Below are 115343 nucleotides of genomic sequence, written 5' to 3' on the forward strand. Positions count from 1 at the left end.
AAGATTCTGGTCGACTCTGGCATTCGTACTGGCTTGGATGTGGTTCGAATGATGGCACTGGGCGCAGATTGCACTTTGCTTGGCCGTTCTTTCGTTTACGCATTAGCTGCACAAGGACAAGCAGGTGTTGAAAACCTACTCGACCTGTACGACAAAGAGATGCGTGTTGCGATGACATTAACAGGCGCAAAGACAATCAAAGACTTAACTCGTGAATCTTTGGTGGGGCTAGATTAAGCCTCAACGATTTAGGTTCGAATTCGGACTCATGCTTTGGTCTACTTAGACTGAAGTTCAATCGGTGTCACAGCAATTCCACTGCCGTTGTGACACCGTTTAAGCACTGGAAAATAAAATAAAAAGCTAGGGCGTGTTGATCTTTCGAGCTGATTTTTGCAGCGAGTTGCTGGGTATTTATACAAGGCAGAGGCGTCGATGTGTAGCTAGCCTACATGAGAAGCCGATAACGTAGTAGAAATGGCCAGCAAACGCTGCCCGAAGGGTTCAGCTAAAAGCGTTTTACTCTTTGTTGAGAGGGATTTGCTTAGAGTGACTAGGCTACTTCCCCCTCGCCGCGATTAAAACGCTTTTGACTCGAACAAAATTTAACCACGAAAGATCAACACGCCCTGATCAGTGCCAAATAAGAAGCACAAGGAAGCAAAGATGGAGACAAACACATCCCATGAGCGAGTAATTGACGTTAAAGCTTATCAGCAGCTTGAGGCGATACTGGCTCAAAAAATAGAAACGGAACGCATTGTCACGCAAGAGGCAAAGCGATTGGCTTACGGCACCGATGCGAGTTTTTATCGCTTGGTGCCGAAAATGGTTCTAAGGCTCAAGAACTTAGACGAAGTGATATTCACCATTCAAAGCTGTCGCGAACTCGGTATTCATTTTACCTTTCGCGCCGCAGGCACTAGCCTTTCAGGACAAGCGGTTTCAGACTCGGTACTCATCACACTGACCGACGACTGGCGTGGCCATGAAATTGTCGACAACGGCAATCAGATCATCCTTCAACCGGGTGTGATTGGTGCTGATGCCAACAAATACCTTGCCCCTTTCCAACGTAAAATCGGCCCAGATCCAGCCTCTATCAATACTTGTAAAATCGGTGGTATTGCAGCGAATAACGCCAGTGGCATGTGCTGTGGTACTGCGCAAAACTCTTATCGCACCGTTGAGAGCATGAAAGTCGTACTGAGTGATGGCACCCTGCTTGATACTGCTGATAACGCCAGTGTTGAGGCGTTCAAGCAATCACACAAAGCGCTGTTTGAAGGCATTGTCGAATTACATCAACAGACAGCGTCAAACCAAGAACTGGCCGACAGAATCCGCCACAAGTACCGCCTAAAAAACACCACCGGCTACGCGCTCAATGCTTTGGTCGATTACCACGACCCAATTGAGATCATCAAACACCTGATGATTGGCTCAGAAGGCACGCTCGGCTTCATCGCTGAGATTACCTACAACACGGTGATCGAACATCCGAACAAAGCTTCGGCGCTGCTAGTGTTTGCCGATATCGAGCAAGCAAGTAAAGCCGTGACGACACTATCCAAAACACCAGTTGCTGCGGTGGAATTGATGGATGGCAGAGCACTGTGTTCAGTCGCGGATAAACCGGGTATGCCTGCGTTTATGCCGAGCTTAGATTTAGAAGCAGCGGCGATTTTAGTTGAGTCACACGCCAGCTCCCAGCAGGACTTAGATTTACAATGTAAATCAATTTTGGATGCGTTATCGGAATATACGATTGTTGAATCAGTGCCTTTCACTTCCGATCCAAAGACAGTCGCGACTCTGTGGGGCATTCGCAAAGGTATGTTCCCAGCGGTTGGCGCAGTGCGTGAAGTCGGTACGACCGTTATCATTGAAGACGTGGCTTTCCCTGTCGAAAACCTTGCTAATGGTATTCGAGAGCTGCAAGAGCTGTTCGACAAATACGATTACAGCGAAGCGATTATTTTCGGCCATGCCCTCGAAGGTAACCTGCACTTTGTGTTTACTCAAGGTTTTGACAGCCAAACAGAAATCGATCGCTACGGCGGTTTCATGGACGATGTTGCCGAACTAGTTGCGGTGAAATACCAAGGTTCTCTGAAAGCAGAGCATGGTACTGGTCGTAACATGGCGCCTTATGTGGAGTTGGAATGGGGCAAAGATGGCTACGCCTTGATGCAACAGATCAAAGCGCTGTTTGATCCAGAAAGGTTGCTCAACCCCGGCGTTATTATTAACGACAATCCAAGTTCACACATCACGAATTTGAAGCCAATGCCTGCTGCCGACGACCTTGTCGACCGCTGTATTGAGTGTGGCTTCTGTGAGCCTGTTTGTCCGTCTCGTACCTTAACCCTATCGCCACGCCAACGCATTGTTCTGTACCGCGAGTTACAACGTCGTCGTGCTGCAGGTGAAGAAATAGAAGCAAGCGAACTAGAGAAAACCTTCGAATACCAAGGCATTGATACCTGCGCGGCGACAGGCCTGTGTGCTGAGCGTTGCCCAGTCGGAATCAACACCGGTGATTTGATTAAGAAGCTTCGTATTGCCAAGTACGAGAAATTTACGCCAATCGCTAAGTGGACAGCGGATCATTTCTCGACCACCACTAAACTAACTAAGGCTGGCCTCAAAACCAACCAAGTGGCGAGTAAAGTATTAGGCGCAAATACCGTCGGCAAGCTAACCAACGGCCTGCGCTCAATGACTAAAGGCGCGACACCTGTTTGGATGCCGGAGATGCCGCAATCCAATAGCCACTCGCTAGTCTCATCACCAGTGACGGAAGAAAACTCAAGCAACCATAAGAAGGTGGTTTACCTGCCTTCGTGTGCGAGTCGCACCATGGGACAACAGAGTGATGCGGGCGACCAACGTCCCCTAACTGAAGTGACCATGTCTTTGCTTAACAAAGCCGGATTTGAGGTTATTATTCCGAAGAAGCTAGACGACCAATGTTGTGGTATGCCTTACGACAGCAAAGGGATGACCGATTTAGCCCAATCTAAAGCGCAACAACTCGAAGAAGTGTTATGGCAAGCTAGTCGTCAGGGTGAATACCCAGTCTTAATGGATACCAGCCCATGTGCTAAACGTAGTATTGAACAGTTCACCAAACCGTTAGAGGTATTAGAGCCGACAGGGTTTGTGAACCAATACTTGCTTGAGCACCTGACACTTGAGCCACTGCAAGAAACCGTGATGCTGCATGTGACGTGTAGTTCTCGTCGAATGGGCTTAGAAGGCGCGATGTTGAGCCTTGCTAAAGCCTGTACCGAAGAGGTCATCGTTCCTGAGCATATTCAATGTTGTGGTTGGGCGGGTGATAAAGGTTTTACCACTCCAGAGCTGAATGAAGCGGCGGTACACCCACTCAAAGAACAAGTGCCGAGCAACTGTACTCGTGGATTCAGCAACAGCCGAACCTGTGAGATCGGTTTGTCACATCACAGTGGCATTCCGTATCAGTCAATCTTGTACTTGGTGGACGAAGTGGCGCAATAATTATGTTCAAAATGCAATAACACCAAAGAGGCTAGCCTAGCATAGCCTCTTTTTAACTTTTATCTCCAACCGAAATATTTAGTTTTTCATACTTAGTTTATCAATTGGCTTAAATCCCTTGTTACCACACCAATTATCTAACGGTTCACCAGGAAAAATGTTAGCTGTTTGCTTGTTTGAAGCCATCATAAACATGGACATAGAAAGAAAATGATCAAACTTTTTATCACCTACAACTTTTCTTTGTACTAGATACCAATCCCCCCCGCTCATTTGAAGTGCGAAATCCTCTCCACAATAATATATTTGAGTTATTGTTTGGTTAGCACCGGTAGCAAAAGCTCCAGTTGGGTTGATCGTTATTAATATTAAAAGTAAATATTTTTTCAACTTAAAATCCTATAAATCATTTTAATTGTCCTCTTAGGTATTGTTTCATAGATATACTAATTCTCAGGATCCCACTGATTTACAAGACACACTCCATCTCCATTTTCGCGACCTGATATATATACCGTTCCAGACTTTTTCCCTGCAATCCAACCAGCCAGAACTACAGAAGTTAAAGCTGTATACTCTTGCTTGATTAGCATCCATCCATATGGGCTTCCATTACACTTGGTTGGTAGTCCTGTATCTAACATAATCATTATACCCGCGGTTGTTGCAGTAAGATTTGAAATACTTCCACTCTGATAATTTTCAGCCGCATTCACACTCAATGACATAATGAAAAAAAATAATATCATTGTGATTTTCACCACTTTCCTCCCCCTAAATTCACATTTGTTTTCACAAACCATAACATATTTAATCTCTTCCTAATCACCGACGATTATAAATCGTTTATATTGTGCAAAAGAAACCTGTCCACCCAACATTTATATGACCTCGATTTCAATAAAGGTGTTCTAAAAAATATAGGAAGATAAATATCACCAATTATTAAAATTCAATAACCAATTAGATTAAATAGTCGCTGGGCGATACATTTCACATTGAATTATTAATATGTTAAAAAATAAAAATCTAATTACTGGGATGTACTACTATATAATTAAATTTAGGAAATACCCCCATACAATTACCATCAAGATTAAATGTAACTTTTTTCTGTGCAACCGAAGCTGCCATCAATAGGCTTAAGGTTTCTTTACCATTAACGTCATTTGACTTCCAGCGTATCGACGTCGATGAACATTCATTGCTTCCAACTACCTTATCAACCGAAACATAGCATGTGTTGTCGTGTAAATGACAACCTACTGCATGAATTGTTCTTGGTCCAGTAGTAGCCGCCTGAGAAAATGAACTTAGTGACAAAAGAAACAATATAGCTTTTTTTTTCATTTTTATTTTAAAACCCACAATTATAATTAGTACGGATAGCAAAGAAAGCCAAACTTCTGTATCGCTACCATTGATTAAAATTCAAACCAAACAACAGTATTACCTCCTATCGACAAGAAGGGGATAAAAATCATTGTAAATGACTACATCGTATAGAATGGTAGTTCCAATAATAAAACGTTCATTAGAACCTACTTTGAACAGTCGAATACAGATTTATAATATTGTTTCATTTGTCTGACACAACATAGGAAATCTTACATGTAGGCTCATCAGAAACACGAATCCAGATTGGGTGTTCTATAGTGTGAGCACTCAAAATTAGACTATAGATTGAGTTGTAGTTTCTACTATTCGAATCAAGTTTCAAATAGTTATATTTTCCAGAATCACAATTCAATTTATTTTCTTCTCCAGATGTACCGACAGAAATGCCAGAATCAGTAACAACCAAGCGGGTTACTTTTACATTAGTACAATGAACGCCGTTGCAATCAGAAAAACCATACGGTGAGAAAAAGAACACTAAAAAAAACAATACTACTTTCAATATAAAGCCTCCCTCTTAAGAGCGTGGAATAAAGTCTAATCTTGTTATTTTAGTTTTAGTGTTTCCCCAAACGTTATAACAGCCATTCACCCACCCACTGACTTTTGCTCCAGAGTGCATTGAGGCTAACAAACCTGAATACATCTCTTTGAAGAAAATATTTTCTTTAGGTAACACATAAGTAGATTTAGAGTCACAGTTTTCGCTATGAGTTGTTTCCCCTGAAAAATAGACAAAGATATTCCCGGAATCATGAGCTATGATTTTTGTAATATTTTTGGTTCCAAAATTTGAATTTGCACTAGCTGACAAAGATATCAGACAAATAAAAAATAAAACGATAGACCTACTCACAGATCACCTCTTAATTAGCGACCGAGCTGAAAAATCACTATGAAAATTCTCCACACCAGTCAACAAAAATGACAATAAAGTCAATTAAAAATTCACCTAACGTTAAATCGCTTCTAAAAGATTAGAACCATACGTGCCAATTTAGGTGGCGCAATACTACTTTTTAACCGTAATTTTGTAAACTTTTTTCTTTTTGATGACATTCTATAAAATTTAACTGACATTTACCATTGCATCATGTAGCATACCGCCCGTTTTTTTATGGTAATCATGAAGCAACAATAACAAGTTCTTAAGAATTCTCTTTATCCATTCTGGAGCCCAGAAAATAATATTATTAAAGGAAAGGAAATGAAAAAAACAATGATTTCAGCTGGGTTGGCATTAATAACGTCAATGGCGGCACACTCCGCGACTACTTGGAAGAGCTCCCCTTGGGTTCATATTAAACACCTCTATCCTCACGACAGCGGTTTAATTGTGATAATTGACTATAAAGATGAAAATGTTTCTAGCTGCGACAACGGATCTCGATTTGGCATTTTAATTACTGACAAAAACTACAATGTCAAAGCAAGTGCTCTGATGGCTGCCTTTTCATCACAAAAAAAAGTGTTAATACGTTATGACCCACAACAAACTAAACAATGTGAAGCCAATATCAATCGATTTTTAGTTAGGCATTAAGTAGGCCAACACTGTGCGTAATAAAAGTTACGCCATTTTAGTCTACCTAGTTTTAGGCTCCTCCAGTCTAATAATTTCAACTTTAATCAGCTATTTCGAATAGTCATAAAGGAAATAATACTCTCGTATTAATTAATATCTCCTATGAGAATAATAAAAATAATTATATGTTTACTCCTTGCAGTAACATCATATGCTCGTTCAGCCACGCTTGATGTCTATCTAAAAGATGTAAGCAAAGACAATTATCAGTTCTATGCCAAGGTTATAGAATCGACCGATCGCCCCTTTGTTATGATTCATGGCGAAGTGGCAGTCCCTGTCCCAATTGGGCCTGGGTCTTCAGTACAATCCCGTACTCGATACTTGCGAGTATGGAAAGAAAATAAACATTGGAAAAGTGAACTCTTTACCAATAAAAATAAGACACGTTACAGTGATTTCGTGAAATGGAGTCGCAGTAATAAGCTTCCTAGTAACAGTTATAGTTACGATAAAACTGCCCAGTCAATATCTTTAGCGATGGGGGCTTATAAATTTAATATAAATAACTATAAAACCTCACCTAGGGTTTCTCAGTCTTATCGTGCCGTCACAACTGGTCTTATTAGAGGGTACTTCTCTTATCCATACTCATCATTTTCCCAATCTGACCAGGCGATTAATCTAGAGTCATATGTTACCGACCAAGGTCAAGCTGGTTTGTCTCTATCAGTACCATATGAGAATAAATCGGCACGTCTTTCTTTTGTCAAAAACACCCATCAGATCGAGGGAATTAAAGCTTTAGAAGCTAGCGCTTCCGTCTCGGTGACCAAAAAAGGCAGCTTAACGCAAGTGGACGTTGATCACAGCGATAGACTTGTTTCTTATTTCTTTAATACTCAGACTTGGATTGATCATAATTCTGGGGTCAAAAACCCTAATGGTTCTGGCTGGAAAAAAGCACCGTACCAAGCAGAATACTTATCAGCGATTGGTCAGTGTGAACGCCGAAAAGACGAGTTGGAGCCAACGTGCGCCCCTATTATCACGCTTGATTATGGGCGTGATGCTAACCTAGACGCCTTCCCGTATTTGAGTGGCTGGAGAGACAGTACACAAACCGTCAAACATCATTATAAGAAAATGGGAGGAGTACTCGCGATTATCAACAGTGATAACTTGCCACGCAATAACACTCAATCCCAAAAATCAAATTACACCTACTCATTAAATAGCAAGGGACAACCAACTTCTGTTCGAGAAGAAAGTACTTTTGATCCATTAGCTCGTGTCCGCACAGTAACCAGTTATCTTACTCACGGTGCATACGCAGGCTTGGCTAATAACATTACCCGTTTTGGTATGTTAGATAACGTCGAGTATCGTCTCTCCAACACAGCCACAGAATGGCATTTAACCTCCTCAGGCCATGCTCAAAAATCAAGAGTTGTTGAATCCGTTTACGCTGAAGATGGCTCTCTCAGTCAAGAGGTAACAACAGAAAACGACTATGACGACAAAGATCGTTTAGAAAAGCGTTTAACGGTAACAAATAACGGCGAAGGCCAACAAATAGAAGAGGAAGTTCAATACCAGTATGCGAATGACTACCTAGTAGGGAAAATTGAAAAACGATCTATTGTTAGCCCAGCCTACGAAAATGGCGTCAGTGATCTACTGGTCAAAGAGTTCGAATATGAGTATGACAATGACAAGCTCATTGAGCAGCTGACACGTCAGGGGCGCTACGAAACACGGGATCACGTAATACAAGATAGCCAAGACCGAGTTATCTCGAGACGCCGAACGGTTAACGGAAAGCGTGTACTCGATGAAAAAATTGTTTATCAAGGCGACGATGTAATTCAGCGCTGTGAAAACAACCATTGTATTGATTACCAGTACCAAACAACAAGCGAGGGGCGTCTAGAAAAATCACTCATTAATGGCATCATTTACGATGAAACCCAATATGATGATCAACATCGTATTACGAGTAAAACCGTACGAGGTATTACCAAAAAATCCCAGTATTACCCAATTAATGAAGTACCAGCGCGACTTCAGGAATGGGTAGGCGTTTGTCCTACTGATACCACGTTTGTCACCTATTACTCATTGCCGGAATCAGTGACTTGTACCACCACTCGTGGTGAATTCAATGTTAGAAAAGGGTTGAATGATCGATTCATTATCACAGGTGAAACTAGAGATAATGACAACGCGAACCTAATCACTCTTCCTCATTTTGAAGGTGAAACCGCTGTCATACACACTGTTACTGGGGATCTTGATAGACAAAATATCGAGCACGAGGTTAATGGGCAGCTCAAAAAGCGTTCAGACATTTCAAAGAATCTGACCGAAACTTATGATCAATGGGGCAATGCAGTACGTCGCTACTACGACATCACAGGCCTTTTATACCGAGTAGAGGACCACTTAGGCAACGAAGTCACCTTCACTTATAACACCGATGGTAAAATAACGTCGTCTGAACTGAACGGAAACTCAGCCACCAGAATCATACACAAGTATGACGAACGTGGTCTTAGAACCGATACTATCGATCCAACGCGTGGACATTGGCAGTACCATTACAACGTCAACAAGCAATTGGAATGGCAGCAAGACGCCAATGGGGATCGTTCTGTGTTCAGTTACGATCAATTGAATCGTATCACTCGATTGAACACCGCCAATTCAACCATCTGTTATCAATATCCAACAGAACTACCATTAGCTGAACCAAGCCAAGTCATTCAAGTGGCGGGCAACCAAGATGAATGTGTCGGCCACCCTGTTCAATACCGAGAAGACAACACCTATCAATGGCCTAACGGTTGGCTGAAACAGCGTGATATAACACTAGAGGATGGGAAAACACAAAGCACTTACTACGATTACGATCTTAATGGTCAGGTCATCAAAGAGTCCACATCATCTCGATTGGGTAACAGTTTTGCTATCGAAACCGCCTTTAAGAATGGCGCGGCGTATAAATGGAGTAACGCTGAAACAGGCCGAGTATACAAAGAGATCTTGTCAGAAGATGCACAACAAAGACCGACTCACGTAAGATTTGGTAACGGCATAGAGGAGTTTTACCAATATGACCGTATATCAGGCCAAGTCACGCAGCAATCTGCGGCACGAAATGGTTTATTGGTTTATCAATTCGATTATCAATATGATCTCGACGATAGGTTGACTCGCAGGCTCCGTCATTTTTACTATAAAAATCGCAGCGAGACTTCATTTGAGGATGAATATGGGTATGACGATAATGGACGTTTAGCTTCACATGAAATAAAGCAATTTTGTATCAATGGCGTATGCCAAAATATTGATGCAGGTAACTATATTTCAGCTGTCGCAGAGTACGAATACGACCAATATGGCAACATTACTTACAAAAAGGGGGTTGGCCAATATTACTACGAATCAGACGATCCGTTCAAGTTAACGCGCCTTGAAGAAGAAAACGGTGAAAATCGCGATTTTAGTTATGACTTAAACGGTAACTTACTATCCGATGGTGTCCGAGAGTTCGAATATCAAAGCAACCGCTTGGTGCATGTAGCTCGCTATGATTCGCAAGACAACAACATTGTCGAACGTGATGAAACGCGCTTTACTTATGGCCCCGATGGGCAACAAATAGTCCGCACAGACAAGCGCTTTGACATTGCAACATTGGAGTGGGCGACAACAAAAACGCTATCAACGGGGGCGTACAGTTATACCCAAAAAGATGGGGAATCTAGCGCACAAGAAAGTTTTGGTGGCAATGGTTTTTCGGTAAGTTGCAACGAGTCACTGTGCGGCACGGCCTACTCTCATACTGATCGCTTAGGCCAACGAATTATGGTCACAGGTTCTGAAGGTGATATCACCTCTCAAACCTTTACAGACCCGTTTGGTGCCACGCACAACATATTATTACCTGAAATGGATGACGCTTTTGCCGTGTCAACTGCCTACAGTTCAATGTTCGGACATGTGGGCGTGGCAGGCTTTGACCTTATCCATATGAAAGGAAGAGTCTATGACCCATACCTTGCTAGGTTCATTCAAGCCGACCCATTTGTAAAAGGGCAAGAGTTTGTTCCTAATTACAACCGCTACAGTTTTAAGCAAAATGACCCGCTGAATATCTTAGACCCTAGTGGTTATTGGAGCCTAAAAAAGAAGTGGAAAAAAATTAGAAATAAAGTCAAAAAAGTCGTCAAACGAGCGGAAAGCAAAATAAGGAATGAAGCAAAGCGCGTAGAGAGTAAAGTTCGAAATGAAGCCAAACGTGCCGAAAGCCGAATTAGAAAAGAAGCGAAAAGAGTAGAAAGCCAAATACGAAATGAAGCCAAACGAGCGGAAAGCAACGTTCGTAATGAAGTAAAGCGCGTTGAAAGTCGAGTCCGGAACGAAGCAAAACGGATAGAAAGTCAAATACGTCACGAAAGTAAACGTTTTGAAAGACGAATACGCCATGAAGTAGGGCGCTGGGAATCAGATGTTCGTCATGGTGTCAAAATCGTTGGCATGATGATCAAAGAGAACCCTGAAATGGTGCTGGCCATGCTAGCGGCAGCCTGGGTTGTTGGGCCAGCGGCACTCGCTTATTTCAATGGGTTAATTGGAGAAGGAATTCTCGCAGCGATGGCCGCAGGGGCAACTACTGGTGGAGCTACTCACCTCATAGCCAACAAAGGAAGCCTAAAAGGTATCGAAAAGTCGATATTAATGGGGGCTGTGGGTGGCGGTATTGCTTACGGTAGCGCCCATATCATAATGGAAAGTCAAGTTATGGTTGACTTACTGGGTAACGACACTCTGCTGCAAAGTGTCGCTAACATTGGGTTAAAAAGTGCTGCGTATGCGGGTGCCGATAACCTGATTTACGGCCGAGACTTTTCTGATGCTTTATTAGCCAACATATTAACCACCGCTGCTAATAGCCAAATTGGTCAGCACATGTCGGATTTCAGCACCACCCTTCAGAGCTTTGTTGCGGCTGTAGCAGGTGGTATTATTACCACTGAAATCTATGGTGGTGATTTTGCAACAAATGCGGCTTCAGGGTTTATCCGTTCCTATATTGATTACACCAGTAATGAGTTAGGCGGTAACCTATTCGACGGTGATATCGTCGAAGCTTTAGAACTGACCATGGATTTCATTCCGGTTGTCAGTAATCTTAAAGCAGCGTACGAAAGTACGATGGGCACCACGATTTTTAGTCATAATGAGATATCGCGGGGGGAACGTGGGCTAATTGCGGCGGCGATTTTCCTTGGACCTGCAGCGAAAGTGGCAATTCGTGGCGGTAAGATCGCACAGGCCACATTACGCCATAGTGACGACGCAGCAGACCTGCTGACATCCAGCTCGAGTGTGTCCGGTGTTGCCAACAGACTAGCCAAGCCTGGTGAAGTCTTCTACAAAACAACAAAAGAAGCTACGGAAGCTGCTAATAAGCTTGGTTTTGAGAAAACAAAATTTAAAACTCACAATGAAACAGTTTTTTATAATAAAAAGAAAAAGCTTTATATGTCTCGAGATGTAGGTAGTGGCGATGGTAGCGGGGCACATAATGGTGGTGTTTGGAAAATGGCAAAATCTGTTAAGGATTTAGGCAGCAAAAAGACACGCTTAGGTACTTATGATGCAGACTTAAATAAAATCGGAGATTAAGAAAGACAATGGTTATTAAGGATTTAATATGTAGATTGAATGAGTTGGATAATGAATTATGCATGATGGCAAGAGTCGGTTCAGTATCAAATAGTGCTTTGTTCGTTGACTTATTTGGAAATAGCAATGGTCTTCCTGTCATACATTTGTCCGACGAAATGCCCTTACCATCAGTCAAAAAATGTGCAATATTGTCAAAAGAGCTAGAGATATGGATTGACGAAAGTACTAACCATCAAGCTGAGTCCAATATTTATCTAGTGAACACATATGATTATGACGATGGAAGTTATGATTTTAGGTATTTTAAGTTAGTAAATATTAGTCAAGATAATGACCAAGTCTTTTTAATCGGAGATGAACAGGACTGTGAGGTTTTAAGAGAGCACTTCGATGCATTTGATGAAAATATATTAGATCCGAATTGAGTAATACCAAAGCCCTTCGGGGCTTTTTAACTTGCAACTTGTTGGATCACCGCAGCTAAAATTTCCATCTCAAACTCGAGATGCTTTGCTTATCCATAACGAAAAAGGTTGCCTCGTTGGCAACCTTTTGTGGTTTTGGTTAAAGCTCCCTCATGATGATTTGACAATATATGTCGTTTTCTGGGCAAAAACTTAACGAATTGTTCATTTCGTTATTGAGTTCTTGAGCGTGACTGGTAGAGGCCAACATCAGTTGTATCAGTGCGGCCAAAATGGTTGTTTTCTTCATTACTATTTTTCCTCAATGTATAGTGAAACAGTGAGCGTTCAATTTTAAGCATATTAAAAGCTGGCTCACTCCGAAAAACCATACTATTCAGAACTTTAAATAAGAATGCCCTTTTCTTAAAAAAGGCGATGGAAGACTCAAAGCCGCATGTACTTTCTCTGAATAATGACTACCAGTCCGAATCAAGCTGAGTTTAGTGATAAGCAATATTACTGATTTTCAATATGTTACAATACACTTTGTTTAAACGAGACCATACTCATCGCAATGGTTACGCACCAATGAATGTCGCTAACTCTTGCGCAGAATAGTGCTCAGCCTCTTGACCTCTGCAGATCAAGTCAATCACTTGAAACTCGCTCATATCACCAAATTCCTTGATCAAGTAATCACGAAACGCTTTTTCGTTCGGCCATTTTCCTCGCACAATATAACCCTCTTCTTTGTCGAAATCTTCCGTCTCAAAGAAAGAAAAATCAGTCATACCAATGTTGTGGCAATACAAAACGAGATACATGTTTACTCCTCAAAATGGGTGGATTAATAAAAACTTACCGGAAGATAGAAATCGAGTTCGAACACTTCATCACTATTTAAGAAATGATTCTGATGATAATGCACATAGGCTGGTGTTGAACGCTGCTTAAAACCTGATGTAGGTAACCATTTTTCTAATACCATACTGATCTGTGGTAGCAGCTCACCATAGCGGCCATTCAGTCGAAATACCGCATGTAAACCACCCGGAATCACCATCTGGTTCACGACACTGCGATACTTAATCGGCTCATCAATCGCGATACACGCCACATAGCGACACTGATCCATTTCAACCCAAGCAGGGTTTGAGTGATGCAAACCAAATTGGCTCGAAAAGTCGCGCTGTTCTGAGTTCGCCCACGCTTTCAATATCAGCCACGCGTTGCGAATGGAACGGTTATAGCCCGTGTGTCGAACATAAGCCGCCATGCGCTCCGGTGTTTCAACGATCTTCGGTTCAGGTAACACTCGCTGCGCCACGTTCAAATAACCCGCCGCTACTTCGGGATCTTTCAAATAGGGTTTTTCTGCTATCTGTAAGTCGTGTTTACGCCATTCTCCCGGTGACATGTTAAAGGTCGCTTTGAATGCTCGGCCAAATGAAGACACCGAACTAAAGCCACATTTACTGGCAATCTCTACCACTGACGACGTGGTATCGAACATCAATTGATTGGCTGCATACTCCATTCGAGTGCGTCGAATGTACTGATGTAGCGACTCCCCAACCACGCTTTTAAAGGTGCGGTGGAAGTGTTGTTCTGAATAAGCCGCAATCTCGGAGAGCGCTTTTGCCGACAAAGGCTGACTAATGTCTTGGTGAATATGGAACAAAACATCATTGATTCGGGATATGTGTTGTCGTGACATCGTTTAAATAGCATAAATGGACATGTTTAAGAGCATAAACGGACACGCCAGTTTTTACAATTGCCGTGTAATATCAAGCGATAGAATAAAAACGATAAACGACGAGACACAACACATGGAAATCGCACAGTCATTACAACAGATTCAATCTTCATACATTCGAGAGATCCTCGCAGCCGCAAGCGATCCTAATGTTATTTCGTTGGCCGGTGGTTTACCCGATGCGAAAACATTCCCTATCGATTTAATGAAGCCTACGCTAGAAAACCTAGCGAACATGCCTGAAGTTTTCCAATACGGTTCGACCGCCGGTTATGGCCCGTTGCTTGATCACCTAACACAAAGCTACCAATTGCCAGAATCTCACACGGCAATGATCTGTACAGGTTCTCAGCAAGGTTTGGATTTGATTGCGCGTGCGTATGTTGACCCGGGTGATGTAGTTGTGATGGAAGCGCCAAGCTACCTAGGTGCGATGCAGGTGTTTGGCCTAGTTCAAGCAAACATCGCTACCGTGTCTCAAACTGAATTTGGCCCGAATCTGGATGAGCTGGAAACGTGCTTTGCACAGCAAGCGCCAAAAATGTTCTATGCCGTGCCTGATTTCCACAACCCAACCGGTGTGTGCTGGGCAACGGAAACTCGTCAAAAAGTGGCTGAACTGTGTATTAAATACAACGTTGCATTCATTGAAGATGCGCCATACCGCGAGCTGCGCTTTACCGGCACTGAACTGCCAATGGTTTCTTCGTTCTGCCCTGACAACTCTATCGTTCTTCGTTCATTCTCTAAGATTGCATCGCCAGGTTTACGCATTGGCGCAGTAACCGGCAAACGCAGCTACCTTGAGCCACTGATCAAAGTGAAGCAAGGGGCAGATTTACACTCAAGTGTGCCCATGCAAGCGCTGCTTGTTGGTCTTCTAAAACATGAAGACTTCAACGTACATATGGAAAACATTCGCACACTGTACAAGTCTCGTTATGAGGTGCTGTTCTCAGAACTAGAAAAACAACTGCCTGCAGATTGTGTGTTAAAAGCCGTAGATGGCGGGATGTTCATTTGGGTTGAGATCCCAGAGTGCGATACCTTCGAATTAGCTAAGACTTTGCTATCGAATGGCGTCGCGGTAGTACCAAGCCCAGTATTCTATCCAAAGGCCGATGAAGCAAAAGCCGCACTGCGCCTAAACTTCACTAACGCCAACCCAGAAGAATTAACAGAAGCGGTGAAACGCTTAGCGGAAGTACTTAACCAAGCGTAATCGCTGACGATACTGACCGCTTTGGTGATAGCCTGATCGGCTTATTGCCGAGAAAGCCGCAACGAATTAGCATTAAGGGCCAATGTCATTCTCAACAAGAGAGTCACATTGGCCTTAATTTTAGGTCGCTATAAAACACAGAAAGGACTTCACTTTGCCTCATTGTATTATCGAACACTCATCCACTATTGATGGTCAGCAAATCAATCAGAAAGTGTTTCTCGGCGCGATGGAATCTCAGTTGTTCTCACCAACAGGAGAAGACATCAAAGTACGCAGCCTTGCCTACCAGCATTACCAAACTGGTGAAGTAAAAGAAGACTTCGTGCATGTCTCTGTGCGTATTTTGTCTGGGCGTAACGAAAGCATTAAAACGATGCTCTCCAGGTCCATTTTGGATCAATTACTGACTCTTCCACTATCCAATGCTTCGCTGACCGTAGAGATCATTGATATAGAGGCAAGTAGCTATTCAAAAGCCTTAGTTTAAAGGCAAGTCACAAACGAACAGCCCCTCAAATAGAGTGTTTTCAAAGCATTAGTTAGACAGCATGGAGCAATAAATGGAAGTGGTGATTGGTAACAACCCTGAATTGATAATGAAAGCACAATCCATTCGTCATCAAGTCTTCGTTGTTGAACAAGGCATACCGCACATATTGGATCTTGATGGGCTCGATCCTGTCTCACATCATGCACTCATCACCGATGAAGATAATTTAGTCGCTACTGCACGCTTGCACATTGATGAATCAGGACACTCAACTATGGCGCGTGTTGCTGTTCTACAGCCTTATCGAGGATCTGGTATCGCATCTGAAATTGTCATGGCACTTCTAAAACATGCCTCTGAACATGGTGCTAAAGTAATTGAAATCCACGCCCATCAATACCTAAAGAATTACTATGAAAAGTTTGGCTTTGAGTTCATTCGTGAAGTAGAAATCGTCGGGGAACACCAGCTCATTGAAATGAGATACAACATAAGTTCGTAGCCAAATATTCAATAAACAACAAGATATCACTACTTATCCGAGCTAAAACTGCTTATCAGATAACTACCATTTCCACACACCTAAAACCATACTAATAACAATGATAAATAGCCCTACTTTTGGTTGGTTTTTGTCCTTCCTTGGCTTGGTTATACTGCGGCGGATTTTAATAAGCCAATATGGGCAAACCTGAGTAAATCAAACTCAGTATGTATCATAAAAGGCAACGCTCTGGATTTACGTTCCAGCTCGCAGAAAGGAAAAACCATGTCTCAATATGTTGTATGTGCTCTGTATAAATTCGTAGCACTTGATGATTACCAAGAAATTCGCCAGCCACTCACTGACGTGTTAGAAGCCAACCAAATCCGCGGTACTTTGCTACTTGCGAGTGAAGGTATCAACGGCACCGTTGCAGGTAAGCGCGAATCTATCGACGCTCTTCTTCAATGGTTCAAACAAGATTCTCGTTTGGCTGATGTTGTTTACAAAGAGTCGTTCAACGAAGAACAACCATTCAACCGTACCAAGGTTAAGCTTAAGAAAGAGATCGTAACCATGGGCGTTGAGGGTATAGACCCACGCCACGTTGTCGGCACTTACGTGAAACCAAACGAATGGAACGCTTTGATTTCTGATCCTGATGTGATTCTGGTTGATACTCGTAACGACTACGAAGTCGATATCGGTACATTCAAAAATGCTGTAAACCCAAACACAGAAACCTTCCGTGAATTCCCTCAATACGTTGAAGAAAATCTCGATCCTAAGAAACACAAAAAAGTCGCGATGTTCTGTACTGGCGGTATTCGTTGCGAAAAATCAACGGCCTACATGAAAGAGCAAGGCTTTGATGAGGTTTACCACCTTGAAGGCGGCATTCTTAAGTACCTAGAAGAAGTACCAGAAGAAGAGAGCATGTGGGAAGGCGACTGCTACGTATTTGATGGTCGTGTTGCAGTTAACCACCAGCTAGAGAAGAGCGGTTACGATGTGTGTAACGCGTGTCGTCTGCCAATCACTGACGAAGACAAAGCCTCTGAACACTTCGAGAAAGGCGTAAGCTGCCCTAAGTGTATTGATAAGCACAGCGACGAGCAGAAAGCCCGTTTCCGCGAACGTGAAAAGCAAGTTCAACTGTCGAATGCTCGTGGCGAAACCCACGTAGGTGGCGAAGCCGCTCACCTTATCGATCAACGTAAGAAAGAAAAGCTAGCACACAAAGAGCAGCAACGCTCTGGTAAGAAAGCGAAGTAAGCTTTCTGCTCTCAACACACATAGTTCTAAACATGTAACGATAAATAGTTAGCTATATACATACAAAAGGGCGCAAGTTCGAAGATGATTCCTCGAGTTTGAGCCCTTTTTTGATCGCTTTACGGCTTTGTGTTTTGAACCACATTTCTTTCGATAAATTGCTTCTATACTGTTAATAATCCGACTAGAGAGGAAGTGCCAATGCTCAATGAAAACCATGCCTTTATCTTAGATTTCCCAGATCTTAAATTAGACATTGTTCAGCTCAACCACGACGACGAAAAATTCAAAGCAGACATGCAGAAATACCACCAACTCGACTACGACATCCGTCAGCTAGAAATCTCTGGCAGCCCTATCGATGACGACAGCATGCACAATCTCAAAGTTGAACGCATGGCGCTAAAAGACTCGCTACACAAACAGCTCACGCGCCACCACGCACTTAAGATCGTATAACAAATAAGGATTAAGGTGTTGCGCAGCCAACACTAAATCCCGAGTGTTGAACAAGCCCGAAGCCACTTTATTAAGTGAATTGTACGATTGAACTTGAAGGGCGCACCGCTTTGAGGCTTTTCTCAAGGCGAGTGAGGTCAAGATAAGGTTGCGATAGCAATCTTATCAACCAGTTAGCTATTTTTCGTTTCTTTCGTCGTCACATCTCCTCTGATTTCGTCAATGCCATTCTCCTTATTATCAATGCCTTTCGGCTACATGGGTCGGCTTACTCCAACGCACGCCATCTGATGCTGACAGCAAGGGCAGGTTCTTATCGCTTTGCTCCTTATCGGTGCGGTGAGTGGCGGCATCCTATAGAGGAGGTTCAACAGCAGCAGTTGAATGCGGGTTCTTAAGGCGTGTGCTTGACCGCGCAAAAAACCGTAGTCTCTTACTCGCTGTAACCCTTTGGGCAGCACGTGTTGCAAAATGAGCAACAAGAACTTGAGGGTGGGTAAGGTGCGCGTTTGCCATGTTTTAGTCTGACTGTTTTTATAGCGGAAGGTGACCGTGTCATCGGTGATATGGATGATGTCTTCATCAGGCAGAACACCGCGATAGAGGTAGCGAGACAAATAATTGAGCGCAGCCTGACCGTACCCCACTTGTCTGCAATCGACCACCCATTCCTTGGGTATACCATTGGGAAGCCACAGCATAGGATGCTGATTAATGGCATCCAGCATTCTTGCTCGCCATACTTTGGCCAAAGCAAACGCGTTGAAAAGGTAATGCTTGTTGCCTTTGTGCCACGTTTGCCTCGACGCGTCGTATTGGCCTGCCGCCACGATAATGTGCAGATGTGGGTGCAAGTTTCGTTGTCGACTGTGAGTATGCAACACGGCGGTAAAACCAAGTTCACCTTGCCGTTGTCGGTTGGCAAAATCCTTTAATACCCCCGATGCCACCTTAAACATACCGTTATATATCGCTTTAGGTTGATGCCTCGCTAAGGCTCTTAATTGATACGGTAAAGTGAAAGTCACCATGAAATAGTGAACAGGTAACCGCTTTTGCTGCTGACGTTGAAGCCAGTCAGAAGTGGTGCGTTGTTGGCATTGAGGGCAATGACGATGACCACAAGAAAGCGGTAATCGGTCATCGTGATGACAGTGACTGCAGAACCATTGTGAGCGACCTTGTTGCTCTGTTTTACAACGGAGCATCGCCCCAATGGCTCGATGCATATCGCCATTCATCTGCGCATAATAGTGACGTTTAAGCGCAGAGTGATGTTGACGAAGCAGTTCAATAAAGGTACTCATGTAATGCTCCACGTTAAGTCTAGAGCATCAGTTAAATGGTTGATGGCCATCGCAGCATCGCGTTGTTTTAGCGTAGTCATTCGAGTGTAACGGGCAGTGGTGTTGAGGCTTGCATGACCCAGTAGCGTTTGCAGTGAACGCAGGTCTAACCCTTGCTCAAGTAAGTGCGTCGCGAAGCAATGTCTAAGTGAGTGGGGGCTGGCGTGTTTTTGGATCCCGCACTCTTTGAGCACAAGTTTCATGGTTTTTTGAATACCGCCACGATCCATGAGGGTGTCGCGACAGGTACCAAGGCCAGGAAATAAGTAGTAAGGGTGCTTATGGGTAAGCCAATGTACGCGAAGAGCTTTAAGCGTTCGCAGCGGAAGCGGCACCATTCGGTCTTTTCCGCCTTTTCCTTCCCGTATGTGAACGCGCATTGTTTGGCTGTCGATATCATGAACCGTTAGGTTCAGTCCTTCACCAAGGCGCAACCCCATGCTGTACAGAGTAAGAAAAAACACCTGATAACGTGTCTGTCGAGTGTGGCTAATCAGTGAGCTGACTTGTTGCGGTGTCAGTATGTCGGGCAGTCGTTTTACTTGTGGCGGCTTGACGATATTGAGCCATTCCCACTGTTTATCGAGCGTGTAGCGATAGAAAAACTGCAAGCCATTACGATCGAGTTTTATGGTGCTCCACGAGTGGGTTTGAATAAGAGACGCGAAGAACTGTTTGAGGTCGGCAGTGGTTAACGTATCGGGTACGCGATCGAAATGAGCGGTGATCCGACGAACTGCACGGGAATAGGCATCGATCGTCGCAGGTCGTTTACCTTGCAGCTTTAGGTTGGTAAGGTGTTGTTCATAAAGGGTGTTGTAGCGTTTTAAGTCATCGGGTTTCATGGGGTTACTCCTGTGAACGACCATCAGGGTGATGGTGTTACAAGAGTATGGTTTGCACTCGTTTTACTCTGCCGCGTAGCGGCTTCGTTCAACAACTAATTATGCTAGTGTGGCTGACTTGGCCACACTACTCACCTTCTCATAGGTTTCTTTTATAATGAAACTACCGGTTACCCTGCTTGCTTATCCGCTGAGAAATCCAAGTAAGTACTGAATCGAAGCCCATCATCTTGAGTTTCAAAACTCCAACCCATTCGCTCACAAATTCGTTGCACAATCACTAGGCCACAACCATAGCCAGCATTGTAAGTCTCATTGCCATCATGACGGTTAGTGATCACTAATTGAGAACCTGCCACCACAATTCCAACATCGCCAACACTGTAGCTAAACGCATTTTTAATTAAGTTATTTAATACAATAGTAATAAAGCTCTCTGGCGCATACACAGTGACAGTCCCTTTTACGTCTAGGTTATAACTCGCATCCTGCTTGGCAAACAAAGGCGCCATTTCAAGCAGCTGATTCTGAACTTCGACTTCCAGGTCATAGTGACCGAAATAGTGCTCATCGATACTCTCTTTACCAAGCAGCAAAAACATTTCAGTCAGCACTCGCATCTGTTCACTCGCTTCTTGCAGGCGATTAATTGCTTTTAACGCAACAGGAGGTTGGTTGGGTACTTTAGTTAGCAGATCAGCAGATCCTGAGATCACCATAATAGGGGTTCGAAGTTCATGAGAGGCAAACCGATTGAACTCCTCTTCCCGCTGAAAGAATCCTGAAATGTGATTCTTTGAATCTAAAAGTGTTTGCTCAATATGTCGTGTTTCTGCGTAAGATGTCTCGACTTCGAAACTTGGCTGTTCAGGGTGCATTTGCCCTATTTTCTTTTCTATCTGATTGAGTGGCCTCGACAGCGAGCGTACGACATAGATCCCATACAGAACCATGAAGATGGACGTTAAGCCACCCAGTATGAGGGTGTAGTTGTGGAGGCTCCATTCATACTCGTCGAGGTAGTCGTCGGCGTCATCTTGAAACAAGATATACATCAGCCCTTTGCCTGATGGGTGCTCAAAGACATAAAAGTGTTTATCTTCCGTACCTAACAGATGTTCATAGAAACCGGGCTCTTTGTATCGAGCTAACCAATTGGGCAGTTCACTTTCACTCCAATAGGTTGAAAACTCATTTTCATTCGGCAACAAGGCATCTTCGCCAAACAGCTGATATTCAGACGTATAACGATTAGCTTCAGTGTCTAGCCAATGGTGAAGGCTGATCACTTCCATCTGGTTTTCAGCAACGTAAATAACTGTCCAGAAAAGACTGAACATGACCAAGGTCATCAAGCCAAAGCTACGACGGATTTTTCGGTAGATGCTTGGGTAATCGGCGTGGCTTAAGCCGCTATGCTTTGAGTCGGTAACCTTGTCCATGAATAGTCTCTAATCGTGAATGTTCAAACCCTTTATCGAGCGCGTTGCGCAGGCCATAAATATGGCTTCGAAGCGCATCACTGCTTGGCGATTCATCACCCCAAACGGAATCAATCACTTCAATTCTTGAAACAATTGCTGGCGCATGGCGCATAAGGACTTTTAGTATTTTTAACTGGATTCGACTCAACTTAATAAGCCTACCTTCTCGGTATACCTCGTCGGTCTGCGAGTTGAGAGTAATATCGGCAAAACTCTGCTTTCCAATACCTTGACGTGGTCCTCGGCTTGCCAATGCGTTCAGCCTTAAACTGAGCTCTTGCATAGCGAAAGGCTTAACCAAGTAATCATCTCCGCCCGCTTGAAAGGCAGCGATTTTGTCATCCAACCTATCTTTAGCGGTTAAAAATAGAATTGGCGTAGGGCACTGCACCTCTTCTCTTAACTTTCTAACAGCAGAAATGCCGTCCAATTTAGGCATCATGATGTCCATAATAATCACGTCATAATAATTCTCAGACGCTAACTTCAATGCCGCTTCACCATGATAAGCACAATCAATCACCATCCCTTCCAACTCTAAGTAATCGGCAATGGTTTCTGCAACATTGTGGCTGTCATCAACGATCAAAACTTTCATCGATTTATTTCACCTTTCTTCACGAGTGCTTCACGTTTGAGTTTATAAGATACACCCTCAATAAACTAAATAAAGAGTATATAGATGAAAAAGTTAGCGCTGATTTCGGTTGTCGGTTTAATTCTAACTGGCTGTGGCGGTAGTGACAGCAATAGCAATGGAAGCAACGATAACAACACGCAAGCTCCATCAGCAATTCAAGGTACCATTGACTCTGTTTCTGGCAACACCATCGTTGTGAATGGTTATAGCTATCAAGTAGACAGTGCGAACTATGCAGGCGAAGATGTGGCAATTGCAGACCTAGAAAAGAACATGATGGTTTCCATTTCGTCTAATGCTCGTAGCGCTTCAGCTCACACTAACGGAGCTCAAGTTGGTCTTGAACCGACCATCGTTGGTCTTATTTCAGACGCCAACCATAATAATGGCACATTTAAAGTCAATGGCATCGCATTGACCTTTACAGATCTGTCACGTGAAATTGAAAATGGCGATTGGGTTATGGTCTCTTCTTTACCGACAGCGAATGCAGGTTACAAAGTACTTTCTGTTGTTAAGTTTGAGCACTCTAACTTAACTGAATCGGTTGAAGTTGAAGGGCTAATCAGTGATTTAAATGAATCGAATTTCAAACTCGGTGCAAACCTCAGCGTTGACTATTCCAATGCTCACATCGATAACGACGATAGCAACACAGGGTTGTCGAATGGTCTTTGGGTTGAAGTGACAGGCTCAATGGTTGGCTCTATATTGAAAGCAGAAGAAGTGGAAGTCGAAGACTTTAGCGAAGTAAGCAATGACACGGAAATCGAAGGCATTATTACTTGGGTAGCTAACGACAAATCATCATTTGATTTAAGCTACAAAGGGCGCTTTGTTGTCAATGACAGCACTCGTTACGAAGATGGTAACCAATCAAGCTTGAGCGTAGGTACAGAAGTCGAAGTAACAACGAAAAAAGCCAACGGCGAAAATGTTGCTACCGAAATCGAATTTGAACACAACGATGATTCGCAAGATTGGAATGATAATGACGTTGATTTTGAAGGCGAAGTTCAGAGCACAGATGACAAAACATTGAGCTTTGTTATTCAGACAACTGCAGGTAGTCAAACCGTCTACGTTAACCAAAATACTCGCTATGAAGATGGTCTAAGTTTCCATACTTTACATGGTCAACGTATTGAGGCTGAAGCTTACAAGGTTAACAACCAGTACATCGCGAGTGAAATCGAAGCAGAAGACAACGACTAACGCATAGAACATTCTGGATATTAAGTATCGAAGCCACGCACTACGCGTGGCTTTTTTGCATCAAAACAACCCACACTAAAAGTGCAGCCTACCTTTTCAATTATGTTACTGTTTGCTTATTCAAAGGCGTTTAAAAAGGAAGTAAAGTGGCAAGAAAAGAAGAGAATATACAACTCCAACTCGTTTCCAGTTCTGAATTCGAGGAACTGTTTGCGTGTGTGAAACAAGGCATATTCATACACGTAGATGACGTTTTCGGCTGGGATGACGACTTCCAACGCCAACGACTTTTAAACGATTACCGTCCCTCTTGGTTTCATTGGGTATACCTAGGAAAACAAAGGGTTGGACTTGTGTGTTTTAAGCCTTATGACAACGCATACCATATTCATCTGCTGATCATTTCCCCTCAATACCAAGGTCATTCGCTAGGTAAACAAGTCATGTGCCTCATACATAAAAGAGCCACGGGAGAGCGACGTGAGCAAGTCACTCTGTCGAGCTTTAGAAGTAACACTCGCGCCATTAGTTTTTATCAGTCACTTGGCTACCAAATTGTTGATGACAGCGATGAGAATTTTGTAGGGATGACTCTCACCCTAACTAACCATTTATAAACAGCCAGTTAGGTAGAAAGCGAAGTCCTAGCGATCAACTGACACATCCAAATTATTCAGCAACGACGGAAAACCCCAACCGTTCTCACCTTCGACCACAGGTTCTCCGGTCAAATACTCAAACAGCGTTGGAGCCAAAGACCCGTTAGCTTCGATTTTCAGTTGCTGAGAGTTATCGCCAATTGGCGCTCCCCAGAATCCGATGAAGGCATCTTTCTCTAAGTAATCCTCACCTGCATGACGCCCCGGCACCTTGGTGTTGTAACCAATGCCGGCTTTAGGGAACAAGTTAACCGTACCAGCCCTATCTTCAAGGTAGATATTAGCCAGTTGATTAACTGAATCTGGTCGAGGTGTTGGTTGCGTTAATACGGTCCATTCTGCACTGCTACACCATGTTGTCACATCCGCCTTAATCGCTCGGTTAATACACTTCTCTACCAATTGAGAATACCGCGCAAAATCAACTTCGCTTGGCGATGCAAGATATGGATTGAGCCTTTGGGTATTAAGCAAAATCGGCGCTCGGTTGTCTTCCAATGACTCATAAAAAAGCTTGTCACCTTCACGTGTGATCAATTCATCGACCCGTTTTAAATCACGATTGCCAATCACACGAACAGCGCAGCGTTGTTGATCACATGTACTTTCTCTTACGACCATATAATCAAGACTTTCAGGCAAGCGCTGCGCTATCTGATTAATGATGTCTATATTCTGACCATCTGGCGCTGCAATCGGAGACCACTGCGTGAGTTCTTGGTAAACCGGCTGAACCTGCCACCCGTGAGCCGAATTAAAGAAGTCCATCATGAAATTACCACCAGCAGTAGAAGCAACCACAACATCCAACGCCTTTGAACTTGGGTAGCTTAGTGCATTGGTAATTTTAGGCCCTTCCCCCTCGTCTGAAGATATCTTCTTAACCACAATTGGATACGCTAGCTCTGCTTGTAAGCCTTCAAATACCTGCTTTTCGGGGTTGAGCGCGTAGAACACCGGCGTTAAACCATGATCCCCTGCCATGCCCCATAGCGTTTTATCGTAAACGCCGGCACTGCGGTAGGTCGCTTCAATCTGGCGAATCCAATAGTCCAGTCGATTGAGCTCTCCCGTCGGCATCAGAATTTCGTCACTAAAAGGACCCGTGAAGTGTGCGAAGTGATCCGGCCATGGGTTATACACCAAGGTGTAGTCTGGCATTCCTTTTCCATCTAACTCGGCAAACTGAGTGATCGACTGTTTAACCTGAGCTCTCTTTGAAAACTTAGTAAAAAAATCAAAGCCAGATATAGACTGATACGCTTCAATATCTTCAATCAAAGCTTGACGCTTTTCTTGCAAAACCACTTCGACTTCTGAACGTTCTTGAAGCTCTTTAACGCAGCGTTTCTCACCATAATCACGCAGTGACTCACCCAAACCTAGGTTTACTAGCCCGTCGTAAGTGGTGTGAGCATTCCAATCATATTGAGCGTTGCAGTTCAGCGTTTTAAGGTAATCAAGGCGATCAAACATGGTCTGCACCTTGTTGTTTTCCATCAACACATCCAACTGCAGGGCATCATTACCAAAGAAGTAATACGCTCGGTCGATCTCTCGGTCGACAAAGTGGAAATTAGGAATGCCAGTGCCACCTTGCCCCGATACTTTCGCGCCCGTTTTAATGATCGGTAGATTGCGTACGCTGATTGTTGGAGTTGAAGAGATACCAACTCGGCTAATATTGTCTCGATGCTCTTGATAGAGATTTTTGAAGAACGGAAGATAATTCGGATCACGGTAGGTTTGTTCAGACAGAACTTCCATGAACCTCACCTGCTGTTGATGTTCAGGTTCAATCACTTCTTCTAGCTGAGGTTTATATTGCGCTCGGTTTTTATGATTCTGATAAGCAACCGAAATGAAAGGTGAATCTTCATCAACCAACCCCTCAATCAATCCTTGCTGTAAACCATCGACGGTCACTTGAACCGCAAAACGTTTGTGCTGTTGGGATTCTAAGAATTGAATGAGCGCATCAGGCTGGTCACTGAACGCTTGCTGCATCCAATCATCAAGCGCTTCTGCACGTTCTTCTTTAAACACAAACTGTCGGTAGGCTTTCAGCAAGTTTAAGCGCACAAAATCAATAAGCGTGATGGTAAGAGCTTGTGCTTTATTGTTCGGCTTATCAGCGTTTTCTGGTTTACCATCTTCTGCAATCGCCAACATTGCAGACTTCATGTCGCCGTCATCCATTCCCAATGCCGCTTTACCGATCAAATCAACGATGATCGGTTGAATCTGAGCGATGATCGCTAGATCTGCAGAGCTATTGGTTAAGTATGTGTAATTCGCAGGGAGCGTGTCCATATCCTGCCAAACACCAATTTCGAATAACGCATCATAGATAACCACCATATTGGCAATGAACTGTTCATCGATGCGAATACCTTCATGATGTCCCGTCGCTTCAGTCGAGGTATCTGGCTCGTGATGCTCTGAGGTTGGCTTATCTCCAACATGATAGAGGCTATGTTCAAAGCCCTTTAGTGTCTGCTTATCATAAACCGTCGACAAGTAAGATTTGAACACATCTTCACTGCCCAAGCCTGAATAGCGGTCGTAATAACTATAGAGAAAATAACCCAAAGGAATTGAGTACGTCGGGTTGGATAACTGAGCGATGACTCGAGCTTTGGTTTTAGCATCTAATGGAAGTGCGAGAATATACGCATCTAATGTAACGCCACCAATGGTGAAAAGAGCCGCATCACGAGTGAGTTTGGCAGAATAACTTAGGCTTGAAAGCACCTGATTTTTCAACACTTCACTGGAGCTAAACACGCCACCAATGACGGGCGTTGTTGATATATCAGCGACACTCGGAGCTGACGCAACCGCCAACGATAAGGCACTGAACAAACTGGCGTAACTGCGAACGTGAGAATAAGAGCTCATCAAATTTCCTTTAGATCAACACACTTCTATAAATACGACTTATTGTTTCAGTTTAAACTGATTAGTCAACTTATGGTAACCTCTGGGTTTTATACAGACAATCAGCACCTATAAATCATACATGAATCTATAAATAACAACCACTTACCCAAAAGATCAATTGACAATAACATCAATTACAAATACCAAACATTCACCATAGATATCACTCGCATATATAACTCCACCAATTAGATATGTCTCTAGAATAAATACACCCGCTATTTCCACTACATTCCGTTTTGATACATTTCTCACCAATGGCATTCAATTTATAAATAGTCATATTTATCAATGACATTCTCCCAATTGATTCCAGAGTAGTAAATTTTTATCAATAACTTAATAGGAGAACTAACATGAATGGTCAACGTTCACTGTTAGCAGTGGCAATAGCCCTAGGGATAGCAGGTTGTGGTAGCGATAGTTCGGATAGCTCTACAACTGATACTGGCGGTTCAACAGCAACTTCAGCGTCTTTAACAGCAAAGGCCGCTGATGGCTATCTGGTAGGTGCTAATGCATGCTTGGATCTAAACAGCAATAAGGTGTGTGATAAGGATGAGCCAAATGCAGTAACCGGCGACAATGGTGAATTTACCATTGAGAACTTAACTCAAGAGCAACTAAAACAGAGCACTCTGTTGATTGAAGTTGTAGCAGGACAAACCATCGACACTGATAACCCTGGTGTTGTGTTGAACAAAAGTTACCGCTTAACGGCTCCGCCACAATCAGAGTTTATTAGCCCGTTAACCACACTTATACAAAATGAAATTGAAAGTGGCGCATCATTAGATGAGGCCAAAGCAACTATTCAAGAGAAGTTAGGTACAACGCTCGACTTAACTCAAGATTACATTGAGGCCAAAAATAACGACAAGCTAGCAGACTCACAAAAAGCAGCTTTTGAGAACCTACACCGCGTTGCTCAAGTCACCGCATCGGTCATGGCAGAGAATACTGACGCCCTATCAGAAACTGCAGCGGGTGCTGGTATTTCTGTAGAAGCGCTCACGGCGTTGATCAATGAAGAAGTGACTCGAGTCCTAGATGAAGTCGTCAAAAATATTGAAGCAGCGGGAGAGAACTTCAACCCGAGCGACATTGCTGGCAGCATTAATCGCGATCACATCGCCATTGATGACTCTAATCTTGAAGATAAAATTAAAGAAAACGAGGCAAATAAAGGCTCTAAGAAAGCCGACCTTGCGAAGCTCATTAAAACGGATGGCATCAATTGGTTTGGCGGTGCGAATGAGGAAAATACAGACTTAGTGGTCGCTTATGGGACACTAAAAGCAGATTCCGATAATTCAGTCAGCGAAATCAGCTACATCTATGACTACTTTGCAGAACAGTTTGTTGAAGTTAAAAGCACTCCTGACGCTAATGACATGGTTTTGGGTCAAAGCGGTTGGGAAACAAGTAATGACACCTTAACTAGCATCAAGCCAAATAAAGATGGTAGTGTCATTCTCGAGTCGAACAGCTCAATTTTTAATGAAATTGCTAGCGCTAAGCAGTTGGATATCAGTGGTCTTAATGTTCGCTCAATCATGGACCAAACCGATGGTGAGAACGTTTGGTCTCTAATTATGCCTGCAGGATTAAAATTCCCTGACAACACAACGGCATACAAATTATCTGTAGAAGACATCAACGACAACATTTATACCTTTTACAAGGGTGATTGGTGTGCGGAACACGATTCAGACCGCTACCAAGCACTTAATAACTCGTGTAACGGAATTAGCGCCTTCAAGAATGGCAGCGATACGTGGCTTGCGACTTTAGCATCGACCATCGCTGAAGATGAATCGGATCGTCATGACACGGCATATAACAACCATGCAGATCTAATTCCAATGGCAGGAATAGAGGGTGCTGAAATATTTGCACAGCTTCTGCCCGACGGTACCGTGGTTTATTATTCGAGAGCCTGGGAGCTAGACTCTACATTCTCCAGATTATCAGAACTCGGTTCGTGGGAAGATCAATCAGTGAATGGCGAGGTATTACGTCAAGTAACAATTCCTGAATCCATCCACTCGCAAACCACATGGTCAAACTATCAAAGACAAGATAACTCTGCTTACCTATCTGTTGTCGACGGGTTTGTACGAATTACCTACAAAGAGACCGAAGAGATTGATAGTGAGGCCTATATCTTTGATGAAGCGACTAAACAGTTCATTTTGGATAACGCATTAACACCACAGCCTCTGCACCCTCTTAACCTACAGGCTTGTCTTGATTCATTGCCGGATGCTGGGTTCATTGCGACGGCTAATGACGTCACGGTTTACGATGTACAGCGCACACCGATATGGGATCCTGAGCCAGTAACACAGAACCTAACTTATGAGTTTATCTATCTTGGGAATACTTTCTCTTGGCTGAATGACGTTCCGTTGGTCACCGGGCTACCAAGTTGGATTTCGGACTTAGCAGGTAGCTTAGAAAAAACGCGTATCGATATCAAAGATCCGGAAGGTACTTTAATGGGGTATGAGTATTCATATAGCTCTGAAGATCACTATCTAGGTCAAGAGGGCTTTAATTCTGATGACTCACTAGGTTGGGGGTCGGCTAAAGCATTATTACCACTGACGATTACTGACAACCAGAAAATCATCAATCAAACGGTAGACTTTGGAACGTCAACTAACGCACCACTTGCCTCTCAGTTTGATTATTGGTTTGACGAGATCAGCGGTGAAGAGTTCGTAACTGAGTACCCTGGATTAAGAACCGTTTCTGTAGAGACCTCACTAAACGATATTATCAACGGACAACCTTACTTTCTGCCCACTTTCAACTACCAAGAAACCTACCTAGGTAAAGAAGAAGTTACTGTGCCTGCGGGTACCTTTGCTGCATGTAAAGTAACAAGTGAGACACAATTCGAAAATGACGGACCTCGTGACACTCAAATAACTTGGCTTACAAACCGAGGATCAATTAAATCCATTCGAGAGGAGTCCTCTTGGGGTATGTCGATTAATATGGAAGCGACAAGCTTACCGACTATTAAGTAATCGATAGGCAACATGAACAAGCCAATATCTTATTGGCTTGTTTTTTTTCGTATTAGTTCTTTAAGCCAATATCTCCATTCCCAAAACTTGATAGCATTTCAAGCTCATCACTTCCCCTAATTAAACGCCCTAGCCACTCGTCCTTTACTGCTCAATTCATAATGACCAATATAGGCTGGGATAAATACCGATTGCCCTTTCGTAAGGGTTAAGTGCTCACCTCTTTGGCTCACTAGCGTTAAATCATCATCTATTGCCATTAAGATTTCAGCGCCACTTGTGATGACTTCTTCTTGCTTGGGGCTATGAAAGATATTGAAATTAAAGTCACTGACCGGGATATCATAGCTATCACATTGACCCAGCTTGGAGGGCGCCAATAACAAGTGTTTAAACGGAATTGGCGTAAACTCTGTGCAGGCGACCAATTCAGGGACATCAATGTGTTTTGGCGTTAAACCGGCTCTTAGCACGTTGTCTGAATTTGCCATGATCTCGAGCCCGGTTCCCTTAATGTAAGCATGCGGAGTGTTCGCATTCAAATACATCGCTTCACCCGGCTTCAATGTGATCAAGTTCAGCAACAGAGCACAAAACAGACCGATGTCGTTCGGGTACTGATGGCTAAGCTCAACAACCAAAGCAAACTCAGATTGATCTTGGTGAGCGACTGCATAAGTCAGAAGTTGCTCTAATGCTCGGTGTTTATGTTGGTCATCTAGAGTTAAAAGGTCACGGAAAAACGTTTCTAAACCTAGAGAATCAAGATTGTTACCAAACTCATCGACCAAACCAGCCAGCTCGCTCGAATCTAACTTTTTGAACAAACCTAATATTTCATCGAACTCTCGAAAGCCATTCATCGCTTGATATTCAGTGATCGCATAGACCAATTCAGGTTTGTGGTTCGAGTCTTGGTAATTGCGGTGCCCTGCAGTCAAAGGAATGCTTGCCTGTTCCTCTCTTGCAAAGCCAATTTCAGCTTGGCGCTTATTCGGATGGACCTGAACCGATAGCGCTTTTTCTGCCGCTAAGATCTTAAACAAGAACGGCAGTTCACCAAACTCCTGCGCAATATCGTTTGATAAATAGGCCGGTTTATTCTTGTTAATCAGCTCAGAGAGAGGCACCAAATGTTGGTCCAGCTTGACCATTGAGCAACCTTTCGGATGCGCTCCCATCCAAACTTCCGCTTGTGGCTCTTGTGACTCATTCTTAAAACCAAACAGTTCACGTATCGAAGAGATGCTCCCCCATGCATAATTCTGGATGGTGTTTTCCATTGGGAAAAATGAGTGTTCTGAGAAGTGGCTGAGTGACATGGCGTTTTCCGTAGTGAGCCCTTTGAACACAATTCAGAGAGCTGATTTCTAATAACGTAAATAATTAGAAAGACTACAGAGAGCAGCTAGAACCCACATGAGATGAGGTCTTAGACGCAATAGGAAAATTTCTTAGAAACAGGTGAGAACGATGAAAAGCGTGAAAAGAGTCACATTTGAATATCACGCATAGAAAGCGCCGAAAATAAGATAGCGGCTTGTATCACACTGGTTACAGCAGTGATACAAGCTTCTACAATGCAAACACTAGTGACTATCTTGTTATCGAGAAGGGTCCTTAAAAGCCAGAACGAGCCTCAGCACTTTTCTGAGGTGATTGAGCTTGTAGAAAAGGCAGTAACAGTAACCCGATGACCGCCGCACAAGTAGAGATGGTAATGAAGAATCCACTCCAGCCATAAGTTTCTAGAACGAGCGCTAATGGGTAACCAGAGAGAGCTGCACCCATGTAAGCAAACAAGCCAACGAAGCCTGTCGCCGCACCGGCAGAGTCTTTATGTGAGCATTCGGCCGCCGCCATACCAATAAGCATTTGAGGTCCAAAAACAAAAAAGCCTACACAAAACAACCCAGCAGCTTGAAACACAAAGTTGGTCAAAGGCATCAACCACAATGCAGAGACTGAAAGAAATATGCCAATCGCAAACAAAATATTCATCGGGCCACGGTTGCCACCAAACAACCTGTCAGATCCCCACCCAGCAACAAGTGAACCAACGAAACCGCCAATCTCGAACAGAGATAAGGCAGCGTTGGCATTGATCAAACTGTAATGGTGTTCTTCGGTTAGGTATAAGTTACCCCAATCATTAACCGCGGTTCTTACGATGTAAACCAGCACATAGCTAAAAGCGAGCAACCAAATGTACTTGTTGCTGAATACGTAAGTTTTCAGGATTTCTCGATAGCTTAACCCTTGTCCATGGCTCTCTTGCGCCAACTCTAAATGGTCATGACGCCACTTCCCTACAGTCGGAAGTCCCATGGTGGTGGGCTTGTCACGTAAGCGCCAGCAAACGATAAGACCGATAAAAACACCAATCACACCCGGCCAGATAAACCCTGCTCGCCAGCTGAATTGCAGCGTCAGATAACCAACAAGAATAGGAATTAGCGCCCCACCAACGTTGTGTGCTGTATTCCAGATTGCCCAACGAAAACCTCTTTCGGAGCGAGAATACCAAGTCGTCAATAACTTAGAACACGATGGCCAGCCCCAACCTTGGAACCATGCATTAAGCACCCACAGCGAGATGAAAGCCGCTAACGAACTCGAAAAGCCAAACGCGATGTTTATCAGACCAGTCGCGATTAAGCCAAGTCCCATAAAGTAACGTGGGTTTGAACGATCCGATATCGTGCCTGATATAAATTTCGATAAGCCATAAGAAAGATAAAAGAGCGTGCCAATTAAGCCAATATCGCCTTTGTCCAAGCCAAGGTCAGTAATCATCGCTGGCGCGGCATAATTAAAGGTTTTACGGGTGAAGTAAAAACCTGCATAGCCGACATACATTCCTATCATAATGTGAAGGCGCCAGTAGCGATAACTCTGATTGACTTCATCATCAGTTAGAGCATGAGTATTTGACGTTGTTGAGCGCAGAAATCCAAACATATTCGTTCTCACACTTTAGGTAATGTAACGCTGATATTGGTACCCGAAGATGAGCCATTCGCGTTAATTGTCATCTTGCCGCCGAGCGCCTGAACACGCTCTTGCATACCACGAACACCCATTCCTTTGAGAAGATCTTGCGCTGTAAAACCAACGCCATTATCTGATATCTGAAGATAAGCCTGATCATCTAAAATCAGTTCAATTTTAATCTCGCTCGCACTCGCGTATTTATGGGCATTGTTTAAGGATTCTTGGCACAGCCTGAAGATAGTGACCTTGAGCGTGTCACTCAAACACGAGTAATCACCTTGCCAATCTAACTGGATATCAACGCCGTGATCCGAAAACTCCATCTCTCGAATTAGCTGTTCAACAGAATCTTTTAGATCGAGGTCGTCCAACATCTTAGGTCTTAGTTTTGTAAGTAGACGTTTGGTGGTGTCATAAACATTCAAAGACAATGACTCAATCGTCCCCGCACAGCGAACGCTCATCTCAGCGGCATCGACGCGTTTAATAATGCTTGCCTGAGTACGAATTGCCGTGATGTTTTGGCCGATTTCATCATGCAGCTCACGCGCAATATCACGACGAACCGATTCTTCAGCTGTCACTAACTGGCGTGAAAGGTTTTGATTTCTGGAGAGCTCACTTCGTAGTTTCGCATTGAGATCTTTTTGTTTTTGAACCGCAAGTCCAAGCAAAATACCGGTGATGGTTTGAGCAGACAGAGACAAGAGTAAATCGGTAATTTCGAGTTTAGATGTTCCACTGTGAGCAGCAATCAACGCGACACTATTTAACAGGGTCGCCAGTAAAGCACCTTGCCACCCGTAACGAACCGCGAGCAAGATGATAGGGATCGCCATACAGAATGGGGCGAAGCGTCTTAGTTCATCAGGCAAACTGGTTTGTATCAAAATACTGGTGACCAACAAGACGCTGTACAAAGCGATGTGGCGGATTTTGAACTCAACGACATTGTTGATTAAGTAAGAGCTCAGTGGCGCCCACTTGTTTTGGAATAGGTAGTTCCAGACCAGATAACACATCGGCACCAACATCAATCCGCCAGTGATACTCACCAACCACACCATGTAAACAGCCGGAACATGAGAACCCACCACTGCAACATTAATGAATGCTGTAACCATGATTAAGCTCGCCATCACTAACAAGTGACGATTCTGGTCACCATAATAATAACGCTTGGCAATTAGAGTGGCAGGAATACTCAATCCACTGGCGATGAGTATCGTCAGCCATTGAGGCTCATCAAGCAGTAAAGCTAAAGCGATAGCAAGCCCCCACTCTGCAATATAGATAGCAGGCCAATAATGAGTGCGAGTGTGCAGCGTCATTCCCAGTCGAAGTGAAAATGGGAAAAGCAGAATGGCTAACTCAGGGTCATTAATGAAATAGAAGGCAATAACCCACAAACAGAACCATGCACAACCAGCCATAAAAACCCCACATAGGGAGGTGGCTAGATAGGAACGCATTAGTACTGGTCTTGTGTGAACAATTTAGCTAGCTCAACGGCGATAGATTTTACATCGAGCCCTGTTGCCAATAACTGACACACTTCACTCTCTCTGCGGGTAAGTTGATTTAAAGAGGCTTTATTCTTCATGGGTGTCGCAAGCTTGATAGCGATATCGGGTGTGAGATAACAGCCACCATTTGCGCTCGTGTGTACGGCTTGGATTAGCTCATCGGGGCTGCAGCGCTTGCTGAGATAACCTTTGGCTCCTAACTCTAATGACTTCTCAACCATCGCCGGAGAATCGTGAACGCTCAACATGATGCTGGCAATGCCTGATGGAATCTCTTCCAATAAGCTCAAACCACTTTCGTCTTGCATCGAGATATCCAAGATCACGACATCAGGGTGACAGCTTGGCAGTCCGAGACGAGCTTCTGCCGCAGAGTTGAATTCACCCACGACCGTAATATCAGCTTCAAGACTGAGTAATTGAGCAAAGCCAGATCGAACAATGACGTGGTCATCAACAAGCGCAACATTAATCATGATATTAACCAAAATTAAGAGTAAGAAAGAAAAATAGCCCCAACAGGAGCTATATAAAATTAAGTTTATTGATAGAGATGATACTGAATCGAACTAACGATTGGTATGATCTCACGTGCTTTAAAGCAATAAAGCAATAAAGTACGTGAGACTATCTACCCGAAACTGTGCTTGCGAAAACAAGTCCGCGAGACAAGCTAGGCGTTTTGAGCCGCTAAGTGCATTTTCTTAGCGTGGCGAATCTTCTTCTCTTCTGCAACGGCAACGAACAAGAGCAATACGATACAAATAGCCGCTGAGGTATCTAGTGCAGCGAACGTTCCTTTCCAACCTGTTAAGCCGAAAATAGGTGTTCCGTCCGCAATCATACCTAAGCCAAGTTTTGCAAAGCTGTCACCAATCAAGTAAGCAAATGTGCCTTTCACACCATCCGCAACACTGATTGCTTTCTTAGGCACGAAACCTACCGCAGCAACACCAATCAGCAACTGAGGGCCAAACACTAGGAAGCCAAGCACAAACAGGGATGCTAGGTACATGAACTCACTTGTTGCATGCTGGTAGAACTCTAGAGAAACGATAATCAACCCAAGCGATACACAAGCAACTAGAGCACGGCGTCCATTCGCAAGATCAGATAAATAACCCCACATTAGCGTGCCGACTAGTGCCCCAACTTCAAACAGCGTGAAACCTGAAATCGCGGTTTCTTTTGATAGACCTAGCTCTTGATACGCATAAACGGTAGACCATTGATCGATACCGATACGAACAATGTATAAGAAGATATTCGCGAAACAGAGCAACCAAATCACTTTGTTTTTAAGGATGTATTCAACAAAGATCTCTTTCTTAGTCATTTGATTTTCTTCAGCAGCGGTATCTTCTTCGCTGACTTCTTCATCAAACAACTCTTCAACCGTACCTAAGCCGTATGCTTCTGGAGAGTCATTACCAAAGCGCATACCAATAAAACCAACCACAATCGCAATGATCGATGGAAACACGAACATACCAATCACGTTGCCATCAAATAGGTAGTTTGCACCAAACAGAGCAACACCAGCAGCACCTGCACCACCCACGTTATGTGACATGTTCCAAAGGCCTAAATAAGAACCACGCTTGTTACGAGGCGTCCATTTAGTGATGGTTGAGTAACTTGAAGGTCCACCTGTACTTTGGAAGAAGCCACTCAATGCATAGAAGGCAACCATCATGAATAAGCTAGCACTGCCGCCACCCATACTGAAGCTGAAGCCCAACATGGCAATACCAGAAAGGACAAGCATAAATGGCAGGAACTGCTTAGTGTTTTTACCATCGGCGTAGTAGGAAACGACGGTTTTACCGATACCGTAAGTGATAGAGAAACCCAGACCGATAAGACCTAGATCCGTCATCGATAACCCATAAGTAGAAATCATGTCGTTTTGTGCGACATTGAAGTTCTTACGGATCAAATACATGGTTAGATAACCAATGAACACCACTAGGTAAGATTGCAGGAATGGTTTAAACCACATTTTTCTTCTGGTTTCGACCGGAAGATCCAGTGTCGGTTTTCGAACCTGATCTAGGAACTTTAACATTGTGAACTCTCTTATTTTTTGTGAGGTCTGCACGGCATAATTGCGGCCATGCAATCTTTGTTAGTTGACCGTGAAATAATAAGGAGTCTAAAAATCGACCGCATGAGAGAGGGTCTTAGAATAACTAGGAAAAATTCTTAGTTCAGAATTGGGAGTCAAGAAAGCGTGAACAGCATCACTTTGTTTACGATCTGTTATGGATTGATATTACGATAACAAAAGTAACTCATCTCAAGGCTGATGAACCTTTTAAACAAACAGAAGCAAGCCAAACACTGCGCAACAAACAAAGCGCCAGTATCGATTCATCACCATCAACCCCCAAGGTGTGACCGATACTGACTCAACATTCATGCCTATTAAAATAGAGCCAATAGGCTTTTTACGAATCGTACTACAGTCGTTTACCGCTGCCGTCTTCCCACATCACTTCGCACTCATCTTTGATGGCTGATTTTAATAGTTCCACCAGTGGGAATGCTCGGCTACCGAGATTAACAGGCGCTTCAACAACCTCTTCTTCATTGTCGTCATCAGTATTTTCTTGCTCTACCTGCTTGCTCTGCTCAGAGGCGATCGAAGCACGTAAATTATCCAGAGCTTGAGAAACTTCTGAAGCATCAATGGCACCTGGGACGGTACCGCTATGCCCAAGCATCTTGATGAACTGAAGACCGACTTCCCCAAACATCGTGACGCTAGCATGGGCCTTGCAACTAAAGGTAATTAACATTATGAGCCTCTCTAAGTTTTGTTTACCAACAAACTATGTTGAGTAACTCTCTGGAAAGCAAGTAGATAATCGCCAAGCCGCTTCTTATAACTCGAACCTTGATAGTCTCATTTTCGAATGGGTCTGCACCGTCAGTGATACACATCACGATTAATTACCGGTCGATTATTTTTTAATATGAAACCTTGAGTACAATCACACTAAATAGCTATCTAAACCTCCGCATAGCTCATTATTTAATCTACTATTAACACCATTATCAAAATCTTTGGCACAAATCACATGAAAAGGCTGGTCGGCAGACACCTAGAAGAAATGGCGGACATACGATCCACCCGTAAACAAAAAATTGTCCACTCCTTTTCACTGACTGCCGCTGCGTTGTTCATTTTCTATACTTGGGCTTACTTCCAAGGCCAACACTATACCCTTTCAATTTTCGAGCTGTGCTTCGCGATTATTGCCATCTCCAATGCATTCTATGTGAGAAAAGTAGCCAACTCTGATTATTCCGAATTGATACTGAGTAGTGTTCTTCTTGTACAGGGCGTCATCCTATTCTTGTACAGTCACGCCATCCCCGACCGAATACTTTGGCTCTACCCAATTCTAGCAGCGGTCATTTTCATTAATGATTTCAGAATTGGTATTATCTTCAGCACCTCATTTTGCTTGTTTATCAGCACCTTGATTACCGCCATGCCAAACAACTTTTCTTTACCCTTTAACAGTACCCATCGATTTATTCTTAGTTTATTTACCATGAGCTTGGTGTGCCACACATCCGCCTATTACTACACCAAAGCCGTCAGTTATATCCAACGTCTGTATAAAGAAGGCATCGAAGATCTGGCCTACAGAGACCAACTTACCGGCTTAGCTAACCGTTGGAGCTTTGAACGCTGGGCGACAGAAAAATTAATTACGGTGGATAGTGAGCGATCACTTACCGCACTGGTCTTTTTGGATATTGATGACTTTAAAGACATTAACGACAGCTACGGGCACGACGTTGGGGACAGTGTCTTGCAGCATTTTGCCAATCGCTTGAGCAACAATATTCGAACCCGAGACAGAAAAAGCCATGAATACGATTATTCGATTGCGCGTTTTGCTGGAGACGAGTTTGTTTTGATGCTCTACGATGTACCCTCTCGTAAAGATCTAGACGGTATTTTAGATAGGATTTGCGGGCTGTTCGAAAGTGGTTGCCAGACAAACGAGAGAATCAAGGAATTGACGCTAAGTGTTGGGGTTGCTTTATACCCACAAGACGCCCAAGAATTACATGAGCTGACGAGATGTGCTGATAAAGCGATGTATGTCGCCAAGCATTCAGGAAAAAACCGATACGCTTATTATCACGACAACCCAGTATCAACCTTGATAGAAGAACTACCGACGAATCTAACCTGCTCAGGGTCAGATTCTTCTGAACTTGAAGATTGTCTTGAAGCAAAGGTCGAAGGGAACAATGTTACGCTATTAAAAACCCGTCAACGCTAGCCAGCCCTATAACTTAGCGGCGCTGCTAACCTGCAAGGTACATAAGCCAAAGGCTCACTAACCCGATCATAATAATCCATATGACTTGCCGTGTTCGGTTTGGGTTATTACCTTTAGGTCGCCTCACCACTGTTTTAAAAGCAGCTTGCTTAGCCGACTGAATAAACGGTGCTTCAATCTCACGTTTTTTGACGCGGCGTTTAACCGCGCTGTTTGCAACTTCTGTAAAACGCTGACTTTGCTCCGTTGTAAAGTCGTTATCAAAACCCATCCGACCATGCCTTTCGCCATGTTTTTGCTGAACTGCCATAGCGGCCTCCTTGGCGGTCTACTCTCTATTCAAGTATAGACATAATTTCATATTGTTACCTGTTCAAGATTTTCGAATAAGTCACTCAACGCTGTGCCATCTTCTTTTTCAATCAAATTACATAAACTACAGCTATTCAAGTATATGAGGGTTTCAAAATGACGAATGTAAGAGCAGTAGATCATGTGATTGCAGCCCATGCCACCTCAGACGGTGATGGTGTCAAAATCCAACGACTCACGGGTTTTAATAACACGCGCTTCTCTCCATTTTTGATGATTGATGAACTTAAATCGGATGAAAGCAAAGACTATGTTGGCGGCTTTCCTCCACACCCTCACCGTGGGATAGAAACGCTCACTTACATGCTCCAAGGTCACTTCCAACACAAAGACCATATGGGGAATGTTGGAGAGCTACGCAGCGGTGGCGCACAGTGGATGGCCGCAGGCCGTGGTGTTATTCACAGCGAAATGCCAATGATGGAAGAAGGCGCGCTGCATGGTTTTCAGATTTGGATAAACCAACCTGCGACACACAAAATGCAGCCAGCGCAATATCACGACTTCCAAAATGAAAGCATCGCGGAACATCAAAGTGAACAAAGTGGTTTGTTGAGAGTGATTGCCGGAGGGTTTGAACTGCACAACCAAACAGACGATGGTTCAGAGGCTTTACGATCGCAAGGTCCATTACAGAAAACAGGTGTGCCGTTAAGCGTTGCGGATTGGCGCTCTCATTCTGGGCAAAAAGTCACGTTAGGGACTAATGTTAATCACAATGCCATGACTTACGTGTACCGAGGCAGTATTAAGATCGGCGACAAAGTGATCAACCAAGGTCAACTTGCCCTGCTTGCCAAAGCTGACTTGCTGTCTTTGGGTAGCTTGGAAGATTCAGGGGTACTGATTTTTTCCGGTGAACCAATTAATGAACCTGTTGTTCACTATGGTCCGTTTGTCATGAACTCGATGGAAGAGATTGAACAGACAATTCAAGACTACAACAACGGTGTGTTTGAGACTTACTGATGTCTTGGCTATGAGCTTTGAAGATTGAAGATTGAAGAGATTTTGCAACGAACAACGATTTGGTCATCCATTTGATGACTACAAAAACAAGTGACACTATCCACTGCCGGTTACTATCACTTATTTAACCACGCTCTTAGAGCGTGGTTTTTTCTTATGGAGCAGAAGCTAATTTCAGGCTTCTTATAGGTACTCACACAAGTAAGCCGTCGCTTCTTTTACCTGTAGGTCGAATGATGAATCACCCGCAACATCAAAAGACTCACCAGATTGGTATGTCGTCCAATCATCATCGCCAACACGCTTTACAATCAAAGCACCTTTAACAACGGTCATCTTTTCTGGAGCCGCAGTACCAAAAGTGTACTCACCAGCCGCCATTACACCAACACTCACATCAGCACCAGACTGGTTAAACGCTAACGACTTAACGCCACCTTCAAAGTATGTGTTTTCTTTAATCATTGTACTTCCTTGTTATCTTCAAATTGCAATTATTGAGCTCACCGAGTAAGCCTATGCGTAAATTTAGGTGATAATTGTTTTAACCAATTCGAGACTTTCCTACAAGAAATAAATACGCATAGCTTAAGCATTTCTGGAATTCGCTTTCATTGATAACGTAAATACTGAGGAGCAAGGCTAAAAACCACTAACGCAACCAAATTTATTAGAACATTCGATCCTGCTTCTAACTCTTAGAACAATTTTTGCAAACTAAGGTTTTAGTTAATAGAATCTAAAACAATATCAGTCGAAAAATGAAGAGATAATGGCAAAAAAGCCGACTAAAAGCAGAGATCTATTTGCCAACTCGTTACTCTACGGCTTCCTATTAGCTGGCTTTATGGTTGCCCTCACCGCCGGCTATTTTGCTTACCAAGCCCACCAGCAATCGGTCAGCCCAAGCAACGTCTATGGCACATGGATAGAGATTGCGGCGCCACCTTACAACACCGATATCCTGACACTTTCAGACAAAGGTGTGATGATGAATCATCGTCTTATCACTACCTCATTCGATTTTGACGGTAAGATTGTCACGATCAACACAGGATCTGGAACCACCGTTTACACCATCAGCGGCACCTATGATTCACCTCGCTTGAAGCGACTAGAGCCAAGCGTACCGTCTCAGCAATTTGTTAAAGAAGGCTACGAAGATACTGCAATTGGTGATACCCATAGTGTCATGCAACAACGACGTGCTTCCCTAGCTGAGCAATTCAAAAGATAAACCTCCTCTTCTCCTTGCTTCCAGAAGCATTAGCCTACTCGTCGATTGGCCTCGCTCGCTCAACACACTTCACTTTGTGATTCTGCTTCAATTCACAGTATTTTCTTATAGTTTGTCGCACCTTTTCATAACTTCATGTCGTGAATTTTCACTTGTGAGATTTTCCTACTGAAGGATGTTTTATTTTATAAAACATGGACTCAGCATCTCACTCATTAAGCAACAGAATTGTAACAAGATACAATTTTTTAGTTGTCCATCGAAAACGGATTTATTTTCAGTTATAAAATTAAAACTCTCTCGAATACTGACTGGGAAGCTCCTTCAAAACTGACTGGAGCCGTTTTATGGGGCCATTTGGTTCTCGTAACCTTCAAGGAATGAGAGAAAAAGTATGATTCGTATAAATACCTGTGCTGCGAGCATTGCTCTAGCGCTATCTGGTACAGCATTAGCTGCTCCAACAGCACCTAGCATCGACATGTACGGTTCCAACAACCTGCAATTTTCCAAAATTGAACTCGCGATGGAAACCACCTCTGGCTACAACCAGATGGTGAAATATCACGATAAAGCAAAGGTCGACGTCAAGTTCAACCAATGGAGCGGAACGTCAGGAAACACGTACAACATTTACTTTGATGGCGTTAAAGTGGCCACCGGCCCAATCACTGGCAGCCAAACCACAGCTTCTTTCGAATACGGCCAAGGCGGCTTATTTGCGATGGAAATCGAAGCATGTGATGAAACAGGATGTAGCAAGAGCGCACCTGCTCAAATCACGATCGCTGATACCGATGGCTCACACTTGGCGCCACTTGCGATGAATGTGGATCCGAACAACAAGTCATACAACACAGATCCAAACACGGTAGTCGGTACTTACTTTGTGGAGTGGGGTATTTACGGTCGTGATTACACCGTTGATAACCTTCCCGCTGACAACTTGACCCATATCCTTTATGGCTTCATCCCAATTTGTGGTCCAAACGAATCAGTGAAATCAGTAGGCGGTAACAGCTACAACGCACTCATGACGGCTTGTCAGGGTGTTAACGATTACGAAGTGGTGATCCATGACCCTTGGGCGGCTTTCCAGAAGAGCTTCCCTCAAGCGGGTCACGAATACAGCTCACCGATCAAGGGTAACTACGCAATGATGATGGCGCTCAAACAGCGTAATCCTGATTTGAAGATCATCCCATCGATTGGTGGCTGGACGCTATCTGACCCGTTCTTTGATTTCACAACCAAAGCCAACCGAGACACCTTCGTCGCGTCTGTTAAGAAATTCCTCAACACATGGAAATTCTACGACGGTGTCGATATCGATTGGGAATTCCCTGGTGGCGGCGGTGCTGCACCAGACCTTGGTGATCCTGTAAATGACGGCCCAGCTTACATTGCATTGATGGCAGAACTTCGCGTGATGCTGGATGAGCTAGAAGCGGAAAACGGTCGTACTTACGAGCTAACATCTGCGATCGGTGTTGGTCACGATAAGATTGAAGACGTGAACTACGGCGATGCTATCCAATACATGGATTACATCTTCGCAATGACTTACGACTTCTACGGCGGCTGGAACAACGTGTTAGGTCACCAAACAGCACTAAACTGCGGTAACTTCATGCGCCCTGGCCAATGTGATGGCACAGGACTTGATGAAAATGGTGAACCGTACACTGGCCCTGCTTACACCACAGACAACGGCATCCAACTGCTTCTTGAGCAAGGTGTTCCAGCCAACAAGCTTGTTGTTGGTACAGCGATGTACGGTCGTGGTTGGGAAGGCGTATTGCCATCATCACTTTCAGATCCTAGTGACCCTATGACAGGGGTTGGTAACGGCAAACTGAAAGGCAGCTCTGCACAAGGTGTCTGGGAAGATGGCGTTATCGACTACAAAGGCATTAAGGCGAACATGCTTGGTGCGAACAACCAAGGGATCAATGGCTTCGAATACGGCTACGACGAAATGGCAGAAGCGCCTTACGTTTGGAATCGCACCTCAGGTCAGCTAATCACATTTGATGATGACCGCTCGGTAAAAGCAAAAGGCGCGTACGTTCGTAGCCTTGGCCTTGCGGGTCTATTCTCTTGGGAAATTGATGCAGACAACGGCGACATCCTGAATGCAATGCATGAAGGTCTTGCGGGCGGTACAACCGATCCTGTCAACCGCAAACCTACGGCAGCTGCAGGTGCCGACCAATCCGTTGAAGGCCCAGCTTCTGTTTCTCTAGACGGCAGCGCTTCAAAAGACAGCGACGGTACAATTGCGAGCTACGCTTGGTCACAAGTAAGCGGAACTGCCGTAACACTGGCTAATGCCAATGCAGCTGTTGCAAGCTTCGATGTTGTTGAAGTCGCACAACAAGAAGCTCTAACATTCAGCCTAACCGTAACAGACAACGAAGGCGCAACGTCAACAGACACAGTTGTTGTAACGGTAACCCCTAAAGACACAGGCCCAGTAAACACAGCGCCAGTTGCAGTGGTTACGGCTCCGGCTGAAGTCAATGCGGGTGACGTTGTTGTGGTTGATGCGTCAGCGTCTAGCGATGCGGATCAAGACACATTAACCTTCACGTGGGATGTACCAGCAGGTATCAACGCAACAGTACAAGGCGCTTCGGTAAGCTTTGTCGCGGCTGAATACACGCAAGATACGGTACTGAACTTCTCAGTGACAGTGAGTGATGGTACCGATACATCAGTTGCGGCTGCATCAGTGAAAGTCCTCAAGAAAACCACAGGCGGTGGCACGTGTACTAACGCTTGGGATTCAAGTGCGGTCTACACTGGTGGCGACCAAGTGACTCAAGGCGGTAAGGTTTGGGAAGCGAAATGGTGGACAACAGGTGAAGATCCAACAACGACAGGCCAATGGGGTGTGTGGAAAGAGATCGGCCCAGCAAGCTGTGCTAACTAAGGACAAGATTAGTTAAAGCTAACTAAGCAACTAAAAGCAAAGGCCAACCAGAGAATATCTGGTTGGCCTTTTTAGTGTTTGTTTTCTTAGCTTTGAGCTTACGATCTCTTTACTGGCGTCCTACTGACTTGCGCTCGTTGTGCTTAGCCAATTAAGTTATCAAAGCTCTCGAACACTTGTGGGCACTTCATTACTCGCCCGTGGCCCTGTCCTTGAGTCGAAATCAAGGTAACGCGACCCATTTCATTAGCAGCACGCTGAGACACATCAAACTTAGTAAACTTATCTTGCTCATCATGTACGATGATCGTTTGAGACTCACGAAGCGCTAGCTTTCCATAGGGATCCACCGACTGAATTGGGTAGTTAAACTGCTCTTCTACTTCTCCAACTACCGCCTCAAACAGTTTCATTGAGTAACCTGAACGCGCAACGCTGCCAAATAGGTTTTCTAGATAATCCAGTACAGGTGCAATCAGCAATAATGGCTTGTTTTCCAATTTAACGTGCTTACATTCCAACGCAGAAGCGGTACCCATGCTGTGACCTACTAAGCCTGCCACTTCGCCAACCGAATCTAGAATCGCTTCCAAGCCATTCACAAACGCAGGGATATGACCATGAACACCATCACTACCACCATGAGCCGGGTGATCGTAAGCCAGAGCCGTAAAGCCTTTGGCTGCGATATGTTCCATAAGAGGAAAGAACTGACTCGCCGTACCAGACCAACCATGAGTCAGCACCCAAACTGGACCTGTACCCAGAGAGTACGTTTTTAGCACACCATCACGGCCTTTGATTTCGCTCTTAATCAGCCCTTTCGGATCAGCGTTTTTCTGCTCAGTTCGCATTGGCGTGAGCAACAGTTTTCGCGCAGTTTTCTTCGCATGGCTCGGCGCGAGAATGTAATGCAGGTTAGTTGTTGCACCAATCAAGCTGCGCTTGAAGCTGAATTTGTTCGATGTATTAAAATAGATTTTGTCACTCATGACCGTTCCTTGTATCGCCATCATCATTGGCGGATCGAGCTCGGCCCGAAAAATCGAACGACCGTGCTATTTATTAATATAAAAAATGGCGATAGCGCTTTTTATGACTGCTTGCCGCCACTTCTCTTAAAATTGTTAGACCTTACATCAGCAAAGCTCACATGCTTTTCTAACTCTATGTTTTGCGAACTAAGTGTTTTGCGAGCTAAGTGGTTTACGAACTAAACGGCTTACTCGTTAAACCGCTTTCCAGCTGGCAATTAAGCGCTCTACACCACTCCAAAAATGGGTGTGACTCGCTTGTTGGCCTCGCAACGAATAGAACAAATTCGCACTCAAGTAGAGACCGTACAACTCGAAGGTTGCCTGTTTTTGGTCTAGTTCGGCTCTAAACTGCTTGCTCTCCACCGCTTTTGCTACCTGAATCGTCAAGTAGTCAATCCACACTGAAATGGTTTTCTGCAGTGCTTTCTGAATCACAGACGTTTCACTGCCCGCATCTTTCCATGCATCAATAAACATGCAACTGCCTTGGAATGAATGGTTCCAGCCCAGCCAATTGTCGAGCAGCTGTTTCAATTTCGCTTCAATATCACCATCGCCCAACTCTCTTGCGGGAATGATGACTCTTTCAGTGAATATGGCGTTGGAATACTCGAGTACAGAGAGTTGCAGGTTTTCTTTAGAGTTGAAGTGTGCAAACAAGCCACTCTTAGACATGCCACACTGCTTGGCTAATTCACCAATCGTTAAACTCTCAAGCCCGTTCTCACTCGCAAGCGCGAATGCATGACTCAAAATATACTCTTTGGTTATCTTTCCTTTGCTCATTATTCACCAATGATAAATCTGATGGTTTATTTTTAGCACGTTCGTTCTTTTTTTCAAAGTTTTTTGCCTAACCACTGGGAATTAATTTCTCTTGTCTAATAATTGTGGAAAAATGCGACAGTATTCAAGGAAATTGAAATCGACTAACAAAGGAAAAAGAATGAACACACTTTGGGAACAGTTTGCGTTTTCGGCGTCAGTAACGGGCCCTATCTGTTTAATGCTGTTTCTTGGTGTGATGCTCAAGCGAATTGGCTTAATCAATGACAATTTCATTGATGTCGCATCCAAGGTGGTGTTTCAAGTCACTCTACCCGCGATGTTATTCCTCAGCATTGTTCAATCTAACCACGATTTTGCCGCCAGTGGAAAGCTCGTCATCTTTGGCTTATTAGCCAACCTTGCCTTCTTCGTGTTCACCACTGTCAGCACTAAAATTACCTTTAAAAAGCCTCAAGACCAAGGTGTGATAGTGCAAGGTGGATTTCGTGCCAACACTGCTATTATCGGGCTTGCTTACGTCGCCAATATATACGGCAACGATGGTGTCGCACTCGCAGCACTTTATGTCGCCTCCTTGACGGTTCTCTATAATATTCAGGCCGTTATCGCGCTCACTCCAAAGGGCCAGGAGTCGGGTGACAAAGCCATTCAAGTAATCGTTAAAACACTCATCAAAAACCCTTTGATTATCTCGATCGCCTCAGGTGTCTTGTTCTACTTACTATCGATCCCAGTACCGAAAATGGTGACTGATGCAGGGCAATATTTCGCAAACATGACGTTACCGTTAGCCCTTTTGTGCACGGGAGGGTCGCTTGATATACGCTCACTAAAAAAAGATAAGGGCCCAACTTGGTTCTCTACCGGATACAAACTGGTTTTAGCTCCGCTACTGATCACGCTTGCTGCCCTGTTCTTTGGTTTTAGAGGATTAGATCTTGGCCTTATCTTCTTGATGAGCGCCGCACCGACCGCTGCTGCGAGCTATGTTATGGCACGTGCGATGGGCGGGAATTCAACATTGGCTGCCAATATTATCGCGCTCACCACCGTCGTTTCACTTATCACTTGCACGCTTGGCATTTTTGCACTTACCGCAATGGATTTAATATAGCTGCGACAGGCTTCAAAGAATCAAGATAAGCCTTAAAACAAAGGTCGCAACCCTTGATTTAGCGCTAACTGGTTCAATAAAAAGGCTGTTAGATTCTACGAAAATTTTCTTAGAGATCTGATATGTCTTCCGTTCAACATACGCCTTCACAACGCATCGCCAGTATTGAGTTGGGTCGAGTGATTGCTATCTTGGCGATCATTGGCTTACATGGCCAAATGGCACTTACTTATTGGCAAATCGATGAAGTGCCTTGGATTGGCTATGTGCTTAACCAAACCGCTCGTTTTGCGGTACCTCTGTTTTTCCTAATTTCCGGTTATCTTATTCAGCCCAAGATGACTGCCTCCCCATGGCAAACCGTCATTAATTACTCTAAACCACTGCTTAAGGTATGGTTGGCATGGAGCATCATTTGCCTAGTCATGCCATTCAACCTCGCGAAGGTAGAAGAGTTTGGATACCTAGGTGAGCGCCAAGGCTATTGGGGTTTCTTAATGAACACCCCGCTCAACTCTTTCTTAGAGGGTGGGTTGGTGCACTTGTGGTTTATTCCTGCACTTGTGTGTGCCGTTTTGATCATCGCTCTAATGGTCGAAATGAAACTCGACAAACTACTATTACCAACGGCTATTCTGCTTTACGTCTATGGTGTTTTAGCGGGCAGCTACGCGAACTTAACCGACCTGAGCGCACCTTTCTTTACTCGTAACGGCCCGTTCTTTAGCACGTTAATGGTGACCTTAGGCTTCCTCATTCGTCAGAATCAATGGAAGGTGTCGTCAGCCAAAGCGTTGGTGTTATTAGTGTTAGGCATGTTGATTCACTTTGCTGAGGGGGCATGGCTAACCACGTTCGACGTCGGATTCAACATGAATGATTTCTTGTTTGGTACGGCACTATGGGGAATGGGCGTGTTTATGTGGCTTTTGGCTAATCCAAACATCGGCGACTATGCGTGGGTTCGCGCGATCTCGAATCGTATGTTAGGCATCTACGTTTGTCATTTGCTGATCATTATCGTGCTGTTCAATGTCTGCGGAGTATTGGGGATTACTGAGTTAGCAAAAGACGTGACCGTATTTTTTGGTACCGTATTGTTGAGCTTCGGGTTGGTTGCTGGGATCGAGAAAACACCACTGCGACGCGTGCTACTTCGCTAAATCAGTTTTAAAGAGCAACAAAAAAGAAAGGCAAGATAACTGAATATCTTGCCTTTCTTTCATCATATTAGAACTGAGATTCTCTCTCGTGAGGTGTTATCGGAACGCCATCGCGCCTTTACCTACCCCTTCATAAGCCACAATTTGTAGTGATTGGTTCTCTGCTAGGCTCGGTTCAACTTGGTCCGCAATATAGCCCGCAAGTAATTCTACCGTGGTATCCGTTGGCAAGATCTCTGTTTCACTCTTAGCAATCGCTAACTCAAATTCACCTTGTGGCGCTGTGTAGCGGAAGCCATAGTGACTTTCGTCATCAACACTTTTTGCGTGTTCACTCAGGTTAAGTGATGAAACTGAAACTTGGTCTTCTTTAGAGCCTAAATAGATGTCTTCCCAGCGCTGAGCAAACGCCTGCTCGCGTTGTTCGTCACGCTGACCATCAACCACAATTTCGACTGGAGAACGGTGGCCATGCGCAATACGCTGACAATTACCATCGTGCTTTTTTAAACCATGGGTATAGTGGTAAAACGCGCCATTAATGTTCTCATGACGAAGGGTGATCTCTAACCCTGTGACGTTACTTGGTAGGTTATCGCGAAGAATATTGTAAACGTGTGCGGTCACACTCTCGATGGTGATCGCTTTAGCATCAATCAAGCAGTATGCTTCATCAGGGCAGTGCAGGTGTAGGCTCTTGTCACCACGCAGTACATCCACCTTAGAGTAACCAGATTTGCTTGCTTGATGTACGATTGCAGCGTTTTTCATTGGCAACAGTAAGCGGTGATCAACGTGCTCATCGACAAGCTGTTTGATCTGCTTTTTGACCTTGCTAAAATCCAGCACCATGCTCATTTCATTAAGTTCACCAGACATGGTGACATCTAAAATCCAACTATCTCCTACGACCCCTCTGTGTTCACAGATGTATGAAGAATCGATAACGGTAAGGTCTCTTACAAATAGGTTCAAGTGGAACTCCTTAGTGCTTTAATGAGATACGGGAGGCTGAGTAATGTTCAGCAGGCACTTCGTCTCATTGATGTCTGATAAAATAGGACGGGCAGGATGTTACAACGAGCTTATAAAGTCCACCTTTTTACACCGTCATTCGAGAAATGGACAAACTACGCTCAATTTCCGCTAAAACATAGGCCAGTCTCATGCGAATAGCCATAAAACGCGTTGGGTTGCCCGGCGTTTCACGACACATTTTGCTTCAGCCAAAGACGCGGCGACACTCCGGCAACATGTTGAAAAGCACGTGAGAATCCTGAGTAGCTATTGTAACCCACTTCATCAGCAACCCAATTGATCGGCTTATTTTGCAATAACAAAGATTGAGCCACAGAGACTCGCCACTTTTGCACATAGTCTCCCGGCGTTTCACCCACTTCTCGCTTAAACGCTTCAATAAACTGAGTGCGAGACATCGCGGCCAGTGACGCCATTTCGGCGATCGAATAATGACGAGCAGGTAATCGATGAATAGCCGTGACCACCGAAGCCAATCGCGGGTGAGCAAGAGCCGAGAAAACGCCGCTATCAATTTTCTGTTGTTCAATGAGATGACGGAAAATCAAAGCCATCAAGGCATCACTCAACTTATCCATTAAGTACTGCTGCCCCGACGATTCTTGGCTCGATTCATTAGATAACACCTCAATCACTGGCATTAAGTTAGGCGCATCCTCAAACGGAATCACTATTACGTCAGGCAGAGCCGACAATAAAGGATTCATCTGTCCTGAACGATACTCCACGTTCGCACACACGACCTCCGCACCGTCTCCCACACCTTCAATCGCATGTGGTGTGCTATTCGGCAGATAAACAATGCAAGGCTGCGACAAATGCCGGTGTTCCGTGTGAGCACTAGACAAGCTCAACTCCCCTGCGCTCAATACATGAAGATGCCCCTCTTTACCTTGTTGCGCGTTAAATGACGATACTCCACACAGGTTTCCTGAATAGAAAACGCCAGTGCGTATCGAGAAGTGTTCCATTAATTGTGAAAGCAGATCCATGCATCCTCCGAACGATTCGCTTAGTTTTTAGTTCTTTTGTCCCTCTATAGACCGGACGAGTGGGCTAAATTATTTCAAACAAGATAACCAACACTGACAAGGAACTTGATATGTCACACATGAAATCGACCAGTCAAAAAATCACTCTATTGGCCGCGTTACTAGGCACCAGCTTTTCGTTAATGGCAGCAGACCTTGATATGAGTGTCGACAGCAATGATCTCGCGATTAAAGGTTATGACCCTGTCGCTTACTTTGCCAATGAAGGCCCAGTAAAAGGCACATCAGAGTTCACAGCGACCTACAAGAATGCGATCTATAACTTTGCGAGCAGTGAAAACAGAGATGAATTTCGAGCCAATCCAGAAGCCTATGCCCCTCAATATGGCGGTTACTGCGCGTTTGGGGTAGCGATGGGTAAGAAGTTTGAAACCGACCCTCTCGCTTGGAAGGTGGAAGATGGGAAGTTGTATCTGAACTTAGACAAATCGGTTCAAAAACGCTGGCTGGAGAACACACAAGAGTTCATCCAAGACGCTAACAGCAACTGGACAACCATCAAAACCGTAGAAGCCTATAAGCTCTAGGTTCTAAGTTCTAAGTTCTCGCCTACAGCACTTATCCATTACCCAAGAATAAAACGGAAGCGGCCGAACGCTTCCGTTTTCATTGTGATTTTTCCAAAAGAGGTGAACCCAAAGCGATAGGTAACACCTACCAAGCCCATTTTATTCTATACTCCTAGCAGATAAGCTTTTCTTTTTATGGAAGAATAATGACATTACCTAGGATTTTGGTACTCGGCCTCTGCGCCCTATCGACACTGAGTTATGCCAACCCATGGCAGTTCGTCAAAAGTGAAGATGGCATCATGATTGATAAAAGGCCACACCGTGAAGGCTTGGTCGAAATACGAGCGCAAATGCAAACGCCCACCACTTACTCCGGTTTTTTGTTGTTGCTTGAAGACAGCGAGAACGTGCCAAACTGGATAGATAATGTGTCGCAAAGCCGTGTGTTGATGCAGATATCTGAAGATGAAAACATCGTCTATACCCAATTCAAAGCACCTTGGCCTGCCAGAGATAGAGACATGGTGACTTACTCAAAATACAGTATCGAGGATGGGCAATTTGTCTTGTCGATAAAGGATGCGTCGAACTATTTGGCGAAAGAGTCGGGGTACATTCGAATCTATGATGTGGACGCACTTTGGACACTGCAACCGCTGACTAATGGCAATACCTACATCACCTACACCGCTTATGCGAACGCAGGTGGCATCTTACCGAATTGGTTGATGAACAAGTTATCGATAGGCAGTGCACTGAGCACGTTTAAGGGACTGAAAGAACAGTTACCAAAGTACCAAGGCCAACAGCATCCTAACCTGCCAAGTGAGTCTCGCTAACGGTAAAAGTAGACAAGTAAATAGAGGAAATAAAGGTAAAGACTAAGGTCTTCTAGCGAGGTCACGAGCTAAGATAAGCGCCAAACCAAACACCTGAAGAAACAGGGCAATATTCTTATAGAAAGCCATTTTCTCATCAAGCCTTTGGATTAATTCAACTAAGGTCAGGTTATCCAAATAGTAGTCATCAATTCGAGTTCGTTGCGATTCTTGAGCACTGTTTATCAGCATCATCAGTTTCGGCAAGTTAGCCAAAGAGATATTTGGCACTTCGCTACTCACCCAACGCCTAAGTTGCCCGCGCAGTGCTTCATCAAGAACAGTGGTAGGCTGCACCGTTTCTGGTTTATCAAGGTGAATCAGAATCGCTTCGCGCTTGCGCTCTAGGGTTTCGATCGTATTCCAAGCAAGCTGTATTGAGTACACATTGCCGAATTTTCGATCGTTATATTCCGCTTTCTCAGCTTCAATTTTATCGAGCACCAAGCTCGACATGACAATCGCCATGATGTTGAGTATCAAGCCTGCGAGGACAATCGCCCAAGCAGGTGGAAGGCGCAACGCCATAATGCTTCCTAGAACATTTTATCAAAAGGTAAGTAAGCTAAGTTTAGGACAACTAAAGATACCATGCTGGCAAAGGTCAAATACATGCCTTGCTTTCTTCCCTTTAGACTGCGAGCAAGAATACTTTTTCCATGAACAATACGCCCAATAACAAAAGCAATACCAATAACATGGATCAGCCACACATTAGCACCGTTGAACTCTAGCAACGCCATCAGTATCACTGTAATCGGAATATAATCCATAGCATTACTTTGAGCGGAACGAGCCACTTGTAACGATTCAATACCACCATCTGCGTGTGCCACTTGATTCTTTCTTCTTTGCTTAATCACTTCAATGGAAAGCCATAGCATAACCAAAGTGAGCAACGCAGCATATAACGCTGTAACCATTATCATTTCCTACTGGTTAGTTTATTCGGCGGGCTACCTCATAGTATCTGTATTCATAAAATAATGAGCATTCACGCCCGCGCACGTGTAAGAGATCTCTCACAAAAAACGTAAGAGATTACAATCAAGCTTCGCAGAAAAATCCTAGATTACAAACCCAAGCCCTTGTTTTGTATGAGTCCGCACAGTTTTCTTTGGATAAACCTGCAGATTATCTGCTTGAGGTGGATTGTGAGTAAAGCCTCTGCAGTGTTTAATACACATGTCGACAGGAAGTTGGCAGGAACAGGAAAAAGCCTAACGGATTAGGTATCTTCAGGATGAAGATTTGATGGCTTAGGATGAGTTATCAGCAAGGAAGTTATGCTCTAGGATAGAGTCGCTTATCAGGATGATGAGTTTGCAAGGACACCGCTAGGAAGGCGATGAATTGGATAGGTTAAAGGATTTAGCCACGTCAAGGAACGATGCAGGGAGCACTAGTTACCTATTGAAAGATAAGTAACGCGCAGTAGCAGGATGGCTACGAAAAGAATAGACCCCGTTTGGTGAAAGTCAAACGGGGTTTCCTTTTTTACAACGCCGAAAAGCGATTAGTAGCTAGCCGTTAAAAGTTACGTTACAAAATAATGTTCATCAGGAACATTGCACCAAAGGCATTCAATACCGAAATCGCGATCATCACCGGGATGTAGCGACCTTCAGTACCAATTGGTCCCATGATACGACCCATGTATTGCACTTGAGAACCCATCAAGTAGATAGCTGGCGCCAAAATAGCGATATGATTGCCGTTCAAAATGCCTTGGTCAAACAGCGTAATAACCACGCCCACTGCGCCACCCATCGACATCCACGCACCGATCAATACCGCTGCCGCTTCGCCAGGTAAACCAAATACCGCCATGATTGGAGCAAATACGCTGCCCATCAGATCCAACGCGCCCGTAATCTGCAATGCCTTGATGATCACAAACGCCATCAGAACATTCGGTACTGTAGAAGTAGTCGCAATAACCCAGCCTTTCTTAGCACCTTCAACGAAAATATCAGTAACCATTGGTTTCTTTGCTTTAACTTCGCTCATTATGCTACTTCCTCTTCCAGTTTTTGTTCTTTGTCTGATTTTGGTTTGTCTTCTTTGCCTTCAGTAATATTCAGGTAGATACGAAACAGGTTCGCACCGACAAACTTAAAGATAAACATCACAGCTACAGCCAAACCAATTGACGATGTCACCGCTAAAGAGCCATCCATCGCGGTTAGAGTGAACAACACCGCACCCGACGAGAAGAAGTTAACGATCGCCGCACCCGCCGTGAATTGGAACATAGTGAATACATCGGTTTCGCGCTTGGTTAGGTGCCCTTCGTCTTTCAGTTGACGTGTCATCGCTGCACCCGCATCGGTACTTTGCAAAGAAGCGATCAGTGCCAAGCCTGAGTTACCCGGAATACCCATCAGAGGGCGAAGCAGAGGTGTCAGCAGTTTACGAGCTGCATCCAATGCTCCGTAATGCTCAAGTACGTTGATCATACCTAGTGCAAACATCACGGTCGGAATAAGTGTCAAAGCAAAAATGAAACCGTCACGAGCACCACTACCGCCTTTACCACGCAGTGACGTCGTTGCTGCTTGAATACCATCGGCCGTTTCACTCACATCGTAAGCGACCTTACCGAAGGAGCCGTTGAGCGTTGTAAAATCGAACACTCCATACCATTCATTGGACTGCATTAAGCCTGAAAAGAACACAATCGCGAAAGCGAGTGCGATATAGCTGCCGATCGTGACTTTACGATCGGTTTTGGTTGGATTAGTCATAAGGACCTCTATACATCTCGTTTATGTGGAACAGAACACGTATAGATAGTGCAAACTAATGAGCGAAAGGTTAATGACCAAAATCAAATAGCGTATCGGTTTGAATAAAAGAAACACAGCAACATATAAAACTGTGATTTGGATTTAAAAGCAGGACCATACGCTAAATAAATTAGAATATTTCACATACAAAACTAAACAAATCTTGCTTCAACAGCGCAACTAAAAACGCACACAATCGCCACAAAATCTGGCTTCTAGTGAAAATTTTTCACCTAGTGCAATCTCTGGTAATGTTGTAAGAGATCTCTTACATTGCTTTTCTGTTAAATTTTAATTCAATTATAATACAGACACTTAAATGGTGACTTCGCTTCCAAAATACAACCATTTACCCTTAGTTGATTGAGTTTTGAGCCAGGCTCAAACAGTGAGCCATTTTATAAAGCATTTGAGCTTGATTCGAAATTTCAGCCCTCAGAGGTGCTATAGACTTCGCGCTGCCAATATAAAAGGAGAACGGTGATGACTATGGAAATGAGAACGCTTAAATATCAAGTAATGGGCAAAGGCATGTGGATCACTGCAACGGTATCTCGCGTAGTAGCGGACAAACTTGCGCTTGAATACCAATCCTATGGCTGGCCTGTTGAAGTATGTGCTGCAGAACAAACACTGACGTTTGATCTCGATGCTGCATAGTATTGGCAATTTCGAATAAGCTCTATCGGCACTGAGTCCGGTAGGGCTTTTTCTTTAGTCTTTAGTCTTTAGTCTTTAGTCTTTAGTCTTTAGGATGCAAGACAGTAGTTTGAGCATTTAAGACCGCATTTCGTTCACATCACAGTCTATTGCTTTCACTATAATCTATTGAATTATTAAGATATCTATCACACTGAACATGGTTATTTAGGTCTACGCTTTTACCCTTGTTAATAACTTATTAACTTCGGAGCGTAATCCATGTTAGGTATCCAGTGTTCTGCTGTTCTCTCTTTGTTACTCTTTTCTACGGTAGCAGGTGCTGCCACTTCTCAGTTGGGAGAACCACTCAAGCTCACCAGCTCATTTGCTGGCTACCTATCACTGACCATTTTCGTTGTCGCCTACATCGTGGTGATGATGGAAGAGTACCTAAAACTCCGAAAATCCAAGCCGGTGTTACTTGCGGCTGGGCTGATCTGGATAATCATTGGTTTTACCTACCAAGAACACAACCTTGTTGAAGTCGCTAAGCAAGCGCTCGAACACAACTTACTCGAATACGCCGAGCTGTTACTTTTCCTACTCGTCGCCATGACCTACATCAGCGCCATGGAAGAGAGAAGACTGTTTGATGCACTGCAAGCGTGGATGGTGGGCAAAGGCTTTAATTTCCGCTCTCTGTTCTGGTTAACCGGTATTCTGGCCTTCTTTATCTCACCTATCGCCGACAACCTCACGACAGCTCTATTGATGTGTGCAGTAGTTCTTAAGGTCGCAGGTTCTAACCCTAAATTCGTTAACCTAGCCTGTGTGAATATCGTGATCGCCGCCAATGCTGGCGGCGCGTTCAGTCCCTTCGGTGATATCACAACGCTAATGGTATGGCAGGCTGGCTATGTGAGTTTCAGTGAGTTCATTCCCTTATTTATTCCTTCGGTAATGAATTACCTCGTCCCCGCATTGATCATGTCTTACTTTGTACCAACAACCCAACCCGATACGGTTCATCAACACGTTGAATTAAAACGCGGTGCTAGACGCATCGTGTTCTTGTTCATCATGACCATCGCGACTGCGGTTGCTTTCCATGCCGTGCTCCACTTCCCACCAGTGATGGGCATGATGATGGGACTGGCGTATCTACAGTTCTTTGGGTATTTCTTGCGTAAGACCTTACCGAATTCACTAGCGAAGAAAAAGGCAGTGGCGATTGCCAATAATGATGAGGGAGCATTGAAACGACTCGGTTCAGTCGTGCCCTTTGATGTATTTCGAAGAGTGTCGCATGCCGAATGGGACACCTTGCTGTTCTTCTACGGCGTGGTGATGTGTGTCGGTGGCTTAAGCTTGCTTGGTTACTTGGAACTCGCGTCTGGTGTGATGTATAGCCAATGGGATCCAATTTGGGCCAACATTATGGTCGGGATTCTATCTGCGATTGTTGACAACATTCCGGTAATGTTTGCCGTGTTATCCATGGAGCCACAAATGTCGATGGGCAACTGGCTACTGATCACCTTAACCGCTGGGGTTGGTGGTAGCTTATTATCTATTGGTAGTGCAGCTGGAGTAGCATTAATGGGGGCAGCGCATGGCAAATACACCTTCTTTGGCCACTTGAAATGGATGCCAGTGATCATGATTGGCTATGCCGTCAGTATCGCTGCTCACTTATGGCTAAATGGCGGGCTTTTCTAATTCGATGATCCTTTCAAAGGTTGTTCAACACGTGTCCAGACGTTGCTTAACTGCATCGCTGGGCACTGATTACAGGTTAGCACCGCGCCTTCATGTTGTATTCGCATCACCAATCCAGAATCTTCTCGGCTATTCGCTGAATTCAACTTAATGTTGAGCAAATCACCTTCAACACGATAGGTTCGAGTCACGGAATTATCCGTTGTTTGATAAATCACTTGTCCCGACTCGAAATACAAATAGCTGTCATTGTCAGCGTTCTCGTACACGCCTTTAAACATAACAAGATGTGGGACCTCGAAAGGTCGGCTGGTATCAGTTAAGCAACCTGTCAGCAATAATGCGCAGCTGCAGCCAGATATTAATAAGGGAAATCTATTCATTTGGGCATCCTTGCCTAGAGAACATAGTCAAAGAATATGCAACCAAATAGATATTTTCCAGAAAGCGTTGATTTTAATGCAAAGTCACATTTTAAGAACTATTAGCCTTTGTCCTTGAGTGCTACGTAAGCCTCAGCCAGCATCACGACAGGCTCGTTGCCAAATCGCTTACTAGTCTTGCTCTCTGCCCTCTATCACCAATAAGCGCTGCTTGCGTTCTAAACCACCCGCATAACCCGTCAGCTTGCCATTTTTGCCAATCACACGGTGACACGGCACAATCACAGAAACCGGATTTTTGCCATTCGCTAAGCCAACAGCACGAACGGCTTTCGGATTACCTATCGCATCAGCCAGTTGTGCATAGCTCCAAGTCTCTCCATAAGGAATGGTAGTCAGCGCCTGCCAAACCGACTGCTGAAATGGAGTGCCTTTGGCTGCGATCGGCACAGAAAATTGGATAGCTTCGCCTGAGAAATAGCGATTAAGCTGCTCGATCGCCACTACAAAGATTGGAAAGCTATCATCTTGAACGCCTAACTGTTCAGGCTTAGTGGTATGCGTTTCAAACCAAAGGCCGAGCAAGCCCTCATTGTTCGCCTGTAAAGTTACGGTTCCCAATGGGCTCTCATAATATGTAAAACGGTTAGCCATAATATCTCCTAGCGTGGTACTGAAAATGTTTGTGGATTGCTCATGTTCGCGGGTTGCTTCTATTAAGACTGATTCCAGCAATGGAACGTGGCGTAGCTCCCCCAAGGTGAAACACTCTCTGTATTAATGGCAGGTCGATGCTCAATAAACTTCTTCACTACCAAATCACCAACCAACAAGTGGTTAGGCTCGCTTAACCCGCGAAGCAGCGCGTATTGAATTGTCCAAGGCCCAATGCCTTTTAGCTCAATCCATTTAGAAGGATGCTCAGTTTCATTGTCGACCATGTATTCGGCAAAACGCTTTAGGGTCTCTTTGCGGCTTCCCGGCATTCTTAAAAAGCTAACATCGGCCTCCGCTATTTGCTTAGGCGTTGGGAAATACGCTTTCTCGGATGCATCAGAAAGCTCTTTAACCAATAAGTTGAGCTGGCCAATCGCTGCGGTTACCGAGACTTGCTGCCCGAGGATCGCTCTCACTCCTGCTTCCCAAGGATTCCATACGCCAGGAATACGGATACCACTCTTGGCCACCAAGTTAGGATCGATAGTCTCAAAGAAGGCCTCGACCTTTGCAATATCGACATCAAGATCGAACATACGTCGAATATTCGCAATCAAGCTTCTTAAATGGCTTATATCGTCCAACTCAAATTCAATATCCAAGCGGTTATCTTTAGCCAGAGTCGCCTGGAACCAGCCCTTCGACCCGTTCACATTTACCGTTCGCTGGTAATAGTCCTCACCTACCTCTTCTAAGCCTTCAATCATTCTTCGTCGATAGAAAGCTAACAGGTGCTTCCAATCCAAAGGACCGTGAAAACCAAGCTGAATATGATTACTCACACTATCACTTAGCTTTGCCCGCCGAATTTGACTTGGCGAAAGCTGCAGTTCTTTTTGAAAGGCATCATTGAAACGACGTGTGCTATTAAAGCCACTCGCAAAACCTACATCGGTAATGCTCATGCTACTGGTATGCAGCAACTGCTTAGCAAACATCAACTGGCTATAAAGGCTATATTGCTTGGGTGACACACCGATGTAATTGTCGAATAAGGTTCGTAAGTAACGATCGGAAATGCCTAAACGGGTCGCAAGATCGACGATAGATCCTGAATTCAGCGCGCCATTATCAATCAACTGCATCGCACGTAAGAAAGTGGTTTCGACGCCCTTCCAAGCTGGAGAAAAAGGTGCGCTGTCTGGTCGACAACGTAAACAAGGGCGATACCCAGCCTTTAGCGCCTGAGCTTGATGGGAAAAGTATTCGACGTTTTCCTCTTTAGGTGGCGTTGCTGGGCAAATCGGGCGACAAAATATCCCTGTCGTTTTCACCGCTGTGAAAAACATTCCATCAAAGCGAGCATCTCGCGCATATCGAGCCAGATGACACTGCTCGTTCGTTAAGGTGCTGTTGTGATTGATATTTTTCGACATGCTGTACTCTTCCCATTTGCCATCGCTTTCGATCCGATAACTAAAAGTTTACCGTGAACCACCATAGTCGCTAGCCACTTTCGGAACTGAAGGTTAGATAAATCACAAAAAAGGGTTTTCTTTTTATTCAATTCGACTAAATTTAATCTTGAGAAGAAATTCTTCTCACAACGTCAACGATCGGTACTTAGCACGCCAAGATGCAGAGACCTATCGAATATAAAAAGGAAAAGGCTATGGTTCTACACACATGTCGTATTGTTTTATCAAACCAACAGGTTCTCACCAGTCAATCAGTCGAGCAATCTCTTTGCTTTCTTGAAAACAAAGCAGATAACGGGATTTCTAAGATTGAGATTGACGCAACGGATGGCCACACAATCCATTCGTACATGTCACACTCTCTCGAAGAGTCTATTGAGAATCTAATGAACCTATAAGTGTGTTAACACTATAGAGCCTTAAAATAGGGCTAGATATACCAGGCTTAAACGATTTTATTGGAATGAGAAACGATCTCTAGTTCCGAAAAGAAGTACATCTCTGGTTTAAAACAAAAATGGCTCCTAACTAATTAGGAGCCATTTTTTATTTAACCTAAACAACAAAGCATATTGGTTATAGCAAATGCCGTTACTCAGGAGCTTGTTCAGCGGCTTGTTGCAGCGTGTAAGCGGTCGATGGGTCAATCTCATTAACCAATTTCTCAACCTGCATGATCGCATCCACCGAGGTGCTGCTCTTGCGGTAACTCAGATAAATTGGGCGATACCAGTCTTCCACCCCTTTCACCTTGTGCAGCTGACCCGAATCGATAAAAGGTTCAACTAGAGATACCGGAAGATATGCACTACCACCTTTCTCTAAAATGAAATCAAGGGCGATACGAGCCGTAGAGGTACGAAGATACGGCGCTGGCACTTTAGGGTGACGTTCTGCGTGTTCAGAACCAAAACGCGTTCCCCAATCCACATACACATACTTATGTTGGAATACAGATTCCAGGTCATCTTGCTGCGTTGATACCAACACCAAAACCAAATCAGCGACTTTTTTACAGTTCAGCTCTTCCGCTTTGATCTGATCGAACGCGAAAGCCATATCTAAGGTTCGTTCTAACAAATTACGGTTCAGTTGCTCGCGCCCCATCACCTCTGCCATAAAGCCATAACCACCAAAAGAGTCGGTCACAACACTTAAACAGTTTTGCAGATACGCATCCCAAATATTCGGCGTGCCGCCCAGCGTTAACTGCAAGGCTTTACCACTCTCTAACGACAGCTCAAATTTCGCTTGTTGTAAGGTGGAAACCATCACTTCAGCATAACCAATCAAACGTTCACCGGAAGATGTGAGTTTGATGTTATTGCGGTCACGAATGAAGAGTTGAGTATCAAAATAGCCTTCAAGCTGCTTGATTCGCGCACTCACCGCCGCTTGCGTTAAATACAAGTTTTCAGCTGCACGCCCAAAATGGCGCACCCTTGCAACCTCAAGAAAGGTTCTAAATACTTTCACATCCATCAAATACATCTCTGTAATAAATCTGCTAACTAGCCGATCTAGGATTGTTTATCGTAAAGGCAAAAACGTTTTGTTTCCTATTTTAGCCTTTTAACAATATTTTCGCGTGAGCAATAAACACTAATTTCTATCTAACCACATTACTGAGGCTGATATGTCTGAGACCGAATTCCGTCACGGAAAAAAACGTTTTTATGACACCATTAAATTCCCACGAGGGTTCGCTAAGTCGGGTGATTTTACTCTGTCAGAAGAGGAAATCCTAACCTTGTTTGGTGACACTATGCTTGCACTTGAAACTGGTGAACTAGCACCAATCAATGCAGAAGAAAAACACTTCATTAAAGTGTTGTCTCACCCTCATAAGGCAAAGTCCAAGTTAGAGCGTGTTTGGTTGAAGTACATTCAACTAGCTCGTGGACGCCGTCGCTTTCATACCCTAAACGGCTGCAAACGCGGCGAAGTGCCTAGGGAAGAATACGAAAGTGAGTTAGTGTTAGAAGATTAGTAAAATCGCTCAAGGTGATACCTCATCACTTTGGGCTTTTTTTTCCTTCAATGTTTACACTTCAAGCTCGCTTTTTCTTCTTAGTTGGTAAGTTTAGCTAACCTGTTCGGATTTACCAATATTTATAGATAATTCATAGCGATAGCGTGAATCAACATCTATTCTAGTCACCCTAAGTGTGTCTAACCCGACTAAATTCTTCGAACCTCGCTCAACAACTTCCTTTTATCACGATAGTGGCACATTGCCATCATTATTTTTCACGCCTCAACTATACTCTCAAAGCCAGTGAGTACGCAGCAGCTCTTTAATACGCCAAAGCTTATAAATCTGCAGAAACGCACAGACCCTTTCAGGCACTGAATCAAATCAACATTCCTGTATATGACAAGCGTATTAATCTTGTTTAACGCCACCAAATATCCATACAATTATTGTGCAATTTTGAGAGTTCTAGTCACAGATACAACGAAAAAGGCAAAAAATTGACCTAAAACAATAGCGGAACCTGATAACTTATTTTATAATGCGAATTAATGTTTCAGAACACTATAAAATTTTATTTCTAGGGGCAAAATCAATGAGACTTATTCCATTAAGCAACAAAGCAAAAGTAGGTAAATGGGCTGCTCGTCATATCGCAGATTCGATCAACAAATTCGCTCCAACTGCTGAGCGTCCATTTGTACTAGGTCTTCCTACTGGTAGCACACCTCTAACTACTTATGCTGAGCTAATTGAACTTTACAAAGCTGGCGAAGTTAGCTTCAAGCACGTTGTAACATTCAACATGGATGAGTACGTTGGTATCGACCCTAACCACCCAGAGTCTTACCGCACATTCATGCACGAGAACTTCTTCAACCACGTTGATATCCAAGCAGAAAACATCAACCTGCTAGACGGTCAAGCTGAAGACATCGATGCTCACTGTGCAGCATACGAAGAGAAAATCCGTTCATACGGCAAAATCAACCTGTTCATGGGCGGCGTAGGCATCGACGGTCACATCGCATTCAACGAACCAGGTTCTTCTCTATCTTCACGCACTCGTATCAAAACGTTAACTGAAGACACTCGTATCGCGAACTCTCGTTTCTTCGATGGCGACATCAACCAAGTTCCTAAATACGCACTAACTATCGGTGTTGCTACTCTTCTAGATTCAGAAGAAGTAATGATCCTTTCTCTAGGCCACAACAAAGCTCAAGCACTTCAAATGGCTATCGAAGGTTCTGTAAACCACATGTGGACTGTTACAGCTCTACAGATGCACCGTAAAGCTATCATCGTTGCTGATGAGCCTGCTCAACAAGAGCTAAAAGTTAAGACTCTACGCTACTTCCAAGAGCTAGAAGCTGCAAACATCCAAGACCTATAATCTCAGGTTTTGTTGAGACAAAAAGCCACATTATGTGGCTTTTTTTGTACCTGAATTTCGCAGTCAAGGTACAAGACTATCCAACGATTAAAACAAAACGTGCAGATTGTAATCGACATAAGAATCGTCAATTTGTGTCATGCTTAGCTCGGAAGAAATAGGAGGGCTGGAGTGAATACAAAAAAGCGATTTCTCAAACTAGAGAAACCGCCATCATTTTAAATTTTGGATTGAAACGAACGAACAGCTACAAGATATGTAGGATGCAAAACAAGATAAGCAAGACTATAAACTAAAGCTAAGAACTCAGCGCGTTATCTCGGCACAAGGTAGTGATAATGTCAGTGATAGCTAAAACGATCGTCGACTTCACTTTTTGATTATGTCGCCCCAAAAACATTTCAAGCATTGGACCAGACATGGTCTCCACCATCTCCACATCATATTCGATTGGCATAATACGCTGAATCGCGTGTACCTTATTAAGCTCAAATATAATGTCGACTTCTGTGAAACTGGTGTCGTCACCCTGTATTTTCGCCCACTCTTTCAAGGTAACGAAAACCTCTAAATCGTCATAAAGCTCTTTACTGATGACACCAAGCCCTAATAGCAGCTTAGCGCGAATCATAATCTCGCCTAACGGGCCACCGCTGTTAAGAAGAGGTTCTACAACGAACTTAATTGCAGTGTCATCTTTCTTAAAGATATTCTTTAATACGGCATCTACCGTGTCATCCAATGCATCGTAAGCAGCCATTAGGCAGGCGCCAGCACTCTCAGCTTCTGATAGGGCTTCAAGTAATTCAGTTTCATGGCTAGTTTGTATTGGCATAACGGCTCGGCAATAAGAAAGTGCCACCGGGGTGGCACTTTGATGATTTATCATTTCAATGCTAGATAAGCTTGTTCCGCTAGTTTAACAACTTCTGAATCGATATTCAGCTCAGAATAATGCGCTAATGTCTCAGCAAAACCTTTTTCTGCGAACATTGCTTGAAGTTCAACCGCTTGTGGGTCGTCTTCATTCTTGTAAAGGAATGCTGCAGCAATCGCTTTTACTAAGTGAGCGTTCGGAAGATCGTACTCTAATGTACCGTTCAATGGCTTAACTAAGCGGTCTTGTGGGCTCAGTTTACGAATAGGCTGACGGCCCACGCGGTCTACTTCATCACGCAGGAATGGGTTTGCAAAACGGCCAAGAATTTTCAAAATGTAAGCGGCATGTGCATCTCGATCAAAGCCGTAACGCTTGATCAGAACTTCACCACTCTCTTCCATTGTTGCTTTTACTTCAGAGTAGATCGATTGGTCTTCAATAGCATCTTTAATTGTCTCGTGACCAGCAAGTACACCCAGGTATGCTGTTACTAGGTGGCCTGTATTTAATGTGAACAGTTTACGCTCAACGAAAGCCATTAGGTTATCAGTGCATTCCATACCAGGGATGTTTGGAATATCACCTTTGAATTGTGTTTGGTCTACGATCCACTCGCTGAACGTTTCAACTGTTACTGCTAGTGGGTCTGTTTCGCCTGCTTCTGCTGGTGGTACGATACGGTCAACCGCTGAATCAACAAAGCCAATATGCGCTTCAGTGAACGCTTTCATTTCGTCAGAAAGGTGCTCTAAAACCGCAGCTTTAAGCTGGCTAGTACCACGAACCATGTTCTCTGCTGCGATGATGTTCATTGGCGCGGTGTTGTTTGCCGCTGCACGCTTTTCAATGCCTTGAGCAATAGACTTAGAGATAATTTTAAGAACCGTTGGACCAACCGCAGTGGTCACAATGTCAGACTCAGCAAGGCTATCTACCACAGCGCTTGTTGCTGAGTTTACTGCCGTCACGTTCTTAACGATTTCAACAACACACTCTTCACCAACAATCTTCACTGGGTATTCTTGGCGTTCAATTAACGCATTAACAACCGTTTCATTTACGTCAGCAAAAGTAACCTTCATACCAGCGTCAGAAAGAAGTTTACCGATGAAGCCACGACCGATATTACCTGCACCAAAATGTAACGCTTTCATAATTTTGACCTTATAAATATTTGAATCTAGATAGCTAACTGCTCAACAACATGCCTTGACGATGTGCCCTAAGCATTAAGCAGTAAGCTATTCAGACTGAATCTTGTTAAGACAGATTTAGACCGAAAATGAGGCCAGTAGGGGGATACCGGCCTCCTTCACTTAAGGAGCTTGACTAGAGCTTTTTAGTTTCCGTTGAGAATACGTAGAACATCAGCAGGGTTTGTTGTGTTCTGTAGGCATTCCACAGCGTCTTCATCATCAAGTGAATTGGTGATAGCCATCAGCACCATGTTGTGCTCATCGCCTTGTGCGGCAATACCGATAACCATCTTCGCGATATCGTCTTCATCTTCGCCCCACTGAATACCTTCAGGGTACTGACAGAATACGATGCCGGTTTTTTGTACGTATTGCTTAGCTTCGATTGTGCCGTGTGGTACTGCGATAGACTCGCCAAGGTAAGTAGATACAAGCTCTTCACGAGCAAACATGCCATCTACGTACTCTGGAGATACATTGCCAAGTTTTACTAATTGGTCGCCAGCAAACTTGATTACGTCTTCTTTTTGAGTCGCTTTAAGGCCAAGGAAAATGCTATCGTTAGTAAGTGCAAGCTTGCTGCCGTCTTGTGCTGGAGCCGCTGCAGGAACCGGAGCTTCTACCTTCGCTTCACCACTTTGTGCTTCAACCAGTTCTGCTACTAGGTTGTCGTATACTGCGCCGTCTAAGAAGTTGTTAAGAGACATGTGCATTGCACCAGGAATGGTTTTGCGAGCACGGTCTGTTAGGTCTTTATGCGTAATAACAATTTGCGAATCAGCCGGTAGGTTGTTGATGGCGTAGTTGGTTACTTCAATATCTAGACCAACCGTTGCTACTTTCTTACGTAGTAGACCCGCACCCATAGCACTTGAACCCATACCCGCATCACACGCTACATAAACTGCTTTTACATCCGCTAGGTTTACGTTTGCTTCTGATGCTGCACCTTTTGAAGACGCTTTCATGCCTTTCATTTGTGCAGAAGCTTTTTCTAGAGAATCTTCTTCGTCATCTTGAGCTGAAGTCTTAAGTAGAATTGAAGCGACTACGAAAGATACTGCTGTTGCAGCGATAACAGAAAGAACAACACCAATGTAAGAGCCTTTTGGCGTCATCAGTAAGATTGCAAAGATAGAACCTGGTGATGCTGGAGAGATAAGACCAGAGTCGAACACTACGTTAGTGAATACACCAGCCATACCACCTGCGATTACCGCAAGGATTAGACGTGGGTTCATTAGAACGTAAGGGAAGTAAATTTCGTGGATACCACCTAAGAAGTGGATGATAGATGCACCAGCAGCAGATTGCTTTGCGCTACCTTTACCAAACACCATGTAAGCAAGTAGTAGACCTAGACCTGGACCTGGGTTCGCTTCGATTAGGAAGAAGATTGAACGGCCGATCTCTTCAGATTGCTGAATACCTAGTGGAGAGAAGATACCGTGATTGATTGCGTTATTTAGGAATAGGATTTTCGCCGGTTCAACAAAGATAGATGCTAGAGGTAGTGCACCCGCTTCAACCATTACGTTAACGCCAGCCGCTAACCCAGAAGATAGAACTTTAACTGCAGGGCCAATCACGATGAACGCGATGATCGCGCAGATCATGCCGATGATACCAGCGGAGAAGTTGTTCACTAGCATTTCGAAACCACTCTTCACTTTGCCGTGAACAGCTTCATCGAATTTCTTGATTGCGATACCACCTAGTGGACCTACAATCATTGCACCCATGAACATTGGGATATCAGTACCAACGATAACACCCATTGTTGTGATAGCGCCGACTACCGCACCGCGGTCACCACCAACCATTTTACCACCGGTGTAACCAATCAATAGTGGCAGTAGGTATGTAATCATAGGACCAACCATTGATGCTAACGTTTCGTTAGGCCACCAACCTGTTGGGATAAATAGTGCAGTAATGAAACCCCACGCAATAAATGCGCCGATGTTTGGCATTACCATATTGGATAAGAAACGACCAAAGTTTTGAACCTTGATCTTCGCTTCTGGTGATAACATAGGTAGAACCCCGTAGTGTATTGGTTGGTCAAATGACCGAAAGTGTGTGCTCAAAAGTTGATTAAAATGTATCACAACATTTCCAAAATGCACCCTAGCCCAACTTTCGTGACAAACATCACGCATAAAAAACACTTTGGGGTTAACAGCAACGCTTTAGATCACAAAAATGTCATGAATCTAAATTACAAAGTAAAATTAATGAGAATAATTCTAATTCATGAGAGATATAGATCACACTAATTAACTCTACAGTCAAAAATAATTAGAGATCAAGATCACACTTAATGAAAGGTGCATCTTAAAAACTATAAACCATGTATGAAGGAACGCCATTCCAAGTGTGTTTTCTATGCACTCAGATGAATTAAACCCATCATCATGTAATTTAATTACAGAATGTAATAAAGGACTTTCTTGATGCTTTTTTAGAGAACCCTTCCCCCAAAAGCTCAAAATACATGAACAATGAGGAAGCGGAATTGCGTAAAGTAGATGTGTTATTCTAGTAATCAGTTCCTGTGTAATTCCGACCCCACATTATCCAGTAGTCAAATGACGACTTAAGAGAAGACTATGTCAGACAAGATCTCCACATCGGCACTCGCTAAACAAAAAGGCATAGAAGCTAAAACTCTATTTAGTGACCTAAAAACGGCTGGCTATATCGTACGTTCAGAAGACCGCTGGGTGCTGACCGAGCGAGGAGAAAGCTTTGGGGGGGAGTATGTAGAACACAAAAAATTTGGTGTCTTTATTGTGTGGCCAGAGAAACTGCTTATCGACTTAGAGTCATTCTCTGGCAAAACATTAACCGCGACGCAATTAGGTCACGCCTTTGATCTCAGCGCCAAGAAGATCAACTTATTGCTCAATGAACTTGGGTGGATAAAGAAAGAAGAAGACGGTTGGCATGTCACCTCTACAGGCTTAAAAGCCGGTGGTGAACAAAGAGAAGATAAAGCGACTCAAAATTTATTCGTGGTATGGCACGACTCACTGGTTCGCAATAAACGTTTAAAGCAGTCTGTCGTTGAATTCCTGGGGCATGATGCTGAAAGCCACTCGACCGATGTGTCATTCTCCAGTTTTCGTCAGAAATTTGAGGCGAAGCACCGAAGCTTGGATGGGCATTATGTACGTTCAAAGGGAGAGCTGATCATCGATAACTGGCTTTATATGGCAGGAGTGGTTCATGCGTACGAGCGTCCGCTGCCAATATCAAAAGAAGTGATCAGCGATTTTTATCTACCAAGTGGCAAAGTGTACATCCAGTTCTGGGGAACCGATTCTGCGCCAATCGCCGAAGATAAACGTGAAGCTACGAGAAAAATCTATGAAGAGCATGGTTTTGGTTTAATCGAAATCACGCCAGAAGATATCCCCAACCTAGACAGCGTACTTCCGCCATTATTGCGCCAATATGGTATCAAGGCGTACTAAGCTACTGAATCTTGAGATTCCACCGCAATTAAGATCACACTTATCGAATCATTGTGGACATTATTATCCATAGTGATTTGATATGTTCGCTATTTTTCCCGAGTCATTCTTCTATTATCTTACACCCATCGACTTGAGCTACCGCAGATACTCGATTTATTGGGGCATGTTCGATAACTATTTAGACGTTCAATCTATTGAGATTCGTTTAAATTGGTTATCCGTTTATTGTTGACGTGACTGAACATAAAACCCTACAACATTTATTATTGATAGATATTAGGATTCAACATGACTCATCCAATCATTACTGATCTAAACACTCGTTACACAGCTAAAAAATACGATGCAGAAAAACGCATCTCTGCGGAAGACATGGAAGTAATCAAAGAAGCACTTCGCTTGTCAGCTTCTTCTATCAACTCTCAGCCTTGGAAATTCATCATCATTGAGAGTGACGCAGCAAAACAACGCTTCCACAATACTTTCGAAAACATGTTCCAGTTTAACCAACCACATGCGAAAGAAGCGTCACACACGATCCTGTTTGCTCACGATCCTAAGTACACTAAAGAGAAATTCGCGAAGCGTGCAGATACAGAAGTAAGCTCTGGTCACCTACCAGCTGAAATGTACGAGCAATTCTTAGGTGCTTACGCATTTGCAGAAATGAACACAGACGAGACTGGTTTCAACGGAAGCTGGACTAAGTCTCAAGTGTACATCGCACTAGGTAACATACTGCACACGCTAGCTCGTCTTGGCATCGCTTCAACACCGATGGAAGGTGTAGACGCAGCTATGATCGGCGAAGAGTTTTCTGACGAACTAGAAGGCCACGTTGTTGATGTTGCACTGGCTATCGGCTACCACAAAGACGGCGAAGACTACAACCACGGTAAACCAAAAGCGCGTCTAGCTCTTGATGAAGTCGTTACCACGCTATAACAGTTACCGCGCTATAATAGGCACAACGCTGTAATAGCTGAAACAAACAAATCGCACTGCTTTATTTGGCCAGACTCTCATCTGGCCTTTTTTATATCTGTTATTTATCCAAGCCACTACCCACCAGCAAGTCATAAAGACACGTTAAAATCAATATGATTACAAAAACTAAAAAGTCATAAAGACACAAATAAGAGCTCAAAAATCAAAAAAAACAGCCAAAACAATAATTTAGAAACATGGCACAACTAGTGCAATGAGAGCCTTAGATATTTCAATAAGGTACTATCATTATGACTATTCACGTTAAATCAAATGTGCACTGGGTCGGCGTCCACGATTGGGAAACCGAGCACTTCCACGGTAAGGAATACCACATGAACAAAGGTACGAGTTATAACTCGTACCTGATCCGTGAAGAGAAGACAGTGCTTGTCGATACTGTCGATCATCGCTTTACTGAGCAATTCCTTGCAAACCTAGAGATGGAAATCGATATCAACGAGATCGACTACATCATTTGTCAGCACGCTGAAGAAGACCACTCAGGCGCGCTCTCTGCGCTGCTTGCTAAAATCCCGAACACGCCGGTTTATTGTACTGAAGCGGGTGTAAACTCCATTGTTGGTCACCACCACCAACCAGACTGGAACTTCAGAACCGTCAAAACTGGTGACACTCTTGATGTCGGTAACGGCAAGCAACTTATCTTCGTTGAGATGAAAATGCTGCACTGGCCAGACTCAATGGCGACTTACTTAACCGGTGATGAAATCCTGTTTAGTAACGACGCTTTCGGCCAACACTACTGCGACGAAAACCTATTCAATGACCAGCTAGACCAAGTCGAACTGCATGAACAATGTCTGCGTTACTTCTCGAACATCCTGACGCCGTTTGCGCCGCTGGTTAAAGCAAAGATTGAAGAAGTGCTGAGCTTAGGCGTACCGATCGATGTCATTGCTACTTCTCACGGCTGTATTTGGCGCGATAATGCGACTCAAATCGTTGAGCAATATTACGAGTGGTCGAAAGCCTACAAAGAAGATCGCATCACGATTGTCTACGACACCATGTCCAACAACACCCGCATGATGGCTGACGCGATCGCAAAGGGTATCCGTAAAGGAAGCCCAGAAACAGCAATCAAGGTCTTCAATATTTCTAAGCACGACAAGAATGACATCCTTGCCAATATCTTCCGTTCAAAGGGTGTGCTTGTTGGCTCATCGACCATGAACAACGTGATGATGCCGCAAATCGCCGCGCTACTTGAAGAAATACACGGCCTGCGCTTTGCAGAAAAAAGAGCCGCAGCATTTGGTTCTTCAGGTTGGACTGGCGGCGCAGTAAAACGCATCGATGCTCGCTTACGTGAAGCCAACTTCGAAGTGAGCGCACCTCAGCATATTCACTGGAAACCGGATACCGACGCACTTCGCCAATGTATTGATTACGGGATGACACTGGCCGAGGTTTGGCGCACCGATGCGAACGAGGTTAGTGAGCCTAAGCAAGTTGAGCGCAACGTTCAACGTATTGAATCAGCACCAACAAGCCCCCCAACAGAGCTAAAAGACACGGCAGAGCAGAAGCCAGAAAAAGCGCAAGATAAGCCTGTACATAGCGCAGATTGCACTTGCTGGCGCTGTACTGTGTGTGAATGGGTGTACGACCCACAATTGGGTGAACCCTACCAAGGCGTTGAACCGGGAACACCATGGGCACAAGTGCCGGATGATTTCCTTTGCCCAGAATGCCATTTAGGCAAAGAAGTATTTGTGGAGAAGTAACATGTCGAATATTGTGATTGTGGGTGGCGGTTTCGCTGCCCTACAAACTATCAAGATGGTACGTAAGCTCGACCAAGATATCGCGATCACCATGATCACGGCAGATTCGGGGGGTTGAGTACAGTAAGCCAAATCTTTCGCATGCGTTTAGTCAGGCGCAAACGCCAGAGACACTCTTAATACATAACGCTCAACAGTTGGCTGAGCAGTACAACTTGGTTATCAAGACCAAAGCACAGGTCAGAGAAATCGATATTGAGCAACAATGTGTTCATGTCGGCGATGACACCATTCACTATTCGAAGTTGGTATTAGCAACAGGAGCAACAGGAGCAACACCATTTATTCCACCAGCAGAAGGGCTTAAACGCAGCGAGACCATTACGTTAAATAGCTTGGAAGAGTTCGAGAAACACAAAGCTCAGATCGATGACGCCCAACGCATCACTGTGATTGGGGGAGGCTTGATTGGGGTCGAGCTCGCATTCGATCTTCAAACTGCGGGCAAAGATGTCACGATCATCGAACCCGCGAGCTATCTATTGAGCAGCTTGGTGCCACCTTTCGTTTCTCTAGAGTTGGAGCAAATGTTAAGACAATCAGGGGTGACCGTTGAAACAGACTCTGCCGTTTGTCGAGCGACTTACCTCAAAGAGGACATAAGGTTACAAACCACCTCTTCTCGATTAATACGAACCGATGCGGTGATTGCAGCAGCAGGGCTGAAACCGAACACGACATTGGCGACACAAGCCGGAGTCACCGTCAACAAGGGGATCGTTGTCGACCAAACCATGACAACCAGTGCTAACAATGTGTATGCGATTGGTGATTGCGCCGAAATTGAAGGGCGTATCATGGCTTATCTCCAGCCCGCGATCTTGTCTGCTAATGTGTTGGCAAAGCAGCTCATTACGAGTGATGGCATGCCCGAGGAAGCTGACATCAAACTCAAGTTACCTCATATCATTACAAAGGTGAAGACCCCAAGCTACCCGATTCAGCTTGCAGGCCGAGATCTGCACACAGCTCAAAGCTGGGAGACCCGCTTTGACCCGAAAGGCATTATCGCAAAAGGCTTCAATGCAGATAATCAATTGGTTGGGTTTATCGTCACTGGAGAGCATACCAAAGCTGCATTCCCACTACTCAAAGAGCTGCAGACAAGCGCACCCACTTAATCTCAATGACATAAGCCCAATAGCTCAAACTCAATAACATAAGCAGTATCCTACAAAACGAAAAAAGCCAGTCAATAGACTGGCTTTTTTATGCGTTAAGCGAGGTGTTCACATTAACCGATAAACGAGATGTAACCTTGCAGGATAATCAAGTTAACGATATCAATGAAGAATGCGCCGACGATTGGCACCACCATAAACGCCTGTGGTGATGGACCGAATCGGTTCACCAAAGAGCCCATATTCATTACCGCTGTAGGTGTTGCACCTAGGCCGAAACCACAGTGACCACCCGACATAACCGCTGCGTCGTAGTTTGAACCCATTACTTTAAACGTCACAAAGTAAGAGAACAGACCAAGTACCACGGCTTGAACACTCAAGATCACCAAGAACGGGATCGCAAGGTCGAAGATGTTCCACAGTTTCAGGCTCATTAACGCCATCGCTAAGAATAGAGACAGTGACACAGTACCCAGAATATCAACGGTTTCGCTGTCGGTTTTATGCAGCTTAGTCACTTCAAACACGTTAGTGATGAACACACCGATAAACAGAGCGTAAACAAAGTCAGGAATCGTCAACCAAGAAATTTCAAAAGTCGCCACCCATTGCTCTAGGTATTGCGCACATGTGATACAGATAAGGAGAATGAACAATACTTCAATCACCTTCTTGGCTGTCACTTTGTCTTCTTCATACTCGTTATACGTCACCAGCTCAGGGAAACGCTCGTGCGTTTGTGTACCTGTGCCGTACTCTGATTCAAGGTTGTTTTTGTCGATCAGCTTTTGTGCCACCGGGCTACCGATGATACCGCCAACGATCAAACCAAAGGTTGCCGAAGCCATCGCGATTTCTAGCGTGTTGGCAATGCCATAAGTATCAGCAAAGGTTTGCGACCAAGCTGCACCTGTACCGTGACCACCAGACAGCGTAATAGAACCTGCAATCAAGCCCATTAGCGGCTCAAGACCAAGCGCGGTAGCTAACGTCACACCCACACCATTTTGGATGATGATGTATACCGAAGCGACGCCCAAGAACAAGAATACCTTCGCACCGCCTTTCATTAACTGTGTGTAATTAGCAGCAAGACCTACAGTCGCAAAGAACATCAACATAAAGGTGTTCTGCAAGGGCAAAGAAAACTCTAGATCAAGGCCGTTAAAGTGCAGGGCTGTAATAGCAAAAGCGACAATCAAGCCGCCGACAATGGGCTCTGGAATGTTGTACTTTTTGAGAACAGGAAGCTTTGCATTGACGAAATGACCTAGAAACAAAACACTAATCGCGATTAGGAAGGATTCTAGTGGTCCAATTGAAATTAATTGATTCATATAACCTCTATTTTTTTACGTTCTCATCTTCCTTAATGAGTCTAGTTTTATCTGTAATTATCTGTGCTGCTCTACCTATATTTATGCAAACTGGAGAGAAATTGTAGATTCGAGAAGCGAACACATTACTGCGAACACTTAGTGCCATGTTAGTAGCTCGTTAACTTTTATAGGAGATAAAAGGATTTGTGACAACAATCACCTCCAAAAAGTTAAAAGCGGCGTGAGTAATTTTGCCGCTGACTCTGCTTTTTTAAGACCTAAAAAAGCAAAAAGGAGCTATTACTAGCTCCTCTTTCATTACCATCGCTGGTAATTAGAATTTTTTCGGTGCGTAACCAGTCATAACCTCAATGCGAAGTTCTTTACCGATCTTCGTCATTGGGTGAACAATTACGAGTCCTTTAACAGACTTTTTAAGTTTACCCATATCCGCTTGCTCAGCTTTTGTAATCTCACGGCTAAATGGCATATCAACCAAAGACTTACGCTCTTGGTTCACATCGTAGCTTTCTTTGTGTTTAAGCTGGGCAATTTTCTTAGTTAGCTTCTTAATCTCTTCCTCGAATTGACGAACAACAGGACGATCATTACGAGTTTTAGCAGCATCTAACTTGTGGCGACACTTGTCTAGACGGTTGTTAATTTGTTGAAGTTCGTTTTTAACACTCATAATAATTTCCTAAGATTTAACAAGCCAATTCGGATTGGGGCGCGGAGTATAGCACAAGGGTTCACTTGAACCGAAATTTATCTGTTAATTACCAACAGAAACGAATCACATCGATACCGTTCATTCAGGCTACCTATTCTTTGTGGCGAGCCTCTGAGCGGATTATTCATTGATAGGATAGCGTCTACCTCAAAAATTGCAGTCCTCGATACATCAAAATTCCGTCTAAACTTATACTCTAACGCAGTAACTAACTCAGGGTACACAGCTTGGGGTATCCACCCCTGCAACGACTCTGATTCGCAACGTAATCACAAGGATAACCGATGACATTATTGAAAAGAACATTGACCTACAGCCTAGCCCTGATTTCAATGTTTGCCGCAACTTATGCATCTAGTGAACAAACACCCCAAAATAACCTAATCGTCGAGTACTCTGCGCCGAAAAATGCCGAAGAAGAGCAACTCAAACGCGAGATTCAAATCAGTGGCGTTAATGACACAGTGGTCGACCTATCAAACCAACTCTTCATGTTTGAGAAGCCATTAACCATTCAATATGGCGGAGAAGACGGGCCGCTCTACGACCCACAAACCCATCAAGTGCTGATCCCTTACCGCTTTTACGCTGAATCACTTAACTACTTTGAGAAGAACCAATACGAAAAAGAGTATGGGAAATCTGCGCAAACTGGCGCTATCGATACCTTACTGCACACTCTGCTGCACGAAGCAGGGCATGCTTATATTGAAGACCAAAAGATTGCCATCTTGGGCAAAGAGGAAGATGCGGTCGACAACCTAGCGACCATCCTATTACTTAACTATGTGGAACATGGCGCCGATGCCGCGATCAGCGCAGCAGACATGTTCGCTTTCGAATCAGAAGACCGCCCAGAATATTACGACTTAGGGGAATACATCGACGAGCACAGTTTCGAGCTGCAGCGTTACTTCTCTACTTTATGCTTGGTGTATGGCAGCGACCCTGATGCCTATAAGAACTTGCTCGATGAAGTGGAAAATGACTATTTGAAAGATCGGAAAGAGTTCTGTGTGGAGCATTTTGATGTGATCAATGAAAATTGGCATCAGTATTTAAAAGAGAGTGACGATACTTAAAGGTGTGTCAAGAACGAGATAAAACGGCTTTGGCATCAAACTCCAAAGCCGCCACTCGATAGGTTGGCTTAAGTCTTATGTGTTAAGAGTTAAGAGTTTAAGCCCTAGACCTTCACTTTATATTTAAGATCTTGAGCTTCATCGCCTGTCATACCTCGAAATCCCCAGCAGTGCGATGGCTGTTCTTTGATGGTGATTTCAATATCAATCGGAGAGATAGCCAACTGCTTTTCTATTTCAGAAAATATCTTCTTGATTAGGCGTTTCTTGGTGTTCACCGCTCGACCTTCCATCATATTGATTTCAATGACGGTATAGGCTTCTGTTCTTCCTTCCGGGTAAAAGAAGTCATCCCGTTCCAATGGCACAAACCGATGTGCGCGCTTGTCATCAGGTAAACCCATTTCACTGTTTAAACACTGCTGCAACACGTTTGATAGTTGCAACTTAATTGGATTTAAGCACTCTTTGATACCATAAATAACAATCATGACCATTCCTTTGATGTGATGTTAGGTATAGAGGAACGTTAGATAGAAGCATCGTCTAGCGACCACCCATTCGCTTACTATTTGTACATATACTACCTAATGACACGTGTGAGAAAAGGTAAAAACAATGAATTTATGAACAGGTGCAACAAAATACTTATCCCTTTGCAAACATAAGTCGAAGCGAATTGATCGAACACCGCTATCCCGGCGTATATCTTCTGAAATCACATTTGAATTAAGGAGTACTATGTGCCGAATTCACCTAGTAAGGCCACACGGACAGACGCCGAACCAGAAACACCCGCAGAGTCTTCGCTAGAAGTCGCTGTGTTTCCGCTCCCCATCTTCCTGTTACCAAGAGGTCGTCAAAGGCTACGCATTTTCGAGCCCAAATACCTTGCGATGGTCGCACACGCAGCGCAGGGCGATGGCTTTATCATTGCTACTCAAGACAACGTAAACGCTGATCGCCTTAGCTCTTGGGGAACAAAAGTATCCATCGTAGACTTTAATATGGCTGATGATCAGATATTGGAAATCGATGTGGAAGGCCAGCAGCTAGTGCAGCTTCACTCCTCTCACAGAGACACTGCTGGCTTGATCAAAAGCAAATTCAGACCACTGCCCCATTGGCCGGTTCACGATTACGACGTGCCTAACGTGTTTACAGCGTTTTTGGTTCAGCTGTTTCGCGACCACGATTCGATAAGAACCCTTTACCCCACTCCTGATTTCGAAAGCCCGCAATGGATTTGCGCGCGACTACTCGAAATGATGCCTATCCCTTTGGAAAAGAAAACAGAGTTCACCGAGCCCGCTAGCTTTCCTTCTTTAGTTCCTTTTTTGAATCAAATCATTACGGGGCAATAAGCACTTTTCTTCACTATAATTTTGTATAGTGGAAAATAATTTAAATTAAAGTGATCCCGGCCTTCAACTTTCACGTAGTGCCACTCAAATTCGCATGATGGTTATTTACTATGCAAGTCGAAAGTAGAAGTTCAGGGAAAGGCAAGGAGCATGTCATTATCCCAGACAAAAAAACAACGACCGAATCCAAGGTTCCAACAGAGCTTTCAAGCTGGTTGATCTTAGTTGGTACAGTCCGAGACAAGCAGGCATTTACCTGTTTGTTCAAGTTCTTTGCTCCCAAGATAAAGCGTTTCGGAATCAGCAAGTTAGGCGGTGAAGCTGCTGCGAACGAGCTGGTTCAAGACACCATGACTAACGTTTGGAAGAAAGCCCACCTTTACAATGAAGATAAGGGCGCTGCGACGACTTGGGTCTACACCGTCATGCGAAATGCTGCGTTTGATATGTTACGCAAAGTAAAAGCCAAAGCGGAACAGACAATCGCAGACGACATCTGGCCTATTGACGCGATGGTTGCGGAATCTCAAAGTGATGAATTACCGTTTGGCGATCATTTGATGAGTCGACACGTAATGACACAAATAGAGAAGCTGCCTCTGGCTCAGAAAACCATTGTGAAAGGTGTTTACTTTCAAGAGCTCTCTCAAGAACAGCTTGCACAGCAACTTGGCGTCCCACTTGGAACCGTGAAATCACGTCTAAGACTCGCTTTAGCCAAACTTAAGGTTCACATGGGGGAACAAAGCCATGATTAAACATCACCCAAATGCTGAAATTTTGAAAGATTTTGTCGATGGCACGCTTGCAGACTCTGTTTCATTGATTGTTTCTAGTCACGTAGAACTGTGTGAACATTGCCAACAGCAGGTTAAGCAGCTTACCGCTGAGGCGGCGAACAATGCCTTTGATAAAGAACCTGCGTTCACGAACGAAGAGTCAGGCGGCTTTTCAATGGACGACATGGATTTCGACTTTGATGCAATTGAGCAGATTACTGCTGATTTATCTCAGTCAGTGGAAGTTGAGCCAAAGGTAGAGCAAGTTACCGTTGCAGATACCACATTCACTATTCCTCGCGCTCTGAACTCGGTGGCGAGAAAAGATTGGATGAACCTAGGCAAAATTTCACGCGCAAGACTCGATTTCGATGACGAAGCACATCACACAAGTTTGCTGCATATCGATAAAAACGGACAAGTGCCTTGCCACACCCACAAAGGTTTCGAAATTACACTTCTTTTAGAAGGCAGTTTCGAAGACGAAATGGGCGTCTACAACAAAGGCGACTTCATCTGGCTAGATGGCAGTCACACTCATCAACCTGCGACCAAAGAGGGTTGTGTGTGCTTGACCGTTTCAAGTGATGCCTTGTACTTCACTAAAGGTGTCAGCCAACTGTTCAACCCACTAGGTAAATACATTTACTAGTTAAGAAGGATTTACCGGGTAGATCACAAGATGCACAGCGTTGGCTAGGTGGAAAGGTAACAACCGGACTAAAGTAAACTGGAATAAGCAACAAGCCACATAATATAAAAACAATAATGAGCAATGAGCGTAAGGAATTGACCAATGGATAAGAAAATAAAAATAGGCATTAGTGCATGTGTCGCCGGTCATAAAGTTCGGTTCGATACTGGCCATAAACGTTCTCGCTTCTGCACAGACGACCTAGCAGACTACGTTGAGCTGGAACCCGTTTGTCCAGAGATGGGCGTTGGTCTGCCAACGCCTCGCCCAACTATTCGCCAGACTCGGATGTTAGACGATATCATTCACGTCTCCCGTCCAGACGGTTCTGGTGATGTGACCAATGAGTTAATCGAGTTCGGTCAAAACTACTCGAAGAACAATCAGCACATTGCTGGATTCATTGTTTGCCAAAAGAGCCCAACTTGCGGTATGGAGCGAGTGAAAGTGTACCACCACCACGGTCGTGGTTCTGAGTCGACTGGTATTGGCATGTTTACTAAGCAGATCATGGACGCTAACCCGTTACTTCCTGTTGAAGAAAACGGGCGACTTAACGACCCTATTTTGCGCGAGAACTTCATGACTCGAGTATTCACTTACCAAAAATGGCTCGACCTTGTGGATGAAGGTGTGACCAAACACAAGCTGATTCAGTTCCACAGCGCCCACAAGTATTTAGTCATGTGTCACCACGTTGAGGGATACAAAAGTTTAGGCAAACTGTTAGCGAGTAATGAGTTAGACATCGACGAATTGGCGGCTCAATATATCGAGGGCTTGATGAAGGCGTTATCTCATCACGCGAATCGAGGCAGCCACGCCAATACGCTGCATCATTTGCAGGGTTACTTTAAAAAACAACTGAGTAGCGCTCACAAACAAGAGCTGACCAACCAGATCGCATCATTCAGAGAGGGCGTAATTCCGTTACTAGTGCCGTTGACACTGATCAACCACTACCTAATGGAGTACCCAAACGAGTACTTAGAGTCACAGGTTTACCTAAACCCTCACCCACAAGAACTCAAACTGAGATACGGATATTGAGCAACATTCTATGGATACGACGAGACCTGCGGATTCACGATAACCCAGCGCTCGTCGCGGCAGTTGAAAACGGCGTGTCTATCGCCGTTTTTATTTCAACACCACAGCAATGGCAGCAACACCACCTTGCCCCCATCAAAGCCGATTTCATTTATCGTCACCTAAAACAGCTCGAATCCCAACTCGCTGAGTTTGGGATTTCATTGCTGCATCTCAAAGCCAGCGATTTTGATGACCAAGCCCGACAGCTCATCGAATTATACGAACAACTTGATGCTAAGTGCGTATACGCAAATTCAGAACCTGAGGTAGATGAACAAACCCGTGACCAGCAACTGATATCAAATGGGGTAAACCTTCAGATCAGCTCTTGTGACGTTATGCTGCCATTAGGTAGCGTTCTTAACAAACAAGGCGAGATGTTCAAAGTCTTTACGCCATTTAAGAACGCTTGGTTAAAAGAAGTTCAGGTGAAAGGTATCATCTGTAGCCCGGCTCCTATCGTGCCCGCTAAGCTTCAACAAACACAGCGTCCACAATCACAACTTCCTGACGACTTAAAAGCTTCAAGAATCTCCGCTGACTATGATTTTGACTTTCCGCGTGTTGATTCAAGCCGCTGGCCATTAAGCCAAGATGTATTGGGCAGCGTGATCCCCAATTTCTTAGGCAATAAAGTCAACGACTACGCGCGCCTGAGAGACATTCCCTCAGTTAAAGGAACATCAGGGCTATCGCCTTATTTAGCAATAGGCGCCGTGAGCCCACGTTGGTTAGCGATTCAATTGATTCAGCAACAACCCGATTTGTTGTTTGATACTCAGCTGCCGGCCTTTTCTTGGCTTAATGAATTGATTTGGCGTGATTTTTATAAGCATTTGATGTTCCACCATCCTAAACTGGTTAAAGGAGCGAACTTTCAGCAAAAATACAATGGATTAGACTGGTATCAAGATCACCCTAGCTTCAAAGCATGGTGCGAAGGAAAAACCGGATATCCATTGGTTGATGCAGCCATGCGTCAACTGGTTGAAACGGGCTGGATGCACAACAGGCTAAGAATGGTGGTGGCAAGCTTCCTAACCAAGCACCTGCTTATTGACTGGCGCTGGGGCGAGCGTTTCTTTATGTCGCACCTTATCGACGGTGACTTTAGCGCCAACAACGGTGGCTGGCAGTGGGCTTCAAGTACTGGCTGCGATGCTCAACCTTACTTTCGAATTTTCAATCCAATCACCCAGAGTGAAAAGTTTGATCCAAAAGGAATTTTTATTCGTAAGTACATACCAGAGCTGCAAAACATCCCTGATAAGCATGTACATTTTCCACATGACTTTATCGCTAAAAACGGGATAGACAGCGAATACTGGCAACCCATCGTTGAGCACAAACAAGCACGATTGAGAGCCTTAGCCTTCTTCAAATAATTAGAGTGAATATTATGGATAACTCTCTATGGCTTGATAACTTTCTCAACATGTATCGAGAACTCGGAACAGACAATTTCGACGTGCTGAAGACGGTTTATCACCCTGATATTGAATTCCAAGATCCGCTGCACCATGTCAGCGGTATTTCTGCGCTTACTCACTACTTCGAGAACCTCTACACCCAAGTGACGAGCTGTTACTTCCACATTGAACACACTTTCGAAGTGAACGATGAAGCTTCGGTTTACTGGACGATGCAATTTGCTCACAAGCAACTAAATGGGCAAAAGCCGATCGAAGTACAAGGACACAGCCACCTCAAGATGTTCGACGGTCAGGTGATTTACCACAGAGACTACCTCGACGTCGGTTCTATGTTGTATGAACACATTCCAGTACTGGGTTGCGCGATTAAATCCATCAAAAAGAGAGCGAGCCGATAATGCGTATTATGATTACAGGCGCGACCTCAGGTATCGGCCAATCCCTCGCTAAAGATTACGCTCAGCAAGGGCATCAGGTGATTGCTTGTGGCCGCAACCCAGACAAACTGCAGGCCTTAGTTGATTCTCACGATACAGACATCGCACATTCATCCATTTCACCGCTCTGTTTCGATCTGACCGATTACCACAACTTCCCAGAACTCGACCAAGACAAGCCGCTCGATCTGCTGATTCTAAATGCGGGTGATTGTGAATACATCGACGACCCATTGAATTTTGATGCCGAACTTTTCGAGCGCGTCATCAACATAAACCTAATTTCAATTGGCTACGCCCTTAAAGCCTGGTTAAAAAACATCAAGCCCGGCGGCCGTTTGGTTATAGTCAGCTCCAGCGCCAGCTTTTTACCTTTACCTAGAGCCGAGGCTTATGGCGCTTCAAAGGCAGCCCTCACCTACTTAGGCAGAACACTTTCGGTTGATCTGGCAACGCACAACATTCATGTCTCAATTGTGCACCCTGGCTTTGTTGAAACGCCATTAACCGAGCGAAATACGTTCGCTATGCCTATGATTATTAGTAGTGAGGCCGCAACTCAAAGAATCGTAAATGGTATCGCTCAAGGAAAGAGTGAAATCGATTTCCCAAGACGATTCATCATGTTGATGAAGCTACTAAGAATGCTTCCAACTCCAGTTTGGCAAAAACTCGCTTCAAGGATGGTATAACAATGAAGAAAATCGCCATTATTGGTTCAGGCATCTCTGGACTCACTTGCGCGCACATATTAGATAAGCACCACGACGTAACGGTATTCGAAAAGAACGATTATGTTGGGGGTCACACCGCGACCGTTGATATTGAACATCAAGGCTCGGCGTTTTCGATAGATACAGGTTTCATCGTATTCAACGATCGAACCTACCCGAATTTCAATCAGCTCCTGGAACAACTCGGTGTCGAAAGGCAACCTACAGAGATGAGCTTCAGCGTCCACAACACCACTACTAAGTTTGAGTACAACGGCCATAGCATTAACTCGTTATTCGCACAAAGGAGTAACATCTTCAAACCTCAGTTCTGGTCTTTAGTGTCTGACATTCTCAAGTTCAACAAACTGTGTAAGGCTCAGTTTGAAAGTAATGAATTCACACCAGACGTTACCCTTGGCAGTTTCCTACGCGATAATCAATTTTCAGATTTTTTCAGTCAGCACTACATTCTGCCGATGGGCGCGGCTATTTGGTCGACAAGCTTAGAGGAAATGGAAGAGTTTGAGCTGAAATTCTTTATTCAGTTTTTCTACAACCACGGATTGCTCGATATCGCGAACCGCCCTCAGTGGTATGTGATTCCAAAAGGTTCACGCTCTTACGTTGAAATTATCCTTTCACGCTTGAGTAAGCCTGTTGCACTGAATACATCGATTAAACAAGTCACTCGCCAAGAACCGGGCGTCACTGTTGAATTTGAAGATGGCAGCACGCAAAACTTCGACGAAGTAATCTTTGCCTGTCACTCAGACCAAGCCTTACGTCTGCTTGGTGATGCGACAGAACAAGAGCAACAGGTACTGGGCGAGATCCCTTACAGCCGCAATGAAGTGGTTCTGCACACCGATACACGCTTATTACCAGACAGAAAGCTGGCTTGGGCAAGTTGGAACTACATGTTAGATGGCGACAGTAAACGACCAGCCTGTGTGACTTACAACATGAACATCCTGCAAGGCATCGAAAGCCAAGACACCTTCTGTGTCACCTTGAATCAAAGCGAAAGCATCAACCCAGAGAAAATCATTCGCAGCTTTGTTTATCATCACCCGGTACTTAATTCGAACACGGTCGAAGCTCAGCACAAACGAGAGCAGATTTGTGGCAAAAACCAGACTCACTTTGCTGGTGCTTATTGGTATAACGGGTTCCATGAAGACGGTGTCCACAGTGCACTCGATGTGACCAAACGCTTCGGTTTGGATTTGAGTACGAGTTCAGCGCAATGAGCAGCCAAACCTTGACACCCGAGATGGGGATCGCATCCGAAAAAAGTGAAGAACTTAGCGGTATCTATTGGGGTAACGTCAGACATCGTCGCTTTGGCAACATCACACATGAGTTCAGCTATCAGCTGTATATGATGGGGCTCGATCTTGACGAACTGCCCCAAACCACATCGCGCAGTGCGCTGTTCGGCACTCGATGGTATAACCCGATTCGCTTTGTAGAATCGGATTATCTCGCTGAAAAAAAAGAAAATGTCACTACGTATGAACCAAAATCACTTAAGCAACGTATAGCTTCCAAAGTGCAACAACTTGGTGGGGTTTGGTCTGATTCAAACCGTGTGACGATGCTGGCTCAGTGCCGTTGTTTAGGCATCTATTTCAGCCCAATCAACTGTTTCTTCTGCTATGACGAAACTGGAGATTGTAAATACATGTTGGCAGAAGTGAGTAACACGCCTTGGCGAGAAAGACACTACTATCTGATCGACATGCACCAAGAGTTGAAGGTAAAAAAAGAGTTTCACGTTTCGCCGTTCATGGATTTGAACATGACTTATTTTTGGAAGATTAAGCCACCAGCGAAACGCACGTTAGTTCACATCGAAAGCCGCCGAGACAACAAGCTTTTCGATGCGACACTGGCCCTGACCAAACAGTCAGTAACCAAGACAAACATTAGACGAACGGTATTCAAGATTCCGGCTATGACCATAAAAGTCGTGATGGGAATTTATTATCAGGCTCTCAAATTATTCCTGAAAAAAGTACCGTTTGTGGCGCATCCAGACTCAACATCTTAAGCGCTTAAAACAGAAATCAATTCTAGCTTAGGTTCGCTCCAATCAAGGAGCAAAACTCAGCTTAGTTGGCACAAAATATTAGAATGAGTTATCAGCGAGGTTTACATGGAACAGCTTGCCAAACAAAACAACAATATTGAACAACAAGCTAAAGCCGTTGCTGTTTCAAGCAACTGTAAATATCGAGCTTTAATTTTCAAGGTTTTAGAAAGCCTACAATTCGCGACGCTTGAGATCATTGAGCGCGACCAGCATTCAGTATTTGGTGATCGAGAAGCCGAACTGAAAGGTCGAATCGTGATTCATGATGCGACCTTTTTTAGAGATGTCGTTATCAACGGCAGCATTGGGGCATCTGAAGCCTATATCGATGGCAAATGGACCAGTCCAAATCTGACGCGTGTGATTCAAATCATGGCTCGTAACCAAGCCCAATTGGATGAACTTGATGACAAGACACAGTGGATTTCTCGCATCAAAAACCTCTTGCTGCGTCGTAAGAATGCCAACACCGAACAAGGCTCCAAGCGCAACATTCTCGCCCACTACGATATTGGCAACGAGCTGTATGAGCGCTTCTTAGATAGCTCGATGCAGTACTCTGCCGCTATCTACAGCGAAGATGCACAAACCCTATCCAAAGCTCAACAGAACAAAATGAAAACCATTTGTGAGCGATTAGAGTTGTCTGAGAAGGATAGCGTGGTTGAGATAGGCACTGGCTGGGGTGGCTTAGCCATCTTCATGGCGCAACACTACGGTTGTCATGTCACTACCACCACAATCTCAGATGCCCAACACGCACTTGCAGAACAGAGAGTCAAAGCACTTGGTTTAACCGACAAAATCACCCTGCTTAAAGAGGATTATCGCAACCTTACAGGAGAGTATGACAAGTTGGTCTCTATCGAGATGATAGAAGCGGTCGGCCATGAATATCTACAAACCTTCTTTGAAAAATGTTCGTCGCTACTTAAGCCCTCAGGCAAGATGCTGATTCAAGCAATTACGATTGCTGACAGCCGTTACGATAAATACCGTAAGGGCGTTGACTTTATTCAGAAGTACATATTCCCCGGCGGCTGTTTACCTTCGGTTTCAGTGATGACCCAACACCTTGCGACTAGTACAGATCTTGTGGTTCAAGAAATCGACGACATTGGTCTGCACTATGCTCGAACGCTTAACGACTGGAACATCGCCTTTGAAAATAGTTGGGAAGAACTAGAGTCTCTCGGCTATTCAGAAGAGTTTAAGCGCTTATGGATCTTCTACTTCTGTTACTGTGAAGGTGCATTCAAAGAGCGAGTGATCAGTACTCACCATTTAGTCGCAAGAAAACCTCGTTACTTTGGAGCAAAAGATGAAACGGTTTTGGATTATTAATCTCGTACTGTTTCAAGCGACCTGGGTTTGCAGTGCCTTCTTTACCGCGCAAGCCCCGTTCGTCACACCACTGATTGTAGTGGTTCATTTCCTCCTATCACCGACTCGCAGTAGCGATCTTAAGATACTCATCTTATTACCATTAGGGCTATTACTTGATAGCCTCTTCTTTCACTTCGGCGTGTTTGCCGTCGACTCTGCAATTGCTAATCAATCGTGGTTTCCAGTGTGGCTTGTTTGCCTATGGATCATGTTCTTAATCAGTTTTAACCACAGCCTAAATTGGCTTTTAAAATGCTCAAAAGTGATCTTGTTTGTCATAGGGTTCGTAGCAGGTACTAGTAGTTATTGGGGAGGCATCAAAGCAGGCGCCCTCCTGACTACTTGGCCAGATGCATCGGTAGTTGCTGCCCTTGCAATAAGTTGGGGGATTTTGTTGCCCTTACTGGTGGCCGCCTACTCCAACTTAGTACAACCTAAAATGGCAATATCGAGGTGACTTATGGCTTATCCACGCAAACCGACACAAACGTTCAAACCTGAGAGCGATATTGTTCGCGCTCATCAGCAAGCAAAAAACACACTTCTAAGCTTTATCACTCTCTCGTTAATTTTTGCTGCGCTGTTATTTTCCGGAAACACTAAAGCCTCTGCGGTCGATGACTTAAATAAACGTGGCCAAGGCGAAATGAGTTACCTATTTTGGACACTCTACTCTGCTGAATTTTATGCCACACCAACCAACTCAGAACGCGCACTGAAACTCGAGTATTACCGCGCTATCGACAGCAAAGACTTAGTCGATGCAACCGAAGATCAATGGAACAAGCTTGGTTACTCAAATAACAGTATTCAGCGTTGGTTGAAGCCGTTATACGCGATGTGGCCGAACGTAGAAGCAGGAAGCACTCTCACCATACGTGTCGCTGAAGATAATGTCAGCCGCTTCTACTTTGATGAGCAACCTATCGGAGTAATCCAAGACAAACAATTTGGCGAAGCATTTCTGGCGATTTGGTTATCTGAGAACACATCCGAACCCGGCCTACGCAAACAACTTTTAGGTTTAAACAAATGAATCCAAAAACAACAATAATAAAATTAGCTCTGGCACTTTTTTCACTCACTTGGCTGGCAGGTTGTGGTTCTGCAAGTTTAGAGGACCATGTCGACACTACGCCAGAGCTCAAGCTTGAAACCTTTTTTGATGGTGAGCTAATGGCTTACGGCATTGTTCTCGACCGTTCTGGTAACCTACTGCGCCGCTTCGATGCCAAACTTATAGCAACTTGGGACGGAGACAATGGAGAGATAAAAGAGTGGTTCTCTTTTGCTGATGGCGAGCGATCAACCCGCGTTTGGAACCTGATAAAAACTGGCGAAAACACCTATTCTGGGACTGCCAACGATGTCGTTGGAACCGCTTATGGGGAGACTCAAGGTTCTGCTCTATATTGGAAATACGACTTAGAAATAGAAGTCGACGGCAGCACTTATGAAGTCGTGTTAGATGACTGGATGTTCTTGATGGACGACAAACGCTTGTTCAACAAAACTGAGATGTCCAAGTTCGGCTTTAAAGTCGGAGAGGTCATCTTATACATAGAGAAGATTTGATTTAATTGTCATTTCTGATTCTGACCTTCGCCACTGCTGCACGCAGCCCACAATGAAAATTGTGGGCTGTTTTGTTTGTTCCCGCGAATTGCATACCTGCAAGCTCAAGCCTCTGTGCTAAGATGCGCCACCAGCACACAAATGGGCTAGACTCATACTCAGTAGTTCCTGTTTGTTTCGCTAAGCGTAGATTCCCTACCATGAATAATTGAAAAGGCTTTAAAGCATGAGCAAGTTGACCTCAGCGGAGCGTAAAGCTCGCGACAATGAACGTTTCTCACAACGCGTAAACGACCGCAGAGAAAAAGGTGAAGACGTAGTTGCTTACGCACTGACCAACAAAAAAGCTGTAAAATTCCTGACTAAGTCAGAGAAAAAACGTTTCAACGAAACGAGAGCGACTCTTCAAGAAGAGAAGCGAGTAAAAGAACAAGAAGAGCTTAACCGAATCGAAGACGCGTTCACGATCAAACAGTTCGACGACGAATAATCACGTTTGATTACTCAAAAGCGCTGGCTCTGCGTAGTAAAACCAAGCAAGCGTGATCTTAAATTATTATGTCAGGGTGAGCACAAAAATGTGCGACAATGCCCAGCGTAAATTCATATTCAAGGTTTATTATGAAACTTCTAGTTCGTAACCTATCGCGCTCTACTTCTGAGCAAGACATCCGTGTGCTATTTTCTGAGTTCGGTTCAGTAAAAGAGTGCAGCCTAGTTTTAGACCAAGAAACTGGCGACTCAAAAGGCTTTGCTTTTGTTGAAATGCCAGAGCACGAAGAAGCGAAAGCGGCACTAAACAAGCTGAACATGACTAAGCTTGGCAAAAACACGATTCGTGTAAAAGTGGCTAACTCTTAATCGAGTCACGCTTTATAAGCCGCATAGCTTAGCAGCACAGATGATAAAGCCCGTAACGATATTACGTTTTCCAGCGCAATATCGTTACGGGCTTTTTGCTGCTTGCGATTCTCTTTTCACACTATTCGAATACGCCTAGAGTCCTTCGTGTTCATCAATGGCACGTCTTGCTTCTGCCATTGAACATCCAGACTCCATCACCAGCTGAGCGACCGTCATCGAGGGTGTTGCCGCTAGCAGCGAAGCCAAACACACCACAGGTTTAGGCAATACTTTGTCTATCGCAATGACGATCCAACCATCTTTTTCGTGGGTTAACATCGTTTTAAATTCAATGAGTTGATGCTCTTGAGCGACCAACAGCCAATTACGCGAACGGCGAACTCGTTTCAACTGACATCCACATTCAGCTGCATTAGCCATGACTTGGCCTTTATCACTCACACGGTGTACAAAACTATTTAAAGGGACGCTAAACATAACCTATATAAGAGACTCGACACTTGGGCTTAGTATTATACCAACCGCAGCAAATAATTGTTCACCCTAGCTTATACAACAAAGCGTAACGAAAGATTACCCTATGATTTCTGGCACGATCTCAGTTCTTATCACAATTTCTGTCTTGACCGAGTTCGCGATAAAACAGTTTTTGTGCGCAAAATGATGCAGTTTGTCGAGTTGTTTGGCGGTTGGCACCTTAGTGCCTGAGAACACAATGTCAGGTCGCAGAGTCACCTTAGTTACCGATGATCGGCCTGATTCATCTTCCTCAAGTACACCTATCGCATCATCAACGTAAGACTCAATTACGTACTTTTGTTTAGCAGCAATGCCCAAAAAAGTCAGCATATGGCAGCTAGACAGTGCTGCAATAAACGCTTCTTCTGGATCAACATTCTCTTCAACAGAGAGTGGCAGTGGCACAACATGAGGCGATGACGACGCAGGTACAATAACGCCACCATCAAACTCCCATGTATGCCCCCGGCTATATTGATTGTCGCTAAAGGCTTCATTTTCTGCTTTTTGCCAACGAATGACTGATCCATATTCAGACATAATCCTTTCCCTTTTTAATGCTCAATAAATTAACGATCAGCTGGGTGATTGACACCGTCGTTGGTCACCACATCTCCAATATCAAAAGGGTTCACCCCTTCCAAACAACCGATATTAAAACCATATTCATTCGGGCTAGAACGGCGCTGATGATGGGTATAGATACCGCAGTTTGAGCAGAAGTAATGCTTCGCGGTGTGGGTATTGAATTGATAAAGCTTAAGATGTTCTGCACCTTTAAGGATCTTGATGCCATCAAGCGCAACAGAGCCAACGATCGCACCTCTACGACGACAGATAGAACAATCACATCGACGCGGCTTTTCTATTCCGTTAGGTAGGCTGAGCTCTAGTTCAACTGCACCACAGTGGCAGGTGGCTTTGTGAAAAGGTTGGATAACCGTATTACCGACGACTTTCATTTCTCTCTCCAATCACGTCCTTATGTTGCAGATATCATAACCAGATCGATGATCTCTGTCCGTAAGCGGGCGCTGAGTTCGAGAGATCCGTCATACGTAGGTAAGCGTCTACTCTTTGTCTGATCTCTCGACCAAACCACTAAAGTTCTCAAGAAGATAATCTAAGAAGAGTCGGATACGTTTCGGCTGATATTTCTTGCTGATGTACACCACATTCAAGTCTGCGCTTGATACAGAGGTCGAGGTATTGAAGTTCTTCATATAGCCATTAAGCAGAGTCACAAGGCGCTGGTTATTGATGTCATCTTGCACATCGAGTACCGACTTCAACGCAATTCCTTCTCCTTGCAATGCCCAGTATCGAATCACTTCGCCATCGTCTGAAAATCGCTTCGGCACAACCGTCACAGCCTTCTTCATATCATGATCTTGAAAGTGCCATGTTTTAAGTTCTTCATTACTGCGCAGCATAGCCAAACAGTCATGTTCAACCAAATCTTGTGGCTTGATCGGCGTGCCGTGTTTGGCGAGATATTCTGGTGAAGCGCACAGCACGCGTCGGCTTGGTGATAAGCGTCTAGAGATCAAGCTACTATCAACCAATTCGCCGTAGCGGATCACGATGTCCATGCCTGATTCGGCGATATTCGATAGGTTATCGTTCAAATACAGATAGGGAATAACGTCTGGATACTGCTGACAAAATTCCGACAGAATAGGAAGGATGTACTGCTTGCCGATGTCTTTAGGTGCTGCAATCTTTAGTGGGCCTTTAACCTCTTTGACGCCATTTTGAATTAGGTTTTCAGCCTCGCTGACACTATCCAATATCTCCAGACACGCCTTGTGATACAGCTCGCCGGAGTCAGTTAAAGACACATGTCGCGTGCTTCGGTTCAGCAGTTTCACACCATAACGCTCTTCCAACGCCTGAAGCCTTGCTGTCATGGTCGCAGGAGAAAGCCCTAACTTTCGCCCCGCCGCAGCTAACCCGTGATGCTTAACAATGCTTACGAACATCGTCATATCTGAAAACTTGTCCATTCACCTCTCCTACTATTCAGTTAATCCGAATAATGATTTTATATTTTAACCAATTATCAAATTTATTCGAATAAATATAATGACAACCATCAGCAGAACACGCAGGAATTCAGAACATGAACAACGAACTTACAAACCAAGAAAAGCACACATTCGTCATCATTGGTGGAACATCAGGTATCGGCAAAGCATTAGCAATGCAATTGAGAAACGAAGACAACACAGTACACATTGCCAGCCGACACACCGGCGTTGATATCAGCAATGAGAAATCGGTTTGTGAATACTTCGAATCGATCGGTGCATTTGATCACTTAGTGATAACCGCGGGTTCATACGCTCCCGCAGGAAAAGTGACAGACGTTGCTATCGCAGACGCAAAAGCAGCATTTGATACCAAGTTTTGGGGAAGCTTAAACGTAGCCAAGCACGCCGCACGTTACATGACTCCAAACGGCTCAATCACACTAACCACGGGCATGCTGTCACGCAAAGTGGTAGCTGGTACTTACTTAAAAACCGCGATTAATGCCGCGCTAGAGAGCGTAACTAAGGTGCTTGCCAAAGAGCTATCACCGATTCGAGTCAACGCCGTCAGCCCCGGCCTTACTATGACTGAAGCTTACAAAAACATGGACGATTCAGCTCGTTCAACCATGTACGACAACGCCAAAAACAACCTACCAACAGGCAAAGTCGGAGAGGCTGGAGATATCGCAATGGGTTATCTATTCGCGATTAACAACCCATACGTAACGGGGTCAATCATCGACATCGATGGCGGTGCTCTACTCGGCTAAACCCCCAGCACAAAGACACAAAGACACAAAGACACAAAGAACATCGTTAGAGCGTTTATCTCAACGTCCTAACAAACAAGAATTTAGATAGGTAACTCATCATGAAACAAGAAACCGTCCACCAAGAAACTATCCATAAAGAAAAGATTCCATTCCAAGTTTGGATACTGACACTCGCGGCGTTTGCGATTGGCACCGCTGAGTTTGTTATCGCAGGCATTCTTCCACAAATTGCGACCTCCCTTTCGATTACAGAAGGCCAAGCGGGCTATCTAATCAGTGCTTATGCACTAGCTATCGTTATCGGCGGGCCAATCTTAACCATCTACCTGGCGCGCTTTAATAAGAAGATGGTGCTGATTGGCTTAATGGCACTGTTTATCATCGGTAACGTCTTATCCGCCTTAGCGCCAAGCTACCCATTACTACTGGCGAGCCGTGTTATCGCAGGCTTAGTGCAAGGCCCTTTCTATGGCATCGGTGCGGTTGTTGCGACCAACTTAGTGTCTGAAAAAATGGCAGGTCGTGCCGTTGGCCAAATGTTCGCAGGCTTAACGCTCGCTAACGTTCTTGGCGTTCCAGCTGGTACTTGGGTTAGCTTGCAATTCGGCTGGCACACCACTTTCTTTACCGTGGCAGCACTTGGCACGATTGCGATGATTTCTATCCTGACGTCAATCAAATCGACCGGCCACAGTGAAGCGAAAGACATCAAAACTCAGCTGTTAGCGTTCAGAAATCCAATGCTTCTCATCAGCTTGGCGATCACCGCTTTTGCTTGGTCTGGCTTCATGACGCTTTACGGCTACCTTGCGCCTATCGCCATGCACATCACGGGTTACGGTCAAGAATCAGTCACTTGGATCTTAGTGATTGTTGGTGTCGGCTTAATCATAGGTAACACATTAGGCGGACGCTCTTCTGACAAAGATTTAGGCAAAGCATCGATGTTTTGGGCTATCGCGATGATCGTTTCATTGGTAGTGGTTGGCCTTGTTGTAGACAACAAAATCCTATTCGTTGCCGCTGCATTTGTCTTTGGTATTGCATCATTTGCGAACGTTCCTGCTATGCAGCTTCGAGTAATGAACCACGGTGGCGAAGGGCAAGAGTTAGCTGCAACTGCGAATATCTCAGCGTTTAACTTGGCCAATGCCTTTGGTGGATTCCTTGGTGGCATGGTACTCGACAGCCAACTAGGCGCAGGAATGATTCCATTCGCAGCCGTTGTTGTCCCTGTGATTGGTTTGTTGCTTATTGCAAAAGCCAACCGAGCTGAAAAGCCACAAAACGACTCTATCTTCAGCCCTGCGGAATCGAAATAGTGACCACCGCACGCTAAATCAATCAACACATGACCGACACAAGGTAAATACCATGAGCAAATTATTCGAAACAGCAGAACTCAAAGAGCTAGAACTACAAAACCGTGTGGTTATGGCGCCCATGACTCGCGCTCGCACAAGCCAACCTGGAAACGTGCCAAATGAAATGATGGCAACTTACTACCAACAACGAGCAAGTGCAGGGCTCATCATCACTGAAGCGACACAAATCTCAGATGACTCTCAAGGGTACTCATTCACACCCGGCGTTTACACAAGCGAACAAGTGAAAGGCTGGCAAGGTGTCACCTCTGCCGCTAAAGAACAAGGCGCAGCGATATTCTGCCAACTATGGCATGTGGGGCGCGTGTCTCATCCAACCTTCCAAAAAGGTGAACTACCAATCGCGCCTTCGGCACTGGCTCCGGTAGAAACTCAGGTTTGGATTTCTGATGAGAATGGAAACGGCAACATGGTAGATTGCATCCAACCAAGAGAAATGACCCAAGCCGATATCGACCGTGTCGTTCAAGATTTTGCGAACGCAGCAAAGAAAGCCATCGAAGCAGGCTTTAATGGTGTCGAGATCCACGGCGGCAATGGCTACCTGATCGATCAATTTTTAAGAACGAACTCGAACAAGCGAACCGACAACTACGGTGGCAGTCGCGAGAACCGACTTCGCTTTTTAATTGAAGTAGTTGATGCAGTCATTGATGCGATTGGCGCGGATAAAGTGGGCGTACGTTTGGCGCCTTTCATCACCTTCAAAGATATGAACTGCCCAGACATCGTGCCAACGATTTTAGAAGCGTCAAAGGAACTGCAGACTCGTAATATCGCTTATTTGCACCTATCAGAAGCCGACTGGGATGATGCACCGGTTATCCCTGAAAGCTTCCGTGTCGAGCTAAGAGCCTTGTTCTCTAATACCATCATCGTCGCTGGCAGCTACACACCACAACGCGCCGAAGACGTACTAAGTAAAGGCTACGCCGATCTCGTTGCATTTGGTCGCCCATTCGTGGCAAACCCAGATCTCGTTTCACGCCTACAAAATGGCAGCGAACTATCAGATCTCGATGGAGCGACTCTGTTTGGAGGCAACGAAAAAGGCTATATCGATTATCCAGCTTTATAGTGAATCTTGAAGTAATAGTGATGCCTTGAGTTTTCCTTCAGGCAAAAGAAAGGCTCGCATGACTAGTGCGAGCCTAATGCAGTTTAGGGGGTAAACCACAATCTAGTTTAATTATTTAACTTATGAGCCATTATGCACTTGTGCGCATTGATATTCTATTTTTAAATGATTCACTGCAATTAATCAATCGATAAAAGTTAGCGTTTGGTCAATTTAAACCACATAGATAACAGTGATTTAGTGAGTGACGTCTAGGAAATCATCATAAAACCCATAAAAATCAGATCTATAAGCTTCTCATTTGCCAATAGCCTTCACCATTAGTCGCGAGTTGGCTGTGTAAATAATCGAGCGTATCTGCGACCGTTCCCGCAATGCCTTGTGGTGGGTTGAACAACAGCAAACCACTGCCGATCAGGCGATCATCACCCTTGGGATCTCGAAGACGAAGCTCCGACTTAATCGGACTTGGTAGCAAGCCATCTTTCACCGCTGTCACGCAGTGGTTCAGAATCAGTGAACTCTTATCATCCGTGTAAAGCGGATACCAAATCAGGGCCGATACCTTATCAGACTGCTGATACGCCTTAACTAAGGCATCAATTACTTCAAGGTATTCAGAATCGGTTTCATAGGGCGGGTCGATAACAATTAAGTGATGATTATCGTGTTTAGCTACATCATCAGGCAGCGCTTTGAGCCCATCGCCAGCGGTAATGGTGAGCTTACTTGAGACATCGAGATCGCGTTGTAGCTTCTCAATGTTGGTTTGTAATAGGTCAGCTTCGTCTTGCTGAATGTCTGAAAAGTAGAAGCTATCTTGGCTGCGGCCTTGTTGATAGGTGATGGCTGCAGAACCCGGATAAATGGAGATATGTTGATTCGGATTGTAGTATTCCAGAACCGACATAAATGAAGCAAATGCCGGAGGAAGATAAGCCTTGTTTCGCCACAAGTACCCGACCCCTTCAGCAAACTCACCAGCATGATTACTGGGTGCGGTGGTGAGGTCATAACACCCTGTACCAGAGTGGGTGTCGATAACATTGAGGCGTGAATACTGCTGCATTAATGACTGAACCAGTGCACTCAATACTGGATGCTTCAGTGCATCACCATGGTCGCCTACATGACATTGATGTCGATATTCCATTCCCTTGCCTCATTTCTACGAACGTCATCTAAACATACTTCATATCATAAGGGCTTGCCTGTTCAATCCATCGTTTTTTGAAATAGGCTCTCTTTTCTGTAACTGTTTGACTCTTATAAAAAATAAAGCCCAACATAGAATTAGCTAAAATTGAAAAAATAGCCACCTTCTCGCAAAGGTGGCGACTAAAAAACGAAAGAAACCTTTCTCTTACTTATTGCTTACCACTTACACATACTTATGCCAGCACCAATCAGAAATAAAATTATTCCAATATAAAAGCACGACTTTTCAAATTTGTTCATTTCAGCCACCGTTAGACAGTTAGTACTTTTATAGCTAGCCCAACAAGAACTACCCCTGATAATCGATCTATAGTCACCGCATATTTGCGTAGTCTTATCATCGTACTTGGTCTCGATAGGAAACAAGCAACCAATGAGTACCATATGGCATCTAGGATTACTGGAACAGAAACAATGATCAATCGATCGGTGAAGTTGTCTACATACACTACGAACTGGCTAAACAGTGCTAGGAAAAAAATAATAATCTTGGGATTTAGGAGAGAGATAAGAAACCCGTCACGAGCTGACTCAAATAATGTACTCTTTTTTCCTGCCGCTATCTTGTCAGACAATCCACCTTTAGAACGCAATGAACAACAGCCCAAGTACGCTAAATACGCAGCCCCGGAATATGCAATGGTATTGAAAAATATAGGGGAGTTTTTAAGAGCAATTGCCAACCCAGCGAGTGAAAGTACTGCATATATCCCAACCCCTATAGCATGAGAGCAAGCTGTAACTACTCCATGTAGTCGACCACTAGCTAATGTATTGCGGGAAACCATGATAACGGATTGACCTGGTGTCATAGTACCTAATAGCGTCACTATGAATAGCGACGTAAATACTGAAAGAGTCATAAATGCCTCAATTTATTAATATGTGTGAATTTTGAATATAACTATGTCTATGAGTGACTGGTTACCAAGGCACATTTAATAAATTGCTATGTGTTGCAGCATACGCAACTGACGCTTTGAATCGTTTCATTTCGTGAATGTTGCCATGACGCAAAAATCATAGCAATAGCTACTAGCTATGATATTTAATCATAGCGATGATACATTAAAATCATTACTAATTTGAAGATAAAGCCCCGGAACTGAGTGAGTTCAGGGGCTGTCATTGTTGGTTTAGATTAATAGCGTGAGTAAGCCAACTTGGCTCAACTAAGGGTACTCGCCCTCAACTTCTACTGGCGCTTTCACTTGGTAGTGACAAGGCTGTAGGCCAAGTAGCTTAGGCAGTGTGATACCGACAGACACTGAAGACCACGTACCGCTGACAATACCTACAACCAGTGCAATCGCGAAACCTTGCAGTGCCGCACCACCAAGTAGCCAAAGCGCAGATACGGTGATTAGCGTTGTTCCTGAAGTCACCATAGTGCGTGAGAAGGTCGCTTTAACCGATTCATTAAGCAGGTTATCAGTGTCACCATTTGGATTGCCACGCAGCATTTCACGAACACGGTCAGCAATGATGATCGAGTCATTCAATGAGTAACCCAAAATCGCCAACACAGCCGCTAACACAGTCAGATTGAACTCGAACTGAGTAAAAGCGAACAGACCCAAGATAAGCGTCACGTCATAGATGATCGCTGCAAGGGCGCCGAGTGCTAAACGCCATTCAAAACGAACACTCAGGTACAGCATGATCATTAGGAAACACACCAATACCGCCAAGCCACCTTGGTCAACCATATCTTGACCCACTTGAGGGCCAACCACGCTGCTGTTGAGCACTTTTACTTGGTCACTCACAGAAGACAAAGCATCCACTAAGTTTGGCTGTGGAGCGTCTGTCAGTTGGCTGTAACGGATTGTCCAGCGATCCTGTTCTGCCATACCAACCACTTGAACGTCTTGTTGGAAAGCCGTATCAAGTTTTGTTTTTAGCACATCTTTGGTTACTTGATCAGAGAGCTGAACCTCGGCAACCACACCGCCGGTAAAGTCCAAGCCCCAGTTAAAACCTTTCACTGCCACCAGCATCACAGAGCTCATGAACAGCACAATGGAAATCACAGACATCACCTTACGAAGGCGAGTCATATTACTATTTGAAAAATAGCGGTCTGAAATAGTCATTTTTGAAGTACTCATGCTTAAATCCTTACATCGTGGCGCTGGTCACGCCCCCAAACCAAGTTGATGATCGCTCGTGAAGCAAAAATGCCCGTAAACATACTGGTTAGAAGACCTAAGCCCAGTGTCAGAGCGAAGCCCTGAATCGGTCCATTACCAATGGTGTACAGAGCCACAGCAACGATCATGGTGGTGACGTTAGCATCGAAAATTGAAGAGAAGGCGCTATCGAAACCACGATCGATAGAGCTAGCAAAGCTGCGCCCTTCTTTCATTTTGTCTCGAATACGCTCGAAGATAAGCACGTTAGTGTCTACCGCCATACCGACGGTCAGTACCAAGCCCGCAATACCCGGCAGAGTTAATACCGCACCCGGGAGCATCGCAATCAAACCGAATAGTGTGGTCATGTTGACGACCAATGCAGCGTTCGCAACCCAACCAAGGCGGCGATACCATAGCGCCATAAACGTGAGAGTAAGACCAAGGCCAAGCGCTAAAGCAGCAAAACCATTCGTTACGTTTTCAGCACCCAGAGATGGGCCAATAGTACGCTCTTCAATGATGGTAACAGGCGCTGTTAATGAACCTGCACGTAGCAGTAGAGCAAGCTCTTGTGCTTCTGCCATGCTGCCTGCACCTGTGATTCTGAAGCGGCTACCCAGTTGAGATTGGATGTTCGCCACACTGATCACTTCACTGGTTTTTTCGCTGTTACCCGCTCTGTCACGGCTGTATTCGCTGTAAACGGTCGCCATTGGCTTACCGATGTTATGGCGAGAAAACTCAGACATTTTCTTACCACCAGAAGAATCCAACGTGATGTTTACTTCTGCACTGCCCATCTCACCAATGCCACTGCGTGCATCGATAATGTGTTCACCGCTTAATACCGCTTTGCGAGCAACCACGACACGATTACCATCTGAATCTTTCAGAGTTTGAGTATTGCGCGTTGCGTTGTCGTACACAGAGTAGAACGCAAGCGAAGCCGTAGCACCAATCACGTCTTTCGCGGCTGCAGGGTCTTGCACACCCGGAAGTTCGATACGGATACGGCTTTCACCTTGGCGTTGAATCGATGCCTCAGTGATGCCGAGCTCTTCAATACGGCTGCGCATGATTTGCAGGTTTTGCTGAACCGTTAGGTTACGTAGCGTTCTTTGCTCTTCTTCAGACTGAGTTAACGTTAGCGATTTATCTGAACGGTCACGCTGCCATTGTGGGAACTCTTCACGAATCAGTTTTTGTGCTTTCTCGAAATCTGCATCAGTACGGAAGTTAAATTCAACTTGATTGTTCACCACTTTACCGCGTGCATAACGCACTTGGCTGGTGATCTCGTCGACCACAGATTGCGCTTGTGCGTGGTAAACCGGTTCCATGTCCACTTCTAACAGGAACTGCACACCACCACGTAAATCAAGGCCTAACTGAATCGGCGCGAAGCCCATGTCAGTCAGCCATTTTGGTGCTGCAGGCTCCATAGCTAGCGCAACAGTCGCGTTGTCCAATAGGCGCTCATTCAGCACCTCTTTAGCCTTCGCTTGTTGTTCTGCATCTTCCAATATCACAACCAAACGGTTGTCTTTTTGAAATGCAGATTTGGCTTGGATGCCTTCGCTTGCAAGGTATTGGGTAATTTGACTCGCGTCGATACTCTGTTCAGAACGATTGTTAATTTGTACCGATGCATTCTCGCCATACCAAGAAGGTAAAGCACTCAGAACCATGATGATGATAGTGGCGATAAGTACCACGTATTTCCACTTTGAGTAGTGGTTAATTTGTTTTCTTGGAATGCGTTTTTTCACAGTCAAGATCTCTTATTTCTACCAATCACCGTAAATACGTGCTCAAAAATAGCACCAGAAAAAAGCAGTGATCGAGCGTTTTAACCAGCTAGGATGACCAGTTATTTACTACGATTGGTATGGCTAATATTTTGCGAACACGAGCGATGGCTAATCACAACCAGAACAAGCTGATTGAAAGATAGTGATGCTAAAGCTGATGTCGCTATGTTTGTTTTGGTTAACTGGCGAGTTCAACGGGCACGAGGCGATCATCGATCCGACCAATTTAGGGTCAAACGATTAGCTAAGAAGTTCTCGGAAATGCGAGTATTGAATGTTGCCCTCTTTCCACCCAGAAAGCCGGGAGGACGGAGAACTCACAATGCTGGTCCAGTGCTGCTTGGAATCCAACAACGGCGTGTTGAAGAGCAGAGAAGCCAGTATTGAAGGGGGAGAGAAGTCGATCAGTAGATGATACGCAGGCTCAAGGTCGGCCACGCTTTCTTGCTCATTGCTGAGCATACGTCGAAAGGCTGTCGCTTGAAGGCTCGATTCAGTGTCGTGATAGTTGGAACTGTCATCTAATGACGTGGTGCCAAACTGAACCTTATCGCACTCTAAATAGGCCGACGGATTATCCGCAGTTGCCTGTTTACAAAGATTAGTCTGCGAAGATTGCTCTTGGGCCGAATGAATTTGGAATGGCTTAGAAGGAAACGAATAGCCGTTAGAATTCACTAAGCCAAAGCTCAGTAAAAACAACATTAAGACTAATCGGGTACCCAGTTTAAGCAATCTAATATCCAAACAACATTCTCGTAGATCGTCAATCTACAATACAAATGAAACGCTGTCTTGATTTAAAACATTTTTTTAGAAAATGATTCGATGCAACCGATTAAGCACCCTCGCAATTTAGATTTACATAGATCTAAAACGGCTTCACAACAGGTGATGGATAGGTGTTATGAATGGTGGAGAAACAAGAAAGCCAAGCGGTGCTCGCTTGGCTTTCAGTTGTCTCTTTCTGTTGGCTTTAAGCTTTAGGACGCATGATGTTCTTAACCTTACGGCTATTTTCACCAAAGATCCTTTGCACTAGCGCATTCATATCTTCTACAGAGATCGATCTCGCCACTCGTTCTACTTGAGACAAAGCTTCGATACCGTAGCCATGGAGCAGATAACGAGACACATACCACGCTTGGTCGATAGAGCTCTTCTCTAGAGGCGCGAAATCAGCTTCGAACTGTTTCACGACCGCTCGCATTTCCTCTTCAGAGACACCTTGCAGAAGGTCAGTAATCACCTTATCGATCGCCGCTTCGACTTGATCAACGTTCTCCGGCGCTACCATCGCCCCGATAACCCACTCACCACTCAGCTCACTATCTGCGGATGCTGAATACGTATATGGCGAGTAATCTAAGCTCAACTCTTCACGAATATAAGTATCTAAACGAGCCGCCAGCAAACGTTGCAGCAAGTCTTCCATGAAAACATCTTTTGCCGACATTTTAACTTCAACACTAGGCTCAGAGATAACTCTTAGGACGTACTCTGCGCTATTCACATTGTTGATCGCCAAATCAATGCGTGATTCAGTTGGCTGCTTGTAAGCCACCTTAAAGTCAGGAACCTCGGCTTTTTCTAATGGAATCGAAGCCAAGTATTGCTTAACCAAAGGCTTTAATTCACTTGGGTCGATATCACCCACAATCACCAATTGGTTATGTCTCAATTGACCAAACAATTGCTGATGAAGATGACTAAGATCTTCTACAGAAACCGCTTCAACACGCTCTTTATCAACAAGATGATGACCACTTTCCTGACGATAAATATTGTGATTTACCGCTCGTTCAAACTGGCCAACAGGGCTGCTCAAGAAAGATTCTTGACCCTGTACAAACTCCTGCTTCACTGCCTCTAATTGCTCGGGAACAATTTTAGGCGCAGTGATGAAGGTATACAGCGCAGCAAACGTATCTTTAAGCCCATCTTTATTACTATTAAATTCAATACCATGGCGGGTATTGCCAATAAAGGAATCGGCTCGAATATCTTCACGATCAAAATACGCTAAAAGCTCAGACCCCGTAAATTCACCAACACCACTTCGAGCGAAGGTAGGTAACGCAACTTCAACGGCGGGGTATAAGCTTGGATCCAACGCGGCTTTTCCACCGAGGCTCATGTACATCACACCAACATCGTCGCCAGCAAGATAATCACGCAAGTACCACATGTCGATACCATTGCTTAACGTCCACTTTTGGATGTATGGGTCTACGGACATTTGTTCAGCAAGCACAACCTCGCCTTGCGAACTAGGTACAGCAAAGGCACTTGCTGTTCCAATAGTAAGCGGTGGAATTCCCTCCTCGCTATACGTGGCTTTTAAACTATCTAGAGAGTTGATGATCGCTGTTCTGTCTTCGGAGTCATCCATACCAATAACAAGGAAGTAATCATCAGAAAGTAGGTTTTTGATGTTGTCGTTAATCACTTCAAGGCTCAAGTTAGCAATGAAGGCTTCCAAACTGACTTGGTAGTCTTTCTGTGATTGGACAATTCGATCAGTGACTAACGCTCTCGCTTTGTAGTTCGCGTGTTCAACGCTGTCCATTTTATCCCAGTCGTGCTCGATGTTATCGAGTAAGTCTTGATAGTAGTGCTGTTCGCCAACAATATCCGTTTCCGAAACGCCAAAATCACGCAGAGATGCCAATGTAGAAAGCAGATCTTGTTGGATCACTTCACGACCGCCAGCCGGAAACCCAACACTTATTGATGAATAATTCAGAGCACCCATCTGATAGTTATCAGACGCTATCCATTGAGTCGGCAGCGCTGCATCATTGAATACTGCTTCTAATCGTTGTCGAATCAATTGTTGAGCGGTTTCATCCAACCAGCGTTGATGCTGCTGAGCATGATCTTCAACTCGATTTAAACCTCGGTTAAACGTCAGAGTGATGCTTGGCGCTTCTCTTCCTGCGTACTCAACATAATCATCTTCATTGAACGAGGTCACTTTCTGTTTTTCTGGTCTCGGCGTGTCGCCACGCTCCCAGTTCGAAAACTTCTCTTCAATGAGTGGAATCACGGTTTTGATATCCACATCACCAGAAACGACCAGTTCAACTATTTGAGGTTGATACCAAGTCTGATAAAAGTTGGTAATGCCTTGAGGAGTAGCATTCACAATCGACGATTTAGTGCCTAATGCATCTTGCGATTGATACGGACTGCCTTCAATGAAGTGGTCAAAGAATTTCTCTCCGAATGACTTATCATCGAGGCGAGCCATACGAAACTCGCCAAGAACCACGCCTTTCTCTTTTTCAACTTCTGAACTTGATAGATCCAAACCGTCACCAATGTCACGCATCCACGTCAAGGCTTGCTCTAATTGGAGGTTATCTGGCAAATCTAACTGGTATACCGTCTCTTCATAAGAGGTGTAAGCATTAATATCAGCGCCAAAGCTAGCGCCTGCATCTTCAAATAAGCGAATCACATCATTTTCAGAGAAATTTTTACTGCCATTGAATGCCATGTGTTCCAAGAAGTGCGCATAGCCTTCTTGTTGAGGAGTCTCTTGAATTGAGCCCGCGTGCACGACTAAACGAACAGATACGGATTCTTCATGATCTGGATAAACATGGTAGGTAAGGCCATTTTCCAGCTGGCCTGATGTCCATGCCGGATCCGGCAGGATTAAGGTTTCGGTGATATTTGATGTTGAACTACAGCCAACTAAGGTGAGGCATACTGCCGCCGCTAAATAATATGTTTTCATAACAACCTCTTAATGTCATTCATCGACAATATACAGATTGAGTTAATGATTATTATTTAATATTTAACCCGATGAATACCTTTGTGATCTAGATCTTCATTTTATAAATCATCATACACTTTGTAAGATCGGCTGTGTTCATTAAAAGTGGCGTTTAATAAGCGCCTAATGCATCCCTTTAAACTCGTTCTCTACATACCTTTAAGCTTGTTCGCTACATACCTTTAAATAGCGCTTGCGAGGCGCGGCTGATCGGTAACTTCTCTCCTGACACATAAGCCGACATCTGACCTGAGAGCCCTTTCTTCACCTTATCAATGGCCGACACTTTAACCACCACCGAGCGATGGATCTGCCAAAACTCATCAGGATTGAGTTGGGCGATCAGCTCTTTTAGTGATACGCGAAGAATGAACTCTTCTAGAGAACTGCCTTGGCCTTTTTTGAATATCGAGACGTACTTGTCTTCTGCTTTGAAATAAGCCACATCATCGACGGCGATTAGGTGAATGTCTTCCCCAACACTGGCTTTGAGCCATGTGAGGTGCTTTTGCTGCGATAGATAAGGCGGTTGAGCTTGCTGTGATGTTGTTTGAGATAATTGCTGAAGCTGACTCATTAACGCAACAATATCAGGCTGTTCAGGCGTAATACCTAATTGCGTTTGGTTGTTCGACAGACGTGCTTGAACCTTCTGACAGGTAGCGAGTAGACGCTCTTCGTTGATGGGCTTGAGCAGGTAATCCATCGCATTGTGTTCAAAGGCTTTAACTGCGTATTCGTCATAAGCCGTAATGAACACAATCAATGGCGGAGAATCTAGCTTGTTGAGTTGTTTGGCGAGTGAGATTCCATCCAGCTCAGGCATACGAATATCGAGAAACGCCACGTCGGGCTTAAGCTGCTGAATACTTTGCATCGCCTCCAAACCGTTTTGTGCCTTACTGACGATCTCGAGTTCCGGCCAAACCTCAGCCAAGCTCTTATCTAGGTGATGTCTTAACAGTGCTTCATCGTCTGCGATAATCGCCGTTACGCTCGGCTGTACTGCTGGGTTGTTCATGGTTAATCCTTTAAATTCACACTGTAAATCGTCTGTTTTTCGTCACTGTTCTGTGCTTTTTGGTCTGTAATTCTAGGCGGCTACGTCAGTCAGTGGCAACAAGATGATCGATACCACACCGCCTTCAGCTTGCTCGGTGATCGTTAGGCTCGCCTTATCACCATACAGGGTTTCAATTCTTTGACGGATATTGCTTAACCCAACGCCATGCCCCGTATTCGCAGAAGGCGTTTTCAACCCCGCGCCACTGTCTGACACTTCAATTTTTAGCTGTTGTGCTTGTTGAGTAATGCAGATATTCACTTGGCCACCCGCCGCTTTGGGTTCGATGCCGTGCGTGAGTGCGTTCTCGACCAAAGGTTGAATCAAGAACGGTGGAATCACCTGCAAATCGCTAATCTCGTGTGTTTCAATCGAGAACGTTAAGCGCTCACCTAAGCGTATCTTTTGGATATTAAGATAAGCGTCTAACAAGTCGACCTCTTGTGCGATGGTCGATTGCTCGGTGCGGCTGTTTTTCAAAGTCACACGCAACAAGTCGGTGAGTTTTTCGAGCATCAACTTAGCTTTCTCGCTATCACTCTCAATCAACACATTGATGGTCGCAAGTGTGTTGAACAAGAAGTGCGGTTCAATTTGGCTTTGCAGTTGCTTAAGCTGACTCAGCACCACCACCTTTTCTTGATCGGCCTGACGACGCTTGGCCACCTCTAACTCATTATCGGCACGTAACTGCTGCTCTCGGGTATAGAAATAGTAATAACAAACTGAACAAAAGATCACGCCCAATAGCACTACAGATTTAAGGTCCGAGATATTTGTCCCGAAATATCCGTTCAACCAATAGTGCGCGTTCAAGGTACCAAAGGTCATCGCGATCACCATTGAGATACCCACATCAAACACCTTTGATTTCCTCTTAAACACCTCAACCAAGATAAAAGAGGATCCCACCGCGCTGTAACCAAAACCAAAGCTTATCGCGAGATTGACCACAAGGTCTCCACCCCAAATCGTTTGAGTGGTGATGGCAATGACGAAACAAAACAGAGTGGTCAGCGTGAAGCTTTTAATCCATGGAAACTGACTGTTTGAAGAAATGTTCATTAAAATCGTCCTTTGATATTTAAAATAATCATATGACTATCAGGTAAGTTGGCGTAAGCAGAATCACTTTTACCGCCTAGAAAGCGTGCAGCAAGTTCCAAATCCAACGATGAATTGCCATTATCTAAAGCCTGATAGTTGAGCCATTGGGTAGCAATAAAGCCGCCGTCTTGAGGAGACAACATGACGTCGAATGTCGGCGTGATATCTTCGAGCCAGCCATGTGTCGAATCCAAAGACCAGTGAAACATGATGTTGTGTTGAACCAAATTGGCGTGTTGATAACCTTGAGCGTAAGAACCAGACAGTGATGCAGTCATAGGATTAACCGACAGAGACTCGGCACTTTCTATGGCACTTTGCCATTCAGAATTGCTCCAAGCGCGGCTATCAAACCAGTATTCCAAGACCACATTGTGGCCAGTATCATTCGCCCATGTTAATCCGGCTAACGCTTGATAGGCCTCGCCCTGCTCTTCGAGATACACAGGTTTAAGCATGGAATCAGGCTGGCTGTAGCCAAGGCTTTGTCGCTGATAAACCATCGAACCATGAAACTCCCAAGCGAGGTTTAATACCGAAACCAAGCTCGCTCCAAGCAAGCCGTGGCGCACGTCATCATAATAAGCGACCCATTGATATTCGTGGTCGCCAATCAGATTGTAACGACGTAAGCCAACGCCTTGTTGTTGGTTCTGCTTTTCGAACTCATTCACGTCTTGAGAAGTCCATGATGAATCGCTGTAAAGCAGTGTCCACTCGCCCGTCATATCGAACAGTGACGCCGATGCCACACCCGCGCCCTCCTCTGCGACAATGCCTACTGGGTTTTGGCGATAAGGTTTGATGATGTCTAGCGGTCGGTAGCCATAGCCCACGCCCCAATCTAGGCGAACCTTGCCGAGCGTCACATCGAGGTAGTGGTCACCGAACGCTGAATTAGACACCTCAACACCACCTTGCCAAAACAACTCGCGCACGATGAATTCCGATTCAAAGCTCGCCTCTTGCCCTTGAGGATTGTTGCTCAAAATATCGTTGGCTTTTACTGCAAACAGGCCAAGCCAATTGTTATATCCAACCTCTAGATCCAGCAAGCCATTTAAAGACTGACGATTATCAGACGCTAAAGGGCTGAATGGCGACTCTCTCGATTCAACGGCTTCTGCACTGAGTTGCCAGTCCCACGCCAAGCTCAGGTCGTCCGCTTGAATCGTGTTACTCACACAAGACAAGGCAAGCAAAGTAGCGATTGAAGACTTGATGTGGAACCGCCGATCGGAAGCTTTCATGACGTCCACCTACAGCCCAGACACGCTGTTACGCGATAAATAAGCAGGGTTGTAGTATTTGTCTTCCAAGCTTTGTTCAATCACTTCGCGGTACTCAATCACAGTTTTCTTACTCGGCTGAATCTTATCGAGCAAGGTCATCGACACTACTGTTGGTAATCCATCTCGCACGCCTTCAGTAAACCACGCTTGTTTCGCCAGTTTTCCTGAACGCAGATACAGATCCGCTTTAACTGGAAACGCTCGGTCTGCTGTTAACCACAGATCAATCGACTGATAACTCGCACCCTTGGTTTTCGCCGCGAGCTTTAAGTGATGGGTATCGAGTGTCTCGCCAGTCGGCATCTCAACCTGTTGCTCAGCAACCCACTCACCTTGGTAATCTTCGCTCCAAGTGAGCGTCGATATATCTCCGACCGAAGCTTCACCAAGCAGTTTTTGCATCGGTGTGATACGAATTGGGCGACGAGATTTCGGCATCAACAACCAATAGTTATCCTCAATCATCAGCATCTTTTGACCAGCCTCGACCGCCGACTTGAACACCACTAAAGACTCTCGATTTGGTCTTGTATAGACGTTGTATTCACGGGTTTTGTCCAGTTGCTCGTCTTGATATAACGCCACCAAAGACACTACCTTAGACGCTTGTGCGCTGTTCAAACGGTAGCTGTCTGCCTTAGCAATCATCTCAGTGACTTGTTGTGAATCAACCGCCCAGCTTGGCGCCGATGCTAGAAGCGAAGCCAAAACAGAGCCCAACGCGAAAGCCAAACCCAAGGTATTGAATGAACGAGTTAATCTAGACATAAACCAGTGCCTCCGTGATTGGCTTATTCACGCCTTTGCAAGCAGAGAAATAAGCAGCTAGCAAACATATCGTCAGCACACCTAAAGTGGCGTAACCAACCAATTCCAATGAGAAGTAAATGTTGAGTGGGTAACCTTCGGTTCGACCCGGAGGTGGTGGCATTTGTATATCAACCACCAGTAATAACAGCGACACTAAACCACTCACTAACGCGCCGATCGCGCTGCCAATCAGTGCCAGCAATCCCGCCTCTTTTAAGAAGCCTGCCACAATTTCAGAAGGGTAACTGCCGAGTGCCGACAAGGTTCCAATTTCACGAGTGCGTTCCGTCACCGACATGGTCATAGTATTAAACAGCGACACAAACACCACCAACGCCATCACTGCGCCCATGATGCCGAAGATCCGGTCGTAAAGATCTTTAACCTTGGTGTAGAAAAACGCGCGATCTTGCCATGGGGTGATCTCGATCTCTGTGCCTTGATCGTTTTGGCTAGCGCTATTTCGATCTAAAGCAGTTTGGATACGCTGTTGAACGGTCGAGGTCTTACTTGTTTCAAATAGGAACACCGATAGGGTGCTGACTTTGTCTGAGGCCAAAAGCTCTTGTGCGGTAGTGATGTGTACATACAGCTGACGTTTGTCTAGCTCAGGAACCCCAGTCGAGTAGATGCCTTGCACCTTAAAATCAAAAGCATTCAAAGCACCGTCACTGGTGGTGGCGAGCAGCGTTACCCAATCGCCAACCGCAACTTTGAGGTTACGAGCAAGGTCAGTTCCCAGCATCACTTGTGGCTCTTGGTTGTCGTATCTTGGGGATTTCACATCCGACAGGGTTTGCCCACTGCGCACATCAAGGAATGGACCTTTCATGTCGAACTCACGCTCATTAACACCCGTTCCCATAAAGATGGTCGACTTACTTCCGTTAGACACCAAACCGCTGAAATAGACTCGCGGCTGCACACCACGCACGTCACTATCGCCAATAATGCTCTTGGTTAGCGCTTGAACGTTGTCCAGACCATTGCTCAGCGGCATGTCTTCGTCTTGTTCAAAATATCCCGGCGTGCTCAAAGTAAGATGACCAGTATCTCGCGCTGTCGATTCACGCAGAGATTCATAGGTGTAAAGCCCATAGCCGCCCGCACTGGTCAGCGCAAATACCGCAATCGCGATGATCAATACCGAAAGCAGGCTGCGTCGACCGTTTCTTAATAAATTAAGCCACGCCAAACGCACCGAAGTTGGAAGTAAAAACGTGCTCATTCTTTGCGTTAACTTGCCCATGAGATCGCCTCCGTTGCTTTGGCTTGTGGTGCCAGTTGTCCATCGATAAGTTCAATCACTCGATCACAACGCTGCGCCATTCTCGGGTCGTGCGTTGCGACAATGAAGGTGGTGCCCATCTCATGACCGAGCTCTTTCATAATGTCGATCACAAGGTTGGCTGTGTGGCTGTCTAAGCTGGCGGTCGGCTCATCAGCAATCACTAGACTTGGGTTATGGATTAACGCTCTGGCTATCGCAACACGTTGTTGCTGACCGCCTGAAAGGTTGTCTGGACGGTGATGAACGTAATCTCCTAGCCCAACACGCTCTAACATCTCTTGCGCTCTGGTCTGCTGTTCTTGTTTCGTGCATTGGTTCAACATCAATGGATAAGCGACGTTCTCAAGCGCTGTCATCACCGGAACAAGATTGAAGCGCTGAAACACAAAACCCAACGACTGACGACGAAAGCGCGCAGCGGAAATTTGCTCTGTTGGATACGCTTTGCCATCAATGTTTATCTCACCTCGATAGTCCATATCCAACAAACCAAGGATGTTCAACAGTGTGCTTTTCCCTGAACCCGATGGGCCACATAACGCCACCATTTCACCGCGTTTTATTTGGCCATCGACTCCCTTGAGTGCGTCTACACTTTGTCCACCCGTAAGATACGACTTGCCGATTCCTTTAAATTCAATCATCCCGTTTTCCTCTGATTACTAGCCAACTATTTAGCTTCCTTGCCCTTTATTTAGCTTTCGCAAGTAGGGCTTTGGCCGTCATGGTCTCGATGTTTCCGGTATCAGTACTTTCCATTTTTTCAAGCCACACCTGTGCTTGCTTGAAGTCTTCAGCACGAATCGATGCCTCAATTGCATAACGATAAATCCAAGATGTCGCAGCGAAATGTTGTTGTTGAAAATCACCTTCCGCGAGCAGCGACAGGAACAAGTCATAACCGCGGTCAAAGTGGTTAAACATGTCTGGAAGAGAGGTGTAAGTCACCGCGGCCATGGCGCGAGTCAGGTAAGAATCTGGCAACCCTTGAACACGAGGTTGTTCATGAATGGGTTGGTCTTCGTCTTTAAGCAGAGCCAGTGATTTATCAATGGTCGATAAGCCCTTTTCGACATACTTCATCTTGTTCCAAGGTAAGAACGCATCACGCCCCATTAAGGTTTCTGTGCTGCCTAGGTACACCAAAGTCAGTGGTGTCGCGCCATCTTGTTGCAACGTGTCATTAAGGCGTTCATAAGCCACTTCAACCAAATCTTGATTACCTTGCGCGGCTTGATTATAGATGTCGAGCACGTCTGAACTCGGGTTCGCCTGCGCCAAAGTGGGTGCGAATGAAACAAGTGCAATCAGTAATGAACGCTTAAACTGAGAGGTGGTAGAGCTTGAATTAAATGAGTGTGAAGTAGTCATGATTTCTAATCCCTTTCAAATGTTGACGTTGAAAGGTTAACTAGAATTTGTTATGCCGTTTTATCAATGCGACGAATGGTAATTATAAGGAGTGAATGGCTTGGAGAGGGTGTGAGTGGTGGTATATATGGTAAGAACTTTAGCCAGAGATGTCAGGGCGAATGTCATTACCTTTGTTAACTGCCGAAGAACACACCTATGAATATATAGACTTCAGATTGGTTTTCAACCTCGTTATTTACCGAAACGTACATCATAACTCATAAAAATTAATCACATTATTTTCTATTTTGATAATCGGCGATGAATTCGCCGATTTAATTGCTCTTGTCAGAAGCAAGCCTATAGATGTACTTAGTTATGTCTAGGGGACAATGAAGTAAAGCCGTAGTTTAACATTGTAAATGTCATAGCAGAACGTTCAATGATATTGTACTACTCCTGATTACTACTAAGATCTTAATTTTAAGGCGTATCTAAACTCTTAAAAATTTGTTCATAAGGCAGTTTCTCCGCCTTATTTAACACAGCAACTCCGTTCTTGAACTTCTCGTCTCGAGATAAGTCAATGAAGCAAGTTCGTTCTGCCTCCTGAATATCAACTACCTTATTCCCATTCGGGGATAATTCAGTAACAGTAACATCGCATGAGTTTATCTTATTATAATACTCGAATTCCGCTTGATAAGTTTTACCTTGGACAGGAATAAATGAGTTGAGAGAGCTACAAGTCATGAACCGAGAACCACGGGACTCGCTATATTTAACCCCAAATACGAATGGTTTTCCTACAGAGATTTTAATGTCATTGATATCAATATTTAGCTCAGAAAAAGTATCACTCTCAATCTCTTTAGGTTCAGAACAATTTAGGTCATCAAATGAATATACCACATGCATGATTATATTTGGGGCCAATTCAATTGAGTCTGATTTTGCTGATATATTAATGGTGGCAGTGTTAGAACCTTGTGGAGGAATATACTTATTTGCACAGCCTGTAAAGAATAAAAACGAGAATATTAATAGGGTAAATCTCACAAAGACCTCAAAAAATGCATAATGAATTATAACTATTTAGGCTATCACAGCCAACGCTGTTCTACAGTAGATTTTTAATTAAATAATTTTATCGTTCATCAAACAACACCATTAATATTCAAAGGACATCATCTTTGATAAAATTTGAGACCAGACATGGAAAAATATTTACTCGCTTACCAAATATGTGAGCTCATGGGTATTCCCTGTAATTGAACTAGTCTTCATTTGTTGATTCTCCATAAAGTGTTGATATACTTCTGTACCATAGCGAACTAAACATCCACAGTGTACCTGTTCGCTCTAGCTCTACGTATGACTAACAAGTTAATGCTTTAAAGCCTAATCGATTGATATCAGTTCTGCGTTAGATGTATAGGTGTAATACCCGAACACAAAAAGCGCCCCAAATAAGTCGGAGCGCTTTTTATGACTCTTAAAGAAGAGACTACTTAATCACGCCACATACAATGCGTGCACCACCGCCGCCAAGTTTAGCCGGATGGTCAGAATGGTTATCACCGCCAGCATGGATCATCAACGCTCTGCCTTTCACGTCATCTAATGTCACTCTTGGCGCCATTACTGGTTGGTCGGCTATGCCATGAGTATTAACGTAAAGCGACGGTAAATCGCCAAGGTGATTATCATCCGTCCAAGGGAAACCATGCTTACCCGTTTTCTCTGGGTCATAATGTCCGCCCGCAGCCCCACCGAGTATGATTTTGCCATCTTTGGTGAGGCTTTCGCATGAACCATTGGCGTGTACATGGAAGCCATGTGTACCAGCAGGTAAACCTTTCAATACCGGCGTAAAAACAGATCCGTATTCACTTGAGCTTATCATTACAGTTCCGGTTGACTGACCCGAGTCAAGATCAATCATTTCAACATTCACTATTTCAGCAAAAACAGGAGAAGAGATAAGGGCGAGTGCAGCAAGCCATGTTGTTTTGTTCATATTATTACGTCCTTTTTATTGTTATTAGCACACTTCATTTAGTGCGAAAGGGATTTCAGCACATTGGATTGACCATAGATTTCGGCAAATTCTTTCAAATTAAGTCCTGCTTTATTACGCAATTCTGGGGAACACTCCGCTTGGTACAAGTCTTTCGCAATACTAATTTCGCGTTTAATCAATGCCCCCATCAAAGCGGTGTTTCCACGCTTGTCTTGCAGGCATGCATTGGCACCAGAATCGAGTAAAAGCCCCACGGTTTCTCTGTTTCCTTGATAAGCAGCGACCATGAGTGCGGTGTAACTTTGGTTATTGCGTTGATCAACGGGGAAGCCTTGAGAAACAAATGCATCGATCACGTCATTGTTACCAATACGAGCGGAATCAAAGAACAACCCAACCAGAGATTGGTATTCCTCTTCCAGTTTGTCGTCAGCAGCCAATAAGCTGAGCGAGAAGATCAAAGAGAAAAAAACGGAGCTGAATAAAAATACGATTTTCATTTATTCCCCCTAACTAACTTGATTAGAGAATGGCCTACAGGAGCCCTGATTTTCGGGCAGAAAAGAGCAGATAAATCTCCCGCAGGCCAAAACTTTACGTCTTAGATTATTGCTTAATTGTTCGCTTGTGAGAGTTTTTCCACTCGTGACATACTGGTGCCAGTGGCTTTAGCCAAACGCGTTCCATATTGTTTGTCTGCACGATAGAAGTAGCTCACCATCGTCGTTTTGATGCCTTTATCCGTCACCTTATTCAAGTCACCAGCGAGGTTAGCAATCAAATCATTTTTGTCTTGTTCATTCATGCTGCGGTACTGCACACCCGCTTGATAGAAATTTCGTGGATTGCTGATCGCTTTTTGTTGCACCGTACCAACAAGCTTGGTTTCTACGGCTTTGAATTGAACATCTTCTGCTAACTCTATTTTTCGGCTTGGCTCATAGTTCACGGCACCATTAGTTAGCGATGCATTGTTGCTCAACCCATTTTGGTTATGGTTGCTCACCGGCACTAACGGTCGGTTAACGGGCAGTTGGAATAAGTTTGCTCCTAAGCGGTAAAGCTGTGTATCGGCGTACGCAAACAAACGGCCTTGCAGTAAACGGTCTTCAGACGGCTCGATACCAGGAATTAGATTCGAAGGCGAAAATGCCGACTGTTCAGTGTCTAGAAAGAAGTTTTCAGGTAGACGGTTCAACGTCATAGTTCCGACGTTTTGATCTTTCACATTCAGCCATACTTTGGTTGCATCCAGCCCGTTGTAGTCAAGCTTGCTCAACGCCTCCGGAGACAAGACCTTCACGTAAAGATCCCACTTAGGGTAATTACGTCGGCCAATTTCGGCGTAAAGGTCATTGGTAAGATGGTTAAAATCTTTACCTTGCATCTCAGTGACTTGATCAGGGCGAAGGCTTTTGATGCCTTGCTGGCTCTTCCATTGGAACTTCACATAGTTCACATCGCCTTGCTTATTGATCCACTTATATGCATGAACCCCGAAGCCATCCATGGTCCGATAACTCGCTGGCGTACCTAAATTGCTGTACACCCAAGTCAGCATGTTGGTCGCACCCGGCTCACTGCTAAAGAAGTCAAAGAATCGGTTTGGATCCTGAACGTTGGTGACTGGAGACGGTTTTAGAGAGTGCACCATATCCGGAAACTTAATCGAATCACGAATAAAGAACACAGGCAGATTATTCCCTACCAGATCCCAGTTACCCTGTTCAGTATAAAATTTGGTGGCGAAACCACGCGGGTCGCGAAGTGTTTCGGGTGATCCTTTAGAGTGAATAACGGTCGAAAAACGAACGAAAACAGGAGTCACCTTACCTTTATTAGTAAAAGGGTCGGAAACCGTTAAATCACTAAAATTACCAGAAGCGACGAATTCACCATGTGCGCCCGTACCACGAGCATGAACAACACGCTCAGGAATACGTTCTCTGGCAAAACGCTGCAATTTTTGGATCAGATGGACGTCTTGCAGTAATACACTGCCATTCTCACCTACTGTTATGGAGTTTTGGTTATCACCTACTGGTGCACCGTTGTCTCTTGTCAGGGTTTGAGCCTGTAGAGATGTGCTAGCTAAGCCAACTGTAATTAATAAAAAGCTTTTTGACATCTGCATGGTTGCTCTCCAATGCGTGCTAACCATTAAACCAATCGAGTGGTAAATGGATATTCAAAAGCTCTTTTCTGCCCACCAAGAATATAACTTCAATGTTTACATTTGTTTAATGGGAAATAACGATAGATTCAATAGGTGAAAACGATGGAACGATGACATTTGATTAGGATGAGTGTAAACCACTGGCCAATTGTGAGTTTCAAAACCAACGCTTCGCCTGTACTTCTATACAAACCAAACAAAAATAGCCGCTAATCAGCGGCTATTTTTAGTTATCTAAACGAAGCTTCAATTACTTCGATCTTTCTACTTCTTCGTCTCTTCTACTTTTTAGTCTCTTCAACGACAGCTTTCATCAATACTGATGTATCCATGCGGCCTTGTCCTTCAGCAGACAATGCCTTGTAAGCGTTGTTAGTCTTTTCAGTCAACGGAAGTTGGATGCCTTGACGTTCTGCTTCATCTAGGCAGAAACCTAAATCTTTGATCATCCAATCAATTGCGAAGCCGAAATCGAACTTGTCTTGCGCCATTGTGGTAGCACGGTTTTCCATCTGCCATGAACCTGCTGCGCCGTTTTTAAGGCAATCAACCAGAGTTGGGATATCCAAACCTGATTTTTCAGCAAGTACCAAGCCTTCAGATAAGCCGTTCAATACACCCGCGATGCAGATCTGGTTAACCATTTTTGCGCGTTGGCCTTGGCCGACTTTACCCATCAGAACTGACGATTTACCGTAAGCTTCGAATACAGGTTGAAGGTCGTTGAATAGCTCTTGCTCACCACCACACATGATAGTTAGCACGCCGTTTTCTGCGCCTGCTTGGCCACCAGATACTGGTGCATCCATAAAGCGAACACGTGATTGCTTCGCAGCCACTTCAAGCTCTTCAGACAGGATTGCAGACGTTGTTGTGTGGTCGACAAGAATCGCGTTTGGCTTCATTGCAGCCAGTGCGCCTGTTTCGCTGGTTGTCATGCTGCGCACGTCGTCATCGTTACCCACACAAACCAATACCACGTCGGCTTCTGCGACACACTCAGCCACAGATTCTGCCGCTTTACCTTGGTGTTTATCAGCCCAGTCTAGCGCTTTGCTGTG

105 protein-coding genes and 2 pseudogenes (2 of these 107 running past the window's edge) are annotated in these 115343 nt (G+C 44.5%); 49 read left to right on the forward strand and 58 right to left on the reverse strand.

Going from position 1 to position 115343, the window contains the following annotated elements; translation table 11 throughout:
* Positions 1 to 237 carry the end of an FMN-dependent L-lactate dehydrogenase LldD gene (gene lldD / locus BCU34_RS15680; protein WP_102478988.1) on the forward strand. It extends 903 nt beyond the left edge of the window, so the window shows 237 of its 1140 coding nt (coding positions 904-1140); its start codon lies off the left edge, out of view; it ends in the stop codon at positions 235 to 237.
* Between the two features lie 429 nt (positions 238 to 666).
* Complete coding sequence (locus BCU34_RS15685; RefSeq protein ID WP_102478987.1) at positions 667 to 3522, forward strand: FAD-binding and (Fe-S)-binding domain-containing protein; 2856 nt, start codon at positions 667 to 669, stop codon at positions 3520 to 3522.
* 78 nt (positions 3523 to 3600) lie between these two features.
* Here BCU34_RS15685 and BCU34_RS15690 read toward each other — a convergent pair whose 3' ends face one another.
* The 3 genes from BCU34_RS15690 to BCU34_RS15700 all read right to left on the reverse strand — a co-directional run bounded on the left by BCU34_RS15690 (position 3601) and on the right by BCU34_RS15700 (position 5776).
* Positions 3601 to 3912 carry a hypothetical protein gene (locus BCU34_RS15690; RefSeq protein WP_102478986.1) on the reverse strand — a complete coding sequence of 104 codons (312 nt, stop codon included), beginning with the start codon at positions 3910 to 3912 and terminating at the stop codon, positions 3601 to 3603.
* 56 nt (positions 3913 to 3968) lie between these two features.
* A complete protein-coding gene (locus tag BCU34_RS15695) occupies positions 3969 to 4283 on the reverse strand; it encodes a hypothetical protein (protein WP_240698052.1) in 315 nt (104 codons plus the stop codon).
* A gap of 1154 nt (positions 4284 to 5437) precedes the next feature.
* Positions 5438 to 5776 carry a hypothetical protein gene (locus BCU34_RS15700; protein ID WP_133146193.1) on the reverse strand — a complete coding sequence of 113 codons (339 nt, stop codon included), beginning with the start codon at positions 5774 to 5776 and terminating at the stop codon, positions 5438 to 5440.
* A 351-nt stretch (positions 5777 to 6127) separates the two neighbouring features.
* Between BCU34_RS15700 and BCU34_RS15705 the strand changes: the two genes are divergently transcribed.
* From BCU34_RS15705 to BCU34_RS15715, 3 genes are all read left to right on the forward strand, one after another.
* The gene (locus BCU34_RS15705; RefSeq protein ID WP_102480546.1) at positions 6128 to 6463 is read left to right on the forward strand and encodes a hypothetical protein; all 336 of its coding nucleotides are present in this window, start codon (positions 6128 to 6130) and stop codon (positions 6461 to 6463) included.
* Between the two features lie 702 nt (positions 6464 to 7165).
* On the forward strand, positions 7166 to 12139 hold the full coding sequence (locus tag BCU34_RS15710) for a toxin C-terminal domain-containing protein (RefSeq protein ID WP_133148542.1): 4974 nt from the start codon (positions 7166 to 7168) through the stop codon (positions 12137 to 12139).
* Positions 12140 to 12147: 8 nt separating this feature from the next.
* On the forward strand, positions 12148 to 12567 hold the full coding sequence (locus tag BCU34_RS15715; protein WP_102479091.1) for a hypothetical protein: 420 nt from the start codon (positions 12148 to 12150) through the stop codon (positions 12565 to 12567).
* Between the two features lie 560 nt (positions 12568 to 13127).
* Here the strand turns inward: BCU34_RS15715 and BCU34_RS15720 are convergent.
* Complete coding sequence (locus tag BCU34_RS15720; protein WP_017107691.1) at positions 13128 to 13373, reverse strand: hypothetical protein; 246 nt, start codon at positions 13371 to 13373, stop codon at positions 13128 to 13130.
* Between the two features lie 23 nt (positions 13374 to 13396).
* Complete coding sequence (locus tag BCU34_RS15725; RefSeq protein WP_102479092.1) at positions 13397 to 14266, reverse strand: AraC family transcriptional regulator; 870 nt, start codon at positions 14264 to 14266, stop codon at positions 13397 to 13399.
* Between the two features lie 115 nt (positions 14267 to 14381).
* Between BCU34_RS15725 and BCU34_RS15730 the strand changes: the two genes are divergently transcribed.
* The 5 genes from BCU34_RS15730 to BCU34_RS15750 all read left to right on the forward strand — a co-directional run bounded on the left by BCU34_RS15730 (position 14382) and on the right by BCU34_RS15750 (position 18241).
* Complete coding sequence (locus tag BCU34_RS15730; RefSeq protein ID WP_102479093.1) at positions 14382 to 15530, forward strand: PLP-dependent aminotransferase family protein; 1149 nt, start codon at positions 14382 to 14384, stop codon at positions 15528 to 15530.
* Between the two features lie 154 nt (positions 15531 to 15684).
* Positions 15685 to 16020: a 5-carboxymethyl-2-hydroxymuconate Delta-isomerase gene (locus tag BCU34_RS15735; protein ID WP_102454066.1), complete on the forward strand. Its 336-nt coding sequence runs from the start codon at positions 15685 to 15687 to the stop codon at positions 16018 to 16020.
* Positions 16021 to 16093: 73 nt separating this feature from the next.
* Entirely contained in the window at positions 16094 to 16525 is a 432-nt protein-coding gene (locus tag BCU34_RS15740; RefSeq protein ID WP_065607892.1) for a GNAT family N-acetyltransferase, read from the forward strand.
* Between the two features lie 267 nt (positions 16526 to 16792).
* On the forward strand, positions 16793 to 17782 hold the full coding sequence (locus BCU34_RS15745; RefSeq protein WP_017089989.1) for a rhodanese-related sulfurtransferase: 990 nt from the start codon (positions 16793 to 16795) through the stop codon (positions 17780 to 17782).
* A gap of 201 nt (positions 17783 to 17983) precedes the next feature.
* Entirely contained in the window at positions 17984 to 18241 is a 258-nt protein-coding gene (locus tag BCU34_RS15750) for a YdcH family protein (protein WP_010432560.1), read from the forward strand.
* A 254-nt stretch (positions 18242 to 18495) separates the two neighbouring features.
* Here the strand turns inward: BCU34_RS15750 and BCU34_RS15755 are convergent, their stop codons facing one another.
* The 4 genes from BCU34_RS15755 to BCU34_RS15770 all read right to left on the reverse strand — a co-directional run bounded on the left by BCU34_RS15755 (position 18496) and on the right by BCU34_RS15770 (position 22514).
* Positions 18496 to 19548 carry a transposase gene (locus tag BCU34_RS15755; RefSeq protein WP_102478636.1) on the reverse strand — a complete coding sequence of 351 codons (1053 nt, stop codon included), beginning with the start codon at positions 19546 to 19548 and terminating at the stop codon, positions 18496 to 18498.
* Positions 19545 to 20432 carry a tyrosine-type recombinase/integrase gene (locus BCU34_RS15760; protein ID WP_102478635.1) on the reverse strand — a complete coding sequence of 296 codons (888 nt, stop codon included), beginning with the start codon at positions 20430 to 20432 and terminating at the stop codon, positions 19545 to 19547. Before BCU34_RS15760 ends, BCU34_RS15755 begins: the two co-directional genes overlap by 4 nt.
* A gap of 170 nt (positions 20433 to 20602) precedes the next feature.
* Entirely contained in the window at positions 20603 to 21874 is a 1272-nt protein-coding gene (locus tag BCU34_RS15765) for a sensor histidine kinase (protein ID WP_102480495.1), read from the reverse strand.
* On the reverse strand, positions 21846 to 22514 hold the full coding sequence (locus BCU34_RS15770) for a response regulator transcription factor (protein WP_017068552.1): 669 nt from the start codon (positions 22512 to 22514) through the stop codon (positions 21846 to 21848). Before BCU34_RS15770 ends, BCU34_RS15765 begins: the two co-directional genes overlap by 29 nt.
* An 84-nt stretch (positions 22515 to 22598) precedes the next feature.
* On the opposite strand from BCU34_RS15770, the gene BCU34_RS15775 reads away from it, so the two are divergent.
* Entirely contained in the window at positions 22599 to 23771 is a 1173-nt protein-coding gene (locus BCU34_RS15775; RefSeq protein ID WP_102480492.1) for a DUF5666 domain-containing protein, read from the forward strand.
* Positions 23772 to 23873: 102 nt separating this feature from the next.
* Positions 23874 to 24388 (forward strand): annotated as a pseudogene (locus tag BCU34_RS15780) (GNAT family N-acetyltransferase).
* Between the two features lie 27 nt (positions 24389 to 24415).
* On the opposite strand, the gene BCU34_RS15785 reads toward BCU34_RS15780, so the two are convergent.
* Positions 24416 to 27331 (reverse strand): alkaline phosphatase family protein, encoded by a 2916-nt coding sequence (locus BCU34_RS15785; protein WP_102480486.1) that lies wholly within the window; start codon positions 27329 to 27331, stop codon positions 24416 to 24418.
* Between the two features lie 398 nt (positions 27332 to 27729).
* On the opposite strand from BCU34_RS15785, the gene BCU34_RS15790 reads away from it, so the two are divergent.
* Positions 27730 to 30411, forward strand: a complete 2682-nt coding sequence (locus tag BCU34_RS15790; protein ID WP_102480485.1) for a hypothetical protein — start codon at positions 27730 to 27732, stop codon at positions 30409 to 30411.
* A 116-nt stretch (positions 30412 to 30527) separates the two neighbouring features.
* Here BCU34_RS15790 and manA read toward each other — a convergent pair whose 3' ends face one another.
* From manA to BCU34_RS15820, 6 genes are all read right to left on the reverse strand, one after another.
* A complete protein-coding gene (manA, locus tag BCU34_RS15795; RefSeq protein ID WP_102480483.1) occupies positions 30528 to 31733 on the reverse strand; it encodes a mannose-6-phosphate isomerase, class I in 1206 nt (401 codons plus the stop codon).
* 298 nt (positions 31734 to 32031) lie between these two features.
* Complete coding sequence (locus BCU34_RS15800) at positions 32032 to 33372, reverse strand: MFS transporter (RefSeq protein ID WP_102432099.1); 1341 nt, start codon at positions 33370 to 33372, stop codon at positions 32032 to 32034.
* 8 nt (positions 33373 to 33380) lie between these two features.
* On the reverse strand, positions 33381 to 34877 hold the full coding sequence (gene uhpB, locus BCU34_RS15805) for a signal transduction histidine-protein kinase/phosphatase UhpB (RefSeq protein WP_048663903.1): 1497 nt from the start codon (positions 34875 to 34877) through the stop codon (positions 33381 to 33383).
* Complete coding sequence (locus tag BCU34_RS15810; RefSeq protein ID WP_375071462.1) at positions 34877 to 35407, reverse strand: response regulator; 531 nt, start codon at positions 35405 to 35407, stop codon at positions 34877 to 34879. The genes uhpB and BCU34_RS15810 overlap by 1 nt, the downstream gene beginning before the upstream one ends.
* A 197-nt stretch (positions 35408 to 35604) precedes the next feature.
* Positions 35605 to 36999, reverse strand: a complete 1395-nt coding sequence (uhpT, locus tag BCU34_RS15815; RefSeq protein WP_048660632.1) for a hexose-6-phosphate:phosphate antiporter — start codon at positions 36997 to 36999, stop codon at positions 35605 to 35607.
* A gap of 394 nt (positions 37000 to 37393) precedes the next feature.
* The gene (locus BCU34_RS15820; protein ID WP_102432100.1) at positions 37394 to 37732 is read right to left on the reverse strand and encodes a DUF1840 domain-containing protein; all 339 of its coding nucleotides are present in this window, start codon (positions 37730 to 37732) and stop codon (positions 37394 to 37396) included.
* 315 nt (positions 37733 to 38047) lie between these two features.
* On the opposite strand from BCU34_RS15820, the gene BCU34_RS15825 reads away from it, so the two are divergent.
* Positions 38048 to 39238 carry a diguanylate cyclase gene (locus BCU34_RS15825; RefSeq protein WP_102480503.1) on the forward strand — a complete coding sequence of 397 codons (1191 nt, stop codon included), beginning with the start codon at positions 38048 to 38050 and terminating at the stop codon, positions 39236 to 39238.
* Between the two features lie 25 nt (positions 39239 to 39263).
* Here BCU34_RS15825 and BCU34_RS15830 read toward each other — a convergent pair whose 3' ends face one another.
* The gene (locus BCU34_RS15830) at positions 39264 to 39548 is read right to left on the reverse strand and encodes a hypothetical protein (protein WP_048614058.1); all 285 of its coding nucleotides are present in this window, start codon (positions 39546 to 39548) and stop codon (positions 39264 to 39266) included.
* Positions 39549 to 39706: 158 nt separating this feature from the next.
* Here BCU34_RS15830 and BCU34_RS15835 point away from each other — a divergent pair, with 158 nt between their 5' ends.
* The gene (locus BCU34_RS15835; RefSeq protein ID WP_102480481.1) at positions 39707 to 40579 is read left to right on the forward strand and encodes a pirin family protein; all 873 of its coding nucleotides are present in this window, start codon (positions 39707 to 39709) and stop codon (positions 40577 to 40579) included.
* A gap of 183 nt (positions 40580 to 40762) precedes the next feature.
* On the opposite strand, the gene BCU34_RS15840 is transcribed toward BCU34_RS15835, so the two are convergent.
* Positions 40763 to 41044: a pyrimidine/purine nucleoside phosphorylase gene (locus BCU34_RS15840; protein ID WP_017057600.1), complete on the reverse strand. Its 282-nt coding sequence runs from the start codon at positions 41042 to 41044 to the stop codon at positions 40763 to 40765.
* 307 nt (positions 41045 to 41351) lie between these two features.
* Between BCU34_RS15840 and BCU34_RS15845 the strand changes: the two genes are divergently transcribed.
* On the forward strand, positions 41352 to 41816 hold the full coding sequence (locus tag BCU34_RS15845) for a DUF2850 domain-containing protein (protein WP_102480479.1): 465 nt from the start codon (positions 41352 to 41354) through the stop codon (positions 41814 to 41816).
* 394 nt (positions 41817 to 42210) lie between these two features.
* A complete protein-coding gene (locus BCU34_RS15850) occupies positions 42211 to 44751 on the forward strand; it encodes a glycosyl hydrolase family 18 protein (protein WP_102480476.1) in 2541 nt (846 codons plus the stop codon).
* A 143-nt stretch (positions 44752 to 44894) separates the two neighbouring features.
* Here BCU34_RS15850 and BCU34_RS15855 read toward each other — a convergent pair whose 3' ends face one another.
* Positions 44895 to 45743 (reverse strand): alpha/beta hydrolase, encoded by an 849-nt coding sequence (locus BCU34_RS15855; RefSeq protein WP_102480473.1) that lies wholly within the window; start codon positions 45741 to 45743, stop codon positions 44895 to 44897.
* A 237-nt stretch (positions 45744 to 45980) separates the two neighbouring features.
* Positions 45981 to 46574 (reverse strand): TetR/AcrR family transcriptional regulator, encoded by a 594-nt coding sequence (locus BCU34_RS15860; RefSeq protein WP_102480471.1) that lies wholly within the window; start codon positions 46572 to 46574, stop codon positions 45981 to 45983.
* A gap of 160 nt (positions 46575 to 46734) precedes the next feature.
* Here BCU34_RS15860 and BCU34_RS15865 point away from each other — a divergent pair, with 160 nt between their 5' ends.
* Both BCU34_RS15865 and BCU34_RS15870 read left to right on the forward strand, forming a co-directional pair.
* Positions 46735 to 47691, forward strand: a complete 957-nt coding sequence (locus tag BCU34_RS15865) for an AEC family transporter (RefSeq protein ID WP_102480456.1) — start codon at positions 46735 to 46737, stop codon at positions 47689 to 47691.
* 122 nt (positions 47692 to 47813) lie between these two features.
* Positions 47814 to 48854, forward strand: coding sequence for an acyltransferase (locus BCU34_RS15870; RefSeq protein WP_102480419.1), 1041 nt, complete (start codon positions 47814 to 47816; stop codon positions 48852 to 48854).
* 96 nt (positions 48855 to 48950) lie between these two features.
* On the opposite strand, the gene BCU34_RS15875 is transcribed toward BCU34_RS15870, so the two are convergent.
* Both BCU34_RS15875 and BCU34_RS15880 read right to left on the reverse strand, forming a co-directional pair.
* Entirely contained in the window at positions 48951 to 49829 is an 879-nt protein-coding gene (locus tag BCU34_RS15875; protein ID WP_102480415.1) for a 6-pyruvoyl trahydropterin synthase family protein, read from the reverse strand.
* 230 nt (positions 49830 to 50059) lie between these two features.
* On the reverse strand, positions 50060 to 50884 hold the full coding sequence (locus tag BCU34_RS15880; RefSeq protein ID WP_048663918.1) for an AraC family transcriptional regulator: 825 nt from the start codon (positions 50882 to 50884) through the stop codon (positions 50060 to 50062).
* A gap of 110 nt (positions 50885 to 50994) precedes the next feature.
* Between BCU34_RS15880 and BCU34_RS15885 the strand changes: the two genes are divergently transcribed.
* Positions 50995 to 51471 (forward strand): YHS domain-containing (seleno)protein, encoded by a 477-nt coding sequence (locus BCU34_RS15885; RefSeq protein ID WP_048610296.1) that lies wholly within the window; start codon positions 50995 to 50997, stop codon positions 51469 to 51471.
* Between the two features lie 188 nt (positions 51472 to 51659).
* Positions 51660 to 52295: an START domain-containing protein gene (locus BCU34_RS15890; RefSeq protein WP_048663921.1), complete on the forward strand. Its 636-nt coding sequence runs from the start codon at positions 51660 to 51662 to the stop codon at positions 52293 to 52295.
* A gap of 42 nt (positions 52296 to 52337) precedes the next feature.
* Here the strand turns inward: BCU34_RS15890 and BCU34_RS15895 are convergent, their stop codons facing one another.
* The 4 genes from BCU34_RS15895 to BCU34_RS15910 form a co-directional block, all read right to left on the reverse strand.
* A complete protein-coding gene (locus BCU34_RS15895) occupies positions 52338 to 52862 on the reverse strand; it encodes a hypothetical protein (RefSeq protein ID WP_060980902.1) in 525 nt (174 codons plus the stop codon).
* Positions 52863 to 52870: 8 nt separating this feature from the next.
* A complete protein-coding gene (locus tag BCU34_RS15900) occupies positions 52871 to 53257 on the reverse strand; it encodes an MAPEG family protein (protein ID WP_048660615.1) in 387 nt (128 codons plus the stop codon).
* A 619-nt stretch (positions 53258 to 53876) separates the two neighbouring features.
* Entirely contained in the window at positions 53877 to 54344 is a 468-nt protein-coding gene (locus BCU34_RS15905) for a YjiG family protein (RefSeq protein WP_004737023.1), read from the reverse strand.
* On the reverse strand, positions 54344 to 55081 hold the full coding sequence (locus tag BCU34_RS15910) for a nucleoside recognition domain-containing protein (RefSeq protein ID WP_048610036.1): 738 nt from the start codon (positions 55079 to 55081) through the stop codon (positions 54344 to 54346). The genes BCU34_RS15905 and BCU34_RS15910 overlap by 1 nt, the downstream gene beginning before the upstream one ends.
* Before the next feature lie 525 nt (positions 55082 to 55606).
* Here BCU34_RS15910 and BCU34_RS15915 point away from each other — a divergent pair.
* Entirely contained in the window at positions 55607 to 55783 is a 177-nt protein-coding gene (locus BCU34_RS15915; protein WP_165887213.1) for a hypothetical protein, read from the forward strand.
* 261 nt (positions 55784 to 56044) lie between these two features.
* Positions 56045 to 57484, forward strand: a complete 1440-nt coding sequence (nhaD, locus tag BCU34_RS15920) for a sodium:proton antiporter NhaD (protein ID WP_102480414.1) — start codon at positions 56045 to 56047, stop codon at positions 57482 to 57484.
* Here nhaD and BCU34_RS15925 read toward each other — a convergent pair.
* The 3 genes from BCU34_RS15925 to BCU34_RS15935 form a co-directional block, all read right to left on the reverse strand.
* Positions 57481 to 57867, reverse strand: a complete 387-nt coding sequence (locus tag BCU34_RS15925; protein WP_102480404.1) for a hypothetical protein — start codon at positions 57865 to 57867, stop codon at positions 57481 to 57483. The genes nhaD and BCU34_RS15925 overlap by 4 nt on opposite strands.
* Before the next feature lie 171 nt (positions 57868 to 58038).
* Complete coding sequence (locus BCU34_RS15930; protein WP_102480400.1) at positions 58039 to 58521, reverse strand: methylated-DNA--[protein]-cysteine S-methyltransferase; 483 nt, start codon at positions 58519 to 58521, stop codon at positions 58039 to 58041.
* 62 nt (positions 58522 to 58583) lie between these two features.
* Complete coding sequence (locus BCU34_RS15935; RefSeq protein ID WP_102480396.1) at positions 58584 to 59960, reverse strand: AlkA N-terminal domain-containing protein; 1377 nt, start codon at positions 59958 to 59960, stop codon at positions 58584 to 58586.
* A gap of 236 nt (positions 59961 to 60196) precedes the next feature.
* Between BCU34_RS15935 and BCU34_RS15940 the strand changes: the two genes are divergently transcribed.
* On the forward strand, positions 60197 to 60400 hold the full coding sequence (locus BCU34_RS15940) for a hypothetical protein (RefSeq protein WP_048660610.1): 204 nt from the start codon (positions 60197 to 60199) through the stop codon (positions 60398 to 60400).
* 193 nt (positions 60401 to 60593) lie between these two features.
* Here BCU34_RS15940 and BCU34_RS15945 read toward each other — a convergent pair whose 3' ends face one another.
* Positions 60594 to 61484 (reverse strand): LysR family transcriptional regulator, encoded by an 891-nt coding sequence (locus BCU34_RS15945; protein WP_029405267.1) that lies wholly within the window; start codon positions 61482 to 61484, stop codon positions 60594 to 60596.
* 154 nt (positions 61485 to 61638) lie between these two features.
* Here BCU34_RS15945 and BCU34_RS15950 point away from each other — a divergent pair, with 154 nt between their 5' ends.
* Both BCU34_RS15950 and nagB read left to right on the forward strand, forming a co-directional pair.
* A complete protein-coding gene (locus BCU34_RS15950) occupies positions 61639 to 61992 on the forward strand; it encodes a DUF413 domain-containing protein (RefSeq protein ID WP_019819999.1) in 354 nt (117 codons plus the stop codon).
* 580 nt (positions 61993 to 62572) lie between these two features.
* A complete protein-coding gene (nagB, locus tag BCU34_RS15955) occupies positions 62573 to 63373 on the forward strand; it encodes a glucosamine-6-phosphate deaminase (protein WP_102480391.1) in 801 nt (266 codons plus the stop codon).
* A 298-nt stretch (positions 63374 to 63671) separates the two neighbouring features.
* Here the strand turns inward: nagB and BCU34_RS15960 are convergent, their stop codons facing one another.
* From BCU34_RS15960 to BCU34_RS15970, 3 genes are all read right to left on the reverse strand, one after another.
* Positions 63672 to 64208, reverse strand: coding sequence for an MltR family transcriptional regulator (locus tag BCU34_RS15960; RefSeq protein WP_196303849.1), 537 nt, complete (start codon positions 64206 to 64208; stop codon positions 63672 to 63674).
* A gap of 50 nt (positions 64209 to 64258) precedes the next feature.
* On the reverse strand, positions 64259 to 65407 hold the full coding sequence (locus BCU34_RS15965) for a mannitol-1-phosphate 5-dehydrogenase (protein WP_102432116.1): 1149 nt from the start codon (positions 65405 to 65407) through the stop codon (positions 64259 to 64261).
* A gap of 185 nt (positions 65408 to 65592) precedes the next feature.
* Positions 65593 to 67485: a PTS mannitol transporter subunit IICBA gene (locus tag BCU34_RS15970; RefSeq protein WP_102432117.1), complete on the reverse strand. Its 1893-nt coding sequence runs from the start codon at positions 67483 to 67485 to the stop codon at positions 65593 to 65595.
* A gap of 576 nt (positions 67486 to 68061) precedes the next feature.
* On the opposite strand from BCU34_RS15970, the gene BCU34_RS15975 reads away from it, so the two are divergent.
* From BCU34_RS15975 to norW, 4 genes and pseudogenes are all read left to right on the forward strand, one after another.
* On the forward strand, positions 68062 to 68928 hold the full coding sequence (locus BCU34_RS15975) for a glycerol kinase (RefSeq protein ID WP_102432118.1): 867 nt from the start codon (positions 68062 to 68064) through the stop codon (positions 68926 to 68928).
* 291 nt (positions 68929 to 69219) lie between these two features.
* Positions 69220 to 69876: an NAD(P)H-dependent oxidoreductase gene (locus BCU34_RS15980; RefSeq protein WP_102432119.1), complete on the forward strand. Its 657-nt coding sequence runs from the start codon at positions 69220 to 69222 to the stop codon at positions 69874 to 69876.
* 293 nt (positions 69877 to 70169) lie between these two features.
* Positions 70170 to 71669, forward strand: a complete 1500-nt coding sequence (norV, locus tag BCU34_RS15985; protein WP_102480389.1) for an anaerobic nitric oxide reductase flavorubredoxin — start codon at positions 70170 to 70172, stop codon at positions 71667 to 71669.
* Position 71670: 1 nt separating this feature from the next.
* Positions 71671 to 72850 (forward strand): annotated as a pseudogene (gene norW / locus BCU34_RS15990) (NADH:flavorubredoxin reductase NorW).
* Between the two features lie 113 nt (positions 72851 to 72963).
* On the opposite strand, the gene gltS reads toward norW, so the two are convergent.
* Together gltS and BCU34_RS16000 are read right to left on the reverse strand one after the other, a co-directional pair.
* The gene (gltS, locus tag BCU34_RS15995; RefSeq protein ID WP_102480387.1) at positions 72964 to 74190 is read right to left on the reverse strand and encodes a sodium/glutamate symporter; all 1227 of its coding nucleotides are present in this window, start codon (positions 74188 to 74190) and stop codon (positions 72964 to 72966) included.
* 316 nt (positions 74191 to 74506) lie between these two features.
* Positions 74507 to 74863, reverse strand: a complete 357-nt coding sequence (locus BCU34_RS16000) for a YibL family ribosome-associated protein (RefSeq protein WP_017060971.1) — start codon at positions 74861 to 74863, stop codon at positions 74507 to 74509.
* 326 nt (positions 74864 to 75189) lie between these two features.
* On the opposite strand from BCU34_RS16000, the gene BCU34_RS16005 reads away from it, so the two are divergent.
* Positions 75190 to 75987: a DUF4344 domain-containing metallopeptidase gene (locus BCU34_RS16005; protein ID WP_102432122.1), complete on the forward strand. Its 798-nt coding sequence runs from the start codon at positions 75190 to 75192 to the stop codon at positions 75985 to 75987.
* Positions 75988 to 76091: 104 nt separating this feature from the next.
* Here the strand turns inward: BCU34_RS16005 and BCU34_RS16010 are convergent, their stop codons facing one another.
* Positions 76092 to 76478, reverse strand: coding sequence for a tautomerase family protein (locus tag BCU34_RS16010; protein ID WP_017070218.1), 387 nt, complete (start codon positions 76476 to 76478; stop codon positions 76092 to 76094).
* A gap of 252 nt (positions 76479 to 76730) precedes the next feature.
* Between BCU34_RS16010 and BCU34_RS16015 the strand changes: the two genes are divergently transcribed.
* The 15 genes from BCU34_RS16015 (at position 76731) to BCU34_RS16085 (ending at position 88419) form a co-directional block, all read left to right on the forward strand.
* On the forward strand, positions 76731 to 77351 hold the full coding sequence (locus tag BCU34_RS16015; RefSeq protein ID WP_102432123.1) for an LON peptidase substrate-binding domain-containing protein: 621 nt from the start codon (positions 76731 to 76733) through the stop codon (positions 77349 to 77351).
* A gap of 110 nt (positions 77352 to 77461) precedes the next feature.
* Positions 77462 to 78109, forward strand: a complete 648-nt coding sequence (locus BCU34_RS16020) for a sigma-70 family RNA polymerase sigma factor (protein WP_102480359.1) — start codon at positions 77462 to 77464, stop codon at positions 78107 to 78109.
* The gene (locus tag BCU34_RS16025; RefSeq protein WP_048663946.1) at positions 78102 to 78782 is read left to right on the forward strand and encodes a ChrR family anti-sigma-E factor; all 681 of its coding nucleotides are present in this window, start codon (positions 78102 to 78104) and stop codon (positions 78780 to 78782) included. Before BCU34_RS16020 ends, BCU34_RS16025 begins: the two co-directional genes overlap by 8 nt.
* Positions 78783 to 78926: 144 nt before the next feature.
* Entirely contained in the window at positions 78927 to 79874 is a 948-nt protein-coding gene (locus tag BCU34_RS16030) for a YbgA family protein (RefSeq protein ID WP_102480354.1), read from the forward strand.
* Positions 79871 to 81301 (forward strand): deoxyribodipyrimidine photo-lyase, encoded by a 1431-nt coding sequence (gene phrB / locus BCU34_RS16035; RefSeq protein WP_102432126.1) that lies wholly within the window; start codon positions 79871 to 79873, stop codon positions 81299 to 81301. Before BCU34_RS16030 ends, phrB begins: the two co-directional genes overlap by 4 nt.
* A gap of 14 nt (positions 81302 to 81315) precedes the next feature.
* The gene (locus BCU34_RS16040; RefSeq protein WP_048660595.1) at positions 81316 to 81747 is read left to right on the forward strand and encodes a nuclear transport factor 2 family protein; all 432 of its coding nucleotides are present in this window, start codon (positions 81316 to 81318) and stop codon (positions 81745 to 81747) included.
* Complete coding sequence (locus BCU34_RS16045; RefSeq protein ID WP_048660594.1) at positions 81747 to 82478, forward strand: SDR family NAD(P)-dependent oxidoreductase; 732 nt, start codon at positions 81747 to 81749, stop codon at positions 82476 to 82478. The genes BCU34_RS16040 and BCU34_RS16045 overlap by 1 nt, the downstream gene beginning before the upstream one ends.
* A 2-nt stretch (positions 82479 to 82480) precedes the next feature.
* A complete protein-coding gene (locus BCU34_RS16050) occupies positions 82481 to 83752 on the forward strand; it encodes an NAD(P)/FAD-dependent oxidoreductase (RefSeq protein ID WP_102480348.1) in 1272 nt (423 codons plus the stop codon).
* Positions 83749 to 84555, forward strand: a complete 807-nt coding sequence (locus tag BCU34_RS16055) for a DUF1365 domain-containing protein (protein WP_102432128.1) — start codon at positions 83749 to 83751, stop codon at positions 84553 to 84555. Before BCU34_RS16050 ends, BCU34_RS16055 begins: the two co-directional genes overlap by 4 nt.
* A gap of 105 nt (positions 84556 to 84660) precedes the next feature.
* Entirely contained in the window at positions 84661 to 85941 is a 1281-nt protein-coding gene (locus BCU34_RS16060; protein WP_061015859.1) for an SAM-dependent methyltransferase, read from the forward strand.
* On the forward strand, positions 85919 to 86440 hold the full coding sequence (locus BCU34_RS16065) for a DUF2878 domain-containing protein (protein ID WP_048663953.1): 522 nt from the start codon (positions 85919 to 85921) through the stop codon (positions 86438 to 86440). The genes BCU34_RS16060 and BCU34_RS16065 overlap by 23 nt, the downstream gene beginning before the upstream one ends.
* Before the next feature lie 3 nt (positions 86441 to 86443).
* Positions 86444 to 87019, forward strand: a complete 576-nt coding sequence (locus BCU34_RS16070; protein ID WP_102432129.1) for a chalcone isomerase family protein — start codon at positions 86444 to 86446, stop codon at positions 87017 to 87019.
* The gene (locus BCU34_RS16075) at positions 87016 to 87558 is read left to right on the forward strand and encodes a DUF3833 domain-containing protein (protein ID WP_102480347.1); all 543 of its coding nucleotides are present in this window, start codon (positions 87016 to 87018) and stop codon (positions 87556 to 87558) included. Before BCU34_RS16070 ends, BCU34_RS16075 begins: the two co-directional genes overlap by 4 nt.
* A gap of 226 nt (positions 87559 to 87784) precedes the next feature.
* Positions 87785 to 88048, forward strand: coding sequence for a hypothetical protein (locus tag BCU34_RS16080; RefSeq protein ID WP_017061275.1), 264 nt, complete (start codon positions 87785 to 87787; stop codon positions 88046 to 88048).
* Positions 88049 to 88179: 131 nt separating this feature from the next.
* Positions 88180 to 88419 (forward strand): RNA recognition motif domain-containing protein, encoded by a 240-nt coding sequence (locus BCU34_RS16085; RefSeq protein ID WP_017057644.1) that lies wholly within the window; start codon positions 88180 to 88182, stop codon positions 88417 to 88419.
* Between the two features lie 135 nt (positions 88420 to 88554).
* On the opposite strand, the gene BCU34_RS16090 is transcribed toward BCU34_RS16085, so the two are convergent.
* The 4 genes from BCU34_RS16090 to BCU34_RS16105 form a co-directional block, all read right to left on the reverse strand.
* On the reverse strand, positions 88555 to 88899 hold the full coding sequence (locus BCU34_RS16090; protein ID WP_102480342.1) for a ribosome recycling factor family protein: 345 nt from the start codon (positions 88897 to 88899) through the stop codon (positions 88555 to 88557).
* Positions 88900 to 88995: 96 nt separating this feature from the next.
* Entirely contained in the window at positions 88996 to 89481 is a 486-nt protein-coding gene (locus BCU34_RS16095) for an OsmC family protein (protein ID WP_102480333.1), read from the reverse strand.
* Positions 89482 to 89510: 29 nt separating this feature from the next.
* Positions 89511 to 89903, reverse strand: a complete 393-nt coding sequence (locus BCU34_RS16100; RefSeq protein ID WP_102480330.1) for a GFA family protein — start codon at positions 89901 to 89903, stop codon at positions 89511 to 89513.
* 108 nt (positions 89904 to 90011) lie between these two features.
* Positions 90012 to 90947, reverse strand: a complete 936-nt coding sequence (locus BCU34_RS16105; protein WP_102480328.1) for a LysR family transcriptional regulator — start codon at positions 90945 to 90947, stop codon at positions 90012 to 90014.
* A gap of 116 nt (positions 90948 to 91063) precedes the next feature.
* Between BCU34_RS16105 and BCU34_RS16110 the strand changes: the two genes are divergently transcribed.
* The 3 genes from BCU34_RS16110 to BCU34_RS16120 all read left to right on the forward strand — a co-directional run bounded on the left by BCU34_RS16110 (position 91064) and on the right by BCU34_RS16120 (position 94213).
* Complete coding sequence (locus BCU34_RS16110; protein ID WP_102480307.1) at positions 91064 to 91747, forward strand: SDR family oxidoreductase; 684 nt, start codon at positions 91064 to 91066, stop codon at positions 91745 to 91747.
* 101 nt (positions 91748 to 91848) lie between these two features.
* Complete coding sequence (locus BCU34_RS16115; protein WP_102480301.1) at positions 91849 to 93072, forward strand: MFS transporter; 1224 nt, start codon at positions 91849 to 91851, stop codon at positions 93070 to 93072.
* Positions 93073 to 93124: 52 nt separating this feature from the next.
* Positions 93125 to 94213, forward strand: a complete 1089-nt coding sequence (locus BCU34_RS16120) for an alkene reductase (RefSeq protein ID WP_102480296.1) — start codon at positions 93125 to 93127, stop codon at positions 94211 to 94213.
* A 286-nt stretch (positions 94214 to 94499) separates the two neighbouring features.
* On the opposite strand, the gene rlmJ is transcribed toward BCU34_RS16120, so the two are convergent.
* From rlmJ to BCU34_RS16210, 18 genes are all read right to left on the reverse strand, one after another.
* Positions 94500 to 95366, reverse strand: coding sequence for a 23S rRNA (adenine(2030)-N(6))-methyltransferase RlmJ (gene rlmJ / locus BCU34_RS16125; protein ID WP_102480267.1), 867 nt, complete (start codon positions 95364 to 95366; stop codon positions 94500 to 94502).
* A 316-nt stretch (positions 95367 to 95682) separates the two neighbouring features.
* A complete protein-coding gene (locus BCU34_RS16130) occupies positions 95683 to 96294 on the reverse strand; it encodes a LysE family translocator (protein ID WP_102480264.1) in 612 nt (203 codons plus the stop codon).
* Between the two features lie 309 nt (positions 96295 to 96603).
* The gene (secF, locus tag BCU34_RS16135) at positions 96604 to 97542 is read right to left on the reverse strand and encodes a protein translocase subunit SecF (protein WP_057622724.1); all 939 of its coding nucleotides are present in this window, start codon (positions 97540 to 97542) and stop codon (positions 96604 to 96606) included.
* 2 nt (positions 97543 to 97544) lie between these two features.
* The gene (gene secD, locus BCU34_RS16140) at positions 97545 to 99344 is read right to left on the reverse strand and encodes a protein translocase subunit SecD (RefSeq protein ID WP_102480262.1); all 1800 of its coding nucleotides are present in this window, start codon (positions 99342 to 99344) and stop codon (positions 97545 to 97547) included.
* Positions 99345 to 99620: 276 nt separating this feature from the next.
* Complete coding sequence (locus tag BCU34_RS16145; protein ID WP_029235766.1) at positions 99621 to 100085, reverse strand: hypothetical protein; 465 nt, start codon at positions 100083 to 100085, stop codon at positions 99621 to 99623.
* Positions 100086 to 100356: 271 nt separating this feature from the next.
* On the reverse strand, positions 100357 to 103125 hold the full coding sequence (locus tag BCU34_RS16150) for a M16 family metallopeptidase (RefSeq protein WP_102480259.1): 2769 nt from the start codon (positions 103123 to 103125) through the stop codon (positions 100357 to 100359).
* Between the two features lie 214 nt (positions 103126 to 103339).
* The gene (locus BCU34_RS16155; RefSeq protein WP_102480257.1) at positions 103340 to 104188 is read right to left on the reverse strand and encodes a LytR/AlgR family response regulator transcription factor; all 849 of its coding nucleotides are present in this window, start codon (positions 104186 to 104188) and stop codon (positions 103340 to 103342) included.
* 72 nt (positions 104189 to 104260) lie between these two features.
* Positions 104261 to 105295, reverse strand: a complete 1035-nt coding sequence (locus tag BCU34_RS16160; RefSeq protein WP_102480254.1) for a sensor histidine kinase — start codon at positions 105293 to 105295, stop codon at positions 104261 to 104263.
* Positions 105295 to 106587, reverse strand: coding sequence for a hypothetical protein (locus BCU34_RS16165; protein ID WP_102480247.1), 1293 nt, complete (start codon positions 106585 to 106587; stop codon positions 105295 to 105297). The genes BCU34_RS16160 and BCU34_RS16165 overlap by 1 nt, the downstream gene beginning before the upstream one ends.
* A gap of 9 nt (positions 106588 to 106596) precedes the next feature.
* On the reverse strand, positions 106597 to 107397 hold the full coding sequence (locus tag BCU34_RS16170) for an outer membrane lipoprotein-sorting protein (RefSeq protein WP_102480245.1): 801 nt from the start codon (positions 107395 to 107397) through the stop codon (positions 106597 to 106599).
* Positions 107390 to 108688 carry an ABC transporter permease gene (locus BCU34_RS16175; protein ID WP_102480243.1) on the reverse strand — a complete coding sequence of 433 codons (1299 nt, stop codon included), beginning with the start codon at positions 108686 to 108688 and terminating at the stop codon, positions 107390 to 107392. The genes BCU34_RS16170 and BCU34_RS16175 overlap by 8 nt, the downstream gene beginning before the upstream one ends.
* The gene (locus BCU34_RS16180) at positions 108676 to 109374 is read right to left on the reverse strand and encodes an ABC transporter ATP-binding protein (protein ID WP_102480241.1); all 699 of its coding nucleotides are present in this window, start codon (positions 109372 to 109374) and stop codon (positions 108676 to 108678) included. Before BCU34_RS16180 ends, BCU34_RS16175 begins: the two co-directional genes overlap by 13 nt.
* Before the next feature lie 46 nt (positions 109375 to 109420).
* Positions 109421 to 110101, reverse strand: coding sequence for a hypothetical protein (locus tag BCU34_RS16185; RefSeq protein WP_102480239.1), 681 nt, complete (start codon positions 110099 to 110101; stop codon positions 109421 to 109423).
* Between the two features lie 465 nt (positions 110102 to 110566).
* Positions 110567 to 111142: a hypothetical protein gene (locus tag BCU34_RS16190; protein WP_133146197.1), complete on the reverse strand. Its 576-nt coding sequence runs from the start codon at positions 111140 to 111142 to the stop codon at positions 110567 to 110569.
* A 448-nt stretch (positions 111143 to 111590) separates the two neighbouring features.
* Entirely contained in the window at positions 111591 to 112103 is a 513-nt protein-coding gene (sodC, locus tag BCU34_RS16195; protein ID WP_102478956.1) for a superoxide dismutase family protein, read from the reverse strand.
* A gap of 38 nt (positions 112104 to 112141) precedes the next feature.
* Complete coding sequence (locus BCU34_RS16200) at positions 112142 to 112606, reverse strand: ankyrin repeat domain-containing protein (RefSeq protein WP_102478957.1); 465 nt, start codon at positions 112604 to 112606, stop codon at positions 112142 to 112144.
* Between the two features lie 113 nt (positions 112607 to 112719).
* Positions 112720 to 114240: a catalase gene (locus BCU34_RS16205; protein WP_170960877.1), complete on the reverse strand. Its 1521-nt coding sequence runs from the start codon at positions 114238 to 114240 to the stop codon at positions 112720 to 112722.
* 323 nt (positions 114241 to 114563) lie between these two features.
* Positions 114564 to 115343: the 3' portion of an NAD(P)-dependent oxidoreductase gene (locus tag BCU34_RS16210; RefSeq protein ID WP_102478959.1), read on the reverse strand. It continues 96 nt past the right edge of the window; only the last 780 of its 876 coding nucleotides appear in the window; its start codon lies beyond the right edge, outside the window; its stop codon occupies positions 114564 to 114566.

Origin of the sequence: Vibrio sp. 10N.286.45.E10 (assembly GCF_002874195.2) — a bacterium.
GTDB classification, from domain to species: domain Bacteria; phylum Pseudomonadota; class Gammaproteobacteria; order Enterobacterales; family Vibrionaceae; genus Vibrio; species Vibrio crassostreae.

Bases quoted from the DNA above. Each gene is read 5' to 3' on its own strand.
- BCU34_RS15740 (WP_065607892.1), top strand. From the start codon at position 16,094: ATGGAAGTGGTGATTGGTAACAACCCTGAATTGATAATGAAAGCACAA.
- BCU34_RS15775 (WP_102480492.1), top strand. From the start codon at position 22,599: ATGAAAAAGTTAGCGCTGATTTCGGTTGTCGGTTTAATTCTAACTGGC.
- BCU34_RS15925 (WP_102480404.1), bottom strand. From the start codon at position 57,867: ATGAATAGATTTCCCTTATTAATATCTGGCTGCAGCTGCGCATTATTG.
- BCU34_RS15890 (WP_048663921.1), top strand. From the start codon at position 51,660: ATGACATTACCTAGGATTTTGGTACTCGGCCTCTGCGCCCTATCGACA.
- BCU34_RS15910 (WP_048610036.1), bottom strand. From the start codon at position 55,081: ATGACTAATCCAACCAAAACCGATCGTAAAGTCACGATCGGCAGCTAT.
- BCU34_RS16170 (WP_102480245.1), bottom strand. From the start codon at position 107,397: ATGTCTAGATTAACTCGTTCATTCAATACCTTGGGTTTGGCTTTCGCG.
- BCU34_RS15970 (WP_102432117.1), bottom strand. From the start codon at position 67,485: ATGTTATCACCAGAAGCGAAGATCAAGGTTCAAAACTTTGGTCGTTTC.
- BCU34_RS16110 (WP_102480307.1), top strand. From the start codon at position 91,064: ATGAACAACGAACTTACAAACCAAGAAAAGCACACATTCGTCATCATT.
- BCU34_RS15905 (WP_004737023.1), bottom strand. From the start codon at position 54,344: ATGAGCGAAGTTAAAGCAAAGAAACCAATGGTTACTGATATTTTCGTT.
- BCU34_RS15885 (WP_048610296.1), top strand. From the start codon at position 50,995: ATGTCACACATGAAATCGACCAGTCAAAAAATCACTCTATTGGCCGCG.
- BCU34_RS16100 (WP_102480330.1), bottom strand. From the start codon at position 89,903: ATGAAAGTCGTCGGTAATACGGTTATCCAACCTTTTCACAAAGCCACC.
- BCU34_RS15800 (WP_102432099.1), bottom strand. From the start codon at position 33,372: ATGTTTGGATTTCTGCGCTCAACAACGTCAAATACTCATGCTCTAACT.
- BCU34_RS16160 (WP_102480254.1), bottom strand. From the start codon at position 105,295: ATGAACATTTCTTCAAACAGTCAGTTTCCATGGATTAAAAGCTTCACG.
- BCU34_RS15975 (WP_102432118.1), top strand. From the start codon at position 68,062: ATGTCAGACAAGATCTCCACATCGGCACTCGCTAAACAAAAAGGCATA.
- BCU34_RS16165 (WP_102480247.1), bottom strand. From the start codon at position 106,587: ATGAAAGCTTCCGATCGGCGGTTCCACATCAAGTCTTCAATCGCTACT.
- BCU34_RS16090 (WP_102480342.1), bottom strand. From the start codon at position 88,899: ATGTTTAGCGTCCCTTTAAATAGTTTTGTACACCGTGTGAGTGATAAA.
- BCU34_RS16030 (WP_102480354.1), top strand. From the start codon at position 78,927: ATGGATAAGAAAATAAAAATAGGCATTAGTGCATGTGTCGCCGGTCAT.
- uhpT (WP_048660632.1), bottom strand. From the start codon at position 36,999: ATGTTAAAGTTCCTAGATCAGGTTCGAAAACCGACACTGGATCTTCCG.
- BCU34_RS15980 (WP_102432119.1), top strand. From the start codon at position 69,220: ATGACTCATCCAATCATTACTGATCTAAACACTCGTTACACAGCTAAA.
- BCU34_RS16145 (WP_029235766.1), bottom strand. From the start codon at position 100,085: ATGTTGTTTTTACTGAGCTTTGGCTTAGTGAATTCTAACGGCTATTCG.
- BCU34_RS15915 (WP_165887213.1), top strand. From the start codon at position 55,607: ATGACTATGGAAATGAGAACGCTTAAATATCAAGTAATGGGCAAAGGC.
- BCU34_RS15940 (WP_048660610.1), top strand. From the start codon at position 60,197: ATGGTTCTACACACATGTCGTATTGTTTTATCAAACCAACAGGTTCTC.
- BCU34_RS15765 (WP_102480495.1), bottom strand. From the start codon at position 21,874: ATGGACAAGGTTACCGACTCAAAGCATAGCGGCTTAAGCCACGCCGAT.
- secF (WP_057622724.1), bottom strand. From the start codon at position 97,542: ATGAGTACTTCAAAAATGACTATTTCAGACCGCTATTTTTCAAATAGT.
- BCU34_RS16080 (WP_017061275.1), top strand. From the start codon at position 87,785: ATGAGCAAGTTGACCTCAGCGGAGCGTAAAGCTCGCGACAATGAACGT.
- BCU34_RS15820 (WP_102432100.1), bottom strand. From the start codon at position 37,732: ATGTTAATTACCTTTAGTTGCAAGGCCCATGCTAGCGTCACGATGTTT.
- BCU34_RS16150 (WP_102480259.1), bottom strand. From the start codon at position 103,125: ATGAAAACATATTATTTAGCGGCGGCAGTATGCCTCACCTTAGTTGGC.
- BCU34_RS15760 (WP_102478635.1), bottom strand. From the start codon at position 20,432: ATGAAACCCGATGACTTAAAACGCTACAACACCCTTTATGAACAACAC.
- BCU34_RS16055 (WP_102432128.1), top strand. From the start codon at position 83,749: ATGAGCAGCCAAACCTTGACACCCGAGATGGGGATCGCATCCGAAAAA.
- BCU34_RS15945 (WP_029405267.1), bottom strand. From the start codon at position 61,484: ATGGATGTGAAAGTATTTAGAACCTTTCTTGAGGTTGCAAGGGTGCGC.
- BCU34_RS15900 (WP_048660615.1), bottom strand. From the start codon at position 53,257: ATGGTTACAGCGTTATATGCTGCGTTGCTCACTTTGGTTATGCTATGG.
- BCU34_RS15860 (WP_102480471.1), bottom strand. From the start codon at position 46,574: ATGAGCAAAGGAAAGATAACCAAAGAGTATATTTTGAGTCATGCATTC.
- BCU34_RS15730 (WP_102479093.1), top strand. From the start codon at position 14,382: ATGGAAATCGCACAGTCATTACAACAGATTCAATCTTCATACATTCGA.
- BCU34_RS15685 (WP_102478987.1), top strand. From the start codon at position 667: ATGGAGACAAACACATCCCATGAGCGAGTAATTGACGTTAAAGCTTAT.
- BCU34_RS15880 (WP_048663918.1), bottom strand. From the start codon at position 50,884: ATGGATCTGCTTTCACAATTAATGGAACACTTCTCGATACGCACTGGC.
- BCU34_RS16115 (WP_102480301.1), top strand. From the start codon at position 91,849: ATGAAACAAGAAACCGTCCACCAAGAAACTATCCATAAAGAAAAGATT.
- BCU34_RS16060 (WP_061015859.1), top strand. From the start codon at position 84,661: ATGGAACAGCTTGCCAAACAAAACAACAATATTGAACAACAAGCTAAA.
- BCU34_RS16130 (WP_102480264.1), bottom strand. From the start codon at position 96,294: ATGACTCTTTCAGTATTTACGTCGCTATTCATAGTGACGCTATTAGGT.
- BCU34_RS16045 (WP_048660594.1), top strand. From the start codon at position 81,747: ATGCGTATTATGATTACAGGCGCGACCTCAGGTATCGGCCAATCCCTC.
- uhpB (WP_048663903.1), bottom strand. From the start codon at position 34,877: ATGCGTTCCTATCTAGCCACCTCCCTATGTGGGGTTTTTATGGCTGGT.
- BCU34_RS16085 (WP_017057644.1), top strand. From the start codon at position 88,180: ATGAAACTTCTAGTTCGTAACCTATCGCGCTCTACTTCTGAGCAAGAC.
- BCU34_RS15755 (WP_102478636.1), bottom strand. From the start codon at position 19,548: ATGAGTACCTTTATTGAACTGCTTCGTCAACATCACTCTGCGCTTAAA.
- gltS (WP_102480387.1), bottom strand. From the start codon at position 74,190: ATGAATCAATTAATTTCAATTGGACCACTAGAATCCTTCCTAATCGCG.
- rlmJ (WP_102480267.1), bottom strand. From the start codon at position 95,366: ATGGAATATCGACATCAATGTCATGTAGGCGACCATGGTGATGCACTG.
- BCU34_RS15725 (WP_102479092.1), bottom strand. From the start codon at position 14,266: ATGTCACGACAACACATATCCCGAATCAATGATGTTTTGTTCCATATT.
- BCU34_RS15950 (WP_019819999.1), top strand. From the start codon at position 61,639: ATGTCTGAGACCGAATTCCGTCACGGAAAAAAACGTTTTTATGACACC.
- BCU34_RS15750 (WP_010432560.1), top strand. From the start codon at position 17,984: ATGCTCAATGAAAACCATGCCTTTATCTTAGATTTCCCAGATCTTAAA.
- BCU34_RS15790 (WP_102480485.1), top strand. From the start codon at position 27,730: ATGAATGGTCAACGTTCACTGTTAGCAGTGGCAATAGCCCTAGGGATA.
- BCU34_RS16205 (WP_170960877.1), bottom strand. From the start codon at position 114,240: ATGCAGATGTCAAAAAGCTTTTTATTAATTACAGTTGGCTTAGCTAGC.
- BCU34_RS15705 (WP_102480546.1), top strand. From the start codon at position 6,128: ATGAAAAAAACAATGATTTCAGCTGGGTTGGCATTAATAACGTCAATG.
- BCU34_RS15965 (WP_102432116.1), bottom strand. From the start codon at position 65,407: ATGAAAGCGTTACATTTTGGTGCAGGTAATATCGGTCGTGGCTTCATC.
- BCU34_RS15785 (WP_102480486.1), bottom strand. From the start codon at position 27,331: ATGAGCTCTTATTCTCACGTTCGCAGTTACGCCAGTTTGTTCAGTGCC.
- BCU34_RS16020 (WP_102480359.1), top strand. From the start codon at position 77,462: ATGCAAGTCGAAAGTAGAAGTTCAGGGAAAGGCAAGGAGCATGTCATT.
- BCU34_RS16000 (WP_017060971.1), bottom strand. From the start codon at position 74,863: ATGAGTGTTAAAAACGAACTTCAACAAATTAACAACCGTCTAGACAAG.
- BCU34_RS15715 (WP_102479091.1), top strand. From the start codon at position 12,148: ATGGTTATTAAGGATTTAATATGTAGATTGAATGAGTTGGATAATGAA.
- BCU34_RS16185 (WP_102480239.1), bottom strand. From the start codon at position 110,101: ATGACTACTTCACACTCATTTAATTCAAGCTCTACCACCTCTCAGTTT.
- BCU34_RS16105 (WP_102480328.1), bottom strand. From the start codon at position 90,947: ATGGACAAGTTTTCAGATATGACGATGTTCGTAAGCATTGTTAAGCAT.
- BCU34_RS15745 (WP_017089989.1), top strand. From the start codon at position 16,793: ATGTCTCAATATGTTGTATGTGCTCTGTATAAATTCGTAGCACTTGAT.
- manA (WP_102480483.1), bottom strand. From the start codon at position 31,733: ATGTCACTCAGCCACTTCTCAGAACACTCATTTTTCCCAATGGAAAAC.
- BCU34_RS16025 (WP_048663946.1), top strand. From the start codon at position 78,102: ATGATTAAACATCACCCAAATGCTGAAATTTTGAAAGATTTTGTCGAT.
- BCU34_RS16155 (WP_102480257.1), bottom strand. From the start codon at position 104,188: ATGAACAACCCAGCAGTACAGCCGAGCGTAACGGCGATTATCGCAGAC.
- BCU34_RS15930 (WP_102480400.1), bottom strand. From the start codon at position 58,521: ATGGCTAACCGTTTTACATATTATGAGAGCCCATTGGGAACCGTAACT.
- BCU34_RS16200 (WP_102478957.1), bottom strand. From the start codon at position 112,606: ATGAAAATCGTATTTTTATTCAGCTCCGTTTTTTTCTCTTTGATCTTC.
- nhaD (WP_102480414.1), top strand. From the start codon at position 56,045: ATGTTAGGTATCCAGTGTTCTGCTGTTCTCTCTTTGTTACTCTTTTCT.
- BCU34_RS15935 (WP_102480396.1), bottom strand. From the start codon at position 59,960: ATGTCGAAAAATATCAATCACAACAGCACCTTAACGAACGAGCAGTGT.
- norV (WP_102480389.1), top strand. From the start codon at position 70,170: ATGACTATTCACGTTAAATCAAATGTGCACTGGGTCGGCGTCCACGAT.
- BCU34_RS15770 (WP_017068552.1), bottom strand. From the start codon at position 22,514: ATGAAAGTTTTGATCGTTGATGACAGCCACAATGTTGCAGAAACCATT.
- BCU34_RS16065 (WP_048663953.1), top strand. From the start codon at position 85,919: ATGAAACGGTTTTGGATTATTAATCTCGTACTGTTTCAAGCGACCTGG.
- BCU34_RS16180 (WP_102480241.1), bottom strand. From the start codon at position 109,374: ATGATTGAATTTAAAGGAATCGGCAAGTCGTATCTTACGGGTGGACAA.
- BCU34_RS16175 (WP_102480243.1), bottom strand. From the start codon at position 108,688: ATGGGCAAGTTAACGCAAAGAATGAGCACGTTTTTACTTCCAACTTCG.
- BCU34_RS15850 (WP_102480476.1), top strand. From the start codon at position 42,211: ATGATTCGTATAAATACCTGTGCTGCGAGCATTGCTCTAGCGCTATCT.
- BCU34_RS16075 (WP_102480347.1), top strand. From the start codon at position 87,016: ATGAATCCAAAAACAACAATAATAAAATTAGCTCTGGCACTTTTTTCA.
- nagB (WP_102480391.1), top strand. From the start codon at position 62,573: ATGAGACTTATTCCATTAAGCAACAAAGCAAAAGTAGGTAAATGGGCT.
- BCU34_RS16120 (WP_102480296.1), top strand. From the start codon at position 93,125: ATGAGCAAATTATTCGAAACAGCAGAACTCAAAGAGCTAGAACTACAA.
- BCU34_RS16050 (WP_102480348.1), top strand. From the start codon at position 82,481: ATGAAGAAAATCGCCATTATTGGTTCAGGCATCTCTGGACTCACTTGC.
- BCU34_RS15835 (WP_102480481.1), top strand. From the start codon at position 39,707: ATGACGAATGTAAGAGCAGTAGATCATGTGATTGCAGCCCATGCCACC.
- BCU34_RS15720 (WP_017107691.1), bottom strand. From the start codon at position 13,373: ATGTATCTCGTTTTGTATTGCCACAACATTGGTATGACTGATTTTTCT.
- BCU34_RS16010 (WP_017070218.1), bottom strand. From the start codon at position 76,478: ATGATTGTTATTTATGGTATCAAAGAGTGCTTAAATCCAATTAAGTTG.
- BCU34_RS15810 (WP_375071462.1), bottom strand. From the start codon at position 35,407: ATGATTAATGTTGCGCTTGTTGATGACCACGTCATTGTTCGATCTGGC.
- BCU34_RS15895 (WP_060980902.1), bottom strand. From the start codon at position 52,862: ATGGCGTTGCGCCTTCCACCTGCTTGGGCGATTGTCCTCGCAGGCTTG.
- BCU34_RS16070 (WP_102432129.1), top strand. From the start codon at position 86,444: ATGGCTTATCCACGCAAACCGACACAAACGTTCAAACCTGAGAGCGAT.
- BCU34_RS16095 (WP_102480333.1), bottom strand. From the start codon at position 89,481: ATGTCTGAATATGGATCAGTCATTCGTTGGCAAAAAGCAGAAAATGAA.
- sodC (WP_102478956.1), bottom strand. From the start codon at position 112,103: ATGAACAAAACAACATGGCTTGCTGCACTCGCCCTTATCTCTTCTCCT.
- BCU34_RS15870 (WP_102480419.1), top strand. From the start codon at position 47,814: ATGTCTTCCGTTCAACATACGCCTTCACAACGCATCGCCAGTATTGAG.
- BCU34_RS15960 (WP_196303849.1), bottom strand. From the start codon at position 64,208: ATGCCAATACAAACTAGCCATGAAACTGAATTACTTGAAGCCCTATCA.
- BCU34_RS15825 (WP_102480503.1), top strand. From the start codon at position 38,048: ATGGCGGACATACGATCCACCCGTAAACAAAAAATTGTCCACTCCTTT.
- BCU34_RS16005 (WP_102432122.1), top strand. From the start codon at position 75,190: ATGACATTATTGAAAAGAACATTGACCTACAGCCTAGCCCTGATTTCA.
- BCU34_RS15840 (WP_017057600.1), bottom strand. From the start codon at position 41,044: ATGATTAAAGAAAACACATACTTTGAAGGTGGCGTTAAGTCGTTAGCG.
- BCU34_RS15855 (WP_102480473.1), bottom strand. From the start codon at position 45,743: ATGAGTGACAAAATCTATTTTAATACATCGAACAAATTCAGCTTCAAG.
- BCU34_RS16040 (WP_048660595.1), top strand. From the start codon at position 81,316: ATGGATAACTCTCTATGGCTTGATAACTTTCTCAACATGTATCGAGAA.
- BCU34_RS15865 (WP_102480456.1), top strand. From the start codon at position 46,735: ATGAACACACTTTGGGAACAGTTTGCGTTTTCGGCGTCAGTAACGGGC.
- BCU34_RS15845 (WP_102480479.1), top strand. From the start codon at position 41,352: ATGGCAAAAAAGCCGACTAAAAGCAGAGATCTATTTGCCAACTCGTTA.
- BCU34_RS15830 (WP_048614058.1), bottom strand. From the start codon at position 39,548: ATGGCAGTTCAGCAAAAACATGGCGAAAGGCATGGTCGGATGGGTTTT.